Source organism: Clostridium sediminicola, assembly GCF_050402865.1.
Lineage (GTDB): Bacteria > Bacillota > Clostridia > Clostridiales > Clostridiaceae > Clostridium_AF > Clostridium_AF sediminicola.
The window spans coordinates 115,343-230,685 of record NZ_BAABMF010000006.1 but is presented as its reverse complement, the minus strand read 5'-3'; the positions used below and the strand labels follow the sequence as shown (position 1 = coordinate 230,685).

Annotated in this window: 121 protein-coding genes and 2 riboswitches (1 of these 123 cut by a window edge); of the genes, 104 read left to right on the top strand and 17 right to left on the bottom strand. The window is 28.7% G+C overall.

Annotation, left to right across the window (positions count from 1 at the left end; all coding sequences use genetic code 11):
* Positions 1–140, bottom strand: the start of a protein-coding gene (locus tag ACQ3F0_RS12815; protein WP_428865674.1) for a magnesium transporter CorA family protein. 805 nt of this gene lie to the left of the window's left edge; only the first 140 of its 945 coding nucleotides appear in the window; it begins with the start codon at positions 138–140; the stop codon falls past the left edge of the window.
* A 269-nt stretch (positions 141–409) separates the two neighbouring features.
* On the opposite strand from ACQ3F0_RS12815, the gene ACQ3F0_RS12810 reads away from it, so the two are divergent.
* Entirely contained in the window at positions 410–892 is a 483-nt protein-coding gene (locus tag ACQ3F0_RS12810) for a hypothetical protein (protein WP_428865673.1), read from the top strand.
* Between the two features lie 24 nt (positions 893–916).
* Here the strand turns inward: ACQ3F0_RS12810 and ACQ3F0_RS12805 are convergent, their stop codons facing one another.
* Positions 917–2,050: a zinc-binding metallopeptidase family protein gene (locus ACQ3F0_RS12805; RefSeq protein ID WP_428865672.1), complete on the bottom strand. Its 1,134-nt coding sequence runs from the start codon at positions 2,048–2,050 to the stop codon at positions 917–919.
* A 195-nt stretch (positions 2,051–2,245) separates the two neighbouring features.
* Between ACQ3F0_RS12805 and ACQ3F0_RS12800 the strand changes: the two genes are divergently transcribed.
* The 8 genes from ACQ3F0_RS12800 to ACQ3F0_RS12765 all read left to right on the top strand — a co-directional run bounded on the left by ACQ3F0_RS12800 (position 2,246) and on the right by ACQ3F0_RS12765 (position 7,303).
* On the top strand, positions 2,246–2,467 hold the full coding sequence (locus tag ACQ3F0_RS12800; RefSeq protein ID WP_428865670.1) for a sigma factor G inhibitor Gin: 222 nt from the start codon (positions 2,246–2,248) through the stop codon (positions 2,465–2,467).
* Complete coding sequence (locus ACQ3F0_RS12795; protein ID WP_428865668.1) at positions 2,446–3,879, top strand: aminotransferase class I/II-fold pyridoxal phosphate-dependent enzyme; 1,434 nt, start codon at positions 2,446–2,448, stop codon at positions 3,877–3,879. The genes ACQ3F0_RS12800 and ACQ3F0_RS12795 overlap by 22 nt, the downstream gene beginning before the upstream one ends.
* Positions 3,880–3,913: 34 nt before the next feature.
* Positions 3,914–4,594: a dTMP kinase gene (locus ACQ3F0_RS12790; RefSeq protein ID WP_487250441.1), complete on the top strand. Its 681-nt coding sequence runs from the start codon at positions 3,914–3,916 to the stop codon at positions 4,592–4,594.
* Between the two features lie 29 nt (positions 4,595–4,623).
* The gene (locus ACQ3F0_RS12785; protein ID WP_428865665.1) at positions 4,624–4,953 is read left to right on the top strand and encodes a cyclic-di-AMP receptor; all 330 of its coding nucleotides are present in this window, start codon (positions 4,624–4,626) and stop codon (positions 4,951–4,953) included.
* A gap of 19 nt (positions 4,954–4,972) precedes the next feature.
* Positions 4,973–5,917 carry a DNA polymerase III subunit delta' gene (locus tag ACQ3F0_RS12780; protein ID WP_428865664.1) on the top strand — a complete coding sequence of 315 codons (945 nt, stop codon included), beginning with the start codon at positions 4,973–4,975 and terminating at the stop codon, positions 5,915–5,917.
* A gap of 1 nt (position 5,918) precedes the next feature.
* Positions 5,919–6,833, top strand: coding sequence for a PSP1 domain-containing protein (locus ACQ3F0_RS12775; RefSeq protein WP_428865663.1), 915 nt, complete (start codon positions 5,919–5,921; stop codon positions 6,831–6,833).
* A gap of 23 nt (positions 6,834–6,856) precedes the next feature.
* Positions 6,857–7,045 carry a hypothetical protein gene (locus tag ACQ3F0_RS12770; RefSeq protein WP_428865662.1) on the top strand — a complete coding sequence of 63 codons (189 nt, stop codon included), beginning with the start codon at positions 6,857–6,859 and terminating at the stop codon, positions 7,043–7,045.
* 87 nt (positions 7,046–7,132) lie between these two features.
* Entirely contained in the window at positions 7,133–7,303 is a 171-nt protein-coding gene (locus ACQ3F0_RS12765) for a DUF362 domain-containing protein (RefSeq protein WP_428865661.1), read from the top strand.
* A 29-nt stretch (positions 7,304–7,332) separates the two neighbouring features.
* Here ACQ3F0_RS12765 and ACQ3F0_RS12760 read toward each other — a convergent pair whose 3' ends face one another.
* On the bottom strand, positions 7,333–7,581 hold the full coding sequence (locus ACQ3F0_RS12760) for a FeoA family protein (RefSeq protein WP_428865660.1): 249 nt from the start codon (positions 7,579–7,581) through the stop codon (positions 7,333–7,335).
* Between the two features lie 171 nt (positions 7,582–7,752).
* On the opposite strand from ACQ3F0_RS12760, the gene ACQ3F0_RS12755 reads away from it, so the two are divergent.
* On the top strand, positions 7,753–7,941 hold the full coding sequence (locus ACQ3F0_RS12755) for a hypothetical protein (protein ID WP_428865659.1): 189 nt from the start codon (positions 7,753–7,755) through the stop codon (positions 7,939–7,941).
* A 26-nt stretch (positions 7,942–7,967) separates the two neighbouring features.
* Here the strand turns inward: ACQ3F0_RS12755 and ACQ3F0_RS12750 are convergent, their stop codons facing one another.
* Entirely contained in the window at positions 7,968–8,549 is a 582-nt protein-coding gene (locus ACQ3F0_RS12750; RefSeq protein WP_428865658.1) for a hypothetical protein, read from the bottom strand.
* A 240-nt stretch (positions 8,550–8,789) separates the two neighbouring features.
* On the opposite strand from ACQ3F0_RS12750, the gene ACQ3F0_RS12745 reads away from it, so the two are divergent.
* From ACQ3F0_RS12745 to ACQ3F0_RS12735, 3 genes are all read left to right on the top strand, one after another.
* Positions 8,790–9,536, top strand: coding sequence for a tRNA1(Val) (adenine(37)-N6)-methyltransferase (locus ACQ3F0_RS12745; RefSeq protein WP_428865657.1), 747 nt, complete (start codon positions 8,790–8,792; stop codon positions 9,534–9,536).
* A gap of 29 nt (positions 9,537–9,565) precedes the next feature.
* Positions 9,566–10,408, top strand: a complete 843-nt coding sequence (gene rsmI / locus ACQ3F0_RS12740; RefSeq protein WP_428865656.1) for a 16S rRNA (cytidine(1402)-2'-O)-methyltransferase — start codon at positions 9,566–9,568, stop codon at positions 10,406–10,408.
* Between the two features lie 98 nt (positions 10,409–10,506).
* Complete coding sequence (locus ACQ3F0_RS12735) at positions 10,507–11,619, top strand: C40 family peptidase (RefSeq protein WP_428865655.1); 1,113 nt, start codon at positions 10,507–10,509, stop codon at positions 11,617–11,619.
* Positions 11,620–11,854: 235 nt separating this feature from the next.
* On the opposite strand, the gene ACQ3F0_RS12730 is transcribed toward ACQ3F0_RS12735, so the two are convergent.
* Complete coding sequence (locus ACQ3F0_RS12730) at positions 11,855–12,100, bottom strand: AbrB/MazE/SpoVT family DNA-binding domain-containing protein (RefSeq protein WP_428865654.1); 246 nt, start codon at positions 12,098–12,100, stop codon at positions 11,855–11,857.
* A 488-nt stretch (positions 12,101–12,588) separates the two neighbouring features.
* Here ACQ3F0_RS12730 and ACQ3F0_RS12725 point away from each other — a divergent pair, with 488 nt between their 5' ends.
* The 4 genes from ACQ3F0_RS12725 (at position 12,589) to argF (ending at position 17,457) form a co-directional block, all read left to right on the top strand.
* Positions 12,589–13,851 (top strand): tRNA nucleotidyltransferase/poly(A) polymerase-related protein, encoded by a 1,263-nt coding sequence (locus ACQ3F0_RS12725; RefSeq protein ID WP_428865653.1) that lies wholly within the window; start codon positions 12,589–12,591, stop codon positions 13,849–13,851.
* Positions 13,852–14,270: 419 nt separating this feature from the next.
* Positions 14,271–14,888, top strand: coding sequence for a DUF1836 domain-containing protein (locus ACQ3F0_RS12720; RefSeq protein WP_428865652.1), 618 nt, complete (start codon positions 14,271–14,273; stop codon positions 14,886–14,888).
* Between the two features lie 272 nt (positions 14,889–15,160).
* Positions 15,161–16,363, top strand: coding sequence for an arginine deiminase (gene arcA, locus ACQ3F0_RS12715; RefSeq protein ID WP_428865651.1), 1,203 nt, complete (start codon positions 15,161–15,163; stop codon positions 16,361–16,363).
* Between the two features lie 98 nt (positions 16,364–16,461).
* The gene (gene argF, locus ACQ3F0_RS12710; RefSeq protein ID WP_428865650.1) at positions 16,462–17,457 is read left to right on the top strand and encodes an ornithine carbamoyltransferase; all 996 of its coding nucleotides are present in this window, start codon (positions 16,462–16,464) and stop codon (positions 17,455–17,457) included.
* A gap of 78 nt (positions 17,458–17,535) precedes the next feature.
* On the opposite strand, the gene ACQ3F0_RS12705 is transcribed toward argF, so the two are convergent.
* Positions 17,536–18,744 (bottom strand): cation:proton antiporter, encoded by a 1,209-nt coding sequence (locus ACQ3F0_RS12705; protein ID WP_428865649.1) that lies wholly within the window; start codon positions 18,742–18,744, stop codon positions 17,536–17,538.
* Positions 18,745–18,765: 21 nt separating this feature from the next.
* A complete protein-coding gene (locus ACQ3F0_RS12700; RefSeq protein ID WP_428865648.1) occupies positions 18,766–19,104 on the bottom strand; it encodes a hypothetical protein in 339 nt (112 codons plus the stop codon).
* Between the two features lie 857 nt (positions 19,105–19,961).
* Between ACQ3F0_RS12700 and helD the strand changes: the two genes are divergently transcribed.
* The 8 genes from helD (at position 19,962) to lplA (ending at position 31,216) form a co-directional block, all read left to right on the top strand.
* Positions 19,962–22,253 carry an RNA polymerase recycling motor HelD gene (helD, locus tag ACQ3F0_RS12695; RefSeq protein ID WP_428865647.1) on the top strand — a complete coding sequence of 764 codons (2,292 nt, stop codon included), beginning with the start codon at positions 19,962–19,964 and terminating at the stop codon, positions 22,251–22,253.
* Between the two features lie 18 nt (positions 22,254–22,271).
* The gene (locus ACQ3F0_RS12690) at positions 22,272–24,332 is read left to right on the top strand and encodes a sigma-54 interaction domain-containing protein (protein WP_428865646.1); all 2,061 of its coding nucleotides are present in this window, start codon (positions 22,272–22,274) and stop codon (positions 24,330–24,332) included.
* A gap of 210 nt (positions 24,333–24,542) precedes the next feature.
* Positions 24,543–25,457, top strand: a complete 915-nt coding sequence (locus ACQ3F0_RS12685) for a bifunctional enoyl-CoA hydratase/phosphate acetyltransferase (protein WP_428865644.1) — start codon at positions 24,543–24,545, stop codon at positions 25,455–25,457.
* 13 nt (positions 25,458–25,470) lie between these two features.
* Positions 25,471–27,249, top strand: a complete 1,779-nt coding sequence (gene iorA, locus ACQ3F0_RS12680) for an indolepyruvate ferredoxin oxidoreductase subunit alpha (protein ID WP_428865643.1) — start codon at positions 25,471–25,473, stop codon at positions 27,247–27,249.
* Between the two features lies 1 nt (position 27,250).
* Entirely contained in the window at positions 27,251–27,826 is a 576-nt protein-coding gene (locus tag ACQ3F0_RS12675) for an indolepyruvate oxidoreductase subunit beta (RefSeq protein ID WP_428865642.1), read from the top strand.
* Positions 27,827–28,068: 242 nt separating this feature from the next.
* Positions 28,069–28,425 carry a carboxymuconolactone decarboxylase family protein gene (locus ACQ3F0_RS12670; protein ID WP_428865641.1) on the top strand — a complete coding sequence of 119 codons (357 nt, stop codon included), beginning with the start codon at positions 28,069–28,071 and terminating at the stop codon, positions 28,423–28,425.
* An 84-nt stretch (positions 28,426–28,509) separates the two neighbouring features.
* Positions 28,510–30,222, top strand: a complete 1,713-nt coding sequence (gene lpdA, locus ACQ3F0_RS12665) for a dihydrolipoyl dehydrogenase (RefSeq protein WP_428865640.1) — start codon at positions 28,510–28,512, stop codon at positions 30,220–30,222.
* Positions 30,212–31,216 carry a lipoate--protein ligase gene (lplA, locus tag ACQ3F0_RS12660; RefSeq protein WP_428865639.1) on the top strand — a complete coding sequence of 335 codons (1,005 nt, stop codon included), beginning with the start codon at positions 30,212–30,214 and terminating at the stop codon, positions 31,214–31,216. Before lpdA ends, lplA begins: the two co-directional genes overlap by 11 nt.
* Positions 31,217–31,240: 24 nt before the next feature.
* On the opposite strand, the gene ACQ3F0_RS12655 is transcribed toward lplA, so the two are convergent.
* Entirely contained in the window at positions 31,241–32,344 is a 1,104-nt protein-coding gene (locus tag ACQ3F0_RS12655; protein ID WP_428865638.1) for a tRNA-queuosine alpha-mannosyltransferase domain-containing protein, read from the bottom strand.
* A 91-nt stretch (positions 32,345–32,435) separates the two neighbouring features.
* On the opposite strand from ACQ3F0_RS12655, the gene ACQ3F0_RS12650 reads away from it, so the two are divergent.
* The 13 genes from ACQ3F0_RS12650 to mnmA all read left to right on the top strand — a co-directional run bounded on the left by ACQ3F0_RS12650 (position 32,436) and on the right by mnmA (position 42,785).
* Positions 32,436–33,152: a YaaA family protein gene (locus ACQ3F0_RS12650; RefSeq protein ID WP_428865637.1), complete on the top strand. Its 717-nt coding sequence runs from the start codon at positions 32,436–32,438 to the stop codon at positions 33,150–33,152.
* A gap of 147 nt (positions 33,153–33,299) precedes the next feature.
* Positions 33,300–33,869, top strand: a complete 570-nt coding sequence (locus ACQ3F0_RS12645) for an RNA polymerase sigma factor (RefSeq protein WP_428865636.1) — start codon at positions 33,300–33,302, stop codon at positions 33,867–33,869.
* A complete protein-coding gene (locus ACQ3F0_RS12640) occupies positions 33,866–34,666 on the top strand; it encodes a hypothetical protein (protein ID WP_428865635.1) in 801 nt (266 codons plus the stop codon). Before ACQ3F0_RS12645 ends, ACQ3F0_RS12640 begins: the two co-directional genes overlap by 4 nt.
* A gap of 216 nt (positions 34,667–34,882) precedes the next feature.
* Positions 34,883–35,296: an RIO2 family protein gene (locus ACQ3F0_RS12635; protein WP_428865634.1), complete on the top strand. Its 414-nt coding sequence runs from the start codon at positions 34,883–34,885 to the stop codon at positions 35,294–35,296.
* 214 nt (positions 35,297–35,510) lie between these two features.
* Positions 35,511–36,308: a M55 family metallopeptidase gene (locus tag ACQ3F0_RS12630; RefSeq protein ID WP_428865633.1), complete on the top strand. Its 798-nt coding sequence runs from the start codon at positions 35,511–35,513 to the stop codon at positions 36,306–36,308.
* Between the two features lie 265 nt (positions 36,309–36,573).
* Positions 36,574–37,596: a calcium/sodium antiporter gene (locus tag ACQ3F0_RS12625; RefSeq protein WP_428865632.1), complete on the top strand. Its 1,023-nt coding sequence runs from the start codon at positions 36,574–36,576 to the stop codon at positions 37,594–37,596.
* A gap of 96 nt (positions 37,597–37,692) precedes the next feature.
* Positions 37,693–38,040 (top strand): zinc ribbon domain-containing protein, encoded by a 348-nt coding sequence (locus ACQ3F0_RS12620; protein ID WP_428865631.1) that lies wholly within the window; start codon positions 37,693–37,695, stop codon positions 38,038–38,040.
* Positions 38,041–38,097: 57 nt separating this feature from the next.
* Entirely contained in the window at positions 38,098–38,556 is a 459-nt protein-coding gene (locus ACQ3F0_RS12615) for a YbaK/EbsC family protein (RefSeq protein ID WP_428865630.1), read from the top strand.
* A 97-nt stretch (positions 38,557–38,653) separates the two neighbouring features.
* Positions 38,654–39,094: an RrF2 family transcriptional regulator gene (locus tag ACQ3F0_RS12610; protein WP_428865629.1), complete on the top strand. Its 441-nt coding sequence runs from the start codon at positions 38,654–38,656 to the stop codon at positions 39,092–39,094.
* A 60-nt stretch (positions 39,095–39,154) separates the two neighbouring features.
* Entirely contained in the window at positions 39,155–40,084 is a 930-nt protein-coding gene (cysK, locus tag ACQ3F0_RS12605) for a cysteine synthase A (RefSeq protein WP_428865628.1), read from the top strand.
* 103 nt (positions 40,085–40,187) lie between these two features.
* On the top strand, positions 40,188–40,508 hold the full coding sequence (locus ACQ3F0_RS12600; RefSeq protein WP_428865626.1) for a PspC domain-containing protein: 321 nt from the start codon (positions 40,188–40,190) through the stop codon (positions 40,506–40,508).
* Positions 40,509–40,556: 48 nt separating this feature from the next.
* On the top strand, positions 40,557–41,705 hold the full coding sequence (locus ACQ3F0_RS12595) for a cysteine desulfurase family protein (RefSeq protein ID WP_428865625.1): 1,149 nt from the start codon (positions 40,557–40,559) through the stop codon (positions 41,703–41,705).
* A gap of 12 nt (positions 41,706–41,717) precedes the next feature.
* Positions 41,718–42,785, top strand: coding sequence for a tRNA 2-thiouridine(34) synthase MnmA (mnmA, locus tag ACQ3F0_RS12590; protein ID WP_428865624.1), 1,068 nt, complete (start codon positions 41,718–41,720; stop codon positions 42,783–42,785).
* A gap of 88 nt (positions 42,786–42,873) precedes the next feature.
* Here the strand turns inward: mnmA and ACQ3F0_RS12585 are convergent, their stop codons facing one another.
* On the bottom strand, positions 42,874–43,593 hold the full coding sequence (locus tag ACQ3F0_RS12585; RefSeq protein ID WP_428865623.1) for a hypothetical protein: 720 nt from the start codon (positions 43,591–43,593) through the stop codon (positions 42,874–42,876).
* Between the two features lie 268 nt (positions 43,594–43,861).
* On the opposite strand from ACQ3F0_RS12585, the gene ACQ3F0_RS12580 reads away from it, so the two are divergent.
* The 11 genes from ACQ3F0_RS12580 (at position 43,862) to ade (ending at position 59,495) form a co-directional block, all read left to right on the top strand.
* Positions 43,862–44,833 (top strand): phosphoglycerate dehydrogenase, encoded by a 972-nt coding sequence (locus tag ACQ3F0_RS12580; protein WP_428865622.1) that lies wholly within the window; start codon positions 43,862–43,864, stop codon positions 44,831–44,833.
* Between the two features lie 54 nt (positions 44,834–44,887).
* A riboswitch (cobalamin riboswitch) is annotated at positions 44,888–45,071 on the top strand.
* Between the two features lie 405 nt (positions 45,072–45,476).
* Positions 45,477–45,683: a heavy-metal-associated domain-containing protein gene (locus ACQ3F0_RS12575; RefSeq protein ID WP_428865621.1), complete on the top strand. Its 207-nt coding sequence runs from the start codon at positions 45,477–45,479 to the stop codon at positions 45,681–45,683.
* A gap of 319 nt (positions 45,684–46,002) precedes the next feature.
* Positions 46,003–47,400 carry a PTS mannitol transporter subunit IIBC gene (locus tag ACQ3F0_RS12570; RefSeq protein ID WP_428865620.1) on the top strand — a complete coding sequence of 466 codons (1,398 nt, stop codon included), beginning with the start codon at positions 46,003–46,005 and terminating at the stop codon, positions 47,398–47,400.
* Between the two features lie 211 nt (positions 47,401–47,611).
* Positions 47,612–49,750, top strand: coding sequence for a BglG family transcription antiterminator (locus tag ACQ3F0_RS12565; protein ID WP_428865619.1), 2,139 nt, complete (start codon positions 47,612–47,614; stop codon positions 49,748–49,750).
* Between the two features lie 19 nt (positions 49,751–49,769).
* Positions 49,770–51,662 carry a PTS mannitol transporter subunit IICBA gene (locus tag ACQ3F0_RS12560; protein ID WP_428865618.1) on the top strand — a complete coding sequence of 631 codons (1,893 nt, stop codon included), beginning with the start codon at positions 49,770–49,772 and terminating at the stop codon, positions 51,660–51,662.
* A 23-nt stretch (positions 51,663–51,685) separates the two neighbouring features.
* The gene (gene pfkB / locus ACQ3F0_RS12555; protein WP_428865617.1) at positions 51,686–52,615 is read left to right on the top strand and encodes a 1-phosphofructokinase; all 930 of its coding nucleotides are present in this window, start codon (positions 51,686–51,688) and stop codon (positions 52,613–52,615) included.
* Positions 52,616–52,628: 13 nt separating this feature from the next.
* Positions 52,629–53,882 (top strand): zinc-binding dehydrogenase, encoded by a 1,254-nt coding sequence (locus tag ACQ3F0_RS12550; RefSeq protein WP_428865616.1) that lies wholly within the window; start codon positions 52,629–52,631, stop codon positions 53,880–53,882.
* 580 nt (positions 53,883–54,462) lie between these two features.
* Complete coding sequence (locus tag ACQ3F0_RS12545; protein ID WP_428865615.1) at positions 54,463–55,728, top strand: MFS transporter; 1,266 nt, start codon at positions 54,463–54,465, stop codon at positions 55,726–55,728.
* 138 nt (positions 55,729–55,866) lie between these two features.
* Positions 55,867–56,745 (top strand): patatin-like phospholipase family protein, encoded by an 879-nt coding sequence (locus tag ACQ3F0_RS12540; protein ID WP_428865614.1) that lies wholly within the window; start codon positions 55,867–55,869, stop codon positions 56,743–56,745.
* A 247-nt stretch (positions 56,746–56,992) separates the two neighbouring features.
* Positions 56,993–57,499 (top strand): flavin reductase family protein, encoded by a 507-nt coding sequence (locus ACQ3F0_RS12535; RefSeq protein ID WP_428865613.1) that lies wholly within the window; start codon positions 56,993–56,995, stop codon positions 57,497–57,499.
* A gap of 75 nt (positions 57,500–57,574) precedes the next feature.
* Positions 57,575–57,675: riboswitch (purine riboswitch) on the top strand.
* Positions 57,676–57,764: 89 nt separating this feature from the next.
* Positions 57,765–59,495 carry an adenine deaminase gene (gene ade / locus ACQ3F0_RS12530; RefSeq protein ID WP_428865612.1) on the top strand — a complete coding sequence of 577 codons (1,731 nt, stop codon included), beginning with the start codon at positions 57,765–57,767 and terminating at the stop codon, positions 59,493–59,495.
* A 54-nt stretch (positions 59,496–59,549) separates the two neighbouring features.
* On the opposite strand, the gene ACQ3F0_RS12525 is transcribed toward ade, so the two are convergent.
* The 3 genes from ACQ3F0_RS12525 to ACQ3F0_RS12515 are packed head-to-tail and all read right to left on the bottom strand — an operon-like array spanning position 59,550 to position 61,536.
* On the bottom strand, positions 59,550–60,059 hold the full coding sequence (locus ACQ3F0_RS12525; RefSeq protein WP_428865611.1) for a hypothetical protein: 510 nt from the start codon (positions 60,057–60,059) through the stop codon (positions 59,550–59,552).
* A 12-nt stretch (positions 60,060–60,071) separates the two neighbouring features.
* Positions 60,072–60,671, bottom strand: a complete 600-nt coding sequence (locus ACQ3F0_RS12520; RefSeq protein WP_428865610.1) for a J domain-containing protein — start codon at positions 60,669–60,671, stop codon at positions 60,072–60,074.
* Positions 60,655–61,536 carry a DUF5685 family protein gene (locus ACQ3F0_RS12515; RefSeq protein ID WP_428865609.1) on the bottom strand — a complete coding sequence of 294 codons (882 nt, stop codon included), beginning with the start codon at positions 61,534–61,536 and terminating at the stop codon, positions 60,655–60,657. The genes ACQ3F0_RS12520 and ACQ3F0_RS12515 overlap by 17 nt, the downstream gene beginning before the upstream one ends.
* Positions 61,537–61,694: 158 nt before the next feature.
* Here ACQ3F0_RS12515 and ACQ3F0_RS12510 point away from each other — a divergent pair, with 158 nt between their 5' ends.
* The 27 genes from ACQ3F0_RS12510 to ACQ3F0_RS12380 all read left to right on the top strand — a co-directional run bounded on the left by ACQ3F0_RS12510 (position 61,695) and on the right by ACQ3F0_RS12380 (position 85,241).
* Entirely contained in the window at positions 61,695–61,940 is a 246-nt protein-coding gene (locus ACQ3F0_RS12510) for a hypothetical protein (protein WP_428865608.1), read from the top strand.
* A 118-nt stretch (positions 61,941–62,058) separates the two neighbouring features.
* Positions 62,059–63,108, top strand: coding sequence for a DNA polymerase IV (locus tag ACQ3F0_RS12505; protein ID WP_428865607.1), 1,050 nt, complete (start codon positions 62,059–62,061; stop codon positions 63,106–63,108).
* A 93-nt stretch (positions 63,109–63,201) separates the two neighbouring features.
* Positions 63,202–63,546, top strand: coding sequence for a hypothetical protein (locus ACQ3F0_RS12500; protein ID WP_428865606.1), 345 nt, complete (start codon positions 63,202–63,204; stop codon positions 63,544–63,546).
* 175 nt (positions 63,547–63,721) lie between these two features.
* Positions 63,722–65,089 (top strand): oxaloacetate decarboxylase subunit alpha, encoded by a 1,368-nt coding sequence (locus ACQ3F0_RS12495; RefSeq protein ID WP_428865605.1) that lies wholly within the window; start codon positions 63,722–63,724, stop codon positions 65,087–65,089.
* Positions 65,090–65,119: 30 nt separating this feature from the next.
* Complete coding sequence (locus tag ACQ3F0_RS12490; RefSeq protein WP_428865604.1) at positions 65,120–65,410, top strand: OadG family protein; 291 nt, start codon at positions 65,120–65,122, stop codon at positions 65,408–65,410.
* Between the two features lie 63 nt (positions 65,411–65,473).
* Positions 65,474–65,824 (top strand): biotin/lipoyl-containing protein, encoded by a 351-nt coding sequence (locus ACQ3F0_RS12485; RefSeq protein WP_428865603.1) that lies wholly within the window; start codon positions 65,474–65,476, stop codon positions 65,822–65,824.
* A gap of 22 nt (positions 65,825–65,846) precedes the next feature.
* On the top strand, positions 65,847–66,950 hold the full coding sequence (locus ACQ3F0_RS12480) for a sodium ion-translocating decarboxylase subunit beta (protein ID WP_428865602.1): 1,104 nt from the start codon (positions 65,847–65,849) through the stop codon (positions 66,948–66,950).
* Positions 66,951–67,202: 252 nt separating this feature from the next.
* Positions 67,203–68,075: a triphosphoribosyl-dephospho-CoA synthase CitG gene (gene citG, locus ACQ3F0_RS12475; protein WP_428865601.1), complete on the top strand. Its 873-nt coding sequence runs from the start codon at positions 67,203–67,205 to the stop codon at positions 68,073–68,075.
* A gap of 257 nt (positions 68,076–68,332) precedes the next feature.
* A complete protein-coding gene (gene citC, locus ACQ3F0_RS12470; RefSeq protein ID WP_428865600.1) occupies positions 68,333–69,373 on the top strand; it encodes a [citrate (pro-3S)-lyase] ligase in 1,041 nt (346 codons plus the stop codon).
* Positions 69,374–69,386: 13 nt separating this feature from the next.
* Positions 69,387–69,683, top strand: a complete 297-nt coding sequence (citD, locus tag ACQ3F0_RS12465) for a citrate lyase acyl carrier protein (protein ID WP_428865599.1) — start codon at positions 69,387–69,389, stop codon at positions 69,681–69,683.
* A 1-nt stretch (position 69,684) separates the two neighbouring features.
* Positions 69,685–70,560, top strand: coding sequence for a citrate (pro-3S)-lyase subunit beta (citE, locus tag ACQ3F0_RS12460; RefSeq protein ID WP_428865598.1), 876 nt, complete (start codon positions 69,685–69,687; stop codon positions 70,558–70,560).
* A 14-nt stretch (positions 70,561–70,574) separates the two neighbouring features.
* Positions 70,575–72,116: a citrate lyase subunit alpha gene (gene citF / locus ACQ3F0_RS12455; RefSeq protein ID WP_428865597.1), complete on the top strand. Its 1,542-nt coding sequence runs from the start codon at positions 70,575–70,577 to the stop codon at positions 72,114–72,116.
* 6 nt (positions 72,117–72,122) lie between these two features.
* Positions 72,123–72,644, top strand: coding sequence for a citrate lyase holo-[acyl-carrier protein] synthase (gene citX / locus ACQ3F0_RS12450; RefSeq protein WP_428865596.1), 522 nt, complete (start codon positions 72,123–72,125; stop codon positions 72,642–72,644).
* Positions 72,645–72,677: 33 nt separating this feature from the next.
* Positions 72,678–73,721, top strand: coding sequence for a tripartite tricarboxylate transporter substrate binding protein (locus ACQ3F0_RS12445; RefSeq protein ID WP_428865594.1), 1,044 nt, complete (start codon positions 72,678–72,680; stop codon positions 73,719–73,721).
* Between the two features lie 59 nt (positions 73,722–73,780).
* Entirely contained in the window at positions 73,781–74,278 is a 498-nt protein-coding gene (locus ACQ3F0_RS12440) for a tripartite tricarboxylate transporter TctB family protein (protein ID WP_428865593.1), read from the top strand.
* A 13-nt stretch (positions 74,279–74,291) separates the two neighbouring features.
* Positions 74,292–75,800, top strand: a complete 1,509-nt coding sequence (locus tag ACQ3F0_RS12435) for a tripartite tricarboxylate transporter permease (protein ID WP_428865592.1) — start codon at positions 74,292–74,294, stop codon at positions 75,798–75,800.
* Between the two features lie 22 nt (positions 75,801–75,822).
* Positions 75,823–77,190 carry an oxaloacetate decarboxylase subunit alpha gene (locus tag ACQ3F0_RS12430; protein WP_428865591.1) on the top strand — a complete coding sequence of 456 codons (1,368 nt, stop codon included), beginning with the start codon at positions 75,823–75,825 and terminating at the stop codon, positions 77,188–77,190.
* 17 nt (positions 77,191–77,207) lie between these two features.
* Positions 77,208–77,516 (top strand): OadG family protein, encoded by a 309-nt coding sequence (locus tag ACQ3F0_RS12425; protein WP_428865590.1) that lies wholly within the window; start codon positions 77,208–77,210, stop codon positions 77,514–77,516.
* Between the two features lie 32 nt (positions 77,517–77,548).
* Entirely contained in the window at positions 77,549–77,899 is a 351-nt protein-coding gene (locus ACQ3F0_RS12420) for a biotin/lipoyl-containing protein (RefSeq protein ID WP_428865589.1), read from the top strand.
* 22 nt (positions 77,900–77,921) lie between these two features.
* Positions 77,922–79,025 carry a sodium ion-translocating decarboxylase subunit beta gene (locus ACQ3F0_RS12415; protein ID WP_428865588.1) on the top strand — a complete coding sequence of 368 codons (1,104 nt, stop codon included), beginning with the start codon at positions 77,922–77,924 and terminating at the stop codon, positions 79,023–79,025.
* Positions 79,026–79,061: 36 nt separating this feature from the next.
* Positions 79,062–79,562: an AbrB family transcriptional regulator gene (locus tag ACQ3F0_RS12410; protein ID WP_428865587.1), complete on the top strand. Its 501-nt coding sequence runs from the start codon at positions 79,062–79,064 to the stop codon at positions 79,560–79,562.
* A 281-nt stretch (positions 79,563–79,843) separates the two neighbouring features.
* Positions 79,844–82,264, top strand: coding sequence for an ATP-binding protein (locus tag ACQ3F0_RS12405; protein WP_428865586.1), 2,421 nt, complete (start codon positions 79,844–79,846; stop codon positions 82,262–82,264).
* A complete protein-coding gene (locus ACQ3F0_RS12400) occupies positions 82,251–83,024 on the top strand; it encodes a Na-translocating system protein MpsC family protein (RefSeq protein ID WP_428865585.1) in 774 nt (257 codons plus the stop codon). Before ACQ3F0_RS12405 ends, ACQ3F0_RS12400 begins: the two co-directional genes overlap by 14 nt.
* A 126-nt stretch (positions 83,025–83,150) precedes the next feature.
* A complete protein-coding gene (locus ACQ3F0_RS12395) occupies positions 83,151–83,432 on the top strand; it encodes a hypothetical protein (RefSeq protein ID WP_428865584.1) in 282 nt (93 codons plus the stop codon).
* Positions 83,384–83,680 (top strand): hypothetical protein, encoded by a 297-nt coding sequence (locus ACQ3F0_RS12390; RefSeq protein ID WP_428865583.1) that lies wholly within the window; start codon positions 83,384–83,386, stop codon positions 83,678–83,680. The genes ACQ3F0_RS12395 and ACQ3F0_RS12390 overlap by 49 nt, the downstream gene beginning before the upstream one ends.
* Positions 83,681–83,694: 14 nt before the next feature.
* Entirely contained in the window at positions 83,695–84,258 is a 564-nt protein-coding gene (locus ACQ3F0_RS12385) for an FtsX-like permease family protein (protein WP_428865582.1), read from the top strand.
* 161 nt (positions 84,259–84,419) lie between these two features.
* The gene (locus ACQ3F0_RS12380) at positions 84,420–85,241 is read left to right on the top strand and encodes an endo alpha-1,4 polygalactosaminidase (RefSeq protein ID WP_428865581.1); all 822 of its coding nucleotides are present in this window, start codon (positions 84,420–84,422) and stop codon (positions 85,239–85,241) included.
* 62 nt (positions 85,242–85,303) lie between these two features.
* Here ACQ3F0_RS12380 and ACQ3F0_RS12375 read toward each other — a convergent pair whose 3' ends face one another.
* Both ACQ3F0_RS12375 and ACQ3F0_RS12370 read right to left on the bottom strand, forming a co-directional pair.
* Positions 85,304–86,986, bottom strand: a complete 1,683-nt coding sequence (locus tag ACQ3F0_RS12375; RefSeq protein WP_428865580.1) for an ABC transporter permease — start codon at positions 86,984–86,986, stop codon at positions 85,304–85,306.
* Between the two features lie 2 nt (positions 86,987–86,988).
* Complete coding sequence (locus tag ACQ3F0_RS12370) at positions 86,989–87,777, bottom strand: ABC transporter ATP-binding protein (RefSeq protein ID WP_428865579.1); 789 nt, start codon at positions 87,775–87,777, stop codon at positions 86,989–86,991.
* 166 nt (positions 87,778–87,943) lie between these two features.
* On the opposite strand from ACQ3F0_RS12370, the gene ACQ3F0_RS12365 reads away from it, so the two are divergent.
* Positions 87,944–88,765: an endo alpha-1,4 polygalactosaminidase gene (locus ACQ3F0_RS12365; protein ID WP_428865578.1), complete on the top strand. Its 822-nt coding sequence runs from the start codon at positions 87,944–87,946 to the stop codon at positions 88,763–88,765.
* A gap of 75 nt (positions 88,766–88,840) precedes the next feature.
* Here the strand turns inward: ACQ3F0_RS12365 and ACQ3F0_RS12360 are convergent, their stop codons facing one another.
* A complete protein-coding gene (locus ACQ3F0_RS12360) occupies positions 88,841–89,503 on the bottom strand; it encodes an HD domain-containing protein (protein ID WP_428865577.1) in 663 nt (220 codons plus the stop codon).
* 253 nt (positions 89,504–89,756) lie between these two features.
* On the opposite strand from ACQ3F0_RS12360, the gene ACQ3F0_RS12355 reads away from it, so the two are divergent.
* The 11 genes from ACQ3F0_RS12355 to ACQ3F0_RS12305 all read left to right on the top strand — a co-directional run bounded on the left by ACQ3F0_RS12355 (position 89,757) and on the right by ACQ3F0_RS12305 (position 99,135).
* Entirely contained in the window at positions 89,757–90,671 is a 915-nt protein-coding gene (locus ACQ3F0_RS12355) for a GDSL-type esterase/lipase family protein (protein WP_428865576.1), read from the top strand.
* Positions 90,672–90,688: 17 nt separating this feature from the next.
* A complete protein-coding gene (locus tag ACQ3F0_RS12350) occupies positions 90,689–91,153 on the top strand; it encodes a DUF4358 domain-containing protein (protein WP_428865575.1) in 465 nt (154 codons plus the stop codon).
* 28 nt (positions 91,154–91,181) lie between these two features.
* Positions 91,182–92,588, top strand: coding sequence for an MBOAT family O-acyltransferase (locus ACQ3F0_RS12345; RefSeq protein ID WP_428865574.1), 1,407 nt, complete (start codon positions 91,182–91,184; stop codon positions 92,586–92,588).
* Between the two features lie 39 nt (positions 92,589–92,627).
* Entirely contained in the window at positions 92,628–93,767 is a 1,140-nt protein-coding gene (locus ACQ3F0_RS12340) for a DHHW family protein (protein ID WP_428865572.1), read from the top strand.
* Between the two features lie 287 nt (positions 93,768–94,054).
* On the top strand, positions 94,055–94,567 hold the full coding sequence (locus ACQ3F0_RS12335) for a hypothetical protein (protein ID WP_428865571.1): 513 nt from the start codon (positions 94,055–94,057) through the stop codon (positions 94,565–94,567).
* 264 nt (positions 94,568–94,831) lie between these two features.
* Positions 94,832–95,713: a hypothetical protein gene (locus ACQ3F0_RS12330; protein WP_428865570.1), complete on the top strand. Its 882-nt coding sequence runs from the start codon at positions 94,832–94,834 to the stop codon at positions 95,711–95,713.
* 256 nt (positions 95,714–95,969) lie between these two features.
* The gene (locus ACQ3F0_RS12325; protein ID WP_428865569.1) at positions 95,970–96,305 is read left to right on the top strand and encodes a hypothetical protein; all 336 of its coding nucleotides are present in this window, start codon (positions 95,970–95,972) and stop codon (positions 96,303–96,305) included.
* A gap of 248 nt (positions 96,306–96,553) precedes the next feature.
* Positions 96,554–96,859 (top strand): hypothetical protein, encoded by a 306-nt coding sequence (locus ACQ3F0_RS12320; protein ID WP_428865568.1) that lies wholly within the window; start codon positions 96,554–96,556, stop codon positions 96,857–96,859.
* 155 nt (positions 96,860–97,014) lie between these two features.
* Complete coding sequence (locus tag ACQ3F0_RS12315; RefSeq protein ID WP_428865567.1) at positions 97,015–97,527, top strand: sigma-70 family RNA polymerase sigma factor; 513 nt, start codon at positions 97,015–97,017, stop codon at positions 97,525–97,527.
* On the top strand, positions 97,511–98,416 hold the full coding sequence (locus ACQ3F0_RS12310) for a DUF3298 and DUF4163 domain-containing protein (RefSeq protein ID WP_428865566.1): 906 nt from the start codon (positions 97,511–97,513) through the stop codon (positions 98,414–98,416). The genes ACQ3F0_RS12315 and ACQ3F0_RS12310 overlap by 17 nt, the downstream gene beginning before the upstream one ends.
* A gap of 146 nt (positions 98,417–98,562) precedes the next feature.
* Entirely contained in the window at positions 98,563–99,135 is a 573-nt protein-coding gene (locus ACQ3F0_RS12305; RefSeq protein ID WP_428865564.1) for a class I SAM-dependent methyltransferase, read from the top strand.
* A gap of 50 nt (positions 99,136–99,185) precedes the next feature.
* On the opposite strand, the gene ACQ3F0_RS12300 is transcribed toward ACQ3F0_RS12305, so the two are convergent.
* Positions 99,186–99,347: a hypothetical protein gene (locus ACQ3F0_RS12300; protein WP_428865563.1), complete on the bottom strand. Its 162-nt coding sequence runs from the start codon at positions 99,345–99,347 to the stop codon at positions 99,186–99,188.
* Positions 99,348–99,532: 185 nt separating this feature from the next.
* Entirely contained in the window at positions 99,533–100,084 is a 552-nt protein-coding gene (locus ACQ3F0_RS12295; protein ID WP_428865562.1) for a hypothetical protein, read from the bottom strand.
* 162 nt (positions 100,085–100,246) lie between these two features.
* Between ACQ3F0_RS12295 and ACQ3F0_RS12290 the strand changes: the two genes are divergently transcribed.
* The 16 genes from ACQ3F0_RS12290 (at position 100,247) to ACQ3F0_RS12215 (ending at position 115,331) form a co-directional block, all read left to right on the top strand.
* Positions 100,247–102,106 carry a type IA DNA topoisomerase gene (locus ACQ3F0_RS12290; RefSeq protein ID WP_428865561.1) on the top strand — a complete coding sequence of 620 codons (1,860 nt, stop codon included), beginning with the start codon at positions 100,247–100,249 and terminating at the stop codon, positions 102,104–102,106.
* On the top strand, positions 102,099–102,980 hold the full coding sequence (locus ACQ3F0_RS12285; protein ID WP_428865559.1) for a LysR family transcriptional regulator: 882 nt from the start codon (positions 102,099–102,101) through the stop codon (positions 102,978–102,980). The genes ACQ3F0_RS12290 and ACQ3F0_RS12285 overlap by 8 nt, the downstream gene beginning before the upstream one ends.
* Before the next feature lie 163 nt (positions 102,981–103,143).
* Positions 103,144–104,136, top strand: coding sequence for a YeiH family protein (locus ACQ3F0_RS12280; RefSeq protein ID WP_428865558.1), 993 nt, complete (start codon positions 103,144–103,146; stop codon positions 104,134–104,136).
* A 56-nt stretch (positions 104,137–104,192) separates the two neighbouring features.
* Positions 104,193–104,480, top strand: coding sequence for a putative quinol monooxygenase (locus ACQ3F0_RS12275; RefSeq protein ID WP_428865557.1), 288 nt, complete (start codon positions 104,193–104,195; stop codon positions 104,478–104,480).
* Positions 104,481–104,546: 66 nt separating this feature from the next.
* Positions 104,547–105,764 (top strand): MerR family transcriptional regulator, encoded by a 1,218-nt coding sequence (locus tag ACQ3F0_RS12270; protein ID WP_428865556.1) that lies wholly within the window; start codon positions 104,547–104,549, stop codon positions 105,762–105,764.
* 133 nt (positions 105,765–105,897) lie between these two features.
* Positions 105,898–107,199, top strand: a complete 1,302-nt coding sequence (locus tag ACQ3F0_RS12265; RefSeq protein ID WP_428865554.1) for an MFS transporter — start codon at positions 105,898–105,900, stop codon at positions 107,197–107,199.
* Positions 107,200–107,221: 22 nt separating this feature from the next.
* Positions 107,222–107,434 (top strand): winged helix-turn-helix transcriptional regulator, encoded by a 213-nt coding sequence (locus tag ACQ3F0_RS12260; RefSeq protein ID WP_428865677.1) that lies wholly within the window; start codon positions 107,222–107,224, stop codon positions 107,432–107,434.
* Between the two features lie 146 nt (positions 107,435–107,580).
* Entirely contained in the window at positions 107,581–109,782 is a 2,202-nt protein-coding gene (locus ACQ3F0_RS12255; protein ID WP_428865553.1) for a DNA topoisomerase III, read from the top strand.
* 294 nt (positions 109,783–110,076) lie between these two features.
* Complete coding sequence (locus ACQ3F0_RS12250; protein WP_428865552.1) at positions 110,077–110,844, top strand: EFR1 family ferrodoxin; 768 nt, start codon at positions 110,077–110,079, stop codon at positions 110,842–110,844.
* A gap of 116 nt (positions 110,845–110,960) precedes the next feature.
* A complete protein-coding gene (locus ACQ3F0_RS12245) occupies positions 110,961–111,401 on the top strand; it encodes a hypothetical protein (RefSeq protein WP_428865551.1) in 441 nt (146 codons plus the stop codon).
* 193 nt (positions 111,402–111,594) lie between these two features.
* A complete protein-coding gene (locus tag ACQ3F0_RS12240; RefSeq protein ID WP_428865550.1) occupies positions 111,595–112,332 on the top strand; it encodes an AAA family ATPase in 738 nt (245 codons plus the stop codon).
* A 61-nt stretch (positions 112,333–112,393) separates the two neighbouring features.
* Positions 112,394–112,918 (top strand): S66 family peptidase, encoded by a 525-nt coding sequence (locus ACQ3F0_RS12235; protein ID WP_428865548.1) that lies wholly within the window; start codon positions 112,394–112,396, stop codon positions 112,916–112,918.
* 83 nt (positions 112,919–113,001) lie between these two features.
* Entirely contained in the window at positions 113,002–113,385 is a 384-nt protein-coding gene (locus tag ACQ3F0_RS12230) for a S66 peptidase family protein (RefSeq protein ID WP_428865547.1), read from the top strand.
* A gap of 23 nt (positions 113,386–113,408) precedes the next feature.
* A complete protein-coding gene (locus ACQ3F0_RS12225; protein WP_428865545.1) occupies positions 113,409–113,903 on the top strand; it encodes a PDC sensor domain-containing protein in 495 nt (164 codons plus the stop codon).
* 55 nt (positions 113,904–113,958) lie between these two features.
* On the top strand, positions 113,959–114,528 hold the full coding sequence (locus tag ACQ3F0_RS12220) for a hypothetical protein (protein ID WP_428865544.1): 570 nt from the start codon (positions 113,959–113,961) through the stop codon (positions 114,526–114,528).
* A gap of 62 nt (positions 114,529–114,590) precedes the next feature.
* The gene (locus tag ACQ3F0_RS12215; RefSeq protein WP_428865543.1) at positions 114,591–115,331 is read left to right on the top strand and encodes a hypothetical protein; all 741 of its coding nucleotides are present in this window, start codon (positions 114,591–114,593) and stop codon (positions 115,329–115,331) included.
* Positions 115,332–115,343 lie beyond the last annotated feature (12 nt).

The window sequence follows — 115,343 nt, the reverse complement described above, 5'->3', positions numbered from 1 at the left end:
AAGGGTACTCCTGTTTTTTTTGATATTAATAATATTTCTTGTTCAGATGGATCAATCATATTTATCCAGCAACCAGTATCTATAGTATCAAGTTTTTTTAGGATAGTTGATTCTAAAAGTGTTTTATATAAAAAAATCATATATATCACTCCTTTCAACATTAAGAATATACCAAATATGATAATTAGTAAATATTTATTTACTTTCAAAAAGTAAATAAATATTATGATTTTAATTATAATAAGAAAATAAAAGCAAATCAACGAAAAAGTTATATATTATAAAGATAATTAAGTTTAATTAATATATATGGATAAATATAATAGAATTAAGAGAATAATCGATTTGAATACTTCAAAAAAAACAGTATAATCACCTTGTGGGGATAATTGTCCATGGAGGTTTATATATGTATAAAGAAATTGTTATAAGAAGAAAAATTGTTAGTTTAGTAAGTATTATTTTTATAATAACTTTTTCTATAGTTATCTCAGATTTAGTAATAAATATAAAACTTTTTGGATATAGTATTGGTGAATACACAAGTATTTTGATTTTTGTATTCATGATACTAATTATGTTTAAAGAGATAACTAAGTGTATGCTTAAATATAAGTATTCAATTATTGCTGATCAATTTATAGTTTATAAAATGAATGGTGATAAACAAGAGATTAAAGAGAATATTAAAATTAAAGATATTATATCTATAGATAAATTAAATAGTAAAAAATTCAATTTATCAAATTTTATTGGAAGAAAATATACAAGTGTGACGATTACTTCAAAAATTTATTGTTGCACTTATAAAAGTAATTATAAAATTCAAAAATTTTATTTTGAACCAAGTAGTTATTTGGTAACAAGATTAAATACTCTCAAAAATGAGTGAATAAAACAATAGCTAGGGAAAAACCTAGCTATTGTTTTTATTTAACTCAATTTTTGATTCTTGGATGAGTTCTTCTTTCTCAATTAAATCTATAGCAGTATTAACAAGAGCCTTAGAACTTTTCATGATTAATTCTATTATATTTTCAGATATTGTTGTATGCGCAAAAGATTCCGTACCGAATTTAATATTTTCAGAAAGTGAAATGAATGGTCGAATACATGGCACAATATGACTTACATCTCCTAAACTTAGTCCAAAATCATAATTTTTAGTATTATCAAGATGAATAAGACCACTTTCCTTTAGATTATGAGCAACAATTCTATTCAATGTTTTGTTTGGTAATAATGTGTCATAAGGTACGCCATCTAATGAAATCTCATAATTTATACAAAATAATTTTTTAATGAATATACATACTTCTTCTATTTGTTTTTTTATTGAATAAGCTGAATTTAAAGATTCTGCTTTTATGCTTAATTTTAATTCTATAGTATTAGGTCCTACTGATGGATTTAAATCTCCATCAATTTTGAGTTTATCAATGGAGCAATCTTTACAGTAATCATTTAGTAACATATTAATAGAATCTAAGGTAAATATACACACATCTAATGGAGTATATTTAGAAGTAGTAGAAGTTGAAAAAGTGATTTTTATCGGAAGTACAGCAGGAGAGGAACCATTCATAGCAGTATGAGTATGAGGTTGTAGCATCAGCACAGAATCTATATCGTCAAATACACCCATTTTAGACATCATAACTTTGCTTCCTGCCTTTAGTTCTCCAGGACAACCAATAACTATTATAGTTCCTCCTATGCTGTTAATTACATGGGATAAAGCTAATGCAGATGCAATGGAGACACTTGTTAAATAATTAAATCCTAGAATTTGTCCTTTGCTGGGCAAACAATCATATTCACACAACAGACAAATTTTAGGATAGGATGAACCGGTTTGTGCTTTAAAAGAGGTGTTAATATTACAAAAATTTTCTTCTACTTCGAAATCACTATCTTTTAGTATATTTACTAAGTATTTAGATGATTTGTATTCATGATAACTTTCTTCAGGATTATGATATAAGTAATTGTTTAAACTTATTATTTTATCTTTTACAGTAGATAAATAAGTTGCAGCTTTCTGCTTCATTTAATTTACTCCTCTGATATAATTTAATTCTTATAATAACTAGTGTAACCAAAGATAATAAATTTATTTAGAATTATTTTTGTGGACAAAATAAATTTTTTGATTTTTTGAATAAAATATATTATAAGAGGCTAATATTTAAATAATTATCTAATTAAGCTATATCCATTAATTAAATTTTATAAGGAGGAGTCTATGAAAATTTTAAATAAACAGAGTTGTATTATATGCGGAAAGCCTCTAAATGATGGTATAATGATTAATGGAAGAGGAATTTGTAGTAATTGTGAAAGAAGAATTATAAATTCTAAAAGTGGTACAGACTTTTATGATTTTTACAAGAGTTGCATAAGAAAAAGGATTGTACATTATATGATCAAAGGAGAGGGTTTTAAGTGCAAAGATTACCACTGTTAGAAGGCGTATTAGAATACATTAAAGAAGAAAACGTATCCTTCTGCATGCCTGGTCATAAGAATGGATTAGGATTCATAGAAACTGAAGAAGGTAATATATTATATGATAATATTATAAAACTTGATATAACAGAAGTTGAGGGAGTGGATAATTTTCACAAACCTTGTGGTATTATTTATGAAGCACAAAAACTATTAACAGAGTATTATAAAAGCAAAAAATCATATTTTTTAGTTAATGGAAGTACAAGTGGCAATCAAGCAATGATATTTTCTTGCTTTGATGAAGGAGATAAAATTATTGTAGAAAGAAATTGTCATAGATCTATAATGAATGCTATCATTCTTAGGAAGCTAGTACCTGTTTATATTGATAATAAAATAAATAAAAAATACGATGCTCCTCTTTCAATAGATGAGGAGCATTGTAAAAATATCATAAATGACAATATTGATGCAAGAGGTATAATTATTACATACCCTAATTACTATGGTGTTTGTGTAAATTTAGAATTGATAATTAAAGAAGCCCAAAAAAATAAAATGTATGTAATAGTTGATTCTGCTCATGGTGCTCACTTTGGAGTATATAATAAATTACCTGAAAGTGCAGTAGAATTAGGAGCTGATATGGTAGTAACTAGTAGTCACAAAACTCTACCTAGTTTTACTCAAACAGGGTATTTACATATAAATAATATTAATCTTATAGACAAAGTTGATTTTTACGTAAGTGCTTTTTCGTCAACAAGCCCTTCATATATGCTGATGTGTTCAATGGATTATGCTAGGTATTACTTAGAAGCAAGAGGAGAAAAAGATTATAAAAGGTTAGTAGATTTATGTGAAAAATATAGGGATAAAATAAATAAAATTCAAGGAATACACATAATTGAAATGAAAGATTTGAGTGGACAAGCAAAAGCGTTAGATATTACTAGATTTATAATTAATATAAGAAAAGGATACAGTGCAGAATTATTAATGCAGTATCTTAGAAAGAATAGAGTACAAGTGGAGATGTGCGATAATCAAAACCTTATATTGATATTATCTCCGTTTAATAAGGAAAAAGACTTTGAAAAATTATATTATGCTTTAAAAGATTGTGATATAGAAAATTTTAAAAATAACTTTTATGATTTACTTATTAATGAATTACCTAAAATGAAATTATTACCATATGAAGTATTAGGTAGGGATACTGAGATAGTAGATTTAGAAAAATCTGAAAATAAAATATGTGCAGAAGCAGTTGTACCTTATCCGCCAGGAATACCAATAATAATGCCAGGAGAGGTAATAAGCCAACAAATTATTGAAATAGCACGATATTATTTACGAAACAATAGTTCAATGTTGGGAATAATAAATAATAACGCTAATTGGAAAATTAAGATTTTAAAAGAATAAATATATTATTATTCTAAAATTGGGAGGAAGAAATATAATGAAGGGTAAATTAATAATAATAGAAGCAACTGATGGTGCTGGGAAAAAAACGCAATCAGATTTATTGTATAAAAGGTTATTAGATGAAGGAAATAAAATTAAAAAAATAGAATTTCCTAACTATAAAGATTCTTCATCAGCTTTAGTTAAAATGTATTTAAATGGAGAATTTGGTACTAAACCAGGAGATGTAAATGCATATGTAGCATCAACTTTTTATGCAGTAGATAGATTTGCATCATATAAGAGAGAATGGAAGGAATTTTATGAAAATGGAGGGATTATATTAGCTGATAGGTATACAACAGCAAATATGGTACACCAAGCATCTAAAATGGATAATATAAAGGAAAAAGAAGATTTTTTGCAATGGTTATGTGATTTTGAGTTTGGTAAATTTGGATTACCTCAACCTGATTGTGTTGTATTTTTAAATATGCCTCCAGAAAATAGTCAACAGCTTATGAAAAATAGAAAAAATAAAATCAATGGTGAAGAGGAAAAAGATATTCATGAAAAAGATAAAGAATATTTAGTAAAATCTTATGAAACAGCATGCTATGTTGCACAAAAATATAACTGGTTAAAGATTGACTGCGTTGATAATGGCAATATTAAGAGTATTGAAAAAATACATGACCAGATATACAGAGAAATAAAAAATGTGATAAAATAAAGGTAATATATATAAATGGAGGAATGTAAATGAAATTGATTTTTGCAATAGTTCAAGATGATTATTCTTCAGAACTAGTTGAGAGTATAAATGAAAAAGGTTTTAGGGTTACTAAATTAGCTACTACAGGAGGGTTTTTAAAATCAGGGAATACTACTCTAATAATTGGTGTGGAAAAAGAGAAAGTTGATGTAGTTATTGATATCATTAAAAAATTATGTAAGACAAGAAAACAGGTTGTAGCAGCTCCATCTCCAATTACAGAAACAACTGGTATGTTTGTACCGTATCCAGTTGAAGTTGAAGTAGGAGGAGCAACAGTTTTTGTTGTAGATGTAGATCAATTTATAAAAGTATAAAAATAATGGAGGAAGTATCATGGGGTTTGAAACCATAATCGGACATAACTTTATCAAAAATCAAATTCAAAACTCTATTTTAAAAAATACTTTATCTCATGCACATTTAATAGTTGGTGAAAATGGAATTGGAAAAAGTTTAATAGCCTACCAAATGGCAATTCAAATATTAGGTAAGAAAGAAAATAAGTATTATGTTGATATAGTTGAATGGAAAATAAAGAAGAATAAAATGTCTATAGGAGTAAATGACATAAGAAGTTTAATTGTAGAAGTGAATAAAAAGCCTTATGAAGGAAATAAAAAGGTTATAATAATTTATCATGCACATAAAATGACAACTGAAGCTCAAAATGCTATTCTTAAAACAATAGAAGAGCCTCCTAAAGGAGTTACTTTAATTCTTTTAACTGAAAATTTAGAACTTTTATTAGATACAATAAAATCAAGGAGTCAAGTGCATAGATTAAATAGATTAACTAATATTGAAATAAAAACTTATTTAAACCAAAAGTATCCTGATCTAAGTCATGAAGAGATTAATTTATTAATTAATTTTAGTGAAGGGATACCAGGGAGATGTGATTTATATTTAAATGATGAAGCTTTTAAGGAAATTAGAAGTTTTACATTAATATTACTTAAAGATACGAATAATAAAAGTGATAATATAATTCCAAAATATGAAGAGTTATTTAATAGATATAAAACCATGTGGGAAGAAATTTTAAATTCATTGTTAGTTTATATAAGAGATATGTTAATATATAAAGAAACAGGAAATGATAAACTTATTATTAATTTTGATAAATTTGATGATTTGAAAGAGATATCTAATATATATTCATATAAGAACTTAGAAAAGCTCGTTAGTATAATAAATAAATCTAGAGAAAAACTAGAAAATAAAGTAAATTATGAATTAGTTTTTAATGTAATGTTGTTGAAAATGCAGGAGGTTTAATATGATAACAGTAGTTGGAATTAGATTCAAAAAATCTGGGAAAATATATTATTTTTCACCAAATAACTTAAACATTAAAATAAATGATTTCGTTATAGTTGAAACTGTAAGAGGAACAGAATTTGGTCAATGTGTTATTGGACCAAAAGAAGTTTCTAATGATAATATAGTAACACCTTTAAAGAATGTATTAAGGGTCGCAACAAATGAAGATGTTAGTAAAAACAAAGAAAATAAAGAGAAGCAGGAAGAGGCTTTTAATATTTGCATTGAGAAGATAGAAAATCATGATTTACCTATGAAGTTAATTGACGTAGAATATACTTTTGATAATAATAAAATAATATTTTATTTCACAGCAGAAGGTAGAGTTGATTTTAGAGAATTGGTAAAAGATCTTGCATCAGTATTCCGAACTAGAATAGAGCTAAGGCAAATTGGTGTTAGAGATGAAGCTAAGATGATAGGGGGACTAGGTCCTTGTGGACGGCCTATGTGTTGTTCGACATTTCTAGGTGATTTTGCACCTGTGTCTATTAAGATGGCGAAAGAACAAAATTTATCTTTAAATCCATCTAAAATTTCAGGAATATGTGGAAGATTAATGTGTTGTTTAAATTATGAACAAGATACATACGAAACTATTAAGAAAAAATTACCGAAAATAAATTCTTTAGTTTTTACTAATGAAGGAAAAGGAATTGTTGTTAGTAATAATGTTATTAAGGAAATCGTTAATGTAAAATTAAAAAAGAAAGATGGAGAAGAATATATTAAACCTTTCTCAATGTTTGATATAAATCTTATATCAGGAGAATATGAGTACAAAGAATTAGATGATGATTCAGAAGATATAATTACAGTATCAGAGGATGTAAATAAAGAAGAATTAAGTGCAATTCTAAAGAATGATTAACGTATCAGTAAAGGAGGACACTTATGAGAATAGCATTAAATATAGCAAACAATAAAGATTATTCTGTAATCACAGAGAGAATGTCAATTAAAGAAGGTGTAATCGCAACACAAATAAAAAAAGGTAATCTAGAAATGATATTTGATGAAAACATCATCTCAAAAGAGGAAATATTAGATTTTATAGAAGAATTGGGGTTTAGTATTCTATAAAAGACTTCCATTAGTTAATGGAAAGTGTTAAAATAGATATCGGATATTATTCTTTAATATCTTAAATTTGGTGGAGGGGGTGTTTTCATGGCTTATACTATTAATGATTCATGCGTAAGTTGTGGCGCTTGTGTTTCAGAATGTCCTGTAGAATGTATATCTGAGGGAGATGGAATATACGTAATCGATGCTGATTCTTGTATCGATTGTGGAAATTGTGCTAATGTTTGTCCAGTTGCTGCTCCAGTAGCTGAATAAAAAGAAGATCGTCTTTTGACGGTCTTTTTTCATTTATGAAGTGAGGTTACAATTATTTTCTCAGATTCATTTTTATATAGTGCAACAGAATTATTTTCAACAAGGTAAAGCGCTGGTTTTGTTATGCAATTGTTTTTTCTAAGTACATAAACAATAACTCCAGGTAAAAGTCCTTTTTGTACCATTTTTTCTTTTAGAATTTCGTTTGCTTCGATAGAAAGTATTCTAACATAACTCCCAGCGGAGACATTTGAAAGAAGATATTCATGATTTTCCATGGAAACACATCCTTAAGCAGTTCATGATGTAATATATTATATTTTAGTTTATGATAATAAAAATATTTTTGTTCCATTTTAATTACATTATTGCTTAAGTAATAATGCTATGAGAATAATCATATTAATATAATATGGTTTAAATATAATAAAAATAATATGGAGGGTCCTATGTCCTTGTGGAAAAAGCATCAAAAGGCATGTGCTACATGTATATACTGGAGTGGAAAAAGGGAAGTTGATTTTAATAATATTAAGGTTCAATGTGAAGAAGGAAATTGTCATAACCCTAATGGGTTTTATAATATGAAAACAATGCAAGGAGCTACATGCTCAAAATGGACGGGCTTTTCAAAATAAAAAAACTCCAAAGCTTACTTTAGAGTTTAGATAATATATTTTGATGAATTTTCTGTATTCATTGATGAAGGAAGTTGAATGGTTATATTCTTTAATACATTTTTAAACTCAAGCTTGTACGACAGAAGAGCATCTTTTATCTTTTTATATATCAACTCTTGCTGTTCATCTAATAAAATCTTTTTATTTGCAGTTCTGGATAACTCTATTTCAAAAACCTCATGACCTATAGAATTAAATGATTTGGTAATTACTCCATCTGATAAATTAGAGCAAATTTTTGTGATATTTTCATCAAATTTTGATTGTTTAATTGAAATATCAATAGAATGAATATTTTTTTCGATTAAACTTTGGTCATATGAAAAATCATCTAAAAGTTGTTCACTGATTCTTTCAAAAACATTCATTATTAGAATTTGGATATCTATTCGACTAATGACATTATCTTTAAAATCATCTTTGTTATATGCTGAAGTATTATCAACTAAGAACATTGTATATGTATAAGCTTCATTCAAACAATTGCAAAAAAAGTTATCAACTTCTTCATCTATTATTGATATACAAGTATTTTCGTATGAAAATGTCTTATATAATGAAATCAATAGTATGCCCCCCTAAAGTTTGTAATGTATAATTACTTGACAAAGTAATTATACATTAAAAGATATATAAAGTTAAGATGTAATTGAATATTAATAAATAATATTAGTATTTATATGTGGTAAAATAAATAAATAATTACTATGATATTAAATAATGTATTAATTGTTTGCGAAATACTCTATTTAAAAGTATAATATAAAGAATCCATTGTGAAATTTAATTTATAAAGTGGTGATAATTTGGAAAACAATTTAGTTAAAAGAGATGAAACATTAGATGATCTTCAATTGAAAAATTTATATGTCATTCAGAAAGAAGATAAATTTAGATTTGGAATAGATGCAGTTCTACTTGCAAACTTTGCAAAAGTTAAGAATAACTCTGTAGTTATTGATTTGTGTAGTGGTACTGGGATTGTTCCTTTTGTAATTAAAGGTAAGAATAATCCGTCTAAAATAATAGGGATAGAAATACAAGAAGAAATGGTTGAAATGGCTAAGAGATCTGTTAAGTTTAATGAATTAGAGGATACAATTAGTTTTATTCAAGGAGATTTAAAAGATATAAACATGTTAAAGAAGCTTCCGAAGGCAGATGTAGTTACTGTAAATCCACCATACAAACTTAATAATTCAGGTATAATTAACCCTAATGATAAAGTCGCTATTGCTCGACATGAAATCTTATGTACGCTAGAAGATGTTATTATTGCATGTAGAACTTTGTTAAAAGATAATAAAAGAATGTATATGGTACATAGACCTGATAGATTGGTTGATATATTTAGTTTAATGCGAAAAAATAAAATAGAACCTAAAAGAATCAGAATGGTTCATCCAAACACTAGTAAACCTCCTAATATAGTATTAATAGAAGGACAAAGAGATGGTGGTAAATTTTTAAAGTGGGAACCACCATTATATGTTTATGATAGTAATGGAAATTATACAGATGAGATTCAAAACATATATGGACGAGATAAATAGAATCTTAAAAAACTAGAGAGGAGCACATTATGCAAGGGAAATTATATGTAGTGCCAACCCCTATTGGTAATTTGAAAGATATTACATTAAGAGCACTTGAAACACTTAAAAGTGTAGATTTTATTGCTGCTGAGGACACAAGACATTCTATAAAATTATTAAATCATTTTGAAATAAAAAAGCAATTAATAAGTTATCATAAATTCAATGAATATAATAAATTAGAAGAAATAATTACAAAGATCGGTGATGGGAAAAAAATAGCTCTAGTATCTGATGCAGGGACTCCAGGGATATCAGACCCAGGTAGTATACTTATAAGTAGATGTATTGAGGAAGGTATAGAGTTTGAGGTATTGCCAGGAGCTACGGCGATTACAACAGCATTGGTTTCATCAGGTCTAGACACAACAAAGTTTGTTTTTAGAGGATTTCTACCAAGAGATAAAAAAGAAAGGAACAGTTTACTCGAGGAGATAAAAGAATATTCTGAGACTATTATATTTTATGAATCTCCTCATCGAATAATTAAAACTCTAAATATTTTGAAAGAAAAGCTAGGAGATAGAGAATTATCAATATGTAGAGAATTAACAAAATTGCACGAACAGATTATAAGAATGAGGATATCAGATGCAATTGAGTATTATCAAAATATTAGCCCTAGAGGAGAATATGTTCTTGTAGTACGAGGTAAATCAGAAGAAGAATTTTTAGCAGAGAAAAGAAGTAAGTGGGAAAATATTAGTATAGAAGAACACATTATAAAATATATAGAAGAAGGATTTTCTAAGAAAGAAGCAATGAAAAAAACTGCAAAAGATAGAGGCATGTCGAAATCAGAAGTATACAAGTATTCAATAAACATTTAATTCATTCAATGTTAACAATATTGGAAGGAGTATTTACTGATAAATTGGATTTTAAATGGTATAATATACTTGAGTATACTGTGAAGGGGATGTGTAATGTGCATAAAAGACTGACAGCTACTGTACTAACAGTTGCTATTATTACTTCATGCAGCGCTTCTACGGTGGTTTTAGCAGATACATTAGATAACCAGCTAAAACAGCAGAAACAAGAGATGGCTGAGCATAAAAAAGATTATGATGAAGCACAAAAAATCGTAGAAGAATTAAATTCCAAAATTGAATTACTTGATTCCCAAATTGAAGAAACTCTTTATGAAACTGAAGAGTTAAACAAAACTATAGCTGAAATAGAACAAAATGTTGAGACTGCTAATAGAGAGATAGAACAAGCAGAAAAAGATATGGAAGCAGAAAAAGAGTTATATGGTGAAAGAATATCAGCTATGTATATGGGTGGTAGAAGTAACTATGTTGAAGTTTTGTTAGGATCAAAAAATTTGAGTGATTTACTTTCAAGAATTCAAACAATTAAAACAATTACTGAGTTAGATGAAGAAATTATTGCAAATTTAGAAGCAAAACAAGCTAAAATTGAAAAAAGTAAAAAAGAAATGGAAGAGCAAAATGTAAAACTTGCTTCGACAAAATCGATTTATGATGAAAAAATGCTTAAGCTTCAAGAAGATAAAGATGATCAACAATCTTATATTGATAAAGCAAACAAAGAAGCAACAGCATATGCGAATGTGTTAAATAAGGATAAAGCACAGATTGCTAAAACACAAAAATTGATTGATCAGGCTAGAAATAATACTCCTTCCTATGATCCATCAAGGGGATCTGCTAGTATTTCTTCAAGTGCAATTGTAGCGTATGCGTCAAATTATTTAGGTAGACCATATAGATGGGGAGCAACAGGTCCTAATTCTTTTGATTGTTCAGGATTTACTTCATATGTTTTTGCACATTTTGGAGTTAATCTTCCAAGAACATCAAGATCTCAGGGAACTGTTGGTAGTTATGTTTCTAAGTCAAAACTCAAGCCTGGAGATTTAGTTTTCTTTGCTAAACCGGGTAGAGCTATTCATCATGTAGGAATATATGTAGGAAATAACTCATACATACATTCTCCACAAACTGGAGATGTAGTTAAGATATCATCTTTGTCAAGTAGATCTGATTATTACACTGCAAGAAGAGTTTATTAGGTATATACGTCTTCAATATAGAAGACGTTTTTTTTATTGCATAGGAAAGTATAAAATTTATACTTTCCTATGCAATAAAAAATGAAGGGGTGCAGGGGAAGTATTCCCCGCTTCTTTCAGGAGGGTGCTCAGATGCGATAGCATCGTCGAAGGGAACCTAAGGTTCCATAGCGAAGCAGCTCTGCCGCCTTTTTTGTATACAATAAAAAAAACAAAAGGACTAAATCCTTTTGTTTTACTTTTCGTCTTTTAATATAGATAAGCAGTTTTCACAGATATTTTTTCCTCTATAGTTAATAACGTCTCTAGCATTTCCACAGAATATGCAAGCAGGCTCATATTTTTTAAGTATAATTTGTTCACCGTCAACATATATTTCTAAAGCATCTTTTTCAGCAATGTCTAAAGTTCTTCTTAGTTCTATAGGAATAACAATTCTACCTAGCTCGTCCACTCTTCTTACTACACCAGTTGATTTCATTTATACATTTCCCCCTATGCGGTTTATATTTTACATCTTTCGACATGTTATAATTAAATAATAACAAATATTACAAAAGAAGTCAATGAAAAAGTAATTTTTTTTTATTCTTATTACAAAATTCTCAATTAATTCCATGTAAGTATAATATACTACCAATTTATAGAAATGTCAATAGAATTAATATGGAAAAAATAATAGAAAAAATTAGACTTAAAAGGAGTGGTGTCAATAGATGTCAAGGTTTGGATATGTATATCATATGGGAAAAAAGTTAAAAAATACATATGAAAATTTTCAAATAAAATAGTAATATTATGGATAGATATAGTTTGATTGTCGAATAAGTCGTGGGTTCAAAGAGATAAATTCAAGATATATACATTTTGATATAATAAATTTGTAATAAATCTAAAATTTATATAAAATAAAAGATAATAAATGTATTTTAATGGATTCAAAAATTGATTTTAGAAAAGGTGAAAATAATGGAAGAAATTATTAAAGAACTTAAAAGGATAATAGATTTTATTGATGGAAATATATATATTGTAGGAGGATATATTAGAGATTTAATAAAATATGGTAAGAATAATATTAATAGTGATGATATAGATATAATATTTAGTGGAGATATAGATTACTTAATAGAAGCTTTAAAAGATAATAATTATAAAATATTTTCTTTGAAAGCAAGTTTAGGGATATATAGAGCTATAAAAGGAAAGAGTCATATAGATATAGCATTATTAAAAGGTGATAATTTGTATAAAGATTTGAAAAGTAGAGATTTTACTATTAATTCAATTTGTATGAATATAAAGAATGATGAAATTATAGATTATTTTAATGGAGTATCACATATAAAAAATGGAATATTAAAGGAAACTAGTAAAAATAGCATAAATGCTGATCCGGTAAGAATTTTGAGAGGATTGAGATTTGTAATAGAATACGATTTACAAATTGATAAACCTACTTTAAATCATATCATAGAGGAAATAGATAAAATAGAAACATGCCCAAAAGAAAGAATTTTTATAGAGTTTATGAAAATAATAAAGGTGGATTCAGAAGGAATACTAGGAGTACTATTAGAACAAATTAAGCAACATTCAGGGAGGAAAATTCTATATACAGATAATAAAATATTTTGTATGAGAACCTATAATATATACAAGAAATTTATGAAAAATAAATTAAATTTTAATCAGATTGATAATAAAGTATTTAACAGAGAAATTGCAGAATTTGAAATAGAATTATTCCTTGGAGTAGCTACTATTTTAATGGATAATACAAGCGATTCAAATAATATTATTAGATATAGCGAAAAATTAGGAGTACCAAAAACAGGTCAAGAGCTTATTATAAAAATTATAAACGGCACAAAATTTGTTATTGATTATTATAAAAAAGATTTAAAATGTTTTAAATCAGAATTATATGATTTTTTCAAAGGTTACGCAAACTATTTACCGTATATTTTAATTGTATCTTATTGTAAAGACGTATTTGCTTCAAATATGAGATTTGAAGAACTTCTTTTAAAGTTTAATACTGAATATATTAAATTTAACGCTATTAAAGAAAATAAATTATTAAAATCAAAGGATATAATTAAACTAACAGGAGTTAAAGGAAGAATTATTAGTGAAGCAATTGAACTTATTGATAAGGAGGTTTATTTAGGAAATATAAAAACAAAAGAAGATGCAAGTAAGGTTTTGATTCAAAAATATCTATGTTGATAACTAATGTATATTCCACAAATTTTAAACATGTTATCAACAGTTGATTGTGGATAATGTGGATAAATTATATAGATTAAAATAATACCTAAGAAGTATTTTGACGAATCATAGAGAAAATACTGGAATACTTGAAGTTCAGAGTTATCCACATTATTTGTTGATAACTTTATGAAAATTGTGAATAACTTTGAAAAAGTATAAAAAAATTAAATGAAATGTAATATATTTCAAATATATGGTTATTTAAAGTAAAAATACAAATTATAATAACCTCTAAAGAAGTTATAAATTCGTAATATTACTAAATAAAAAAACTTGTAATATAGTTTTAAAAACCTTATAATATAATTGTAATGAGTTAATAATAGTTTTTTGTTAAAATAAATACATGATTAGTATTTTATATCAATCAATGCATGGAGGTTTTAAAAGTGGAAAGAAACTATGATGTTCTCCAAGAGATTAAAGAACTTGCAAAAGGTATATCAAAGAGTAACTTAGTATCGTATAAAGATTTACCTAGATATGATTTGTTTTTATCTCAGGTGATTGATTTTCTTAATGATAAATTTGATGAAGAAAAATACACAAATAATATAGTCCAAAATTATATTAAAAATGAAGTTATCTCTAAACCTGAGGATGGTAGAAAACGCGGGTATACCAAAATACATTTAGCTCAACTAGTACTCCTTAGTTATATGCGCCCTGTACTTACTACTGATGAAATAAAAAAAGTATTTGCACTAGCTTTTAATGAAATTAATGATAGAAGTGATGATATTATTTCTTGGGAAAAAGCTTATGCAATATTTGCAGAAATTCAAACAAAAAGTTTTGATGATTTTTTAGATACGGAATACTTTGATGAAAGTAAACTACAGTGTTTTCTAAAAGAAATGAATCTAAAAGAATCAGAAGAAGAAAGAATACTTGTTTTCTTAGTTGTAATGAGTTTAATAGCTCAAGCAAGTGCTACAAAAAAACTTGCTAAGAAAATTGTTGATGCATATGGAAAAAGTTTAGAAGAATAGATAAATTTTAATTAAGAGAATCTATAAGACAAAGTCTTTATTATTAATAAAGGTTTGTCTTATTTTTTTATAATTAATAAAATAATAAGCTTATTTATCATATATATTTTATTTAAATTTAATGTATAATTGATAAATTCGAAATCATAGTGATTTTCAAAAGTTGACATATTTTGTTATTATCATTAGGATAAAACTAGAGGATTTAATAGATAATATAAATATATTGTTTATAAGTGTTTGGTTACATTAAATATTCTAGGAGTGATAAAATGCATTATTTAGGACTAAACGTATATTCAGAAATAGGAAAGTTGAGAAAAGTGTTACTCCACAGGCCTGGGGAAGAAGTAGAAAACTTGACACCAGAACAACTTAAAATGCTTTTATTTGATGATATACCATATTTAGAAATTGCGAAAAAAGAGCATGATAATTTTGCTAATGTATTTAGGCAAAATTCTGTAGAGGTATTATACTTAGAGGATCTTGCAACAGAGGCTTTAAGAGATAAAAAAGTAAAAGAACTGTTTATTGCAGATGTAATATCGGAAAGTAGGGTTTCTAGTGAAGGAGAAAAAATAATTCTAAAAGAATATTTAAATAATTTAACAACAAATAAAATGGTGTTAAAAGTAATGGGGGGAGTCCGTAGAAGAGAAGTTGGATATAGTGAAAAAGGTGAAGATTATCCTTTTTTAATGGAACCAATGCCTAATTTATATTTTACTAGAGATCCTTTTGCTATTATTGGAAGTGGGATATCAATTAATAGAATGAGGACGGAGACGAGAAAAAGAGAAACAATTTTTGGAAAATATATATTTAAATATCACAAAGATTATCATTCTAGAAGTATAAGCCATTGGTACGATAGGCAAGATATACATTGTATAGAAGGTGGAGACCAACTTGTTTTATCAAAAGATGTTTTAGCTGTAGGACATAGCGCCAGAACAGATAAAAAAGCAATATTAAAGTTAGCTCAAAATATTTTTGATAAAAGGGAATCATTTAAAACTATACTTATTTTTGAAATTCCTAAAACTCGTGCTTTTATGCACTTAGATACTGTTTTTACAATGGTTGATTATGATAAATTTACCGTTCATCCTGGTATTGAAGGAAAGCTAAAGGTGGATGCTATTTCTCTAAATAGTAAAAAAGAATTAGTGATTAATGAAGAAGAGGATTCTTTACGCAAAATATTATCAACTCACTTGAATAAGGATATTAAATTAATTCGGTGTGGTGGAGGAGATAAGATAGCTGCTTCAAGAGAACAGTGGAATGATGGCTCAAATACTTTAGCTATAGCACCTGGTAAGGTTATAACCTATGAAAGAAATTATGTAACTAATGAACTTCTGGATAAAGAAAATGTATCTGTTATTGCAATAGCTTCATCAGAATTATCTAGAGGAAGGGGTGGCCCAAGATGCATGTCTATGCCTTTTTATAGAGACGAGATTTAAAAATATTTTATAAAATTTTGTAACTAATAAAAAAATGTTGTATAATAATAAATATAAATGAATAAATATGCAATTAAATTATATTAAGAGGTGATTTCATGTTCAATCTTAAAAACAAAAGTTTTCTTACATTAATGGATTTTAATCAAAAAGAAATAAAATTTTTCTTAGATTTAGCTACTGAATTAAAGATGGCTAAATATATTGGTAATGAAAAACGAAGATTAGAGGGTAAAAATATTGCATTAATATTTGAAAAATCTTCAACAAGAACAAGGTGTGCTTTTGAAGTTGCAGCTCATGATCAAGGTGCACATGTAACATACTTAGGTCCAACAGGCAGTCAAATAGGAAAAAAAGAGTCTGTAAAAGATACAGCAAGAGTGTTAGGTAGAATGTACGACGGAATAGAGTATAGAGGCTTTGGTCAAGAAAGAGTCGAAATTCTTTCAGAATACTCAGGAGTTCCAGTATGGAATGGATTAACAAATGAAGATCATCCTACTCAAGTTTTGGCAGATTTTCTTACTATTAAAGAAAATTTTGATAAGCCATTGAATAAAATTAAATTTGTATATACAGGAGATGGAAGAAACAATATGGCTAATGCACTTATGATAGGTGCATGTAAAATGGGATTAGATTTTAGAATTGCTGCACCAGAGAGTTTATTTCCAGATGAAGAGTTAGTTAATAGATGTAAAGAGGAAGCATTAAAAAGTGGTGGAAAAATCACTATTACCTCTAATGTAGAGGAAGCTGTTCAAGAAGTTGATGTTATTTACACAGATGTATGGGTATCAATGGGTGAACCTGATGAAGTGTGGAAAGATAGAATTGAACTTTTAATGCCGTATCAGGTGAATATGGAAATGATAAAGAAGACAGGTAATGAATCAGTAAAATTTATGCATTGCTTACCGGCTTTTCATGATTTAGAAACTGTAGTTGGCAAAGATATTTTTAATAAATTTGGAATAGATGCAATGGAAGTAACAGATGAAGTATTTGAAAGTGATTTTTCTATAGTTTTCGATGAAGCGGAGAATAGAATGCATACTATAAAAGCAGTTATGGTTGCTACTTTAGCATAAAATAATTATGTAAATAAATTTATACAAGTCCAAAAATCAAACATAAATGATTTTTGGACTTGTATTAGATTAATATATCTAAATAGTTTTAGCTTTTGCAGGTCTTAAATTACATGCAGTCTTTATTTCACCAGCTCTTTTTAAAGCAGTCTTTGTTAATAGAGGACCTATTAATTCGTAAACAACTGTGGCGGACAATATTATCGTTCTGATTGATGCGCCGTAACTAGGTAATTCTGCTTCTGCTACAAGTGCTAGTCCTATAGCAACACCTGCTTGAGGAACTAAAGTAAAACCTAAATATTTTTGAACACACTGCGGGCAATTTGTTATCCTTGACCCTAGAGCAGCTCCGAAACTTTTACCAATAACTCTAGCTATAATATAAGCTAATCCCCATAAACCAACATGCTTTAACATACCTAAATTGAGTTCTATACCAGCTACAGTGAAAAATGCCATGAATATAGGAGGAGTAAACCTATCAATTACTGAAAAAAGGTTATGACTATTGTGAGCTAAATTTGTAGTAGTTGCACCAATCATCATACAAGTAAGCAATGGTGATAAATTTAAAGTTGTTACTAAACCAATGGAGAGAAAAAGGCTTGCTAATGTTAAACTTAACAATTTATCTTTACCTGATGCATATTTAGAAATTATTATCAATGCTAAACCCATGCCAAAACCAATAATTATTGAAAAAACAATCTCTAAAATTGGTGTTAATATTGATTTAAAAATTGATATTTCGTTAGATGGAATTGATAAGGTTTTAGCAATAGTTAATGAAACGCCAAAAATTATAATACCAACAGCATCATCTAAGGCTACTATAGGTAGTAAAGTATCAACTAAGGGGCCTTTTGCTTTATATTGTTTTATAACCATAAGTGTTGCGGCAGGTGCAGTAGCAGCTGCAATTGAAGAAATAACTATACTAAATTCTAATGGGGCTTTAAAGATAAAAAACATAGTTATGAAAACTAAGATAACAGAACCTAATGCTTCAAATAATGTAATAACTATAATTTTCATACCGACTTTTTTTATTGCTTTTAATTCAAACTCACTGCCTATACTATAGGCTATAAAACCTAAAGCTGCGTCAGCAATAATATTGAAATTACCAGCAATTGAAGTTGGAATGATATTTAAAACTGAGGGACCTATTATAACTCCTGCTAGTAGATATCCAGTAACGCTAGGTAATTTTAGATAAGATACTAGTTTGCCTGCAAGTAAACTGGCAAATAAAATTATACCGAGATAATATAACATGTGCATGAACTCATCTTCTTTCTTTGATTATTCCTTTATACCTTCAACATGGTTTACAGGTACAGTAAAAACGATTCCAACGTTAGGCTTGTTTAAATCGCCAACAACTTTTCTAATACACTTAAGTGCAATATTTATTTTCACATCACTTAATATTGTAAATATTGTTTTATTAAAGGGTCTTTTTTCATTTAATAACATTTTTAAAGATCCGAAAAGAGCAATATCTTTGTGAGTTTCGTATAAAACAGTTGCCATACCATGACTATCTATTACAGTGGCACCGTTAATATTTGATTTGCTGAATTCTAATAGCAAATCATCAATTTTATTAACATCATTAAGAACCATTACTAAGAGTTGCAATAAATCACTTCCTTTTGAAAAAGATATAATTATTATGTAAGGAATTTATAGTTAGAATTGTCTTTTTTTATTTTGAACACTAAAAATAATTATAGAACTATATTTTTGAAAAGTAAAATTCACAAAACTTTAATAAATTACAACATAAAGCCAAAAATCTTTGTTTAAACGTATTCATTATAAGTTATTATAAAAATAAGCTTGTTTACTATGTAAATACATGTTTATAGGCTTATTGAAAAGTAAACAAATGCTTATCCAATAGCAAAAAAAAGAAAATGCAGGTTTGGTAAGTACCTGCATTTACCTCATAGGTTAAAAGAAAACCTAAAATCATTTTAACGCCGACATATATAAATCACTACACACCTAAGTATAATCTCTCGACCATACAAAAGCATTACACAACCCAAATATATCTTTGCTCGACAATAGTAAATCCCTGAGAAACTAAATATAATCTCTCGACTATAATTAACCTCCAACAAGTTCACATAGTTAAAGTGAAGAGCCTACGGAACTCAATACTGTCTTCGCTCAACCACTATACATCATTTGGGACCACATAAATACCTTTCGGCACAGATATAGCCTTTCATAACATATAGCAATCTTCTCGCCAGCACATAAAGAACCTATACAGATCCCTTATATACTTTTGTTCGAATATTAAAGAACTCATTCAAAATCCCGTAATACTCTTTGCTCAACAATTTTAAATCCTCTTTACACATATTATAATAACCAATATCAAAAAAAATATGTAAAACTATTTATGTGGAAAATAAAATCAAATTATGTATAGCGAAAACAAATATGATAAAATTATATGGTTACTAAAAATAAGGAGAAGTAATATGGCTATAAATAGAAAAGAATTTAGTTTTGAAAAAAACAAACTATCTTTAACTAAAACATGGATAAAGAAACAAATAGGGATATTACAAAATGAAGCGGAAAAAATAGATAAGAATTTATCTGAAATTATTAAAAGAACAAATGGATATAGTACCGAATTAGAACTTGTAAAAAAAGTTAAAGAGATAAATACCAAAAATACAAATAGATTTCAAGATGCATCTGATATACCTTATTTTGCAAGAATAGATTTTTGTGAAAAAGGAAGAAGTGAAGAAAATTTTTATATTGGAAAATTTGGACTATTTGATAATGAAAGTATGGAAGAAATAGTTATCGATTGGAGAGCACCTATAGCTGATTTATACTATAGTGGAACAAAAGGTGAAGCAAAATATATTGCTCCTATTGGGACAATTAATGGTGAATTGAAACGAAAAAGGAAATTCCTTATAAAAAATGGAGAATTAAAAGATGCCTTCGATGAGGGAATAAATGAAATTATTTTAAGAAGCGATTTAGATGAATCAGGAAATGAATTAGTAGATGAATTCTTAAAAATAAACCTTGAAGAAGCAGTTAGCAGTAAATTAAAAGAGGTAGTTTCAACGATTCAAAAGGAACAGAATGATATTATTAGAGCAGATTTAAACAAACCTATATTGGTTCAAGGGTCAGCAGGTTCAGGAAAGACAACTATTGCACTTCATAGACTAGCGTATCTTCTATATAGATATAATGATACCATGTCTGGAAAAGATATTTTAGTAATAGCACCAAATAAAATTTTCTTAGACTATATTTCTGAAGTTTTGCCAAACTTGGGAGCAGAACAAGTCAAACAAGTTACTTTTTATGATTTAGCCAGAGAAGTATTAAAAATCAAAAATAAAATAATTTCTAAAGATCAAAAGTTAGCTAATTTGCTAAATGAAACTAGTTCAAAAGAATTAAAGCTAATGTCAGCGGCAAGTAAACTCAAGGGTATGCCGATTATGAAAACTATCTTAGATAGACTTTTAAGATGGGTAGAGATTGAAGATATAAATATTGACCATCTAAAAATAGAGGAATATTTATTATTTTCTAATAAGGATATAATAAGATTATATGCAAGAGATTTAGTGTATCTTCCTATAAATAAAAGAAAAGAAGAAATAAAAAGATATCTCAAAGGGAGAGTAAAAGAAAGGCTACTATTTATCGAAGAGAGAATTGATTTAGATTACAGCGATAAAATAAATTTAATAAAAAATACTATAAATGAACCAAAACTTATGCGAGAAAAAATTATAAACACTTACAATGAGAGAGATGAAAAGAAAAAGAACCTATATAAAAGTGCTATTTCTGAAATTGATTTATTTATAGATAATTGGATTTCAAAGGATATAATAAACATATACCATAAAATGTTTATTGAAAAAGAGACTTTTGATAAAGTCACAGGTGGTAAGTTGCCAGAAGTTCTCTGGAAATATTTAAGCGAAAATCATAACAAATTTATGGAAAATAACTTTATTGAAGATGATGATTTAGCTCCTATAATGTATTTGAAAATTAAAATTGATGGATTAAAAAAGGATTATGAATTTAAGCATATTGTTATAGATGAAGTGCAAGATTATAGTGTTTTTCAGCTATTACTTATAAATGAGATGACAAACACTGATTCTATGACAATAGTTGGTGATCTAGGTCAAGGAATATATGCTTATAAAGGAATTTCAAATTGGAATTCTGTAATAGAAGATGTATTTGAAAATAGAGCAAATTATATAACATTAACTCAAAGTTATAGATCTACAGTTGAAATAATTGAATTTGCTAATAATGTATTAATTAAACAAGATAATAGTTTGATGCCAGCAAAACCTGTTTTGAGGCATGGAAAAGAACCAAAAGTTTTAAAAGTTGAAGATAATAAACAATTTATTGATATGACTAATTCTATCATTAAAGATGTAGAGAGTCTTAGTAAAAATAATGTGGCGATAATATGTAAAAATATAGAAGAATGCCGTAGAGTATATAAAATACTAAATAATAAATCGCGATGTAAATGGCAAATAGTAAAGGGGACAGACAAACAAATAAATTTGGATAAAATTATTATACCCAGTTATATGACAAAGGGGTTAGAATTTGACTGTTCAATAGTTTACGATTGTAGTGAAGATAATTACGGGAATAATGAATTGGATAAAAAGTTATTATATGTAGTGCTGACAAGAGCATTACATTTAGAGTATATTTTATATAGGGGTAAAAAATCTCCATTATTAAGCTGAATGTAAGAGGTGATAATTTTGAATAGAAAGACCTTGACCATAATATCTTATAATCATGAAGAAGCGGAAAATTATTATAATCAATTAAAAAGTTTATTTTTCGAAAATATTATAATAGAAAAAATTATAATGAGTGATAGTATAATACACGATAAAATTGAAACAGATTTAATAATTACGTCATCATATGATATCTATCATTATATAAAAAATAGGTTTAATAATATAGATATCGTGGTAATAAAAAGAACTGTTATGAAAAAAGGTCTTGAAAGAATATTAGCACTACCCCAAGGCAGCGAAGTATATTTGATTGATACTAATATTGAAGGAGCTAAAGAAATTGCAATACTAATGTATCAGTTTGGAATTAGAAATGTAGAACTAATTCCAATTGCTAGCGATGATGATACTGAAAAAAATTTGAAGCAAGCAATTGTTTTAGGAAATAATTTGAAAATTCCAAATAGTGTTGAGAACATAATAAATTTAGGAGCAACGTTTATAGACGTTAGCAGTATAATAGAAATTGCGTCTCTCCTAGAACTGTTATATATATTACAATTTCAAAATATTAATAAAAGTTATGAAGAAATTATAACAATAAATTCTGGGTTAACAGAGATACTTGGAAGAACGAATAGGTTTGCAAGCCAAGTAGAAATCCTTCTTCAGATATTGGATGATGGAATAATAGCTATTAATTCAAAAGGAAATATTTATTCTTATAATATAAATGCAGAGAAAATTTTAGGATATAATAAAAGAGAAGTTATTGGTAAAAATGGAATAAAACTTATGCTTGAAATACCTTTCGAGAGTGCCCTTGAAAAAAGGATTTCAATTAAAGAAAAATTAATAAAAGTAAATGGAGAAGATATAGTAGTATCAGTAGATCCTATAATAAATTCTGATAGAGTTTATGGAGCTGTAGCAATTTTAAAGAGATTTAGCGATACAGAAAGAAAACAACACAAGCTTAGAGCTCAGTTAATAGGAAAAGGACATAAAGCAAAATATTTATTTAGTGATATATTAGGGACTAGTGAAAAGATAAATAAGTGTAAAGAAATAGCAAAAAGAATGTCTAAATCCAGTTCCTCAATATTGATCACTGGAGAAAGTGGTACAGGAAAGGAACTTTTTGCTCAAGCTATCCATAATATATCAAAAAGAAAAAATTATCAATTTGTTGCAGTAAATTGTGGTGCATTTCCTGAAAGTTTGTTAGAAAGTGAACTATTTGGATACGAAGAGGGAGCTTTTACGGGAGCAAGGAAAGGTGGCAAATTGGGATTTTTCGAATTGGCTCATAAGGGAACTCTATTTTTGGATGAAATAGGAGAAATGCCATTTAGTCTTCAAATGAGACTTTTAAGGGTTTTGCAAGAAAGAGAAATTATGAGAATTGGTGGAGATAGAGTCATTGATATTGATGTAAGGATAATTGCAGCATCTAATAGAGATTTAAAACAGATGGTCAAAATGGGAGAATTTAGAGAAGATTTATATTTTCGATTAAATGTATTACCATTAAGAATACCTTCACTTAGAGAAAGAAAAGAAGACATTTTTGAAATAATAAATCATGTTAAAAAAGAATTTAATGGTAAGTTTGATTTTACTGGGGAAGCTATGGATATACTAATAAACTATAATTGGAAAGGAAATGTAAGAGAACTTCGAAACTATATTGAGTACTTTACTAATTTAGGTTTAGAAAAGGTTGATGTGAGGGACTTACCAATTGATATAAATGAGAATATATATGATGTATCATTGTATTATGAAGATAAAAATATAGTAAATAACATTATTAATGATAGAAAAATATATACTGAACGGTATATTTTTATATTAAATCAATTAGAAAATGCTTATATCAAAAAAATTAGACTAGGTAGAAGAAGTCTATATAAAATTGCGAATGAAAAAGGTTTTTTCTTGAGTGAACAAGAAATTAGAACAATATTGATACAATTAGAAAAACATTCTTTAGTTAAAATATTGAAAGGTAGAAGTGGGACAATAATAACTTTAAAAGGAAGAGAAGTATTAAAGAAATTACAAAAGGGTTAAAAGGTGTGAAATTTCATACCTTTTAACCCTTTTTATTATTTTAAGAGTTTATTTATTAGCAAATAACTCTATTTATGGCTTTTGTAACTTTGGCATAAAAATTGCATTTATTATATGTATGTAATAAAAGCATAGCTCATTATACCATATTTATAAAATATGATATAATGAGCTAAAACAGGGAAAAGTTTACAATAGGAGGCTGATCTTATGATTAAAAAACTAGATGGAATATTAGAAAAAGCAAAAAAGCAGATGACTATGAAACTTTCAGTTGCTGCGGCAGAAGATGAAGAGGTTTTAATGGCAGTATTATCTTCAGCTGAGATGGGTATTATAGAGCCAATTTTAGTAGGAAATGAAAAAAAAATTAAAGAGATATGTGAAAGGTTCAAGTTTGAGTTAAAAGATTATAGGATAATAAATGAATGCGATATCAACAAAGTAGGAAGAAAAGCAGTAGAACTTGTTAGTTCTGGAGAAGCCGATTTTGTTATGAAAGGTTTGTTAGACACGTCAATACTATTAAAAGCAGTATTGGATAAAGAAATTGGATTAAGAACGGATAGTCAATTGAGTCATGTAATGGTTTACGAATCACAAAGTTACCATAAATTAATATATTTAACTGATGGGGGGATGAATATGTACCCTGATTTGAATATAAAAACTAAAATAATAAAAAATGCAGTAGATGTTGTGAAATCAATGGGGAATGAAATTGTTAAAGTTGCATGTTTAGCGGCTAAAGAAAAGGTTAATCCTAAAATGCCTGCTACAGTTGACGCTGATAACCTAAAGAAGCTAGGTATCAGTGGAGAGTTTGGAAAAAAAGTTATAGTTGATGGTCCTATGGCACTTGATTTGGCAGTTTCTAAAGAAGCTGCAAAGATAAAAAAATATGAGAGTAAGATTGTAGGAGATGCTGATATTTTTATGGTTCCTAATATTGAAATGGGAAATGGTATTGGCAAATCTCTAACATATTTTGGGGGTGCTAAATCAGCGGGTATCATTATGGGGGCAAAGGCACCTGTAGTACTAGTATCAAGAGCAGATACGTATGAATCTAAATTATATTCTATTGCATTAGGAAGTGTAATAGCTGCAAATAAAAAATCTTAAGGAGAGTGTAAGAATGAAAAAACTACTAACTGGTAATGAAGCTGTTGCTCGTGGTGCATATGAAGCTGGAATAAATTTTGCAGCAGCATACCCGGGGACACCAAGTACTGAAATCCTCGAAAATATTGCTCCTTATAAAGAAGATATCATGGCTGAATGGGCTCCAAATGAGAAGACTGCTTTAGAATCTGTTATTGGAGCTAGTATTGCAGGGGCGAGGTCTCTTTGTGCAATGAAACATGTAGGAGTAAATGTAGCTGCAGATCCACTATTTACTGCTGGATATACTGGAGTAAATGGAGCACTGGTAGTTATTACTGCTGATGAGCCTGGAATGCATTCGTCTCAAAACGAGCAAGATAATAGATATTACGCAAAATTTGCTAAGCTTGCAATGGTTGAACCATCAGATAGCCAAGAATGTAAAGATATGATAAAAGCAGCAGTTGAAATTAGTGAAAAGTTTGATACAACTGTTTTATTTAGAATGACAACAAGAACTTGTCACAGTAAAGGGATAGTTGAAATTGGAGACAGGGAAGAAGTTCCTGTAAAAGAGTATAAAAAAGATACTGCAAAATACCTTGTGGCACCTGCAAATGCTAGAAAATTACATGTAGTGGTTGAAGATAGACTAAAAAAATTAGAAGAATTCTCAAATAGTACAGATTTGAATTTTATAGAGTGGAATGATAAGAAAATCGGAATAGTATCATCAGGAGTAGCTTATCAATATGCAAAAGAAGTATTCGGAGATAAAGTATCATATCTTAAACTTGGATTCACACACCCTTTACCAATGAAAAAGATAAAGAATTTTGCAAAAGAAGTAGATGTATTATATATCATTGAAGAATTAGAACCTTATATTGAGACAGCTGTTAGAGCTGAAGGAATTGAATGTATTGGTAAAGAAAAAATCCCTAATATAGGAGAATTAAATCCTGATATTATATCAAAATCTTTATTAGGAGAAAAACAGACAACGATTGAATATGATGAAAATAAAATTGTTGGAAGGCCACCTACATTATGTGCGGGATGTCCACATAGAGGTTTCTTCTATGAACTGAGCAAAAAGAAAGATGTAATGATAACTGGTGATATTGGGTGTTATACATTAGGATATATATCGCCATTAAATGCTATGGATACGTGCACATGTATGGGCGCGAGTATTACAGTTGGACATGGGGCTCAAAAGGTATTTAATAGATTTGGCATTAATAAAAGAACTGTTGCAGTTATTGGAGACTCAACATTTTTTCACACTGGAATTAATAGCTTACTTGATGTTGCTTATAATAGAAGTAATACTGTTACGGTAATACTTGATAATAGAATTACAGGAATGACAGGACATCAAGAGAATCCTGGTACAGGATATACTCTTCAAGGGATGCCTACTAAGCAAGCAGATATCCCGGCAATAGTAAAAGCAGTTGGAATAGAACATATAAGAATTATTAATCCTTTAAAACTAGATGAAGTTAAATCTGCTTTAGATTGGGCTTTAGCTTTAGATGAACCTTCAGTTATTATTACAAGATGGCCATGTGTATTGAAAAAGCATTCAAAGCAAGATTCTGAAGAGTTTGGCGATTATAAAAGTTTATGTCTAGTTAATGTAGATAAATGTATTGGATGTAAGAAGTGCATGAAAACAGGTTGTCCAGCTATTTCTTTTGATAAAGAAAATAAAAAGGCAGTAATAGACAAAGCTTCTTGTGTTGGATGTGAAGTATGCCTTCAAGTATGTCCTGTAAAAGCTATTGAAAAGGTAGGTGAATAACATGACAGAGACTAAAAATATTCTATTGGCTGGAGTTGGAGGTCAAGGAACAATAACAGCAAGTAAGATTTTATCAACTGGATTAATAGAAGCAGGTTATGACGTGAAAATGGCTGAAATTCATGGAATGTCTCAAAGAGGGGGTAGTGTTACTACTCAAGTAAGATTTGGAGAAAAAGTTTATTCACCTATAATTGGAGAGGCACAGGCTGATATTTTAATATCTTTTGAAGTTATGGAAACATTGAGGTGGCTAAAAAACTTAAAACCTGATGGAGTAGTAGTCTTGAACGATTACAAGATACCATCAGTTCCAATATTGACTGGAGCAGTTGAATATCCGGAAAGGATAATTGAAGAAGTTAAGTCAAAAGCGAAAACAACTGTAATTGATGCAGCAAAAATTGCTGAGGAATTAGGAAATATAAGAACTATGAATGTAGTGCTTCTTGGGGCACTAATAAAAGCTATGAATTTAACAGAGATAGATTGGGAAGGTGTTATAAAGAAAACTGTTAAAGAGAAATTTATTGAATTAAATATAAAAGCATTAAAAAAAGGAATGGATCAAATATAACAGAAGCCACTATATGAATTTATAGTGGCTTTTTTGGGAATAACTATAAATTGTGAAGTAAGCTTACTATTTACAACAATTTACTTGATTTTTCTTTCTATCGTGAAAAAAGATAGTATATTAGAATTATTAATGTTTGATAAAAATTTATCAAAATAGATTGTTTTTGGATTATATATTTGCTATACTAATAATTAGTATAGCAAGTAAAAACAATTCGAAAATGAAGGGAGAAACATATTATGGCTAAAAAAAATCCAAGAGAATTATTGAATGCTTTTACAGGAGGACTTCAAGAGGTAGGAGAAACAAATCCTAATGAAATGAATGCATTTATGAATTTATTAGGAACAAACTATGCTGAAGGTGCTTTAGATGTTAAAACTAAAGAATTGATGAGTGTTGCAATTGCTGTTTATAACAGATGTGAGTATTGTATAGTGTTCCATGCATTTAAAGCTTTAGAAGCGGGTGCTACTAGAGAAGAAATGATGGAAGCTGCAATGGTTTCTGCTGCATTTGGTGGCGGACCAACAATCGCTTATAGCGTTACACTATTAAAAGATTCAATTGATGAATTTGAAGGAGATTTTAAATAAGTATATTCCAAAGGCAGTTTATGCTGCCTTTTTATTAGGTTCTATTTTAAATGGAACCTAATTATTTAAGCGGAGGTGTAGGAAATGATAACTGAAATTAAGAGTGCAAAGGCAGGTAAGATAGGAAAAATTTCAGTAAATGTTGGAGATAATATAAAAAAAGGGAGTAAATTATTAGATATAGAAGCGCATAAAGGTAATGAAGCAATGGTAGCTAAGAATGAAGGTAAAGTAGTGAGCATCCAAGTTGAAGAAGGGGATGTTGCGAAGATTGGAGATATATTATTAACAGTAGAATGTGAAATGGTCAATGCAAAACCAGAAAAAGTTCAAACGAAGACTACCAATAAAGCAACATTTGATTATTTCGGTAGTGTTATGAAACCTCAAAAGATAGAATTAGAAAGCGACATTACTATTATTGGTGGGGGGCCAGGTGGATATGTAGCAGCTATTAAAGCGGCAAAGCTAGGAGCTAAAGTAGTTTTAGTTGAAAAAGAAAACCTAGGTGGGACTTGCTTAAATAGAGGATGTATTCCAACTAAGGCGTTAGTCCGATCTTCAGAGGTATACAGTAATATGCAAAGAGCAGAAGAATTTGGATTATTTGCTAAAAACATATCTGTAGATATGGGAAAAGTAATTGAAAGAAAGAATGGCGTTGTAGACAATCTAGTAGCTGGAATAAAATACTTGATGGATAAAAACAAAGTTACAGTTGTAGAAGGTAGTGCAAAAATGCTATCTAGTGAAAAAGTTTATGTAAAAGGAAATAGAAAAGAAACAACAATAAATTCTAGAAATATAATTATTGCAACGGGGTCTACTAGTTTTAAATTACCTATAGAAGGAATAGAGTCCAAAAATGTGTTAACTAGTACTGAGATACTTGATTTAAAAGAGTTGCCACAAAAAATTGTTATTATTGGTGGCGGTGTTATAGGAATGGAATTTGCTTTTATGTATAATAGCTTTGGAGTAGATGTGTCTGTAGTTGAATATATGGATAATATTTTACCAACATTAGATAGTGATGTATGTGAAGAAATATCTAATATTGCAAAAGCAAAGGGAATAAAATTATATACTGGATCAAAAGTAGATAAGATAATTCATGCAAAAGATGGAGAATGTATTGTATCTTTTGAAAAGGCTAGTAAAATAAATAATTTAGTAGGAAACAAAGTTTTAGTATCAGTGGGTAGAAAGCCATATCATGATAATTTGGGTATTGAAGAGCTAGGAATTCAACTAAACGAAAACAAAAGAGGTATAAAAGTAAATAATAAAATGCAAACCAATATTGAAAATATTTATGCAATAGGTGATGTAACAAATGTATTACAATTAGCACATGTTGCTTCTCATCAAGGAATTATTGCAGTTGAAAATATATTAGGTGAAGATAAAGAAATGGATTATTCTTCAGTTCCAAGTGCAATCTTTACCAATCCTGAAATTGCTACAGTAGGTGTTAGTGAAAGAATGATTAGCGAAAAAGGAATTGAAGCTGAAGTTGGTAAATTCCCTTTCTCTGCTAATGGAAAAGCTCTTACTTTAGGAGAACCAGAAGGCTTTATAAAAATTATAAAAGAAAAAGAAAGTGGAAAAATAATAGGCTCTACAATTATAGGAGCTCATGCTACTGATTTAATTCATGAGTTAACTTTAGCTATTAAGAATGGATTAACTGCAGAACAAATAGCAGAAACGATTCATGCACATCCAACAACAGCGGAAGTTATTCATGAAGCAGCTTTATCCGTAGAAGGAGGAGCACTACATTTTGCTGAATAATAATATAAAACAAAAGATAATTATATCTCAGTCAAAGAATCCATGGGAAAATTTAGCTTTAGAAGAACTTTTATTAGAATCAGTTAAGAAAAATGAAGTTATTATGTACTTATGGCAAAATGATAATACTATTGTTATAGGTAGAAATCAAAATCCATGGAAAGAGTGTAAATGTGATTTATTCAACAGTAATGGCGGTAAAATTGCCAGAAGATTATCTGGTGGAGGCGCTGTTTACCATGATTTGGGTAACATAAACTTTACGTTTTTAATGGACAAGGAACTATATCACTTAGAAAAGCAATTAAATGTAATTTTATCAGCTGTAAAAGCATTGGGTATAAATGCCAAGTTTACAGGTAGAAATGATATAACTGTTGACGATAAGAAATTTTCAGGAAATGCATTTTATTTTACTTCCAATTCAGCATATCATCACGGGACAATTTTAGTGAATTCGGATTTATCTCAACTAGTAAAGTATTTACAAGTATCTAATGAGAAGATAAAATCTAAAGGAATTGACTCAGTTAAATCAAGGGTTACAAACTTAAAAAATATTAATGGGAGTATCACCAATAAGAAAGTAATTGAAGCATTAAAAGAGAGTTTTCAAATTGAATATGGAGAATGTTATGTTGATAATGTGTTTATTCAAAATAATAAAGATGAGATCAAGTCACTATATAACAAGTATTCTTCTTGGGAATGGATTTTTGGAGAAACTCCAAAGTTTGATATAACCTATGATAAAAGATTTGCTTGGGGTGGAATCGAAATAAATCTAAGTTTAAAGAATGGTAAAATAGTTGATAATAAAATATTCTCAGATGCTATGAATAGTGAATTGATCTTAAATATATCAAAAGAATTAGAAGGATTGACTTTTAATATTGAGTTAATAGCAAAAAATATAGTAAACATGGATGTAGAAAATGATGTAGATAAAAATATACTAAAAGATATTCATAGCTGGTTATTGAATCAACAATAAAATAGTCCACTGAAAAACTGTGGACTATTTTATTAATTGGCTAAAAGTTTCATCATATTTTAGAATCATATCTTGCCATTTATACTTTGAAGCAATATTGTTAAGTGATTTTTTTCTAATATGATCTATATTTTCTAAAGACCATTGTATTTTACAAACTAATTCATTAAAGTTATTGTAAAAATTAATGCTATTGTTTTTTGCATCTAGTAGTTCTGGATAAGTAAGTCTATTTGGTAGTAAGGGATAGCAATTACAGTAAACTGCCTCCATTACACTAATTCCGAAGAATTCTTGAATAGAGGTTACAGGCAAGATATCTGCTTTATGTAACCAGCGTGCATATTCACTAAAACTCTCAGCTCTCTCGAAAATTACAATATTTTCTTTTAATTCATTTTTTGCTTTTTCAAATATTTTAGGATTTTTTTTAAAGCTCTCCCCAAGTACAGCTAATTTGAAGGGGATTCCTTTATTCTTTAATATGAATAGAGCATTAAAGAAATCTTCAGGATTTTTATCATATTCCCATCGATGATTCCAGAGAATTAATCCTTCTTTGTATTTTGACGAATTACTGTATTCATCAAACTTATTTAGTTCTAAACCTAAAGGAAGTACGGAGCATTTAGCTCTTATTTTATCCATATTTTCAATGGTTTTATAGTCTGGCATTGAATTTAAAAAAGTTTCTAATGCAGAATAAAATGAATTCATATGATAATTAGAATTAAAAAAAACAGCATCTGCTGTGAGAATTGATGTATAGTTAATAAAACCATAATGTTTATCTCTATTTTCTTTAATATCCTTATCGTTAGGAGACCAAGGATATGATAACTGGTTTTCATGAAAATACATAGCAATTTTTGTGTTTCTCAATTTATTCTTAGCTAAAGAAACAAAGGTACTTAAATCTAACATATCACTTGCGATAATTAAATCAGGAGTAAAATTCATGTTTAAGAACTCTTTTGATAGATATACTGCGCCGCCATGCATTCTCCATTTCCAAAACAAGCCTTTCATACTTAAAATTCTTACTTCATGAGAAGAATATTTTTTTAAATCATTTGCCCAACTTGCGTGTGAACCTGTAAAAAACGGTTCAATTATTAGGATTTTCAATTATAAAAACACCCCGAATCTTTTGTGGTTGAAAGTTTTAATTTGATATAATATGTATTATATCAAATATATTAAAAAAAAGGATGATTCCATGAAAATAATAATTTCTCCAAGTAAAACACAAGATTTTCACAGGAAACTTTTTAATAAAACTGAAACGCCTTTATTTATAAATAATGCAGATAAAATAGTTAAGGAAATTCAAAAATTGTCTAAAAAAGAATTAGCAGCCATGATGAAAATTAAAGGCAAGATATTAGATAAAACTTATTCAGACTACGATAACTATTTTAATAATTGTAGCAATCATGCAATATCAAGTTATAATGGTGCAGTTTTTAAAGAAATAAATATGGAAGTATTAGATAAAAATGATATGGTCTATGCTGAAAAGCATTTAAGAATATTATCAGCTCTATATGGGGTTCTTAAACCTTTAGATGAAATAAGGCCTTATAGATTAGATATGAATATGAAAATAACAAATATGGATTTATATAAGTTTTGGCAGAAAAATATGGATGATTATTTTAGCGGAGAAGATTTAATAATTAATTTAGCATCTAGGGAGTTTTCTAAGCTTATAAATCTACCAATGGTAACTATAGAATTTAAAGAAGAAATAGACGGAAAGTATAAGATTGTTGGAACTTACGCAAAGAAAGCACGTGGGATGATGGTAAATTTTCTTATAAAAAATAAGATTGAGGATTATGAGAAGATAAAAGAATTTACAATGGATAAATATAAATACAATAAGGAATTATCTTTGGATAAAAAAATAGTATTTTCAAGAAAAAGAGTGTAACCTTTTTCTATCTTATATTTCTAGTTATATAAGGAAACAAATAAAATTCTCTATACTAAAAGTTGATTTACAATTTTTTTATTTATTAATACATTAAATAGATGTAAAATGTAGATACAAGCATGAATTAACTAAAGGGGATTTTGTATGGATATATTTAGGAAAAAGCATAAGAAGATAGATAATTTCGAAAAAGAAATTAATAGGGTTTATGAGGGACTATATAGATATATTTATTACATAGCAAAAAATAAAATTTTAGCTGAAGATATATTACAAAATACTTTAATGATAGCTTACGAAAAATATAATACTTTAAAAGACAAAAATAAGTTCAAAAGCTGGATTTATACAATTGCAAAGAGGCAAACAATAAATACTATTGCAAAATATAGGAGAGAGATTTTTTCTGATGATTTAAATATAGATTCTATATATAAAGAAAAAGTTGATTTACCAGAAGATATTATTATCAAGGAAGAATTGAAGGAAGAAACACTTAAAGCTATAAATAGATTGCGACCAGAGTATAGGCAAATAATTATTCTAAGATATTTCTATGATTTACCTTTTAAAGAAATATCTAACATACTAAATGTGAAGAATAATACTATTCGAGTAAGACATTTAAGAGCTAAAGAAGAACTTTACTCATACTTGTCCTTTAATTATTTAAATGATAACATTTTTATTGAAAAAGAGGAGGTAGCTGAATGAAGAAGTATAATGATAAATTTGAAGAATTACTCTATGCTACCTGTAAAGAAAATTTTGATGAAATCCAAGATATAAAAGATATAGATATTCCAAATTTTGATAATCAATTTGACAAATTTAAATCAAAAATAGATAAAGAAAGTGAAAATAAAAAAAACAAATGTATTTATTTAAAAGTGGCTGGATTAGTAGCAGCTATGTTTATATGTATATATGTGATACCAACATTATATCAAGTTCCTTGTGTTAATGCTATTAAGAAGAATTTTGATAATTCAATGGTACGTATTTCAGGAGAAATAAGAAGTATAATTATTGATGATAAAAACAATGAATCGCGCAATACTTTAGATAGTCACAAAAAAGATATTTTTAATGTGGAAAATTCTGAAGAAACTTCTATAACAAATTTATATGAATCAATAGATAGTGCACAGAAAGACATTAATTATAAAATAGTTAAACCGTTTTATATGCTTGAGGGATATATAATAGATAGAGTAGAAGTTATTGATGTTGAAAATATTTCTACAGTTAATCAAGTATATATAAAAGATGGAAAACATAATATTGCAATAAATCAATCTCCGATAGAAGACAATTCTACTACAGTAATTAGTTCTAACCTTGATTCTAAATATGAAGAAACCTATATTAATGATACTAAGGTAATATTTCTGATTGAAGAAGAAAGTAGTTATGCTATTTGGAATAAGGATGGTTTTAGATTTACTATTATTGCTACTAGAGGATTGAGTAAAAAAGAAATAGTAAAAATTATTAATGAACTAAAATAAAAGCCTAATGGGCTTTTATTAGGTTCATTTTATTTTTTATTGAATATACTATAATATATGAAGTAATCTAATACAGAGTAATAAATATGAGGTGATATCATTAACGAATACTTTGGTATTAGTATAAATCAATGTAAATTTTTAGGTAAAGGTTGTGAGGGAAAAGTATATTTAACTCCAAAGGGAAATGCTTTAAAAATATTTAAAGATAAACAGATGGCAGAGCATGAATATGATATTTTAAAAAAAGTAGAAAATAGTTCTTATTTTCCACGTGTTATAAAATTTGAAGAAACATGTATGCTTAGAGAGTATGTAAAGGGAGTACTTTTGAAAAAGTATGTTAAGAAAAATGGAGTTAGTAATATACTTTTAATGAACTTAATTCAGATGATTGAAGAATTTGAGAAACTTGGATTTTGGCGAGTAAACTATAATACAAAGCACATATATGTTCAACCTGATGAAAGTTTACAAGTAATTGATCCACGGAAATGTTATTCGATGAAAGCACCGCAACCAACAAAAATACTTAAACTTATGGATAAACAAAATGCACTCGATAGGTTTATGAAAGTTTTGATAAGTTACAATCCAGAGCTAGCTGTGGAGTGGTTTAAAAATAATTAATAAAATTTTATAAATCTAATGTATAAAACTATTTTTGTAAGGAAAACAACTTCAACTATTAATCTATATATAGAATCCAGTTCAACTATTTATTTATACATGTCCAAAACTAGTTGGTACGTCTAGATTTTGAGACAAGTATAAATAAAGTTTCACAGTGGATTCTCTATAGTATAATGGTAATAGAGTTAAAATAAAGAAGGGGGTTTTCCTAATGAAAATATATATAAGTGCAGATATTGAAGGAGTAACGGGAGTAACTCATTGGAATGAAACAGAAAAACAAAAAGGAGATTATGCTGAATTTGCGGAGCAGATGACTAAAGAGACAAAAGCGGCATGTGAAGGCGCATTAAATGCTGGAGCTAAAGAAATTATTGTTAAAGATGCTCATGATTCTGGAAGAAATATTGATGGAAATCAGCTTCCCACTGAAACAAAGTTAATAAGAGGGTGGAGTGGACATCCATTTTCTATGGTTCAAGGAATAGATTCAACTTTTGATGCAGCTATATTTATTGGATATCATTCATATTCTCATTCTGATAGAAATCCATTATCACATACCATGAATCCTTTTTTAATAAATTCTATTAAAATAAATGGAAAATATGCTAGCGAGTTTTTATTGCATGCTTATGCAGCTGCATCGGTGGGGGTTCCGGTAGTTATGGTTTCAGGAGATAAAGGGTTAGAAGAGGAAATCATAAATATAAATTCAAATATTAGTACAGTTGCGGTAAAAGAGGGCATTGGAGATTCAACAATAAGTATACATCCTCATTTAGCTATAGAAAATATAAGAAAAAGTGTTGGAGAATCATTAAAAAATATTCAACAGTGTAAAATTAATTTACCAGAAAAGTTCAAAGTAGAAATTTCATATGTAAATCATGTAAAAGCTTATAGAGCATCTTTTTATCCTGGAATGAAAAAAATATCTGAAACGGAAGTGATTTTTGAAACAGAGAATTACTTTGATGTTATGACTATGATCCAATTTTTAGTTTAGACTACACAACTATTGATTGTTACCAAAAATTATGCTAATATTTACTTAAAGCTGAAGGGGAGTAGCTGAGAAATTTCTCAAATAGAATCAACATCGTGGCTAATAAAAGCCTGGTTCTATTTACTCTAGCGGTATGTAATGCTATTGGAGCAAGACTTTCAGTTTAATAGAAAATTTTTCTATTAAACTGAAAGTCTTGTTTTTTTATAGCTAAATAAATGGAATATTTTACTAAGATCCATACTGCAAAATAAGGGGGAATTATATGTCAAATTTTGTTGTAGTTTTGTTATTTGTTTTGGGATTCGTATTAATTGTAAAAGGTGGAGACTTATTTGTTGATGCTTCGGTATGGATTGCTGAAATAACTGGTGTTCCTAAAATGTTAATAGGTGCCACTATAGTTAGTTTAGCAACAACTTTACCTGAGTTATTAGTTTCAGTAGTTGCAGCAAGTAAAGGTGTACCTGATATGGCTATTGGAAATGCAATTGGATCTACAATATGTAATATCGGATTAATTTTAGGTATCTGTTGTATTTTTATGCCCGGTAAAACGGAAAAAGCATTTAAACCAAAAGGATTATTGATGTTAGGCGCTACTTTATCATTAATGATTTTTTCATTAGACAGAAATGTGGATAAAATAGAAGGAATCATGTTACTACTTATGCTTGTTTTCTATGTCTATATAAATTTAAAAGCAGTTAAAGCTGCTAGAAAAGCTACATTGGAAAGTGCAGTGGAAGTAGAAGATTTAAATCCTAGTGATGTCGCTAATGGTAATACAATATTTATTCATATTTTAAAGTTTTTGTTAGGAGCAATTGGAATAGTATTAGGAGCTCGTTTATTAGTAGATAATGGTGTCATTATAGCTCATATCCTAAGAATACCTCAGCAAATTATAAGTTTGACATTGATTGCTATTGGAACTTCATTACCTGAATTAACTACAGCAATTACTTCAATAAGGAAAGGTGAACAAAGTATTTCTATAGGAAATATTTTAGGTGCTAATATTTTGAACGTAACAATGATTTTAGGTACATCTTCTCTTATAACAAAGAATGGTTTGATCATTAGTTCTCGTAATATAAATCTATTTGGAAAAGTTTTCAAAAGTGTACCACAAACTCTTTATATTGATGTACCTGTTTCAATTATATTAATGTTAGTTGTAATTGTACCAGGAATTGTTTCCAATAAACTGAGAAAAAGGCACGGAATTATTATGATTTCAATATATTCAATTTATTTAATATTTCTAGCTGTAAGTATTATGTAAAATTCTATTTAACTGTAATATTTTATGTTATAATATAGGGTAAAATAGAGTAATAGTTCAAGTAGTTTATTAATAAAGTATATAGGAGAGATGCTTATGTCAGTAATTTCGATATTTTTTCTTTTACCAATAATTATTCAAATTATATTAGGAGTATTCATTTATAAAGATGCAAATTCAAATGGAATGAATGGTGTTTTATGGGCATTAGTTGTATTCTTGGTACCATGGTTTATTGGATTAATTGTATATCTAGTTGTTAGAAGTTCTTATAGTACAACAAATACCAATAATAAATATTTTAAAACAGAAGGAAATGTTAATAATATGCAAAATGAATCTTGTAAATATTGTGGGAAATCCGTTAATAAAGGATGGAATGTTTGTCCTTATTGTTCAAATCCAATAGATAAAGGCATTGAAACTTTGTATAAAGAAGTATAGTAGTTGAATTTAATTTATTATTTAAAGAAAATATTTGAAATTAAATGGGGGACAAAAATGAGTTTAGAAAGCGTAAAAGAACAATTTAAAAATAAAAACTTAGGATTGGAGATCATTGAGTTTGAGCAGAGTACTGCTACTGTAAATCTTGCTGCTGAAGCTTTAGGGGTAGAGCCTGATAGAATAGCAAAAACTATGGCATTTAAACTGAAAGAATCTAATATTTTAGTAGTTTCAAAAGGCGGTGCAAGAGTAGATAATAGAAAATTTAAAGACACATTTAGAACAAAGGCTAAAATGATGAGTCACGATGAAGTAGTTGATTTAACAGGTCACCCAGTGGGTGGAGTATGTCCTTTTGGACTTGAAAAGACTTTAGAAGTATACCTTGATGAAACACTAAAAGAATTTGATTATGTGTATCCAGCGGCAGGGTCACCAAATTCTGCTGTGAAAGTAACAATAGATGAATTAGAAAAAGTTACTGATGGAAAATGGGTTAATGTTTGCAAATAATTTTTAAAAAATAATCAACTAAAAATTGACTTAAAACATAATATAGAGTATAATCATACTAAACATATAGAAATACTGGGAGTTGAAGGGTGATAAAATGAAAATTTCTACAAAAGGAAGATATGGACTTAAAGCTATGGTAGATTTAGCTTATAACAACTCAAATGGTAAAAATGTTACTCTAAAAAGTATATGTGAAAGACAAAATATATCAGAAAGATATTTGGAGCAGATAATAGCTACATTACGTAAAGCAAACGTAGTAAAAAGCATCAAAGGAGCACAAGGTGGATATTTTTTAGCAGATTCAGCTAATCAAATAACCATTGGTAGAATATTAAGAGCAGTTGAAGGAAATCTTCATGTAACATCAGATAACGATGATAATCCAAAAGATAAGGTAGATGAGTGTATTCAAAGCAAAGTATGGGATGTATTAAACCAAACTATAGACAATGTAGTAGACTCTATTACTTTAGAAGACTTAGTATTTGAATATAGTAGAACATTAAATGATGGATTTATGCTATATATTTAATTTTTTTATAGAAATACCTATTTATCCGATAGGATAAATCAATATGAGAGGGGTAATAATATGACAATTGCAAAAAATTTAACTGAACTAATCGGAAATACACCAATATTGGAGCTTAATAATTTTAAAAACAATAATCAGTTATCAGGAAATGTATTCGCAAAATTAGAGTATTTTAACCCAGGTGGAAGTGTTAAAGATAGAATCGGTTTTGCAATGATTGAAGAGGCAGAAAAAGCTGGTATCATAAATAAAGATACTGTAATTATTGAACCAACTTCAGGAAACACAGGGGTAGGACTTGCATTAACTGCAGCTGCAAAAGGATATAAAATAATGATTACTATGCCTGAATCTATGAGTATTGAAAGAAGGAAGTTATTAAAAGCTTATGGTGCTGAACTAGTGTTAACACCAGCATCAAAAGGAATGAAGGGTGCTATAGAAAAAGCAGAAGAAATATCCAAAGAAATTCCTAATTCATATATTCCACAACAGTTTAATAATAAAGCAAATCCTGAGGCTCATAGGAGAACTACAGCACTAGAAATTATTAATGATTTAGGGGATAAAGTTGATATTTTTATAGCTGGAGTTGGAACAGGAGGCACTTTAACAGGAATTGCAGAAGTACTTAAAGAGAAGAATCCTAATGTGAAAATAATAGCAGTAGAACCTATACATTCACCAGTTTTATCTGGGGGGAATCCTGGACCGCACAAAATACAAGGTATAGGAGCTGGTTTTATACCAGGAGCTTTAAAAGTAGATGTAATAGACGAAGTGTTTAAAGTTGATGGTCAAGATGCATTTAAAACATCAAGGGAGCTTGCAACAACAGAAGGGCTTTTAGTTGGAATATCTTCAGGAGCAGCAGCATATGCGGCAAAAGAGATTGCTAAAAAAGAAGAAAATAAAGGAAAAAATATCGTTGTAATTCTACCTGATGGAGGAGAAAGGTATTTATCAACTGAGTTATTTCAAGATTAAAATAAATAAGGAAGATTGAGCCTCTATAAATAGTTGAATAACTAATGAATTTATTATAAACTTAAAATATAAATAATATTATATTTACTAGGAGGCAAAGGAAATGAATAATTCTAGATTATATAAATCAACAACGGATAAAAAGATTTCTGGTGTTTGTGGAGGATTAGCTGAAGCTTTAGGACTTGACCCTTCAATTGTAAGAATAGTTTGGGCACTAGTATCTTTGTTTTATGGCTTTGGTATCATTCTTTATATCATTGCTGCATTAGTTTTACCAGAAGGAAAACCTCAAGAGAATATAAGAAGAAATCAACAATCAAATTCCAATGGTTTTTCAAAAAGAAAGGAAGAATCATCAGAAACGGAAGCTTATGATGTTAACTATAAAGAAGTAAAAAGTTTTGATGATGTAGAACAATAAAAATTTCTATAAAGGGGTGACAGAGGCTGCGTTTGCAGCCTTTTACTTATGAAAGAATTATATTTTGATTTTGCTGCAACTACAAAAGTGAAGAAAAAAGTTTTAGAAGAAATGCTCCCATATTTTATGGAGTATTATGGGAATCCATCATCTATTTATTCATTATCAAGAAAAGTAAAAAGTGCAATAGATAGCAGTAAAAAAAATATTGCAAAATTGATTAATTCCAATAGAACTGAAATATATTTTACATCTGGAGGTACAGAGGCTGACAATTGGGCCGTAAAAGGAATAGCTCTTGCAAATAGAGAAAAGGGTAAGCATATAATAACCACAGAGATTGAGCATGCAGCGATACTTAACTCATGTAAATATCTGCAATCCTTAGGGTTTAGAGTGACATATTTACCAGTTGATAAAAATGGCTTCATAAATTTAGATCAACTGAGAAAGAATATAGATAAGGAAACTATTTTAGTATCAATTATGTGGGGAAATAATGAAATTGGGACTGTTCAAAATATAAAAGATATAGGAGAAATTTGTAAACAAAGTAACGTATATTTTCATACTGATGCAGTTCAGGCATTAGGTCAAATTCCGATAGATGTTAAAGAAATGAATATTGATTTATTATCAATGTCAGCTCATAAAATATATGGACCAAAGGGAATAGGAGCACTTTATATTAAAAAAGGTGTTAAAATACATAATCTTATTCATGGTGGAGAACAGGAAAGAGGAAGAAGATCTGGAACTGAAAATGTACCTGGTATAGTTGGTTTCGGAAAAGCGGCTGAATTGACTTATGAAAATTCAAAGGATGAAAAGAATAAGCTTATATGCTTTAGAGATAAAATTATAAAAGAACTATTAAAGATTGATAAAACTAAAATAAATGGTGCTACTGGAGAAGATAGATTACCTAATAATATCAATGTTTGTTTTGAAGGGGTAGAATCAGAAGAATTACTTATAGTTTTAGATACCGTGGGTATTTTTGCGTCAGCTGGAAGTGCTTGTTCGGCAGGGGCTATAGAAGAATCACATGTCTTAAAAGCTATTGGATTATCAGTTGATGAAGCAAAAAATTCTATAAGATTTACAATAGGGTATACTATAAATAATGATATAATAGAAGAGTTCATAGGTAAAATAAAAATGGCTGTAAATAACATAAGACAAGTTGATTTATAGGATGGTGTAGAGATGAAAAAGAAAGTTGTTATTGGAATGAGCGGAGGAGTTGATAGCTCAGTTGCTGCATATCTTTTGAAACAGCAAGGATATGAAGTAATAGGTGTTACAATGCAAATTTGGCAAGAAGACGATGAGCATGCTGAAAGAGAAGGTGGTTGCTGTTCTTTAAGTGCTGTAGATGATGCAAGAAGAGTAGCTGATAAATTAGATATACCTTTTTATGTAATGAATTTTAGAAAAGAATTCCAAAACAAGGTGATTGATTATTTTGTTGATGAATATTTAATTGGTAGAACTCCAAATCCCTGTATTGCTTGTAATAGGTATATAAAATTTGATTCTTTTTTGAAAAAAGCAAAAGCAATTGGCGCTGATTATGTTGCAACAGGACATTATGCAAAGATTACTAAAGAGGGCGATAGATATCTTTTAAAAAGTGCTATAGACGATAAAAAAGATCAAACATATGCATTATACAATTTGGATCAATCAATGCTTGAGCATACACTTATGCCTTGTGGAGAGTTTACGAAACCTAAAATAAGAGAAATTGCAAAAGAAATAGGCCTGGATGTTCATAATAAGAGAGACAGCCAGGAAATATGTTTTGTATATGACAATAATCATGGTAAATTTATAGAAACACAAGTACCAGGAAAAGTTAAGACTGGGAATTTTGTTGATGAAGAAGGCAACGTATTAGGGAAACATAAAGGGATTGTACATTACACAATTGGTCAAAGAAAAGGGCTTGGTTTAGCTCTAGGAAAACCTGTGTATGTTGTAGATATTAATGAAAAAACAAATGAAGTTGTAATTGGTAGTGAGGAAGGTATCTTTAGAAATAAACTAATAGCATCAGATTTGAACTTTATTCCTTTTGAGAAACTAGAAGAGCCAATGGAAATACAAGCAAAGATAAGATATAGTGCACCAAAGGCAAATGCAACTATAATTCCACTTGGAGAAGATAGAGTTAAGGTTGTTTTTGAAGATAAACAAAGAGCTATTACCAAAGGGCAAGCGGTTGTATTTTATCAAGATGACTTAGTTGTTGGTGGTGGAACTATAGAATAAAGATAAAGCCTTGACAAATTGCAAGGCTTTATCTTTATCAATATTTCCTTTAAAAGATATTTACTAAAAAATTAATTACATAGCTTTCTTATCTAAATATTGTTTCAGCTAAATTTGGACAATGTGAGGTTTCTTCCTTGAGTTGTTTTCCATTCAAAGTAAATCTAACGCCATCAATCCAATACCCTTTATATTGTTTTTGAAGTATATTTTCTATAAGGGTATATTCAGTGATTTGTCCTCCCACTGAACCTTGCATTTTTTGATACCAGTAGCTTTTATCTCCTCCTAGATTGATAACAGCTATCTTTTTATTATTTACTGTTTCTATAGTTTTTAACTCCAACGATTTTCCATCAAAATACTTAGTTGATATAGTGCTAAGTATCTTTCTTATATTATCAGCAACCCCTAAACCAACTGTTTTAATCTCTCCTCCACTTATAACTTTATAATCAATATTTTTAGTTGTTATCTTAAATATTCTCACAGTTTTATCTGGTTCAGCAGTATTACTATCGGTTTTATTTTCCGATTTTGATTTATCGGTAGGTGCTGATTCTGAGTTTGATTTTTCCTCAGAATCTGGTTTATCAATATTACTATCTGCTTTATTTTCTGATTCTACTTTACCTGTAGGTGTTGCTTCTAAATCTGATTTATCCGCATAATCACTCTTGTCTTCAGATACATTAATATCATTAGTAGTTTGATTTTGTTCTGTTATATTGTTATTTTTATCTCCTGTACATCCAACAAAAGATATAGTAATAATTATAGTTAATGCAGTTAAAAAAATTCTCTTCATATTCTTCTCCTTATTATTAAATTTTTACTATTTTCCATAATAAGTATATTATACACATATATTGAAATCATATCCATATGTCTCCTTGTTATATGAGTAAAGTTTACATTTTATTAATGACCTTAATAATTTTATACTCTAGATATTGTTCTAGAAGATTTATTGTGTTTATGAGATATATGGTATTATTGATGTATAAATCTATTATTGAGCTGAGATATCTGTATAATTAATAGTGGTTTAACTTAAAAAAAAAGGGGGATTATCTATGATAAAAGCACTATTCACATATGATTACGGCACTGAAAAAATGAAAAAGATTGAAGAATTAGGATATGAAATAGTAATGGGTAAAGAAAATAATCACGCTTTTAATAATTCTAAAGATTATGTTACTTATAATGATGAATTAAAAGATGTAGAGATGTTAAGCTGTTATAATCCATTTACTACATTAGATATTGGAAAAATGACAAAACTAAAATGGATACAATTATCCAGTATAGGAGTAGATCAAGTTCCAAAAGATATTGTAAATAGGAATAATATTATAGTTACTAATAATAGAGGTGGTTATAGTATACCTATAGCTGAATGGATAGTTATGAGCATACTTCAAATGATGAAGAATACCAATAAGTTCTATAAAAAACAACAAAATAAGATATGGAAAATGGATGGTTCTGTACTTGAACTATATGGGAAAACAGTAGGTTTTGTGGGGACAGGGACTATTGCAATAGAAGCAGCTAAAAGACTTTCAAGTTTTGGTGTTAAAATTTTAGGAGTTAATACAAAGGGAAGAGATATACAATATTTTGATAAGTGTTATTCTAGAGCACAAACTGATGATATGTTATCTCGATGTGATGTTGTAGTAGGCATGGTTCCAGGTACAAAAGCTACATATCATTTATTTAATGAAGATAGATTTAAGGCCATGAAAGATGGAGTATTGTTTGTAAATTCTGCTAGAGGAAGTATTGTTGATGAAAATGAGTTAATAAAGAATTTAAAAAATGGTAAAGTAAGGGCAGCAGCTCTTGATGTATTTGAACAGGAACCACTTTCTTTAGATAATCCATTATGGGAAATGGAAAATGTTATAGTAAGTCCTCATAATTCTTGGATTTCTGAAATGAGAAATGAAAGAAGATTTAATTTAATATATAATAATATGAGAAGTTATATTAGAGGCGAAGAACTTAGTAATATAGTGAATCTAGGAAAAGGATATTAAATATAAAAAACATTTGACAATGTGGATCTAATAATATATACTGAGATAGTAAAATTAAATAGTTAATTTTTGGGTGCTTCAATTTTTTTGAAGATAATAGGGAAAAAGGTTAAAATCCTTTACAGCCCCCGCTACTGTAAGTAGGTATGAAATCTTATAAGACACTGATATAAATCGGGAAGTCAGGAGAGTAAGTTGATCTACAAGTCAGGAGACCTGCCTAAAAAATTTGGCAACTGCTTCGGTGGGAAGTATGAGGTTATATTTGTGCATTTTGGTCAGCTTTTAGATTTTATACTAATATGATGACATTGTATATAATATAAAATGATTACTAAACCTACACAGTTGTTGTAGGTTTTTTATTATGCTAAATATTATATTAAGTTAATGTTTGTAATATTTTTATAGGTTTATTTTAAAATTACAAAAAAAATGCAAAAAATCAAAAAACATAGTAAGAAAATATAAATATATTTAGTTATAATTAAAATATAAAAAATTGTTTCAATTAAATTAATTTCGCAAGACATTTCTTCCAAATAAATAATACCAAAAAATATAGGCCCTAAAAATTTTAGGGGCTATATTTTTTTTGTTTTTTTCCAATAATAAAAATATATATTAATATAAGGAGGTAAACATGGAAAAAATTCATTATGAAGTATCAGGATTGATTAATGCAGATAGAAAGACGAAAGTAAAAAAAACATTAGATAATGTAAAGGGAGTTAAAGAAGTTGAAGTTAATCTTGCCAAGGGAACTGTAGATGTTAGTTTCAATTCACCAGCAACTGAAGAGAAGATTGAGCAAAGTATAGAGAAGCAAGGATGCGTAATTATAAATTGAGAAGAAATCTTTTAACTTCATGAAAGATAAAAGGTAAATAAAAAATTTTACATTGAAAAGGAAGCTTTTTAGAAATGATAAGAGCTTCCTTTTAAATTTTTTGCAAGACAAAGTTTATGTAATCGCTTTAATTCCAATACACTTTAGTTTTGTCACTATTTTATACTGACAATTAGAGCCTTTCTTTTCCTTGTATAGCTAGATTTAACGGAATATAATCAAATTGTAATCAGCTGATACATTTAAAAGAAAATTCTGAAAAATGAAATTATACTAAAATATTATTCATAAAAATCAGGAATTTATAGGGGGAGATTGTATGGCTAACACAGCTACAAATTTGCAAACAAGAACAACACGAGATAATGTACAAGTATTTGGTCGTTTTTTAAGTGGCATGGTGATGCCTAATATTGGGGCATTTATCGCATGGGGATTAATTACAGCTTTATTTATTCCAACAGGTTGGTTACCTAATGAAAGTTTGAGTAGTTTAGTAGGGCCAATGATTAATTACTTATTACCATTACTAATAGGTTATACAGGCGGTAAAATGGTTGGTGGAACTAGAGGTGGTGTTGTTGGGTCAGTTGCAACTATGGGAGTAGTTGTTGGAGTAGACATACCAATGTTTATTGGTGCGATGATAATGGGTCCACTAGGTGGATATGCAATAAAGAAATTTGATGATGTAGTAGAAGGAAAAATACCAACAGGTTTTGAAATGTTAGTTAATAACTTTTCCTCAGGAATTATATCTATGTTATTAGCAATGTTAGCTTTCTTAGGAATTGGACCTATAGTATTAAATCTTACTATAGCTTTAGGCAATGCAGTAGAAGCAATGGTAACTGCAAATTTATTACCAATAGCTTCAGTATTTATAGAACCAGCAAAAATATTATTCTTAAATAATGCGATTAATCATGGTGTTTTATCACCACTTGGAATAGCGCAAGCACAAGAATTAGGTAAATCAGTATTTTTCTTATTAGAAGCAAATCCAGGACCTGGGCTAGGTATTTTATGTGCATATTATGTATTTGGAAAAGGAATGGCTAAGAATTCTGCACCAGGAGCGATTATAATTCATTTTTTAGGAGGAATACACGAAATTTACTTTCCATATGTACTTATGAATCCAATATTAATATTAGCTGTTATAGCAGGGGGAGCAAGTGGAGTGCTAACATTTACAATACTTGGAGCAGGATTAGTAGCAGCTGCATCACCAGGAAGTATATTTGCAGTAATGGCGATGACACCAAAAGGTGGATTATTACCAGTATTAGCAGGTGTAGTAGTAGCAGCAGTTGTATCATTTTTAGTAGCAGGATTTTTTATTAAAAGAGCTAAATCAAATGATGAAGAATTAGAAGATGCAAAATCAAAAATGGTTGATTTAAAAGGAAAAAAATCTTCAGTTGTTAAAGTTGGAAGTAAAGTAAAATTAATTGTTGTAGCTTGTGATGCGGGAATGGGATCAAGTGCAATGGGAGCTTCAACTCTTAGAAAAAAAGTTCAGAAGTCTGGTCTTGATATTAAAGTAATCAATACATCTATAGATCAAATTCCACAAGAGGCTGATATTGTAATTACTCAACAAAGTTTGTCTTCAAGGGCTAAAAATGCAGCTCCTTTAGCTCAGCATATATCAATAGATAATTTTATGGGAACACCAGTTTATGATGAAGTTATTAAAAACTTAAGCAAATAAAAGTGTTAATAAGAGTGTGAATATATACAAAAGAGGGTAGCGCATAACATTCGTTACTCTTTTTTATTCAATAAGTATATTGAATTATGTCACTATTTATTCGTGACAAATAGCATTATCTTTGAGTTGTTTTAAAGGTTTTAGGGAACTATAATTAAAGTGAAAAGAGAAGTATTTTAAATATGTCACCAATACCTGCAGGAGGTGAAATATGACAAATATAAAGATTAGCTCAAGAGTAAAAAGAATTATTGAGATTTTATGTGATACTGATGGACCTATAACAGTAAAAGAAATAAGTAATAAATTATCAGTAAGTTCAAGAACTATTTTAAGAGAAATGTCAGAAGTAGAAAAATGGATTATTTCAAAAGGACTCATGTTAGATAAGAAACCAAGAGTTGGAGTAATTTTGAAAGGAACTATTGATGAAAAAGTTGAATTAAAAGCAAAATTAAATAATGAAGATATTGACAAGCTGTTTTCACCAAAAGAAAGACAATCTTTGATATTAAGTGAATTGTTGCAAAGCAATGAACCTATCAAGTTGTATTATTTCACAACAATATTCAAAGTCTCAGAAGGAACTGTAAGTCATGATTTAGACAAGGTAGAGAAGAAGTTAAAAGCTTATAATTTAAGATTGATAAGAAAGCCTGGTCTAGGAATTTATATAAATGGTAGTGAAAGTGAATTTAGAAAAGCAATGATAAACCTCTTATATGAATACTTAGATAAAAAACAAATACTTAAAATAATGAATCAAAGCTTGTCATTAAAAAATTCTAAAGAAAACAACAGTGTCTATAATCAAACTAGAAATAGATTATTGAATTTAATTGATAGAGAAACTATTTTGAAATTAGAAGATATTGTAGCCCAAGCAGAAAATGATATTGAGTATAAGTTTGCAGATAGCTCATATGTTGGACTACTTGTACATCTAGCTTTAGCAATAAAAAGAATAAAAAATAATGAAAATATAACAATGCAAAAAGAAGTGTTGTATGATCTTAAACTGAGTGAAGAGTTTGAAATAGCAGCAAAAATTGTTGAGAAAATTTCAAATGAATTTGGAATAAATATTCCTGAAGAAGAGATAGGATATGTAACAATGCATTTGAAGGGATCAAAAATAAGAAATGTTGCCCAAAGAAAAGATGATTTCACAATAGGTAATTTTGAATTGATAAAGATTGCGAACAAGATTATTAAGATAGCGGAAAAAGAATCTGGTTATTCTATAAAAAACGATAAAAATTTGTTGGTGGGTTTGGTATCACACCTACAACCAGCTATAACTAGATTAAATATGAATATGGATATTAGGAATCCTTTATTGGATAATATCAAAAATAAATATTTGGAATATTTTGAAATCAGTAAAAAAAGTGTTGCTTTTTTAGAAGATAAGTTTAATAAAAAAATTCCTGAATCTGAAATTGGTTTTATAACAATGCATTTAGGTGCAGCTATTGAAAAATCAAAAAATATAAACGAAAGAATATATAGAGTAATTGTTACTTGTACTAGTGGTATAGGGTCATCTAAAATGTTAGCAACTAGATTAGAAAAAGAGTACAAGAATTTAAAAATTGTAGATGTTATTTCTACAATAGAAATTGATGAACATTGGATAGAAGAAAATGGAATAGATTTTATTATTTCTACAGTAGAGATACAAGAGAGATTTATTCCTGTAATAACAGTTACACCATTATTAATAGATTCAGATATAGAGAAGATAAATACCTTTATTTCTCAGATAGATAAAATAAATTACAGAAATTTAGATGAAGAGAATAAGGTGAAGAATAACAAAAATGAAAGTGGTGTTGATAGAATAAACTTAAGAGAAAAAGCAATTTCTTTGATGGAGTATAGCAAAGCTATTGTAGATTTGATAGATAGTTATTTCTTCAAGGAATACGACAAAGTAGAGGATATCGAATCTTTAATTGAGAGAATTTGCTTATTTATTTCAGTAAATGAGAAAAGACGAATTATTATAAAAAAAGATCTTTTGAAAAGAGAAAAATCAGGCAGTACTGTGGTTAAAGGAAAAGGAATAATATTGATTCATGCTAGAACATTAGGTGTTGAGACATTGAAATTGGGAGTAGTAAGGTTGTCAAATCCAATAAATAAATTAAATGAAGATATTTATTTAGGTTTAATAATGTTAGCTCCAAAGGATGCAAATAAAAAAGAACTAGAAGTAATAAGTGAGATAAGTAAAAGCCTTGTAACCGTAGAAAGTTTCTCGCATGTTTTATTGAAAGAAAAAGAAAAAGAAATTTTAAATCAGATAGAAATTATACTTAGTAAGTTATTGAAGGGTAGAACTTAGACAAACAGGAGGAGTATTTATGGGTGAAGCTGTTGCAAAGAAAAGTAATAGAGAAAGAGTGCAGGTATTTGGTCGTTTTTTAAGTGGTATGGTAATGCCAAACATAGGAGCATTTATTGCATGGGGGTTAATAACAGCATTATTTATTCCAACAGGTTGGTTACCTAATGAAAGCTTAAGTAGTTTAGTAAGTCCAATGATTCTTTATTTATTACCATTACTTATAGGTTATACAGGTGGTAAAATTCTTGGAGGAACTAGAGGTGGAGTTGTTGGATCAGTTGCAACAATGGGAGTAGTTGTTGGAGTAGACATACCAATGTTTATTGGTGCAATGATTATGGGACCTTTAGGAGGTTATGTAATAAAGAAATTTGATGCTGGAGTAGAAGGAAAAATCCCAACAGGCTTTGAAATGTTAGTAAATAATTTCTCATCAGGAATAATAGGTATGGGACTTGCATTATTAGCATTCAAAGGAATAGGTCCAGTAGTATTGAGTCTTACAAATGGTTTAGGAAATGCAGTAGAAGCAATGGTAACTGCCAATTTACTACCATTAGCATCAATATTTATAGAACCAGCAAAAATATTATTTTTAAATAATGCAATAAATCATGGTGTTTTATCACCACTTGGAATAGCACAAGCACAAGAAGTAGGTAAATCAGTATTTTTCTTATTAGAAGCAAATCCAGGACCAGGGCTAGGTATTTTATGTGCATACTATGTATTTGGAAAAGGAATGGCTAAGAACTCTGCACCAGGAGCAATCATAATTCATTTCTTAGGTGGGATACATGAAATTTACTTCCCATACGTACTTATGAATCCAATATTAATACTAGCTGTTATAGCAGGGGGAGCAAGTGGAGTACTAACATTCACAATACTTGGAGCAGGATTAGTAGCAGCTGCATCACCAGGAAGTATATTTGCAGTAATGGCAATGACACCAAAAGGTGGGTTATTACCGGTATTAGCAGGTGTAGTAGTAGCAGCAGTTGTATCATTTTTAGTAGCAGGATTCTTCATTAAGAGAGCTAAATCAAACGATGAAGAATTAGAAGATGCAAAATCTAAAATGGTTGATTTAAAAGGAAAAGAATCATCTGTAATAAAAGTATCTAAAAATATAAATAAAGTAGTATTCGCATGTGATGCAGGTATGGGATCAAGTGCAATGGGGGCTTCAAAACTTAGAAGTAAGTTCAAAAAAGCTGGAATAGATGTAACTGTTATAAATAGTGCTATAAATGAGATTCCGGATGATGCTGATTTAGTTATTAGCCATGAAAAATTAACATCTAGAGCAAGAACAAATGCACCTGCGGCTGAACACGTATCAATTAAAGATTTTTTAAATACACCTGCTTATGATGAAATAGTAAGAAATTTTAAAGGTTCAAAAGCAGATAGTAGTCCTAATGAGAATATAGAAATACAAGAGAATATAGACAATACAAAAATAGTAGAAACTGAACAAACAATTTTAAGAAAAGAGAACATTAAATTAAATATGGATACTGTTGATAAAACTGAAGCAATTAAAATGGCTGGAAGATTATTAGTCAATGGTGGATATGTAGAAGAAGATTATATAGAAGCAATGATTCAAAGAGAAGAAGTAGTTACAACTTATATTGGCAATAATTTAGCGATTCCGCATGGAATAGGAGAAGCAAAAAAGCACATTAAAAAATCAGGTATAGTTGTTCTTCAATATCCTAAAGGAGTTTCTTTTGGAAATGGGAATATTGCAAACTTAGTTATAGGAATAGCGGGAAAAGGTGATGAACACTTAATGATACTATCTAATATTGCATCTGCTTTAGAAAATGAAGAAGATGTACAAAAATTAATTGAAACTGAAGATGTGAATTTAATTTATAAAACATTTGTTGAAATGTAAAAAAATTTTCCGGGGGGCTTAGTATGATAGTTACAGTAACTTTAAATCCAGCGTTAGATAAGACTATGGAAATTGATGACTTTAGTGTAGAGAGAGTAAATAGAGAAAAGAAATCTAGAGTAGATGCAGGTGGTAAGGGAATAAATGTTTCAAAAGTTATTAAGGAATTAGGAGGAGCAAGCATAGCTACAGGATTTTTGGCTGGAAATTCTGGTAATTTTATAAAAGAACAGTTAGATCAATTCGGAATACAGAATGATTTTGTTTTTACAAATGGAGAAACAAGAACTAATTTAAAAGTTGTAGATTTAAAGAATAAGACATATACGGATATAAATGAAAATGGACCAATAATTTCTGAAGAAGATTTGAAAAATGTAGAAAATAAAATGAATAAATATTTAGTAGATGGTTCAGTATTAGTGCTTTCTGGAAGTATTCCTAAGAATCTGAATAAAGACCTTTACTGCAAAATGATAATTTCAGCTAAAGAAATAGGCGCAAAAGTAATTTTAGACGCAGATGGAGAGTTGTTAAAAGAAGGTTTACAGGCTGGTCCTTATTTAGTAAAGCCTAATATAGATGAGTTAGAAAGGTTATATGGAGTAAAGTTAAAAACTAATGAAGAAATCATAGAATGTGCAAAAAAGTTATTTAATTATGGTATTGAAGTTGTTGTAGTTTCATTAGGTGGAGAGGGATCAATATTTATTACTGAAGATAATACAGCAATGGTAGAACCCATAAAAGTTGATGTGAAAAGCACAGTAGGTGCTGGAGACTCTATGGTGGCAGCTTTAGCACTATCTATAGATGAAAATTATCTTTTTGATAAAGTGATTAGACTTGCTGTTGCATCGGGTACTGGAGCCGTAACGATGGAAGGAACTCAAGCACCAAGTATTGATAAAGTTCTTAAAATATATGATGAAGTAAAATATGCATTAATTTGAGAGGATGATAAATATGAAAGCTAAAGCGGCATTATTATACGGGAAATCTGATATAAGAGTTGAGGAGTTTGAATTACCAGAAATAAAAGATGACGAGATATTAACTAAAGTAATATCAAATAGTATCTGTATGTCAACTTATAAAGCAGCAAAACTTGGTACTGACCATAAAAGAGTACCAGAAGATATTGATATAAATCCAGTTATTACGGGTCATGAGTTTGCTGGCGAAATTGTTAAAGTAGGAGCAAAGTGGCAAGAACAATTTAAAACAGGAGATAAGTTTGCTGTACAACCTGCTTTGAATTATAAAGGAAGTCCATATTCACCAGGGTACTCATATAAGTATTTTGGTGGAAATGCAACTTATACAATATTACCTCATGAATGTATGGAATTAGGATGTTTATTAAAATATGAAGGAGAATCTTTTTCTGATGCTTCTTTGGCAGAACCAATGTCTTGTATTATTGGTGCATACCACGCAAACTATCATACTAAGAATTTTATATATGAACACTTCATGGGAATAAAAGAAGGTGGAAAGCTTGCGCTTTTAGCATCAGCAGGTCCAATGGGAATGGGAGCTATAGACTATATAATTCATTGTGATAGAAAGCCAAGCCTTTTAATTGTAACGGATATAGATACTGAAAGGTTAGAACGAGCACAGAGGATTTTAACTATTGAAGAAGCGAAGAAAAATGGAGTTGAGCTTCATTATGTAAATACAAATGAAGTAGAAAACGGCGAAGAATATTTAATGGAATTAACAAATGGAGAAGGATATGATGATGTATTTGTATATGCTCCAGTAAGAACGGTAGTAGAAATGGGTGGAAATATTTTGGGGAAAGATGGTTGTTTGAATTTCTTTGCAGGACCTACAGATAATAAATTTTCTGCCGAATTTAATTTCTACAATGTACACTATGCTTCAACTCATATAGCAGGTACAAGCGGTGGTAGCACTGGAGACATGATTGAATCATTAGAAATGACTGCAAAAGGATTAATAAATCCAGCTGTAATGGTAACGCATATTGGTGGTTTAAAAGCTGTACCAGAAACAATACTAAATTTACCTAACATTCCTGGTGGTAAGAAACTTATCTACCCTCATATAGATATGGAAATAACAGCTATTGATGATTTTGAGGAAAAAGGTAAGCAAGATGAAAGATTCAAAACTTTAAGCGAAATTGTAAAAGATAACAATGGATTATGGTGCTTAGAAGCAGAAAGATATGTTTTAGCAAACTTTTAATGAAACATAAAACAAAATAGTATATTTTATTTGAGTTAGAAATAGGTGAATTAATATATTTTAAAATTTACTATAGATATAATTGTAAAATTTACTATAGATGGTTGACAAAGTCTAGATTATAAGCTAAAATTGCATAGTATTATAAATTTTGTAAAGGAGGTCGTTTAAATGAAAAAGCTAATTAAATCATTAAATGTAAGAAAATCAGATGCAAGAATAAAAGAAAAATTATATGTAGACGACCTGTATGGAAAAATTTAATTCTAATAATAGAGTAAAATTTTAATTTGTATAATATATGCCACAGGTTGTTACCTGTGGCTTTTTATTTTCTATACTATTATTTAAAATTGATAGAAAAATAAACGAATTATTTAAAAAGTCACTATGTCTTTAGACAGAGTGACTTTATTTTTTGCTCTATGAATTAATTTATAGATAAACTACTTCAATTATTAATTTATTCAAGTCTATAATTCGCAAAATTTTGATATTTTGTAAATGAATAAATTAAGTTTTCGTATGGTTTATCTTTATATGCAGGTTTTGAAAGTCGGAAATGAAAGAAGGTAAAGAAATGAAGAAGTATTCTAAAAAGATTAAAAATGTTATGACGCCTTATGAAGGGCTTCCAAAAGAAATATATATTTTGTTTATTGCTCATGTAGTAAATGCAGTTGGTGCTTTTGTATATCCTTTGTTAACATTGATTTTAACAAAGAAACTAGGATTTACTAAAGAAGAGACAGGACTTTGGGTTTTGGTAGCTGGAATAGCAATGGGGGTTGCAGGATTAATAGGTGGAAAGTTAATTGATACTTTTGGCAGAAAAAGAGTATTAGTTATATTTAATTTCTTATCTATAAGTTGTTATATATTATGTGCAATTTTTGTGAATCATACAGAAATAATATACTTATTAATTTTGTCAGGATTCTTTGCAGGGGTGTGTGAACCATGTTATGGAACTATTATTGCAGATTTAACTACTCCTGAAAATAGAGATGCATCGTATTCATTATCTTATATGGGATTTAACCTAGGTTTTGCGGTGGGTCCACTAATTGGAGGTATGCTATTTGAAAATCATTTAAGGTGGTTGTTCATAGGAGATGCAGTGACAGCTTTTATTGCATTGTCTTTAATTGCTATATTTATAAAAGAAACTATTCATAAAACAGAGGAAAAACTTGATAATGATCGAGAGTTGGAAAAAAGAGAAGATGGCTCTATACTTGGAGTTTTACTAGATAGGCCAATTTTAGTATTCTTTGCTTTAGCAGCTTTAGGATACTATTTTGTTTATGCACAATGGGGATTCCTTATGCCTCTTCATGTAGAACATAATTTTATCAATGAAGGAGCAAAGATTTATGGAAAAATGGGAAGTTTTAATGGATTGATAGTTATAGCATTTACTCCTATCCTTACAACTTTATTAATGAAAATAAAAAATATAAGAAGGATTGTAGTAGGAGGAATATTATATGCTGTAGGTTTTGGAATGCTTGGTTTCATAAGTACTAAAGGTGCATTTTTTACATCTGTATTAATATTTACTATAGGTGAAATTATAATTACTATTAGTTTAATGCCATTTTTAGCAAATCATACGCCAGCGTCGCATAGAGGAAGAATGAATGCAGTGTTACCTTTAATTATGGGAGCTGGTCATACTGTTAGCCCTTTTGTAATAGGGTATGTGCTAAAATATTCATCCATGGAAATGGCTTGGAGATATATAGGAATTGTGATGATAATCTCTACAATAGCTATGGCATTTATTGATAAGAAAGAAACTTTAGAAGCTCAAGATACTCAAGAATTATGTAAAGAAATATAAAATAAACTCCTATTCATGTGAATGGGAGTTTTTGTTAATAAACTATTAATTTTCATTTGTTTTAATGTGAATAAAATTTAGATGTGATATAAATAATATAAAATGCCAAGAAATATTGAAAATGAAAAGAGGGATTTAATGAACAATAAGATAGCATTGGTTCTTGAAGGTGGAGGTATGAGAGGAGTATATACATCTGGAGTTTTAGATTATTTTATGGATAATAATATACAGTTTCCATATGTTATAGGTGTTTCAGCAGGTGCTTGTAATGCTTGTTCTTTCATATCAAATCAAAGGGGTAGAAATAAAATAGTAAATATAGAATATGTAAATGATGATAGATATTTAAGTTATAAAGGACTTATCAGGAATAAGAGTATTTTTGGAATGGATTTTATTTTTAATGAAATCCCTAATAACTTAACTCCGTTTGATTTTGAGACATTTTTAAATTCAGATACTACTTTTAAAGTAGTGACCACAGATTGTGAAACGGGTAAAGCTTTTTATTTTGATAAAAGTAATTATGAAAGAGATTTCTTTGATATTGTAAGAGCCTCTATTAGTTTGCCTTTTGTTGCGCCAATAGCTAATGTAAACAATAAGAATCTCTTAGATGGAGGTATTGCAGATTCTATACCAATTAAAAAAGCATTTGAGGATGGGTATGATAAAGCAGTAATAGTACTTACTAGAAATAAGGGGTATAGAAAACAGCCATTTAAACATAGAAAAATTGCAAGCATATTTTATCAAAAATATCCTAACTTAGTAGATGCACTAATGAATAGGTATAAAGTTTATAATGAAACTTTGGATTACATAGAAAAACTAGAGAAAATAGGGAAAGTTATAGTTATAACGCCATCTCATCCCGTAAATGTAAGTAGAATTGAGAAAAATAAGGATAAATTAAATGCTTTGTATGATATGGGATATGATGATACTGAAACAATTAGTGATGTACTAAATGAATTTATTTTTGATGATGAAAGAATACTGATAGATGCTTAAGGAGTGAAACAACAAAGCCAACCTACTATAGGCTGGCTTTAAAACAAATATAGGGGGATAGATATCATTTTATTTATTTCTATATATACATAATAATACTTTTTTATGTCAATCATGTGTCACTTTTGTTAATTATTAGCTTATATATTGATTTTTATATATTGCTCAATTGAATATAATAGAATATGGTATAATATTGGTAATGAATTCACTTTTCATTAACAAAAAATAAAAAGGGGAGATTATAATGAAAGAAATGAAATATAACGAATATAGTACTGAACTAATGGAACAATTACCAAAAGGTGCATTTTTAACAGTAAAAAATGGGGAAGAAATTAATACTATGACTATTGGATGGGGAAGTCTTGGGGTTATTTGGATGAAACCTATTTTTACTGTTCTAGTTAGGTTTTCTAGATACACATATGAATTAATGGAGAATGCTAATGAATTTACAGTAAGTGTTCCTTTAAAAAATAATTTATCTAAAGCTCTTGCCTTTTGTGGAACAAAATCTGGTAGAGAGTTTGATAAGTTTAAAGAGTGTGGATTAACATTAAGACCCGGTAAAAAAGTAGATACGCCTGTTATTGAAGATTGTGAGCTTCATTATGAGTGTAAAGTTGTATATAAGCAAGTAATGGAACCTGCAACACTTGATAAAGATATTAAAAAGGCTAAGTATAGTGATAATGATTTTCATGTAATGTTTTATGGAGAAGTAGTTTCTTCATACTTGATAGAAGAATAGTATTTAATTGACATTGGCAGATGAGCTGATATAATAAATTCATAGTTAATTAATTAAAAAAGGAATATGATAAAATTTAATTGAATATAATATCTTCGTATAATCCCAATGATATGGTTTGGGAGTGTCTACCAGGAACCTTATAATTCCTGCTTACGAAGAAGATACGCTATGTGTATTTTCTTCGTAAGCAGGAATTTTTGATTTATAAGTTCTTTTGATAGATAAGGTCATTTCAATAAAATTAATGAAGGAGGAAGAGTTAATGAAAAAAAATATCAAAAATATGATTGACTTAGCAGCTGGAAGAAAAAAAATAGAATTAGTACTGAAGAATTGTAAGGTTGTAAATGTATTCTCCAATGAAGTTATTGAAGGAGATATAGCAATAGATAAAGGAGTAATTATTGGAGTAGGAAGATATACAGGTGAAACTGAAATTGATATTGAAGGTCAATATATTTCACCCGGGTTGGTTGATGGACATGTTCATATTGAATCGACAATGGTAACACCAAATCAATTTGCTAGAGCAGTTGTTCCAAGAGGTACAACAACCATAATAACCGATCCTCATGAAATAGCTAATGTATGTGGTGTTAAAGGAATTGAATTCATGATAAATAATAGTAAAGAACTTCCTTTGGATGTTTTCTTTATGCTTCCATCATGTGTGCCTGCAACGCCTTTTGAAAATTCAGGAGCAGTACTGGAAGCAGATGATTATAAGGAACTTATAACAAACAATAGAGTGTTAGGTCTAGGAGAACTTATGAATTACCCTGGTGTTATTGAAGGTAATATCAAAATTATTGATAAATTATTATTAGCTCAAAGACATGGGAAAATAGTTGATGGACATGGGCCTGAAATTTCAGATAAAGATTTAAATGCTTATGTTATTGCAGGGGTAAAAACTGATCATGAATGCTCTTCAATAGAAGAGATGCTAGATAGGTTAAGAAGAGGAATGTATGTTTTAATAAGGGAAGGTACAGCTGCTAGAAATTTAGAGGTATTAATTAAAGCAGTAACTCCTCAAAATGAAAGAAGATGTATGTTTTGTACAGATGATAAACATCCAGAAGGGATACTAAAAGATGGACATATAGACAACAATGTTCGTCTAGCTATAAAAAATGGAATAGATCCTATTGCTGCAATAAGAATGGGATCATTAAATGCATGTGAGTGTTATGGATTAAAGAACAGGGGTGCTATTGCTCCTGGCTATATTGCAGATTTAATAGTTATTGATAATCTTAAAGCTTTCAATATATTAAAAGTTTTTAAAAAGGGAAAGGTTGTTGCAGAAAATAGTAAACCATTATTTGATATAGAAACCAAACTAAGTTCTGAAGTGGTCGGCACCGTTAATGCAAAAGAAGTAACAATTAATGATTTGAAAATAAAACTAAATTCTGATACTGCAAATGTGATGAAATTAATACCTCATAGTATATTAACTAAAAAGGTAGTTCGTAAAGTTAATATCGATGATGGGGGAATATTTACAGTTAATAAAGATCAGGATATCTTAAAAATCCTTGTGGTGGAAAGGCATAAAGCAACAGGAAATATAGGATTTGGATTAGTTGAAAATTTTAAACTTAAAGGGGGAGCGATAGCATCCACGGTAGCTAATGATTCTCACAATATAGTTATAATAGGTGATAATGATAAAGACATCTATACTGCGATTAATGAAGTTATCCGAATTGGGGGAGGAATAACTATAGTATCTAATGGTGAAGTTTTACAAACCTTGGAATTACCTATTGCTGGACTTATTTCAGACAAATCAATGGAAGAGGTAAGAGATAAATTAGGTAAAATGTTAGAAATAGCTTATGTAAAATTAGGTGTTAATAAAGAATTAGATCCATTTATGACACTTGCATTTTTAGCCTTACCGGTCATTCCTGAAATTAAAGTTACAGATAAAGGTTTATTTGATGTAACTGAATTTAAATTTATTGATATTGGTATTATTTAACCTGTAAGTTATGGAGCGTAGGTCTTAGGACATCCGCTCCTGTTGATAAAATTATCAATTTTTGATTTTTAATTTCAAATAGTATTGTATCAAGAGAGTTACTAAATAATCATAGGCAATAAAAGCTACTTCAAATATTAATATTGTTGGAACTAAGGCATTTCTAAAGCGCTCAAAATCTATCATTTCAGCAAAAAGTTGAGTGTATAAAAAAGCACTAATAGCTACTATAGTATTAAAGAATAAGAGTTTTATGAGTATCTCTAATGGAGCTTTTCTTATTTTTTCAGTATATAGTTTTACAAATCCGTATAATCCGAAAAATAATATATAAGATAAAGCTATACCTTTTGAAGGAATTAAGAAAAAACCTAAAATACTAACAGCTAAATATTCTACAAATGCCATTTTTATACCTATAGCCAAAATAGATATTGGGATAACAAATGATGCTGCAGCTAGTAATGCAATTTTATTTGTTGGTATTATTGAACTAAGATATATAAATATAATGCTAAGTCCAGTAAATAAACCACCTTTTGCAATATTTGAAGATTTACTCATATTTTCACTCCTTTAACAACATCCTATTAAATCTCCTCCAAAACATTCACAGATTGAATCAAGGCACCATAAATTTAAACAAACATTACAAAAATCTACATCTCCACCTCTTTGGCCATAATACTGCTGTCTATAATTTGTATTCCTTTTATTTATAAAGTTAAGTGTATCTCTATATTCTTGGTTACTTGGAGCCATTCTAGCAGCAGTAGATACATATTTAAATCCTGCATCTTGCCATCCTTTTTGAATATATATTAAACCCATTAAGTAGTTCCATTCTGCATCATGAATTTTAATATTATTCAAAGTTGCCTCTGCACCTGCAAGATTTCCTGATCTTATGTCCATTCTAATTCTATTATAGTCATAGCCTGATTGAGAGTTATTATTTGAACTATAATTATTAGAAGAACCTTTAGAAGCTTGATTTTTCATTAAATAGTCGTATGCTTCATTTAATTCTTTCATTTTATCCTCTGCAAGATTTTTTAGTGGATTGTCTCCGTATTGGTCAGGATGATATTTTCTTGCTTGTTGTCTATATGCTTTCTTTATTTCGTCAATTGTAGCGTTTTCTTTTACTCCAATTACTTCATATGGATTTATCATTTGAATCTACTCTCCTTTTAAATACTATATCCATTTTCTCTGGTAATCCAAAAAGAAGGATATTTTCTAGTAATAATTTATTTTTTTCTATTTGTAATTTATTCAAATTTTCATAACAGTTTCTAGCACAATCACAAAGAAGTAAATCAATTCTATTTTCTATATTATCTTTAAACTGTTCAAAAGGCAACTTAGAATGGTTCATAGAGGCCTCTATAGCATTAAATTTTCCTTCTTTCATATCTTCTTCTAAATCATCAAAGGCATCAATAATATATATCCATTTTCCAAGATTATATCCAAGCCAATAAAGATCAAATTTAAGTTCGATATCTTCTATATAATTGGAAATAATATAAGCAGTTAAATCAGCAAAAGGATGAGATAATTCATCTAAGAGTTTACTAGCACTTTTTTTTTCTAAGCTGTCTAATTCCTTTAATCTTTTTTCTATAAAGGCTAGTTGTTCACTTCTACTGCAATTTAAATTTTTCAAATACTTATATAAAAAGCTTGATTTCATTTTTGCTTTTAAGGATTTATCATCATTGAAGTCGTCTAGAAGTTTATAATAAAACAAAGCAACATTACAGAATGCTGCATAGTCAATTGCAGTGGAATCAATAACTTTCACTCTTTGTTTTACAGGATGAGCGATACATCTATTTTTTATATATTTATTTTTTTCATTTGATAATGAATCTAAAAGAATTGCCAAAAAAGTCATATCGTAATTTAAAGCAAGTCTAGGAATCTCACCAAACTGATTTTTTATTGAAATACATAATCCACAATAATAAGCTTTGAATTTTTCGTAGTCCTTTATCTTTAGCTCCATTTTACATGGAGTTACGTATCCAAACAATAGTTTTCACCTCTGTATTATAATGTTAACATTCAAAACTAAATTTATCCTTAAGCAACCCTATAGTTGATTATAGCATAATTGGTTAAAAGTTTAAGTGTTAAGATAAAAATGTTATAATAATTTCATAAAAATATAAGGTTTTGGAGGAATTATATATGGAAGACGTTTTATGGATACTATTTTTTAGTGCTTTTATTATTTTTATAATTTATTTTTTGATGAAATATGCTGCAAAAAATGCAATAAAAGAATTTTACAATGAAACAATAAAGAAAGACTTTATTAATAAAAAAGCTTTTTTAGAATCAGATATAGACTTAGATGATGAAACATTATTATTGATGAAGAATCATAAGTTAATCACTGAAGAGGAATACAAATTAAAAAAGAAAAATATTTAAAGGTAATACTTAAATTTAAGTATTACCTTATTTTTTTGTGTATTTGTGATAAAATACAATTAAGATGCGAATGTACATTCGTATAAAAAGGTAGAAATTTAGTTATAAGGGGTATATGATGAATAGTTCAATAATTCATGTAGATATGGATGCATTCTTTGCAGCTGTTGAGCAGAATGATAATCCACAATTAAAAGGTAAACCTGTAATAGTAGGTGGTGGTAGTGAAAGAGGGGTTGTGACTACTTGTTCATACGAAGCTAGAAAGTATGGAGTACATTCTGCTATGCCTGGTTATATTGCAAAACAGAAATGTCCTTTTGGAATATTTTTACCTGTTAGATTTGAAAGGTATAAAGAGGTTTCTTCACAGATTTTTAAAATACTATATAGTATAACAGATTTGGTAGAACCATTATCAATTGATGAAGCATATCTTGATATTTCTAATATCGAAGATGAACCTATAAATGTAGCTAATTTAATAAAAAGAAAAGTTAAAAAGGAAACTGGACTTACAATATCAGTAGGGATATCATACAATAAATTTCTTGCAAAATTAGCATCTGACTGGAATAAACCTGATGGTATAAAAGTAATTAATAAAGAAGATATACCAAATATATTACTACCATTGCCTATAAAAAAAATTTATGGGATAGGTAAAAAATCTACACAAAAGTTAAATGGAATAGGAATATATACTGTAAATGATTTGATGAAATTACCAGAGGAATTGTTCCAAAAATATTTTGGTAAATATGGATTTGAAATTTACAATAGGATTAGAGGCATAGATAATAGAAGTGTAAAAGTGCATAGGGAAATTAAATCAATTGGAAGAGAGACAACGCTAAAAAGGGACACGAGGAGCAAAGAAGAAATTATAAAATATATTGAAAGATTTGCTGAAAACATCGCATTTTCTTTAGAGAAAAGAAATTTATCTGCAAAAACATTAACTATAAAGACTAAAACTTTTGACTTTGAAATTCATACAAAAAGTAAGACTTTAGGGGAATATTTTTATAAAAAAGAAGATATTATTATAATAGGGGGACAAGTACTAAAAGAGATAGACTTGGACTCTGATATTCGACTTATAGGAGTCAGTGTATCGAATTTAAAGGAGAGGGTTTTGAAGCAATTAAGTATATTTGATTATTGATATTTTGATACAAATTATTAATAATTTTTTTGAAACTTTTTTGTATTAAAAACTGTCTATATTAGTGAAAGGTATTTTGAGGGGGATGATGTTATGTTTGAAATTTTAGCAATTGCTGCTTTGGGGGTTATTTTACTAATAAAGTATAGTGAAGAATATCGTGAATGGTTGATAAAATCTAATTATGAAGAAAAAACAAATGAAGTTGTATATTTATTTTTTAAATTTAGAAGTAAAGATAGATTTATAAAGTTTAGTTATATTGTGTATATATTGTTGTTTATTACTCTTGTTATTATCTCGTTTATCTCACGATTAAATCAAATGCCTGTGCAAGTTTATATAGCTATATTAATGATGTTTTTTATTGCAGATTTTATTGCGTACAATATAATAAATAAAAAGGTTAAAGTCAATGATAGTAACTTAAAAATTTAATTATGATAATAGTACTAAAAAAATGGGGAATTTGTTAATTTCCCATTTTTTTTACTGTATCAACTACAACATTCGCAATTATCTGAAAATAGAGTGAAATAGTTGCACCTACTATGTTATAATGAGGGTGAAAATTTCAAAAATGTGTTTATCCTTAATTTGTGAGGTGAAGAATATGAGTAAATTAAAGATAACTGAAACTGTATTAAGAGATGGAAATCAATCTCAAATAGCCACAAGACTTAAGTTAAATGAAATTCTTCCTATAGTTGAGACCATGGATAAAGTAGGATATCATGCTATGGAAGTATGGGGTGGTGCAACTTTCGATGTATGTTTAAGATATCTTAATGAAAACCCGTGGGAAAGACTAAGAAAGATTAGAGAAAAATCAAAGAACACCAAGTTACAAATATTATTAAGGGGACAAAATATTTTAGGATATAAGCATTATCCTAATGATATAGTAGAAAAATTTATTCAGAAGGCCATTTATAATGGTATTGATATAATAAGAATTTTTGATGCATTGAATGATGTAAGAAACTTGAGAAAATCTATTGAAGTTACGAAGAGAGAAGGGGCTCATTGTCAAAGTGCTATAGCATACACAACTAGCAAAGTTCATAATGTGGACTACTTTGTAAAGCTAGCAAAGACAATGGAAAATATGGGTTCTGATTCTATTTGTATAAAAGATATGGCAGGTATTCTAACACCACAAAATGCATTTATTTTAGTTAACGAACTAAAAAGTGAGTTGAATATACCAATAGAATTACATGGACATTGTACAAGTGGAATTAATGAAATGACTTATATGAAAGCTATAGAAGCTGGAGTTGATATTATAGATACAGCAATTTCTCCATTTGCAGGTGGAACTTCTCAGCCTAGTACGGAAGCTTTTAATCAGGTATATAAAAATAGTGCTAGAGATCCACAATTAGATGAAGATAATTTAGGTAAGGTGGCTAAGCATTTCTCTAAAATAAAAGAAAAATACATTGAGGATGGAACTTTTAATCCCAGAGTAATGAAAGTAGAACCTAAAATTTTAAAATACCAAGTACCAGGAGGGATGTTATCAAACCTATTATCTCAGCTAAAAGCTCAAAATGCTGAGAGCAGGTATGAGGAAGTATTGAATGAAATTCCTAAGGTTAGAGAAGACATGGGATTTCCCCCACTTGTTACTCCTTTAAGCCAAATGGTTGGAACTCAATCTGTATTTAATGTATTAACAGGTGAAAGGTATAAAGTAATACCTAATGAAATAAAAGATTATATTAAAGGATTTTATGGTAAATCCCCAGCACCAATAAAAGAAAGTATAGTAAAAATGATTATTGGCAATGAAAAAAGAATAGATTATTGTCCTGCAGATAAGATGGAACCGATGTTTAATAAGATTAAAGAAGAGGTTGATAATTTAACAAATGAAGATGAGATGATTTTAGCTTATGCCTTGTTCCCTCAAATAACAAAAAAGTATTTGGAATTACAAAAGGATGATGAGTATTTTATTGAAATAGTTTTCTAATGTAAATTACATTTGAAAGGGTGAGTTTCTATGAGTGGCCAAGTGTCTTTAGTACAAGGATTACAAATAACGGTTATTTGCATGGTAGTAGTATTTATAACATTGTATATAATTTCATTAATTATAGAATTGTTTAAGTTTATTTTTACTCCTAAAAAACAAATTAGTGAGGATAATTTAGAAGTTAATGATGAAATTAAGGAAATAAAAACATTAATGAATGACGAAGAATTGGTAGTTGCCATGACAGCGGCGATTAATATGAGCAATAACAAGAAAAATTCTAAATTTCGGATTATATCTATTAAACAAATAGGATGATACTTACATATAAATTTTTGATAGACAATCGTAATAATTTAGATATAGAAGGGGAGAATTAGAATGAAAAAATATAAAATAAAACTCAATGGTAAATTATATGAAGTAGAGGTTGAAGAAATATTTGAATCAGAAGATTCAAATGATAAACCTATTGAAACCCAGAAACACAGAGAATTATCTGTGGCAAGTGATGTCAAAAGTGAAGATATATTAGCACCTCTTTCAGGAAACATATTAGGAATAGAGGTTAAAAATGGACAACATGTTAGAGCTGGAGAGGTTTTATTAATATTAGAAGCTATGAAATTAGAAAATGAGGTAGTTGCGCCGAAAGATGGGATAATAGAAAATATAATAATTCAAAAAGGAACTTCAGTTAATGTTGGAGATAGGTTGATAGTAATGAAATAACTAAGGAGAGGAAGAAAAATTTATGCTACTTGACTTTTTCAATAGTGTTGGTTTTATAGAACTTGGATGGCAGCAATTATTAATGATAGGAATAGCATGTTTTTTCTTATATTTAGCTATAAAAAAGCAGTATGAACCTTATCTACTCTTACCTATAGCTTTTGGAATGTTAATAGTTAATCTGCCTATGACAGGATTAATGGCTGACGATGGATTGTTTCATTATCTTTATATGGGAACAAAGCTTGGAATATATCCTCCTATAATATTTTTATGTGTAGGAGCGTGTACTGATTTTGGACCTTTAATAGCTAATCCTAAAAGTATATTGCTTGGTGCAGCTGCCCAATTTGGAATATTTGTTGCATTTATTGGAGCAATACTACTAGGATTTCCAGGTGCTGCAGCTGCAGCGATAGGAATAATTGGGGGAGCGGATGGGCCAACAGCAATTTATTTGACGTCCAAACTTGCCCCAGATTTACTTGGACCCATTGCTTTGGCGGCTTATTCGTATATGGCATTAGTTCCAGTAATACAACCGCCAATTATTAGACTACTTACAACTAAAGAAGAAAGACAAATTAAAATGGAACAGTTAAGAACTGTATCAAAAACAGAAAAAGTTATTTTCCCTGTGATTGTTGCAATATTAGTGATTCTATTATTACCTTCATCTGCGCCATTGATAAGTATGTTGATGTTCGGAAATTTAATTAAAGAATCGCAAGTAGTTCCAAAGTTGGTTGAAACTGCTCAAAATTCACTAATGTATATAGTTACAATATTTTTAGGATTAACTGTTGGAGCTAAAGCTGATGCAGATACATTTTTAAATCCTATAACTATTAAAATTACTATTCTTGGGTTATTTGCTTTTGCAGTAGGAACAGCTTCTGGAGTATTATTTGGTAAAATAATGTGCAAATTATCAAAAGGTAAGATAAATCCAATGATAGGTGCTGCAGGAGTTTCTGCTGTACCAATGGCAGCAAGGGTTGTTCAAAAAGTTGGCCAAGAAGAAAACCCATCAAACTTTTTATTGATGCATGCAATGGGACCTAATGTAGCTGGAGTTATAGGCTCTGCTGTTGCAGCGGGAGTGTTACTCAGTATATTTAGATAAGTTAATATTTTATTGACATTGTACCTTGTACATTATATTATTAAAGTAGAAAGCTTAAAGAAAAGTTATAGGCTGGTTCTTTGAGTTATAAAAATAACAGTTGAATATTAGTTAGCAAATTTTGAAGATAACGTTAGTTAGACTTTATTAGGCTAGCACAGAGAGGATTCTCTTTGTGTTGGCCTTTTTTATTTTTTACAAATAATTGTTAGGCATTAATTAAAGTTATTATAGAAAAATAGGGGGTATTCAATGGAGTTATATGATAATATAAGCGAATATATTAGTTTTTTGGCTCAAAAGGCTGTTTTATATGAAGTGAGTGCTAGTCCTAAACCAGGATTGGTGGATAGATATAATAGTGGTGCTCACAATGATATGGATTATTTCACTTTTTTAAGAAGTAGTTCAGCGATTATAAGTGAATTTAAATCTATGGCAGCTGTAGGAACGTTAATAGAAGATAAGCAATTAAAAGATGTTTTGGAAATGATAAGACCTATAGGAATAAAAGCAGAGAAAAAAATGTTTCAGGCTACTTCTGGAGTAAATACTCATAAGGGGATTATTTTTTCTATAGGTGTAATTTGTGTTGCAGCAGGATTTGCAATGAAAAAAACGGGAGATCATATCATAAAAGCAGAGGTTATTTGTGATATTGTTAAAAGAATTACTAGTGGTATATGTGAAAGAGAATTAACCAATATAGAAGATAAAGTACAATTATCAAATGGAGAAAAGTTATACAAGAAGTATGAATTAAAAGGTATAAGAGGAGAAGTAGAGTCAGGGTTTGAGACAGTGATGACAAAAGGTTTGCCTATATTAAGAAAAGATATTGAAAAGGGAAATTTAAATGATATTTTAGTACAGGCTTTATTAAACATTATGACTGTTTCGGAAGATACTAATATTGTATGGAGACATGATAAATATACATTGAATTATGTAAAAGAGTATTCCAAAATAGTATTAGAAAATGGGGGTATGTTTTCCGATAAAGGTAAAAGAAATGTTATAGATATGGATAAAGCATTTATAGAGAAAAATATAAGTCCAGGAGGGTCAGCAGATTTACTTGCTGTTACAATAATGTTAGCTTTGCTTGAAGGAATGAACTTATAAGAACTAATTAAATACAAATTTTGAAAAAAATGTTGACTTAAAAAGGTTTACATGTTAATATTAGAATATAAATTAGCTTGGAGAAAGTACAAATGTGTAAGTTCTCTAAGAATTATGCATTGTTTAGTCGAAAACTAAATATTTGCTGGAACTTGTTAAAGATGATTATTAATTAGACTTTAATAGACCAGCACAAAGATTAATTTCTTTGTGCTGGTCTTTTTTGTTTCCCAAATTTGGGTGGGGGTGAAATGACTATGGACAATATACAAATAAAAAGTATTTCACTAAAGATTAGAAGTGATAAAGAAAAGCTAGAAGAGTTATTAAAAAAGCAGGGATTACACTTTGATAAATTTATTGAGAAGATTATTGGAATTTTTGATAGAGAAGAGTTAGTAGCTACAGGGTCTATAAGTGCAAATACATTAAGATGTTTAGCTGTTGATGATAAATACAAAGGTACAAATATTATAAATAAGTTAATAACTGAACTTATAAATCTGCAGTACCAAAGAGGACAAACGCACTTGTTTATCTACACAAAATATGATTCATACAAGTCTTTTGAATATATGGGTTTTAGAAAAATAATTGATGTAGATAAGAAAGTTGTCTTAATGGAAAACAAAGTAGATGGGATTGAAGAGTATCTAAAAGAAATAACAAGGTATAAGAAAGAGGGTAAAGTAATTTCTTCAATAGTTATGAATTGCAATCCATTCACACTGGGACATCAATACTTGATAGAGAAAGCTTCAGAAGAAAGTGATTATGTACACGTATTTGTAGTTTGGGAGGATAAATCTACTTTTCCGTCAGAAGTTAGATATAGATTGATAAAGGAAGGAATTAAACATTTAAAAAATGTGATTATACACAGAGGAGAAAATTACATAATATCAAGTGCAACATTTCCAACTTATTTTATAAAAGATAATAAAGAAGCTATGTACATGCATGCGAAACTTGATATAGAAATTTTCGGTCAGTTCATTGTTCCGACTTTAGGAATTACTAAAAGATATGTTGGAGAAGAAAATTATTGTGAGGTTACAAGAAAATACAATGAGGTAATGAAGGAATTGTTACCAAAGCGGGGCATCGAGGTAATTCTAATGAAGAGAAGAAAAGAGGATGGGGACATTATAAGTGCATCAAAAGTAAGAAAATATTTGGAAGAAGAAGAGTGGGAAAAGATAAAAAAAATCGTACCTAAGTCAACTTATAATTATTTAAGATCAAAAGAGGCACAGCCTATAATAAATAAAATTAAAAAAAATGATTCAAGACATTAAAAGGAGTGTTTTTATGGAAATAATTCAAAATGGAATGTCAGGGACAATGGAATCTAGTGATATTAACATTTTAATTCAACCCAATCTACAAAAAGGAATAATAATTAATTTAAAAAGTGCAGTAGAAAAGCAGTTTGGGAACAAAATAAGGGAAGTAATAAGAGAAACTTTGAAAAAATTAGAAATTAGTGATGCTATAGTTACTGCCAATGATAAAGGTGCATTAGACTATGCAATAATTGCAAGAGTTGAATGCGCGGCTTGTAGAGCCGCAGGCAAAGAAAAAAACCTTAAGTGGGAGGGACTATAGAATGACAAAACTCAGAAGAACCATGTTATATGTACCAGGAAATAATCCTGGTATGTTAAGAGATGCAAGTATTTATGGAGCAGACTCATTGATGTTTGATTTAGAAGATTCCGTTTCTGTAAATGAAAAGGATTCTGCAAGATTTATGGTTTTCAATGCAATAAAAAATATAGACTATGGAAATACAGAGATAGTTGTAAGAATAAACTCTTTAGATTCAGGATTAGGACAAGAGGATATTAAAGCAATGGTGAAATCAGGTGTAGATGTAATCAGACTTCCAAAGACTGAAACAGCTGAAGATATTATAGCTGTTGAGAAATTAATAGAGGAAGCAGAATTATTATTTGGAATAAAAGTAGGAACTACTAAAATGATGGCTGCTATTGAAAGTCCACTTGGGGTTATGAATGCTTATCCAATAGCGTTAGCTAGTAAAAGATTAATAGGAATTGCAATAGGAGCAGAAGATTTTGTGACAAATATGAAGACAAATAGGAGCGCTGATGGATCAGAACTTATGGTTGCTAGGAGTCAGATCCTTTTAGCTGCAAGGGCGGCTGATATATACGCATTAGATACTGTCTATTCAGATGTAAATAATGAAGAGGGTTTTAGAAAAGAGGTTGAGCTAATAAAACAATTAGGCTTTGATGGAAAATCAATAATCAATCCAAGACAAATAGGACCAGTTCATGAAGTATTTACTCCAACACAGAAAGAAGTTGAAAAAGCAATTCGAATAAAAGAAGCAATAACAGAAGCACAGAAAAAAGGTTCAGGAGTTATTGCACTTGATGGAAAGATGATAGACAAGCCAATAGTTGATAGGGCAGAAAGAGTATTAACATTAGCTAAAGCAGCAGGTGTTTGTTAGAAAGGGGAAGGAAAATGATTAATTCAATTGAAAGAGAAATCCCAGATAGTATACTTGAGGATTTGGGAAAAAAAGTATATGAAAAACCTTTTAGTATATTACAAGAAATAAGAATGCGTGGTAGAAAAGTTGTAAGCGTGGGTCCACAAGATAATAAACTATTAAGTTCTATAGATGAGGCAATTGAACGAACAGGATTAAAAGATGGAATGACAATTTCATTTCACCACCACTTTAGATCTGGTGACTATGTTCTGAATATGGTTATGGAGAGAATAGCAGCAAAAGGAATAAAAAATTTAAAACTTGCAAGTAGTTCATTATCGAATATACATGCTCCTTTAATTGAACACATAAAGAATGGTGTAGTGACAAGTATAACTACAAGTGGAATTAGAGGTGAACTTGCAGAAAAAATATCAAGAGGATTAATGGACAACCCAGTTATTATAAGGAGCCACGGGGGAAGAGCAAGAGCTATAGAAGCTGGGGAAATAGAGATAGATGTAGCATTTTTAGGAGTTCCGTCTTCAGATGAATATGGAAATGCATCTGGAGAAAGAGGAAAAGCAATATGTGGGTCATTAGGGTATGCAAGAGTTGACTCTAGATATGCAGATAGAGTTGTTTTAATAACAGATTGCATAATGGAGTTCCCAAACTTACCAGGAAGTATAAAGCAAGTGGATGTTGACTTTGTAGTTGAAGTAGATTCAATAGGAGATCCAAATGGAATAGCATCAGGAGCTACAAGATTTACTAAGAATCCTAAGGAATTACTTATAGCTGAAAAAGCTAGTGAAGTTATAGTGAATTCAGGATATTTCAAAGATAAATTTTCGTTTCAAACGGGTTCAGGTGGGTCATCATTGGCAGTAACAAGATTTCTTAGAAAAGAAATGCTAAAAAGAGATATAAAAGCTCGTTTTGCGTTAGGCGGAATTACAAAGCCAATGGTTGAACTTCATGAGGATGGTTTGATTGAACATCTATATGATGTACAAAGCTTTGATTTAGTAGCGGCAAATTCGTACAAGAAAAATCGTAAACATCATGAAATAGAAGCTTCTTACTATGCAAATCTTCATACAAAAGGATGTATTGCAAATAAATTAGATATTGTAATATTAAGTGCTTTAGAAATTGATAAAGACTTTAATGTAAATGTAATTACAGGATCAAATGGGGCTATAAGAGGAGCTTCAGGAGGACATTCAGATACTGCTGCATCAGCTAAGTTAACAGTAATAGTAGCTCCACTTATGAGAGGAAGAATCCCAACAGTAGTAAATAGAGTACAAAATGTAATAACGCCTGGAGAAACCGTAGATGTTCTAGTTACTGATAGAGGTATTGCAGTAAATCCAGGAAGAAAAGATATTATTGAAAAATTGGAAAAAGCAAATATAAAAACAACAACAATAGAAGAGTTAATTACAACAGTAAACGATATGTTAGGAGTACCTGAAACTATAGAGTATTTGGATAAAGTAGTAGGAGTAATAGAGTATAGAGACGGTTCAGTAATAGATGTAATCAGACAAATAAAGGAGTAGAAAGGGATGAATAAAGAGAAAATGATGCTTTATAAGATTCTGCAGTCCCGAGAGCTTAGATGGAAAAATCAAAAAGATTTTATAAAAAAGTTCAATTGTAGCTTGGTATCATTTACTCTAAATATTCCTGGAGACCAGAAGGATAGTCCACTATACAAACAAGCTCATAAAGAAGGATTAAAAATATTGACTGATTCAATCCATGAGAAAAATTTAGAAATTTTAAATAAGAAAGTAGAGTACAAAGATACAGGTGCAGAAGCATATATTTCCGTTCAGTCAGATGCCTACAAGTTAAAAGCTCTCACAGTAAATATTGAAGAATCAACCCCTTTAGGAAGACTTTATGATTTTGATGTCATTGATAAGAACCTTAATATTCTTAGTAGAAAAGAACTGGGTTTTAGAGAAAGAAGATGCTTTATTTGTAAGTGTGCTGCAAATGTATGCAGAAGAAAAAGAACTCATTCAATAGAAGAACTTACTAATTATATTGATAAGTTAGTAAACGATTATTTTAGTTATTAAATTATATAATATAAAATTTTAGGAGGAATAATTATGAGAACAAAAAAGGTTTTAGCTGCAGTACTTGCAGGAGTAATGTCAATGGTTTTATTAGCAGGTTGTGGAGAAAAAACAAAAAACACTGCATCAAATGCTAATAATGGTGGAGCAGAGGCATCAAAGACAGAAGAATATCCAAAAGGTAACCTGGATTTTGTTGCACCAGGCGGAGCTGGTGGTGGTTGGGATATGACAATTAGAACAACTGCTAAAGTATTAAAAGATACAGGATTAGTAAGTGCATCAATGCCTGTAACAAATTCACCAGGTGGTGGTGGAGCTGTATTTTTATCTGAATTACAAACTAAATCAGGAGAAGATGATACTGTTGTTGTTTATTCTTCACCATTACTATTAGTAAACTTAAATGGTTCAAGTGAGTATAGCTATCAAGATACTACACCACTTGCAAGACTTATAACTGATTATGGTGCATTTGTTGTTGCAAAGGATTCAAAATACACTTCTATAAAAGAAGTAATGGATGCATTAAAAGAAGATCCAAAGAGCGTAAAAATTGGTGGAGCTTCATCTGTTGGAAGTATGGATCATATTCAATTTTTGTTAATGGCAAAAGCTGCTGGTGTTAAAGACATTAAAGATATTGACTATGTAAGTTTCCAAGATGGAACTGCAAATGCTCAAGTCTTAGGTGGACATGTAGACCTATTAACTACTGGTTTAGGTGATGTATCAGCATTACTTGAAAGTGGAAACTTAAAATGTTTAGCAACTACTGCTTCAGAAAGAGTTGGAGAAGGAGTTTTAGCTGAGATACCAACTTGTAAAGAAGAAGGAATAGATGCAACATTTGAAAACTGGAGAGGTTTATTTGGACCAAAAGATATGCCTGAATATGCTGTTAAGTACTGGGAAGAAACTTTAGGAAAAATGGTTAAAACTGATGAGTGGTTAAAAGCAAGTGCTCAAAATGGTTGGTCTCAATGTTATTTAAATTCTGCGGATTTTACTAAATTCTTAGAAGAAACAAATGAAAGTTATAAATCTGTTCTTGAAGAAATAGGAATGTTCAAATAAAAATATAAATAAAGTGCAGAGTTTACACTCTGCACTTACCTTGAAAAGGAGGATTAATTTTGAAAGAAAATAAGAAGAATGCAAATGTTAATGATTCTTTAATGGGTTTAGTAATTGCAGTATTAGGGATTATTTATTTGTTATTGACTCTAAATTTACCAGCAGCTGCAATGGGTGGTGCCAATGCGCCAAAAATGTTCCCTCTTATGATTGCAATTATTTTAACTATTTTAGGAATTACTTTTCTATTCAAAAGTGGTTTATCAAACTTAAAAGTTGCAGTAGATAATTTTGTAAAGAGCTTTGCTAAAGATAAAGAAACAAATATTACAATTATGATAACTTGCTTTGGAAGTATTGCATATGCTTTATTATTTAAAAGATTAGGGTATGTTATATCAACATTCTTATTCTTAGAATTATTACTTTATTTGACTAGAAAAGAAAAATGGATATCAAATACAATAATTGCATTGGTGTTTAGTGTTGGAGTATACGTTGTGTTTTCTAAAATGCTAGGAGTTACACTTCCAACAATGATATTTTTAGATATATAGAGGAGGGCACAAAATGGGTGATGTTTTAGTTAACTTATTACACGGATTTACAGTAGCATTTACACCGTACCATTTATTGTTAATAACCTTTGGAGGTATTCTTGGAACAATCGTTGGTATGTTGCCGGGTTTAGGACCTGCTACAGGAGTTGCTGTATTATTACCAATAACTTTTTCAATGGGGCCTACAGCTGCTTTAATCACTATGTGTGGTGTATACTATGGAGCTATGTTTGGTGGATCTAGAAGTTCTATTCTTATCAATACACCAGGAGATGGTGCAGCCCTTGCGGCAACATTTGATGGTTATCCAATGGCTATGAAGGGGAAAGCAGAATCCGCCTTGGCTATGTCAGCTATAGCTTCATTTATTGGTGGTATTATATCAGTTATATTTATGGTTTTAGTTGCAACACCAGTTGCTAATTTTGCATTAAAATTTGGACCATCAGAGTATTTCTTATTAATGGTAACAGCATTAGTAATGACTTCATCTATGTCAAAAGGAAATATGCTAAAAGGTTTTGTATCTACAGCTATTGGTCTTATGATTGCAACTGTAGGAATAGATGCACAATCAGGTGTTAGAAGATTTACTTTTGGTGTATTAGAATTACAAACGGGAATAGATTTCCTTGTTGTTATTATAGCAATATATGCATTAGGAGAAGTATTTAAGAGCTTTAAATCTCTTAAAGAAGGAAATAAAAAAGCTCAAACAAAATTCAAGAAAATATGGGTTACTAAAGAAGAATGGCAAAGAAGTAAATGGCCTATTTTGAGAAGTGCTCCATTAGGATTTATAATTGGTGCATTACCAGGTGCTGGTGGAACAATGGCATCATTAATGTCTTACAATAACGAGAAACAAATGTCTAAGCATCCAGAAGAGTTTGGTAAAGGTGCTATAGAAGGATTAGCGGCTCCGGAATCTGCAAATAATGCTGCTTCTGTTGGTGCATTAATTCCAATGTTAACTTTAGGTATTCCGGGCTCAGGAACTACAGCGGTTATGATGGGTGCGTTATTAATGCTTGGTATTCAGCCAGGACCATTGCTATTTACGCAACATCCTGATATTGCTTGGGGATTAATTGCAAGTATGTTTATTGGTAATGTTATATTAGCAATTATAAATATTCCTATGGCAGGATTATTAGTTAGAGTATTAGCAATACCTCCAAAAATATTGTATCCAATTGTATTAGCTCTTGCTTTTGTTGGAACATTTGCTATAGGTAATAGTGTAGTAGATTTTTATTTGCTAGTTATCTTTGGTATTGCAGGATACTTAATGTCAAAAGTTAAACTCCCAACGGCTCCATTAATATTAGCTGTTATAGTTGGTAATACTATGGAACAATCTTTTAGACAAGCACTTAGAATTTCAGATGGAAGTTATACAGCTTTCTTTGATTCAGGTTTAAACTTAACATTAATTGCTATAACGGTATTATCAATCGTATGGCCATTGGTTAAAGGAAAGATGGAGTCAAAGAAATCAAAAAAGGTAGCACTTTAAAAAATTTTTATGAGGTGGATTAATGAGTAAATTAAAAATAACTGAAACAGTGCTAAGGGACGGGCATCAAAGCCAAATTGCAACCAGACTAAAATTAGAAGAAATACTTCCTATACTAGAAGATATGGATAAAGTAGGATATTATGCTATGGAAGTATGGGGTGGAGCAACATTTGATGTTTGTTTAAGATACTTAAATGAAAATCCCTGGGAAAGGCTTAGATTAATAAGAGAGAAAGTAAAAAACACTAAACTTCAAATGCTATTAAGAGGACAAAATCTTTTGGGATATAAGCATTATCCGAATGATATTGTTGGAAGATTTATCCAAAAATCTATTTATAACGGGATAGATATTATTAGAGTTTTTGATGCACTAAATGATGTTAGAAATTTAAATAAATCTATAGAAGTAATCAAAAAAGAGGGAGCTCACTGTCAATGTGCTATTTCATATACAACAAGTAAGGTGCACACTGTTGATTACTATACAAAACTAGCTAAAACTATGGAAAACATGGGGGCCGATTCAATTTGTATAAAAGATATGGCAGGAATATTAACACCTGATGATGCTTTTAAATTAGTTAGTGGATTAAAGAGCAATATAAAAGTACCAATTGAACTTCATGGACATTGCACAAGTGGAATTATTGAAATGACTTATATGAAAGCTATTGAAGCTGGAGTAGATATAGTAGATACAGCTATATCAGCATTTTCAAGTGGTACAGCTCAACCATGCACTGAATCTCTTAATGGAATTTTTAACAATAGTAAGGGAGCGCCAAAACTCAATGAAGATAGGTTGAAAAAAGTAGCAACTCATTTTTCTGGAGTAAAAGAAAAGTATATAGAAGATGGAACTTTTAATCCAAGAGTAATGAAGATAGAGCCACAGATACTTAAATATCAAGTTCCTGGAGGAATGCTTTCTAATTTGTTATCGCAATTAAAAGCACAGAATGCGGAGGGACGATATGATGAAGTACTTAATGAGATACCAAAAGTTAGAGCAGACTTAGGTTTTCCACCTCTTGTTACTCCATTAAGTCAAATGGTAGGTACTCAGTCAGTATTTAATGTACTGGTAGGAGAGAGATATAAGGTTGTACCAAAAGAAATAAAAGATTACGTTAAAGGATTTTATGGGTTAGCTCCAGTTCCGGTAAAAGAAGAAATAAAGAAAAGAATTATTGGGGATGAAGAAGTAATAGATTATTGCCCTGCAGATAAGATGAAACCTATGTTCAATAAAGTTAAGGAAGAGATTAAGGATCTTACTGATGAGGAAGAAATGATTCTTGCATATGCTTTATTTCCAGACATAACAAGAAAATATTTAGAAGACCAGAAGGATGACTTTTATTATATAGATATTGTTATGTAGTTTAGAGAAGGAGAGGAATGAGATATATGGGTGGTAATATAAGTATAGTTGAAGCTTTACAAATTACGGCTATTTGTATGGGGATAGTGTTTACGACTTTGTATGTAATCTCTTTGATAATAGAATTGTTTAAAATTATATTTAAAGAAAAGAAACAAAAGGATAAACCAAAAGCAAATACCATAAGTAAAAGAAGTAGCGAAAAAATCATTAATAGTATTACTACAGATGAAGAAATAGTAGTAGCTATGGCTGCTGCGATAAATATGAGCAATGAAAAGAGAAATTCTAAACTTCGAATTGTATCCTATAAACAAATTGGGTAGTTATAAATTTTAAAACTAAGGGGAGAGTTAGAATGAAAAAATATAAAATCAATTTAAATGATAAAATCTATGAGGTTGAAGTTGAAGAAATGGATGCATCATCAGTTTCTAAAAGTGAAGCAGTAGCAACAAAAGAAGAACCAAAACAAGTTCAGCCGAGCTCATCAGAAGCTGAAGAAGTTTTAGCACCACTTCCGGGAAATGTATTAGATATAAAAGTAAGTCAAGGTAAAAGTGTAAAAGCTGGAGATGTCCTATTGATATTAGAAGCAATGAAACTTGAAAATGAAGTTGTTGCTCACAAAAATGGAATTATAGAAAGTATACTTGCTACAAAGGGTGCGGCAGTAGTTACAGGAGATTGCTTGGTTACAATTAAATAACTAGAGAAAGGAAGAAAAATAGATGCTACTAGATTTTTTAAATAGTGTTGGCTTTACAGCCCTTGGATGGCAACAAGTATTGATGATAGGTATAGCATGTTTTTTCCTATATCTAGCAATTAAAAAACAATATGAACCATATCTTTTGCTCCCAATAGCATTTGGAATGTTAATAGTTAATCTTCCTATGACAGGATTAATGGCGGAAGATGGATTATTTCATTATCTTTATATGGGAACAAAGCTCGGAATATATCCTCCAATAATATTCTTATGTGTAGGAGCGTGTACGGATTTTGGACCATTAATTGCAAATCCTAAAAGCATATTACTTGGTGCGGCAGCACAGTTCGGGATATTTTTTGCATTCATTGGAGCTATATTATTAGGTTTTGATGGTGCGGCGGCTGCAGCTATAGGAATAATAGGTGGGGCAGATGGACCAACAGCAATTTACTTAACATCAAAATTGGCTCCAGATTTACTTGGACCAATTGCACTAGCTGCATATTCATATATGGCGTTGGTACCAATTATCCAACCACCGATAATAAGAGCATTGACTACAAAAGAAGAAAGAGTAATAAAGATGGAGCAATTAAGAACTGTTACTAAAACAGAAAAAGTTATTTTCCCTGTTATTGTTGCAATATTTGTAATATTATTATTACCATCTTCAGCACCATTAATAAGTATGTTGATGTTTGGTAACTTGATAAAAGAATCAGGTGTAGTTCCAAAGTTAGTGGAAACAGCACAGAATTCACTTATGTATATAGTAACAATATTCTTAGGAATAACTGTAGGAGCGAAGGCTAATGCTACTACATTCCTAAACCCTACAACTTTAAAAATTATAGCTCTTGGGTTATTCGCTTTTTCAATTGGTACAGTATCAGGAGTGTTGTTTGGAAAACTAATGTGCAAATTGACAAAAGGAAGAATAAACCCAATGATTGGTGCAGCAGGTGTTTCAGCAGTGCCAATGGCTGCGAGAGTTGTACAAAAAGTTGGACAAGAAGAAAATCCTTCAAATTTCTTATTAATGCATGCTATGGGACCTAATGTAGCAGGGGTAATTGGATCAGCTGTTGCTGCAGGAGTTTTATTAAGTATATTTGGTTAGAGATAAAAGATATTTTGAAAGTAAGGGGATTAGTCAATGGTGAATATAGCAATTACATTACTAGTAGGAGGTATAGGTGGATTTTTGGGGATTAAATTAAAAATTCCAGCAGGAGCTTTGATTGGTTCAATGCTATTAGTAGCTATATATAACATTTATTCCGGAGAAGGAACTATCCCCAAAAATTTTAAACTTGTTGCTCAAATTGTAGTTGGGGCAATGATTGGCTTGAATTTTACTATCGATTCATTTAGAGAATTTAAAAATATTATTATACCTACTATGATTTTGGTAGTATGCTTAATGATATTTTGCGTTGTTTTAGGTTTTTTTATTTCAAAATTTACAGGGTTAGATTTAATAACATCTTTATTTAGTTGTTCACCAGGAGGGTTAACTGATATGACTTTAATTTCAGAAGCTTATGGTGCAGATACTTCAAAAGTAGTAGCTATGCACTCAGCTCGTTTAATTACTGTTATAGCTGTTCTTCCTATTATTATAAAAATTATTACTGGATATATAAACGGCAAATAAGGCTATCTTAATGTAATAGTATTTTTAAATGTGATAGAATGGTTGTATAGTAATAAATTTCAGTTAAAAATAAGTTCACCTAATTAATATATTTAATTTTAAATTTGGTTTATAAAGTTATTCCAGTTGAACTATTTATTTATGTCCATAACTCGTTGGTACATCCAGATTTTATGTATATATAAATAAAGTTTAACTGTTGATTTTCTTTAAGTTAGCAGTTTATCTGCTAACTAAACCTGTTTTTTGAAAAAGAAGAATAACTCTATAGGGGTGTTATATTGAAAAAATATATTATAAAATATAAGAAATTATATGTAACAACATTTATTTCAATTATGGTGTCAGTATTTATGATTCTTATGATTTTTAAAAACTATTCAGATTTCAGTGATACCTTAATTTCAAATGAGCAAAATAGGCTATTGGCAATAGCGAATACAATTTCAAGATCTATTGAGGATTATGTAAGAGGGGAAAAAAGAGCTTTGGGAATTGTAGCTAAAGACTATAGTTTTGAAAAAGATTTTAAATCCTTATTATTGGGAGAAGAAAATCAAATAAATAAGTCATTAGAGATTTATCATAAAATGGAAGGTGAAAGAGTAGACATTATTCAAATTTTAGATAACAATGGAAAATTACTATTAGAATATCCGAAATCAACATCAAGAGTTGACGGGATTAATTTAAAAAATCTTAAAGATGTAAATGATATCATTAATTCTGAAAAAGTAATAATAAGCGATGTTTATTTTGAGGAGAACCAAGCTCCTTATATATTCATCTTACAGCCAATTAGAGTGAATGGAGAATTTAGTGGTATTTTGAGAAGTAGAATAAATGTTGAATATATCTATAAAAACATTGTAGAACCTGTAAAAACGGGAACTACTGGTTATGCTTCTGTTAAGACAAATAATGCAATATTACTAATGCATCCAAATAAAAAAGATATAGGAAAAGAATTGATATCTGCAAGAAAAGCTAAGTATCGAGAATATGATTGGAGCGAACTTTCAAATGTTGTGGAGGAACAAAAAAAAGGGGGGAATGGTGTTAGCATTTATCATTCTGTTTGGGCAAATGATGAAAAAGGAATCAGGGTGAAAAAATTTAGTGCATATTCATCAGCTTATATAGGTGATTATTTTTGGATAGTAACAATTTCATCTAGCTATGACGAAGTAGTTAGTGTTATCAAAAAAAATTACTATTATACTATAACAATTGCTGGTTTTATATTCTTAAGTTTAATAATTGCAGCATCATATATTTATATATTTAAAGAAAATAAGAAAAAGCTACAGGTAAAATCAGAATATCTAAGAAAAGTTAAAAAGTTAAACAAGGAACTAGAAGAAGATATTGAACAACGTAAAGTGTTAGAGAAGGAACTCATTAAAAGTAAAGAAAAATATGAGGTAATGTTTAATAGTGGAAATGACTGTGTTTTTGTTTTGGATTTTAAAGATAATGCATTAGGTGAAATCCTAGAAGTCAATCAAAAAGTTCCTATGAAATTAAAATACTCAAGAAAAGAATTAATATTCATGAATTATACAGATTTAGATAATGAAATAAATAAGAAAAAATCAAAAGAAATAATAGGAAAAATATTAAAAGGAAAATTAGCTTTATATGAGACAAATCTAAAAACAAAGGATAATAAAACTATTCCTGTAGAAATTAATGCGACGTTATTTAAACTTGAAAATCAGAAAAAAGTAATTTTAATTTCTAGAGATATTACTAGTAGGAAATTAGAAGAGGAAGCTGTAAAAAGAAGTGAACAAAGATTTGTAAGTATAGTAAATCAAGTGGCAGTTGGAATAAAGAATAAAAATAATAATATTAGTGAAATAAAATTGGATAGTAATATAAATTCAAATAATAAAATAGCTAATAAATTAGAAAAAATTAATCTTCAGTTAGAAAAGATGTTTAAAAAAGAGATGGATGAAAATAAAAAGAAAGAAGCATTGATGTTACATCAATCAAGGTATGTTGCTATGGGTGAAATGATTGGGAATATTGCTCATCAATGGAGACAACCATTAAATGCTCTTTCGCTAATTATTTCAAATATTGAGGACTCATTTAGTTACGATGATATTGATAAAGAGTATTTAAATAGACTATTTTCAAAAGCAAGAAATATGATTAGTAGAATGTCAGAAACTATTGATGATTTTAGATACTTTTTTAAACCAAGACATAAAAAAGATTTTTTTAATATTTATAAAAGTATTACCAATACTACAGCTTTATGTGAGGAAAGAATAAATATAAATACAATAAAGTTAAATATTAATGGTGATGAAAATGTACAGGTTTATGGATATTCAAATCAATTATCGCAAGTAATATTAAATATAGTTAATAATTCAGTGGATGCACTTTCTGAAATAAGTAGGGATAATAGATGGATAAACATAATTATTAGTAGTGAAGCTGATAATTGTATTTTAAAAATATGTGATAATGCAGGAGGAATTACACAAGAAATTATAGATAAAATTTTTGATCCTTATTTTACTACAAAAGATGAAAAGAATGGAACTGGTTTAGGGTTATATATGTCAAAAATGATTATTGAAAAGAATTTCAGGGGTAAAGTTGAGGTTGTTAACGAAAAAGAAGGGGCTTGTTTTATATTTACTATTCCTAAAGATGGAGGAGAAAACAATGTCAGAGAATAATCTGTTGTTAAATTTGAAAGTTCTTTATGTTGAAGATGATGAGACCACAAGAGAGCAAATGCAATATTTTTTGAAAAGAAGAGTTGGAAAGCTTTTCATTGCAAAAAATGGTGAAGAAGGTTTAAAGAAATATAGAGAAAATAAGCCGGATATTATTGTAACTGATCTTAGGATGCCAATAATTGATGGAATTGAAATGAGTAAGTTAATAAGGGAGAAAGATAAAAAATGTTCAATAATTATAACGACTGCTTTTTCGGATGTTGAAACTGTATTACTAGCGGTAGATATTGGAGTAGATAAATACGTATTAAAGCCAACCAATACTAAAGAATTATTAGAAGCCTTGGAAGAGAGCGCTGTAAAAGTTTTTGAGAGTAAAAATAATGATTTACTTGTAGGTAAAAAAGTTTTAGTAGATATTAATGAGAAAAAGGATTTAGAAAATAAACTTCAAAATAAGATTGCACTTTTTATTAAAAGTAAAACTGGAAAAGGTCCAAAATATGTTAAAGCTTTTATTAAAGGAAGTTTAATTGAAGTAGAAGCATTTGATGCATTAACTCAATATGAAAAAACTTTATTAGAAAATAGCAAGAACAATCATTTGGTGAATTTTTCAAGGGAAGCCTTTTATTTAGATAGAGATAAAGAAATTGAAAAAATTATTGGAGAAGTGGTTAAAACTGAGTGTTTCTTAGAAAACGTTTTTATTGATTTGGGTAAGCTTAAAGATAAAATAATAATTTCAATGAAATAAAATAGAAGTAGAAGTGATAAAGAAGCTTTTCCTAGTGGAGAGCTTCTTTATTTGACTTTAAAACAAAAAAAAGTAAAATATGAAAAACTAATGAAAATTTTTCCTAAGAAGTTTTGGAGAGAAATAATGGCAGCATTTTTAGATGATGATGAAACTTCTATGGAATTGAGAATAAGAGGAATAAAAGATATGAAGTTTATAGAAGAGATAAAAAAGGTTCTCAGACATTCTAAATCTACAAATAAACTTCCTAATGATTTTGATGAAGAAATAGCATCAGATATTATTTATTCAATGTTGATGAAAGAGATTATGATGTTTTTATATGACGATAATGTTGAGATGGATGATGTAATTATATGTTTAATTCATTTCAGACAGAGAAAATATCTAATGGCGACGTTATAAATCTATCTCAGTTTTCTATGGCTAATAATGAAGATAAGAATTTTATTATTTATGGAGTAGGTGATGATACAGAATTTATAAATCTTAAAGATAGAGGGGGTAAGCCTTTAACTTTTAATAAAACTATTATTACTAAATCCTTAGCAGAAAAACTAAAAATTGAAAAAGGAAGCAAAATAGAAGTTAAGAATAACCTTAATCTTGTGGAATTCGAAGTAGAATCGATGATATTGCAGATGTGTATATAGGTGATTTTATTTATATGCCAATTGAAAAGTTTAATAAAGAGAATGGTTATCCAAAGGGAAGTTATTTGGAAATATTATCTAATAAAAAGATGAATATTGAAGATGATAAATTACTTACTACCAATAGCAAAGATGATATAATCAGTGGATATGCATCTTTGATAAAACCCTTACAATATATGCTAATTATGATTTCTGTATTCTCTTTTGTAATAGCTTTAATCATAATTTATATTGTTACATCATTGCTTATTGAAGAAAACAAAAATACTATTTCTATGTTAAAAGTCTTTGGGTATAGAAAAAGAGAAATACACAATTTGATTTTGAAAAGTAATACTATATTAGTTGTTGTGGGATATTTAATTTCAATACCGATTCTTTTGTATAGTATGGAGGGATTTTTCAAAGAAATTACTAAAGAAATGAATATTACAATTCCATCAAAATTAAACAATATAAATATTCTTATCGGTTTTATAATAATATTCTTTGCATATAATGTGGCGAAATTCTTTAACAAGAGAAAAATTGAACAAATTTCTCTTACGGATACATTGAAGTTAAAAGCCGAATAAGAAATTGATAAAAGTCCAGTGATTTTATAATTGCTGGACTTTTTTACGCAAAATTTAGATATATTTAATTATAAATTAATTACAATTAAAATAAATATTAAAAAAGTGTAGAAATATTGGTGGAAAATTGATATAATATATGCAAAGAGGAGGTTATAGATATGAAAAAAGTATTTGTTATGTTTTTAGCTACTGTTATCACATTTTTCAGTTTTTCTCAATATGTAATTTCTTATGATATGCATAGCTATGGAATATCTATGAGCTCATCTCCAGAGGACATTCCTCAGTTAAAAGTGTATAAAGAATTAATTATCGATGCTACAGATTTTACTAAGAGTGATATTGAATATCTACATAATAATGGAGTGGACAAGATATATAGTTATTTAAATGTAGGATCTATTGAATCTTTTAGAAATTATTATAATGAATTTGAACAGTATACGCTAGGTGAATATACTAACTGGGAAGATGAAAGATGGATAGATGTATCTAATGAAAAGTGGCAAAATTACGTTGTGGATACACTTGCAAAAGAATTAAATGATAAAAATATAGATGGATTTTTTATAGATAATGTTGACGTATATACATTATTTAAAAGTGAAGCTACTTATGAAGGAATACTAAGTATTTTATCTTCATTAAAAAATAAGTATGGTAAAGAAATAATAATAAATAACGGATATGATTTTATTAATAATACAATAGAAAAAGGTACTAGTATAAGTAGCATAATTGATGGAGTAAATCAAGAAGAAGTAATGACTGTAATCAAGGATTACGATAAAAATAAATTTAGAAGGCAAAAAAATTCAGAAGTAAAATTTACAACTAATTATTTAAATAATTTGAAGTCTCAAGGGTTAAAAATTTATGTCATCGAGTATACAAAAAATACTAACTTGAAGAACAAAATAATCAGTAATTATGAAAAACTTGGATATAATGTTTTTATATCTAGAAAAGTAAATCTATAAAAGCCTTTAATATACTTTAGTATGTTATATATACATCAAATCCCACAAAAATCCCACAACTTTTAAAAAGATGTGGGATTTTTTATTGTAGTACCAAATTTCCTTTTCCAATAGAAAACTAACATTAGTAATGATAATGCAAAAGCAATAATAAACCCATAAGGAATTAATGTAGATCCAAAATGTATTCCCCAAAGTATTAGTGTTAGACCAGAACTTGCAAACATCATGGCCAATGAATTGCTTTGATTAGACTTCATACCACCTACATCTTGGGAAAAAGGCAATTCTTTATTTGAAGTTTGGTAAATAACCATTGAAACGATTAGTGTATTTATCAAAATCAATAAAATATTAGATAAAGTTTTTAAACCACCAAAAATTAAAAATATTAAAATTGTTATTACGAATGTAGGAACTATTATAATTAACACAAAGGATTTGTACGCTCCTTTGTGGATAGATTTATAATCTTTTATAGGAAGAACTTTATAAATCCAAGCGCCCTTAAATTTTTCACTATAAGAAATTGAATATATTACTGAACTAATCATTAGAGTGTAAAAATAAAGGTTTAGAAAATGATTGCCTTGTGATACTTTAGATAAATTTTGGGACAAGGATAGCTCATGATCTAAAGATGTAAATAACATTAAGTAAGGAAAAACAATTGCCATTGTGATATTAGGATATATATGAAGTTTTAGCTGTCTATCCTTTGAGAACATGGAAAAAGCAAATTTATAAAAACTAGCTTCAATATTATCAGAGCATATAAAATTAGCAATATTTCTTTGAAACTTACTTTTTAGAAAATACAATTTGCTTGCTTTATCAGTATTATTGTTTAGTTTAATTAGGTTTTGTTCAAAATCTTTCCCTAAGAAGGAATTATATATTATTAAAAATCCTAAAGGAACAATAAAAGCAAGCGCTCCGAGAATTATAAATTCTAATCTACTATTTTGTTCTAGAATTATGCCAAAGGGCGTCGCAAACCAACTAGAGGGTAACAAATATGTATACCATTTTATTTTGAAGCTATCAGTTATTTCTGTAAAGTCAAAAACTCTTATTGCTAATTGATATCCAACAATCATAAATATACTTAATAATATTTGAAAATTATTTATTATATCCTTTAATTTTTCTCCATCGAAAAAATGAAGAATAAGATAGTATAAAATTGCTGTTAAGAAAACTGTGAATATAGATATAAATAGCAATTCTATTAACATTACAAAAAGAAAGATAACACCGTGGTTTATGAAACCAAATACAAGAATAAAAGCAGACATTGGTATTATTATACAAATCAAATATATTATAATATGAGTTGTTCTAGCTGCACTTATTACTTTTTTATCAATTGGTCTTGGATATAAGATATTTAAATCTCTTATATCTAACAATACGTAAGAAAAGTCTGATATCATTGTTAAAGTAATCATAAAAATTAAAACACCCAAAACTAAATTCATTTTAGGAATTATTTCTATAGGTAAAAATATTGGAAGTCCTATAAATAAACCTAAAAAAGCATAATAAAAATATTGGGAAGAATTAGATTTTTTATTTTTGTCACCTGATTTATTATTCTGAACAGATAGTATTGCAGGAACTCTTCTACTATCTACCGTAAGTTTTAATTTAAGGATTTTACGCATTAGTTCATAATCTATTCCCAATTTTGTATATAGAAACCTAAACTTATCTAGTACTTTTAAAGATTTAAAATCTTTCATTTTTATACTCCTTTTATTGTAGTTAAGAATTCAGAGGCAATACTACTATGATTATCAAAATGTGTTAATTGATTAAAAATTTCTTCAAGACTTGTATCTGCTGATTTTGCTTTTAACTCATCAAAGCTTCCATCGGCCAAAACTACTCCATTATTAAGAAGTACTATTCTATTGCTTATTTTCTCTACAACGTCCATTATATGAGAAGAATAAAAAATAGTTTTTCCTTCTAAGGCCATTTGAGACAAAAGTTCTTTAAAAACCATAACACTGTTTGCATCAAGGCCTGTTAAGGGTTCGTCTAAAAATAATATATCAGGATTATGAAAAATGCTAGCAACTATCATCAACTTTTGTTTCATACCTTTAGAATAAGATGATATTCTAGAATTATAGCTACTATCAATTTTAAATAAAGACATCAATTTTTTTGCTTTTATATCTGCTGTTTCATATTCCATACCATAAACTTCCCCTAAAAATGTTAAGTATTCTCTAGCGGTTAAATTATCATATAAGTCTGCAATCTCAGGTATATAGCCTATTCTTTTTTTGTATTCAATATCTCCATCTGAAATATCTCTACCAAATATTTTAACGCTTCCAGTATAACCAGTTACCATACCTAAAAGTATTTTTACAGTGGTACTTTTACCAGCACCATTAGTTCCAATGTAGCCAATTATTTGACCTTTTTTTATTTCTAAATTTATTCCTTTTAAAACCTTATTAGTTCCATAACTCATTTCTAGATTTTCAATAGATATTATACTTTCGTTCAATGCATCCATTAAGGTTTTCCTCCTTTGAAATATAAATAAAGTGGATATGTTAAATTAAGTTGTTAATGCTATCCATAATATATTATACCAATTTTTGGGTTATAAAAATAACAAATAAGTTACAAAGTTCACTTCTTTTGTTATTATATAAATATAGATATATGAGGAGGAAGAAATGTTAAAGAAAATATTAATAGGAATAGTTATAATAGTTGCTGCAATTGTAATTATTGGAGCAATAATTTTAAATAATGATAAATATAATTATGGAGTATTCATAGGTGCAGATCCTTCTGAGGCAGAAAAGCTAGGAAAATATAAAGAGGTAATAATCGATGCAACATATTTTACAGAGGAAGATATAGATATTATTCATAAAAAGGGTACTAAAGTCTATAGCTATATAAATGTAGGTTCTATAGAAGAGTTTAGAAATCATTATAAAGATTTTGTCCATTTGGCAATATGTGATTATGAAAACTGGGAAAATGAAAAGTGGATAGATGTATCTAATGAACAATGGCAAACATATTTTGTCCATACTATAGCAAAAGATTTATTGGACAAAGGTATAGATGGATTATTTATTGATAATGTTGATGTTTATAGTCTTAGTCATGATGAGAATATATATAATGGACTGATGAATATTTTAAAAGATATATCAAATAAATATGATAAGCCTGTAATTATTAATGGTGGATATGATTTTATAGAAAAAGCTATTTCTCAGGGGGAGGATATTCAGAGCATAGTTGCAGGAATAAATTTAGAAGAGGTTTCAACTATAATTGAAGATTATGATAACAATATTTTTAAGAAACAGAGTGAAGAAGATAAAAATTATGTAATAGAATATCTAGAGAAAATTAGAGATAGAGGAATGGATGTTTATATTATTGAATACTCCAAGAATAAATTGTTTGATATACGATTAAAGAGTGAATATAATTCTTTGAAGTTTAAACTTTTTATATCTGAGAAAGTGAATTTATAGAATTTTTTTTAATAAGACTATAGGGTTATGAATTTTAATAACCCTATAGTCTTATTAGTTAGTGTTCAATCAGCTCTATATCAATATTTCACAATTCCATTCAGAATAAAATTGTTCTAAATAATTTTCCATGAAATCATGTCTTTGTTTAGCTAATTGCTTTCCTGTATCTGTATTCATCAAATCTTTTAGTTTTAGAAGTTTCTCATAGAAATGATTAACTGTAGTGTTTTTGTCGTCCTTTTTATATTCATTAAAATCTTTAAATGTTTTTGGATCTATATTGGGATTATATATTTCTCTATTTTTATTTCCGCCGTATGCAAATGCTCTAGCGATTCCTATGGCGCCAATGGCATCTAGTCTATCAGCATCTTGAACAACTTTACCTTCAATAGTGTGTTGAGTTGAATCAACTGTACCTCCTTTAAAAGATAGAGTTTTTATAATATTGCATACTTTTTCTATTATGATTGGATCTACTTCAAATTTACTTAACCATTTTTGGGATACTTCTGCTCCTATATAACTGTTACCATCATGAAATTTCCAATCTGCAATATCATGAAGAAGAGCAGCGAGTTCAACTACAAACATATCTGCTTTTTCTTTTTTTCCTATAAAACAAGCTGTTTTGTAAACTCTTTCTATATGCCACCAATCGTGTCCAGTACCTTCCCCTTCAAGTTTTTCTCTTACGAATTTTTTTGTTTCTTCAATTATAAGTTTTTTATTCATAGGATCTCCTTTAGGTTAATTATTATATTTAAGATATACATGTTCTATATAAATAAAATAAAAATTTTTATAATACTATCAACTTTTTGTTGAGAAACTGCGTCTAAATAATGTTAGTTGATTCATATAATATCTTTGAATATGATATAAAAGATTTATACAAATTGTAACTATTTCTTTACTATTCCAATGTTTAATTATTATATCATAATAATGGATTGAATTTAATAATATGTTTCAGTGGGGGCTCGATTTGAGAAAGAGGAAAAGACTTAATAGACATAACTTGCAAAAAGAGATAAGAAAGAGGCGAAAAAGAAGAAAAAGAAGGAGGATTATTTTTTCTCTTATAATACTGATGGTATTTGTGCTAGCTATGAAATTAATGGTAAATAAAATTAGTAATAGTCTTGTTAAATCTCATGAAGATATGGTAATTAATACAGAGGTAGTTAATGAGAAAAAAAATACTGATATTAATTTAGATACAAATGTTAGTGAGAATGAAAAAACTGATTTCTTAAATAGTAAACCAGAAACTAGTAATATAGATGAGAATAAAGTTACAAATAATATGAGTAGTAACCTTGAGAAACAATCTGATATTGTAGAAGAATCATCACCAAAGGATTTTAAGGAAATATATAAGAGAGATATGTTTTTTGGTGATTCAATTACAGAAGGAATTACTTTTTTTGAATTTTTAGATGATAATCAGGTAATAGGAATTCCAGGTATTAATATATGGAATGCAGATGATCAGATTAGTAAAGCTATAAAATCACAGCCTGAAAATTTTTATATGCTTTTCGGTTTAAATGATATTGATAATGTGCTCACAAGTGAAAAGTTTGCAAAGTTATATGGAGATTTAATAAATAAGATTAAACTGGAAATGCCAGACACACAAATTTATATTCAGTCTATTTTACCTGTTTTACCTAAAGCGGCGAAAAAAAAAGCTAGTTTAACTAATGAAAATATTGATGAATTTAATAATGCATTGCAAGATTTAGCTAAAAAAGAAGGAGTTCAGTATTTGAATATATCTGATGTATTAAAAGAGCAGGATAATACTATCTATGAATCAGACGGAATTCACTTTAAGGAAAAATTTTATCCTATGTGGCTAAATTATATTATGGAGAATACTAAATCTATTGATTAATGAAAGGATGAAAAATAATGATGAAAAAAAGTATTAATTTTTTGATATTAGCAGTAATAGTATTGACCTTATTCGTGGGGTGTTCTTCAGAAGGCAAATCACCTTCTATAGAAGAAATCAATGACAATATAGTACAAGCAACAGATATATCTGAAATGAGAGTAGGAGATGCTAAGAAACTTGAAAAACTATATGGTATAGATGCTGAAAAATTAGAGAGTTTCTTTCTTTACACACCACCATCAAATATAAAAGCTGATGAGATTGCTATTTTGAAGGTTAAGGATTCTAATGATATAGATTCAATTAAAGAAAAAATATCAAAAAGGATTAATGATAAAGAAGTTAGTTTTAAGGATTATCTTCCTGATGAATATTATTTAGTAGAAAAACATGTTTTAAAAAACAAAGATAGCTATATTCTTTTTACTACACATAATGATTACAAAATAATTGAAGAAACATTTGATAATTGCTTTTAAGTGTAAGGCATACTAGGAGGAACATTACGTGGTATTTAGTAGTTTAATATTTATATTTGTGTTTTTGCCGTTTACATTATTAATATATTATATTTCTCCGAAATTTTTGAAGAATTTCATTTTACTTATTGCTAGTCTGATTTTTTATGCATGGGGAGAACCAGTATATGTAATTTTAATGATATCTACAATTACTATTATGTATTTTTGCACCATGCTAATAGATAAATACAGAGAGAGGGTTTTAGTCAAAAATATTTTTTTGATTATTACCCTTGTTATCAGCTTGGGCATTTTGATATTTTTCAAATATTATGGATTTATAATAGAAAATTTAAATTTTATTTTTCATTTACAAATAAGAATAAAGCAGCTCCCACTTCCAGTTGGAATTTCTTTTTATACCTTTCAAACTCTATCATATGTCATTGACGTTTACTCTGAAAAGGTAGCGGTACAAAGAAATTTTATAACCTTTGCTATGTATGTAACAATGTTTCCACAATTGGTAGCCGGGCCTATAGTAAGATATATTGATGTAGTTAAAGAAATTGATAATAGAAATGAAAATACGTACTTATTTGGACAAGGAGTAGAAATATTTATAATTGGATTATCAAAAAAAGTACTTCTTGCAAATAATATAGGGCTTTTATGGAATGAGATAAAAAGTATACCAATAGAAGAACTTTCTATTCTTGGAGCTTGGATTGGTATAATAGCTTTTACTTTTCAAATTTATTTTGATTTTAGTGGTTATTCAGATATGGCAATAGGATTAGGAAAAATGTTCGGATTCAATTTTATGAAAAATTTCAACTATCCATATATATCTAGAAGTATTACGGAATTTTGGCGTAGATGGCATATTTCTTTAGGAATATGGTTTAGAGAATATGTATATATCCCACTTGGTGGGAATAGGGATGGAGTTATTAGACAATGTAGGAATTTAATAATTGTATGGATGCTTACAGGTATATGGCATGGAGCTAATTGGAATTTTGTTATATGGGGATTATATTTTGGAATATTTATTATAATTGAAAAAATATTTCTTTTGAAAAAATTAGAAAAGTTACCTAGTGTTATAGGGCATTTATATACTATGTTAGTTGTAGTGATAGGTTGGGTATTTTTTTCAATTGAAAGCTTAACAAATGCAATAAAATTCCTCGGAACTATGTTTGGATTAGGTAACCATTCTATAATAGATGATAATATAATATATCTGATATATACTAATATATTACTTTTTATTGTCTTATGCTTTGCATCTACACCTATTGTGAGAAAAGTCATTACAAATATTAAGGAAAAAACAATAATAAAAGGTGATATATTCTTACTACTCGTGTTTATGATGGCGATTTTTTTAAGCACTGCTTGTTTGGTTAATGAAAGTTTTAATCCTTTTTTATACTTTAAATTTTGAGAATTTAAATCATAATAAAGGTATAAAAGGAGAGATAGTTTGAATAAGAAAAACTCAATTTATTATAAAAGTATGACAATTTTATTTATTTTATTTTTATTAATTATGGTATTACTAAATGGTGTAAGATCTGAAAAACTATTTTCAGAAACCGAGAACAGAAGATTAGAACAACGACCTGATTTTTCAATTAAAGCATTAATGAATGGAAAGTTTACTTCAGATTTTGAAAAGTATATTTCAGACCAATTTGTATTTAGAGATTTTTGGATTGAAATTAACTCTAAAATAATACTGTATTCTGGTAAAAATCAAAATAATGATGTATTTTTAGGCAAAACAGGTTATTTGATTCAGAAATTCAATACACCTGATAAGGGTGAATTTACTGAAAGATTAGAAGCAATTAATGCTTTTGCAGATAAAATACCAGAAGTAAATAAATATTTTATGGTAGTACCAAATTCAGTTAAAGTGTTGCAAGAAAAACTCCCATATTTAGCTCCAGGTGATGATGAACTTTATTATATAGATGAAGTGAAAAAAAAGATAGATAGTGATATCAATTTTATTGATGTCTATGAAAAGCTATCTTCTAAGAAAAATGAATATATTTATTATAAAACAGACCATCATTGGACAACAAAAGGAGCTTATTATGCTTATCAAAAATTGATGGAATCCGTGGGAACAACCTATCATGATAACAACTACTTTGATATAAAAAATGTAACAGATAGTTTTTATGGATCACTATACTCAAAAAGTGGTTTTAGAAATATAAAACCTGATAGTATTGAACTATATATTCCGAAAGTAGATGAAGGTATAAAGGTAGATTATTTGGATAACGAAAAAAGTGAAAAATCTTTGTACACTATGGATAATTTAAATAAGAAAGATAAATATACTGTGTTCCTTAATGGTAACCACCCTTTGATAAAAATTAGCACTAACAATAAAAATGGGAAAAAATTATTATTAATAAAAGATTCATATGCAAATAGTTTTGTACCTTTTTTAACGGGGCATTATAGTGAAATTTATTTGGTAGATTTAAGATATTATAATGATGATATTACAAAAATTATTAAATCAAATGATATTGATGATATATTATTCCTATATAACGCAATAACTTTTTTTGAAGATTTATCTATTAAAAATCTAATACAGTAAAAAAATGAACTGGTGTCGTAAATGCGACTTCAGTTTTTTTGATTGCCATTATTTAATTAGGAATAGACCTTTTAGAGGCTTTTTTGGGAAGCTGCATTATGGTGTTATTTTCCTTTGATATGCTCTAATCATTTCTTTATACTTTAATTAGGTTTAATTGTGAATGGATTTTACTTTATGATATTGGAATTGAAATATTAGTTTTTGGAGTGTTAAGGATACCTGAAGTTGTGAGACACGACGGTAGATGTTTTGGACAAGTTTATAAAAATTATAGAAGGTGGCAAATGAATATGAAGAAAAAAAGCAAATCAATTATTTGTACTTTATGTATTATTTATTCTTTTATTGAGTTTATTTATATGTTTGCATCTATGGGTAAGGGATCTGGGCCAAATCCTATATTACATTCAATTGCAATGGGTTGTTTAGCTTTTGTGGTTATAAAATGTTTTTTGCCTGCAATAGTTCCTTCTTATAAACCTAAATATGTAAAATATGACATTGGTGAAATAGATGATACATATGACCCAATAAATTGTTTTGGTCAAATTGCAGGGATGAGTAGGTTGCAACCATTATTAGTAACATTTTATACTAATGGGATTGTTATAAACCAAATGTTTTTAGAACCAATTAAGTTAAAATATATTGGTATGTATTATATAAAGATTGAAAAAAATCCTTATGGTGAAAGAATTGAAATTCATCATAATTTATCTCATGTTTCCTCACCTATTTTTATTAATGAAACTAAAAATAGTTTGATTTATAAAATTTTAGTTGAAAGGTGTCCATAATATAGATAAACTACTGCGTAGATTTATCTATCAGTTGACAGTTCACAGTTATGAAAGAAAATTCCGAAATTATTTTATAGGATTAAACGTATAAAATAATAGCTAGGAGGAGTTTTTTGGGGAAATCGGAACTTAGATATTTTTTTGAAAAAGAAAAAAAGTGGCTTTCTAAATTAATGAAGATGAATTTTGGAGGTAAAGAAATTATTATTGATGAAAGACTTAAAATGTAGTTGATATTGACAAACAAAGGAGTTGAATGTATTGTACGCATTCCAAGCAATAGCTTTTATTTTAGAATTAGTATTTTTTCTAGGGGGAGCAATATCATTGATATTTATTAGCGATAACTTTCTTGTAAAATATTTAAAAAAGAAATATAGATACCGAAGAAAAAGTATTGATAAATATATTCTTGATGATAGTGGATTAAATAACAAAATAATTAAGAGCAAAATATTCAAGATATTTTTAAACTGTTTTGCAGTAGTGTGTATATACTTAGCAATACCATATGTAAGAGATATTCCACAGTTAGTTACAGGAAATCTAGAGTATATTAATGGCCGGATACATTCAATAGAAAATAGGGAAAAAGACTCCTATGATCGAATTACTGTCGGAGGGGAGAAGATAAAATTTTTCCTTAAAGGCAATGTACAGATCGGTAAAAATTATAAAATAGGATATTTATCTAATACAAAGAGAGGGATTTCTTTGGAGGAATTAGAAGAAGACTTCAAAACTTCAGTAGAAAAAATAGGTTTTCCCTATAGGGCTATTTTGTTTAATATATCTATGATAACTTCTTTCATAGTGATAATTCTTTTATTATATTATTGTGCCAATACTTTTGGATACAAAAGTTTATATATGGTAAACTTTTTATTTTATCCAATAAGTATCACTTCTTTGATTTTTAATGGTGTGAAAACGGGGATATGGATTTCAGTACGTAATTTAGGCTTCCTAGCTTTAGCTTTTGGAGTAGGGAGTTTAGTTTTACTCTTTCTACTTAAAATAATATATAGAGGATCTAAAGAAGATAGGTTTACACCATTATTTTACGCTACAATTGTTACTGCTTGTGAGATAGGTTTTATAGTTGTAATTATATATAATTTTTATGAATTGTTGATCAAATAAAGCTTTAATGAGTAAGAATAGACAAGCTATGTAAAATGATGTAAAGTACTTAATTGTTTAATTGCTATATTGGGGCTATCACAGCCACATAATTTACGGGTTATAGTTATGATTATATATAATTTATACAAATTAATAATGGGATAACTTGATTAAAAAAATATATTTATGCAATATTGAAGAGCAGAAGGTGAATATGGGATGATTGTAATTAAGATTCAAATATCAATTTCATAATGAGATGGAGTGATAGAATATGATTAAGAAAATATTTGGAATATTAGCATCAATAGTGTTTCTATTTTTGCTTATTTATATAGTGTGGAAGATATATACTACAAGAATTAAAAATCATAAGAAAAGAATTGAACAAGAAGTTAGAAGAAGAGGTGGGAAGATCATTCATATTAAGAACTGTACTGGGCTTTTATATGAAACGCCATTCCCTTTTATTAGTAACAGACAGTTTGTTTATAAATTTGAGTATGATTCATTTGGAGAGAAAAGAGTTGGATGGGTAAGAATTGGCGGTATGGTAGGAATAGAATGGCGATGGAACTATAAGAAAGGTAAAGTAAATAGCATATATTAGAGTATATTATAATGGGATATTTCTAAATAATAGGAGTTAATAATATCTTTAATAATCTTGGAATTTACAAAATTTTAGGCAAAATCAGAGTGTATTAGAAATAAAAAAATCGTATCAGGGCTTAGGTTAATGCCAGTATCATTAATAAGTCTTTCTGTATATATCACTTCAATAGCCAATTATATATATACACAAAGAGGGAGAATAAAGAAAAATAATAGTCATTTTTAATGATTAAGGAGGAACATATGGACAAAATAGTTATTAAAAAGATAAGGTTTGGATCATTTATGAAGTTATCTTTAATTATTTCATTATCAATTGGTATTGTACTTGGTTTAATATTTTTTATTATTGGAGTGTTAGGTGGAGATGTATCAACAAATTTAGGTACGACGGTATTGACTGGGATTCCAGCAGGAATTGCATCTATATTTATATCACCTATAGTATTTTTAGTACTTGGGGTAATTAATGGAGTGGTTACATTTTTACCTTTTAAGTTATTTCTTAAAATTTTCAAAGGTATAGGTATCAATGGAGAATTTGAATAGATAGCAACTTTGAACATTACATAATTTTAGCCCAGTAGAATTTCTATTGGGTTTTCTTATAAATAAGATAAAAAAATATTTTAGAAAAAAATAAAAAATATCAACTTTTTGAAGTCCTCATGCGTCTAAAGAATGTAAGGAGGTTTACAAAACATATGTCGACATACAATAAAAAAAATTATATTAAATTAGTAGATTATATAAAAACGAATCAGGATGATTTTTATAGATTAGCTTTTAGTTATGTAAAAAACAAAGAGGCGGCTCTTGATATTGTTCAAGAATCACTTTATAAGGCATTAACATCTGTTGAAACATTAAAAAACAGTGCATACATGAAAACATGGTTATATAGAATTATCGTCAATACAAGTTTAAGTTATATAAGGAAGAATCAAAAAATTATATTAATGGATGAGATCCGTGAAGTCATTGAACCTGAAAAATCTGAAGTGGCAGACAGAATGGATTTATATAGCGCCATAGATAAGTTAGATGATAAATATAGAACTGTAATTATACTTAGATATTTAGAGGATATAAAAATTGGAGAAATTGCTAAGATAACAGATAGTAATATTAATACTGTAAAATCTAGGATCAAATCTGCTATTCAAAAACTTAGAACGATACTTGAAGGGGAGGGTTATAGTGGATCAAAAATTTAATGAAATTAGAAAAGAATATAAATCAATAGAAATACCAAAGGAGTTGGATGATATAGTGAATAAGACAATAGAAAAAGCGGATAATGAAAGAAAAAATAATAAAGGTAATAATAAAAACATTAAAAAAGCAGTTGTGGCAGCAGGTTTAGCTTTTAGTATATTTTTAGTTGGGGTAAATACAAGTGAAGCTTTTGCAGAATCTATGTCAAAAATTCCTGTGTTGGGAAGTATAGCTAAAGTATTTACTTTTGTAGAGAAAGAAGCTAAAAACGATACTTTAGAGGAAAACATAAAAGCACCTGCAATTAAAGGGCTTTCTGATGAGGAACTTCAAACTAGAATAAATGATGAAATTAATAAAAAAGTTCAAGAAGGATTAAAAGCTGCTGAAGAAAGAGCAGCAGAGTATAAAACTGCTTTCTTAGAAACAGGTGGTAAAGAAGAAGATTATAATCCTATTGAAATAAATGTTGACTATGAAATAAAATCATCTAATGATAAAATTTTATCTTTTACTGTTTTTCAAAATGAAACATTAGCAGCTGCTTATGCAGAAACACACTATTATAATATTGATTTAGTAAATAATAAAGAGCTAGAATTAAAAGACTTATTGGGTGATTCATATAAAGAAAAAATTAACGAAAGTGTTGCTAAACAAGTAGAAGAACTAAAGAAGAATTCTGATAATAGTTTTTGGGATGAGGAAATGGATTTTGGAGAAATATTTGAAAATCAGAATTACTTTGTTAATGATGATGGAAAAACTGAAGCTTTGTCAGATAGTAAGAATTTCTATATCAATGAAGAAGGTAAAGCTGTAGTTATATTCAAAAAGTATGAAATTGCTCCGGGATATATGGGTCCATTAGAATTTGTAATTGAGTAAATGATATATTAAATTTTTGTGTATATCAAATAATATCATATATATGTGTTAAACTAAGTATAGTGGAATAATTCTACTATACTTTTTTTATAATTTATATGCAAAAGAAGAGCAATAATTATGAAAATCGCGGAGGGGGTATCACTATGAGTAAATTCAAAGCGAAAAATATGAGTAAGTTAGATAGTCCAGAAAGAAGAAAAATGCTTCCTACAGATAAAGCATTAAAGTTAATTGGTATTCAGCAAGGGATGAAAGTTGCTGATGTTGGATGTGGTACAGGATATTTTTCATTGCCTATGGCAGAAATAGTAGGTGAAGAGGGAAAAATTTTTGCAATAGATATAAGTACACAAATGCTACAAGAAACAAAAAGAAGAGTGGAAGAAGCGGGACATAGTAATGTAGAAATAGTAAGTTCAGGAGAAAATAATTTTAAGATAAAAGACAAATCAGCTGATATGGTGTTTACTTCAACTGTTTTTCATGAAGTGTCTCATCCAGAAGATTTTCTTACCGAATGTAAAAGGATAATGAAGGATGAAGGAAGTATAATAATTCTAGATTGGAATAAAATTGAAAGTGAGGTAGGCCCTCCAGTACATATAAGAATTAGCGTAGAAACTTTAGAGACATATGGTAAAAAAGTTGGATTAAAAACTCAAAGTGTTGCTTATTTTGGAAGGAATTTTTATATTGTTAAAATGATATTGAATTAATAATAGTATATTAAGGACCTACCGTTGAACATAACGGTAGGTCTTATTGATTAGTCAATTAAGTTTTTTTTCTTAGTAAGCAAACTACTTCCACATATTATTGAAACTATTCCTAAAGTAACACCTACTATTATTGATATTGTACCTACAGCGATATTAGCAGCACCAGCAACCTTTACAGCTTTATATGTTTTTTCATCATACTTAATCATGGCTCTCCTCCAATGTAATTTATGTTTTTATAAATAAATTATATCTGTGATATGATATTATAGCTTACAATAATATTATATCAAATTTTAGGTAATTCTAAACATTTTAGAGAATTCACTGTATACTGTATAGATAAGCAATTGGACTGAAATCTCTATTGTGACTCATTTAATTATTAAATAGATTAAATTCTGCAAAGTTGAGTTGCAGAAAAATTATGTGGATCATATTCAGATAATTTCCCTTCATAAACTAAAACAGTATTGTCTATATTAGTAAAATCATTAGGCTTGACCAATGAAAAATCTTTCTTAAAATCAACAATTTTACTACTATATAAGACTCTGGCAACAAATTGAGAACAAAAATAATGGTTTTTTCTTTGTAGAGGAATACCAAACATAAGTGCAATAAGACCCAATAAATTATATTTGTATTTATCTTTTCGCCTATTAAATAAATCTATTTTTCGCTTTAATCTAATATATTCACTATCGCTTATTTCCATTTTGTATATTCTACAAGTAGTTTCCTTAAAAATTTTGTAAACACCATCATTAATATCTTCTTCTACAAAACCAGCAAATAAGGGGTTACGAGGATTTTTTCTACCGAAACTGTAGATCTTATCTAAATTTTTATCAAACCCAATAGAAACATGGTTATAGGGTTCTTTTGTATATAGTTTTATTGTTCTAGAAAGTAATGAACCAGTCTGAGTCATTACCATGTACAATTCGTAGATAAATATCACCTCAAATATTACGTTTATATATTGTTGTAGTATAATCTTTATTTTATCATAAATCTTTTATTTAGTAACTTAATTTTTACTATGTTAATGAATATGTTAAAATGTTATGAGTAACACTAAAATAAATTTTGTGATGGTGAGTAAATGAGTAAATTAATATTAGCAGAAAAACCTTCTGTGGCAAGAAACCTGGCAGAAGCATTAGGTTGTAAAACAAGGAAAAACGGATATCTAGAAGGAAATGATTATATTATAACATGGGCTTTTGGACACTTGTTAACCTTATGCGATTGCAAAGATTATGACCCTAAGTTAGCTTTATGGGCTTTCGAAAACTTTCCATATATTCCACAAAAATTTAAATACAAAATAAAAAATGATGGAAACAATAGAAATGCTATTGATGTGGGAGCAAAAAAGCAACTTGAAGTAATACAAGGACTTATAGAAAGAGAAGATGTTACAGAAATTATATCAGCAACGGATTTTGATAGAGAAGGGGAACTAATAGCACTTCTTATTTTTCACTACTTAAAAGTTAATAAGCCTATCTATAGAATACTAATAAATGAATGGACACCTGCTGAAATTAAAAAAGGACTTCAAAATCTCAAAACTAATGCAGAAATGAAAATGCTTCAGGATGCAGGGGTAAGCCGTCAGCTTGCGGATTGGGTAATAGGTATAAATTTCACTTCTGTTGCAACAATGAAATATACAAGAGGAAAAGGGAATCTTTTAAATATTGGTAGAGTTTTGATGCCTACTTTGAAAATGATTTATGATAAAGAAATGGAAATCAAAAATTTTAAAGTAGAAGAATTTTACCAATTAAATGCTACTTTTGAAAATGAGAAGGGTAAATATAAGGGTAAGTTTTTTCATGGGAAAAAAGAGAAATTTACTAATAAAGAAAGTGTAAAAAGATTAAGGGATGAAATAAAGGGTAAGGATGGAAAGATAATTGAAAAGGAAGTAGAAATTCAAAAAATAAATCCACCTAGTTTATTTAACCTGAGCAATCTGCAAGGATATATAACTAGTAAGGAAAAGGGATGGACTTCTAATAAGGTATTAAAAGTAGCACAAAGTTTATATGAAAAAAAGTATATAACTTATCCTAGAACAGAAAGTACAGCTTTAGAGGAAAGTTTAAAGGATAAGGCAAAAAAAGTGTTGGAAATACTAAAAAATGATCTGCCATTCAAAGATGAAGTGAAATTTTCAGAATCTAAAAAGGTTTTTAATAATAAAAAGGTTGAAGGACATAGTGCCATTATGCCAACTTATATGAGACCAAAAGGATTAACAAAGGATGAAATAACAGTTTATGATGCCATTAAGAATAGATTTATTTCTCAATTTATGCCTTCAGCTGAATTTGAAAATACAAAAATAGTAACTTCTGTTAAGGGAGATAATTATGAAAGACTATTTTCTACTAAAGGTAAAATACAAAAAGTAAAAGGGTGGCAAAAACTATATAAAGCTGATAAAAAAGACGAATTACTCCCACCTGTAGAAAAAGATGATGAAGTAAAAATGATAGAAATAAAAATGGCTACTAAAAAGACAAAACCGCCAGCACATCATACTGAAAAATCATTACTAAAAGCTATGGAAACCTGTGGTAGGGGTAAAAGTAATGATGAAGAGGAAGATGACTCTCAAATACTTTATGGATATTCAATAGGAACAGCGGCAACAAGAGCAGAAACTATTAATAAAATAAAATATGCTGGATATATAACTACAAAAGGAAAATCATTATTAATAACTGATAAAGGAATAAAGCTTATAGAAACTTTTCCAATAAAGGAACTAATGGATACAGATTATACTGGAAGACTGGAGAAGAAACTATTTGATATAGAAAAAGGTGATTTTAAGAAGATAGACTTCTTAAAAGAAATATTTAATTTTACTAGAAATGGTGTAAATAGAATAAAGAGAACGAGAGCAGAGATTATATGTGATACCAGAGAGGTAAAAAGCAATGATTGATATAAAGTTATTAACTTTTATAACAGTTGCAAAAACTAATAATTTTACAAGAGCTGCAAATATTTTAAATATAACGCAACCAGCTGTGTCGCAACATATTAAAGCTTTGGAAGAGTATTATAATGTAAAACTATTTTATAAAAAAGGCAATGGAAGGCAGCTAACAGATGAAGGAAAAATATTATTCAAATATGCTGTAGAGCTTAATAGATTAAGTAAAGTAGTAGAATCAGAATTGAAAAATAGAACTTCAGTGATTAGTCGATACTACGTAGGGGCAACGCTTACTGTAGGTGGTTATGTAATACCCAATATAATAGGAAAATATAGAAGTATGCACGAAAGTATTGATATTATTCTTTATGTAGAAAACACTGAATCTATAATGAAAAGACTTTTTAATGGAGACATTAGTTTAGGAATAGTTGAAGGTCCTTTTAATAAAACTAGAGTAAACTACACAAAATTTAAAGAGGATGAATTAGTTTTAGCTGTTTCTCCAAATCATCCACTTGCAAGGAAATGTAGTGTGACTCTAGATGAACTTCTTAGAGAAAAACTTATATTAAGAGAAAAAGGATCAGGTACTAGGAAAGTTTTTGAGGAGAAGTTATTAGAGGTAGGGTATAGTTTAGAGGATATTGATGTTTATATGGAAATAGGAAATATTACAGCATTAATATCTCTAGTGGAATCTAATTTAGGATGTACAATAATTTCTAAAGAAGCAATAAAGCAATCATTGAAAGAAAATACATTAAAAATAATTCCAATAGATAATTTTAGAATTTTAAGAGAGTTTAATTTTGTATATTTGAATGATACTGAACTGGATTTTGTAGATGAATTTATAAGATTTTGTATAAAAAGTTAGGCACGTGTCTCAATCTTTTACAAAAACTTTAAGGGTAACTAGATAAAATGAGTGATTGTTGATAAGTTATGCTTATATAAATATAAAATATTATAATTTTTAATTATGATTATCGGGTGATATAATTGTTCTTGTAAGACTTAAGAGGGAAGGATGATTATAAGTGAAAATTATAAAAAAATATTTTCCGGGCATTATTTTTGTATTAATTATTTCAGGTTTATCCATTTTCTTAAATAATATTATAGCTGAGTCTTTTAATATAAATTTAGAGGCTTTAACTATAGCTATTATTATAGGAATTATCTACAATAATACCATTGGAACAAGTGATGTTTTAAAGGATGGAGTAAAGTTTTCTTTGAAAAGACTCCTAAAGATTGGAATAGTTTTATTAGGGTTTAAGCTAAATATTTATTCTGTAATGAAACTTGGTCCCAAAATATTAGTTATGGTGATAATATATGTATCCCTTGCATTAGCACTGGCTATTTTATTAAGAAAAGTTTTTGGTGTTAATAAAAAATTAGCTACATTATTAGGTGTGGGGTCATGCATATGTGGGGCATCAGCTGTTGTTGCAATGGCACCTTGTATAAATGCTGACGATGATGATTCGGTAATAGCAGTTTCTATTGTGAGTTTTTTAGGTGCAATTGGAGTATTGGTTTATTCAGCAGTAGCTGCAAGTGGGCTAAGTATTACTGATGTGCAATATGGAGTATGGTCTGGTATTTCCCTGCATGGTGTTGCACACGCCATTGCTGCAGCATTCGCTCGAGGTGAGGTATCTGGAGAAATAGGAACTTTTGTTAAGATGACAAGAGTATTGATGCTTGTACCTGTTTCTATTATATTGGGATATATGTTCAATAGTGATAATGAGACAACATCTAAAAAAGCAAAATTTCCAATGTATGTTTTGTACTTTATTATAGCAGGGGTGATAAATTCTTTAGGAATAATACCAGTAGAAATAACTAAAATATTGACTAAAACAAGTTCAATATTTATACTAATGGCAATGACAGCTATGGGACTATCAGTTCATTTTAAAAGTTTAATAAATAAAGGAATGAAAGCATTTTTGTTAGGTACATTACTTTTTGTTACATTGTCTAGCTTAAGTTTATTGGTGATTTTCAACTTTATTTAGTCAGCAACTTTTTTGAAATAAAACAGAAACAAAAGAAATATAAGGGGGAGATTAAGATGGTAAAAGTAGTAGCAAAAAACTATGCAAAAAAAGATAAGGTAAAAGAAGTTATTGAATTATGCAGAGAATTAGTAAATGAGACAAGGAAAGAAGAAGGTTGTATAAAATATGAATTTTTCCAAGATGTAAATGAGCCAAGTATTTTAACGTTCATTGAAGAGTGGATTAGTGTAGAGGCATTAAAGAAACATATGAAATCAGAACATTTCACTAGAATAATACCTGAATTCGGAAAACTTATGGAAAAAGATGGAGATATAAACGTATATAAAAAAGTAATTTAGTTTTAAAGAGACGGTTCTTAAATTTTATTTAAATTTGAGAACCGTTCCCAAATTTGAGGTGATTATATGAGAATAGGTCAATTTGCACAAAAGAATAAAATAAGCATAGACACTGTTAGGCATTATATGGATTTAGGTTTAATAATAGCAGAAAAACAGGGGGGGCAATATTTTTTTGATACAAGATGTGAACAAGACTTAGAAGATATTTTTACTTTAAAGGGCATGGGGTTTACTTTACATGAAATCAAAAATATTTTTATTTATAGAAGACTTAGCAAGTCAACACCATACCAGAAAAACGAATACTATAAATCTTTTTTTACTGAAAAGTATCTTAAAATTGAAGAAGAGATTAATGAATTAAAAAACATTAAAGAACGATTGAAAAATAAAATTCAAGAACTATCTCTTAATGAAAATGAGAAAAATACAAAGTTGGGAGTAGATCTAAGTGCTTTAAATATTCTTAAATGTTTAAAGTGTGGTGAAAAGCTAACTCTTTCAGAAGGACAAATATTAGATAATTCAATTATTGATGGAAAGTTAAAATGTGATTGTGGTGAAGAATATAGTATTGAAGCAGGAATTCTAATAGTTAATAATACTCATAAACAATCACATTTTAAAATGGGGTTTGATTATATCAATGAGTATATCTCTGAAACTGATGTAGATTATTTGGATAATATTTACAAAAGTATAGAATGGATGAGTAAAAGAATAAGTGGTGAGTTTTATAAAAATAAAATTTTATTGGAATTAGGGTCAGGAAGTGGATTTAATTTAAGAAATCTTTATGATGAATTACCGCAAGAGTGTTTATATATAGCTGTAGATCATGATATAGGAAGACATAAATTTTTAAAAGCAATGCTTGAGAGTACTGGGCGTAAAAGTAATATATTATTTATATGTGCTGATTTTTTAGAAATACCTATAAATGATAAAAGCATAGATGTATTAATGGATTATTGGGGGACAAGTAATTACAGTTTTGATAATGAGGAATTTTTGTTGAATAAGATAGAACACTATTGTAAAGATAACTGTTCTTTACTAGCATCTTATGCTATATTCAAAAACTTTAGTGCTAACAGTATATTAGAAAATAAATATCGAAAAAATTATTCGTTACAGAATATTAAAAAAAATATAGAAAATCTTAAATTCAAAAAGATTGATGACAAAGCTTTGGATTATTTGGAACGTGGAGGAAAATACGAAAATTTCTTTGTGGAAGGGGAAAAAGTATATTCTTATATGTATTATGGTAAAAGGTAGGGTTAACCCTATCTTTTTTTTATTGAGTAGAAATAAAATATTAATATAACGGTTGCTATGGCCTAAGGACAATAACATAAAATGAAATTATGAATACTAATTAAACCCAATAATTAAAGGAGGAATTAATTTTATGGATAAGCTTAGAATAGGTCAATATAGTATAGAATATAAGAAAAATTTTAATAGAAGAGAAATTTCAAATTTTATATTAGCTATGTTAGGTGCTTTAGTATCATTATTTGGAACGTATATATATACCTTTGCAATTAGTTTATATGTTTTAAAAATTACAGGATCTGGCCTTAGCTTTGCTACCAATTTGGTGCTAGGAATAATACCTTTAATAATATTTAGTCCTATTGCAGGGGTTATGGCTGATAGATTTAGTAAAAAAGTTTTGGTAGTTCTAATGGATTTAATGAATGGTATATTGTTGATTGGACTCTTTTGCATTAGTTCAATTTATGGACTTAATTTAACTATGATTTATGTGACTACCTTTATAATGACTGTTTTTTCTACTATATTTAATATTAGCTTTGATGCAGCGATACCAAATTTGGTATCAGAAAAAAATCTTATGAAAATGAATTCAGCTAATAAAATTGTGGGTTCTGCAGCATCCATTTTAGGGCCAATGATTGGTGGTTTAGTTTATGGTTTTATTGATATTAGAGTATTCATAATAATTAATGGAATTTCCTTTGTTTTTTCTGGTATTTCAGAGTTGTTTATAGACTTTAAACTAAATTATATTAATGATAGAGAAAGAGAATCAAAAAAAGAGATTAGTTTTATAAAAGACATCAAAGAAGGATTTGGGTATATTAAAACTAAAAAAAATATTATTGGCTTTATAAATATTTTTATAGCACTTAATTTTTTCATAGCATATTCAATCTCAGTACCATTACCGTTTATAATAAATAATATATTAATGTTGGAAGCTGGGGATTACGGCATAATCCAAGGGGCTGTTTCTATTGGAATGATACTGGGTGCTTTAGTAATAAAAAGAGTAAGTGAAAAAGTGGAGCTTAATAATTTATTAGTATTGATGAGCATAGTGATAGCTTTATGTTTGATTCTAATTGGTATTCCAGTTATGCTCCTTCATAAAATAGTAGTTTATAATATAATATATGTGGTTTATTACTTTAGTATAATGTTGATTATAGGTGTTACTATTTCATTTGTTGATATTCCGATTTTTTATACACTGCAAAAAGAAATATCTGATGAATATAGAGGACGGGTTTTGAGTATTGGCTTAAGTTTTGCAAAAATCAGTCAACCGATAGGATTTATTATTTCTGGGTTTTTAATAAATAGAACTCCAGCTTATCTTTTACCCATGACAGGTGGAATTTTGTTGCTAGGCTTTAATGTAATGATTTTGAAGAGGTCGGTTCTCAAATTTATACAAAAATAATGAAATTGAGTAAAAAGAAACTATTAGAGATGATGAGCTCAAAAGAGCTATTCCTAATATAAGTCATAAAGTTTTGGCAAGTGAGCTACGAAACTTGGAAGAGGATGGTCTAATAATTAGAGAAGCTTACCCTACTATTCCACCAAAAGTAGAATATTCAACAAGCGGATTAGGTGAATCTTTAAGACCTATACTACAGCAAATGTGTGACTGGAGCAAAAAATATATGAAATAGGTAATGACTACAAAAATTTCAGAACCGTCCCCAATTATAATTCCCTGTGGTACAATAGTATATATAAAGATAAACTACTTTGTAAGTTTATCTTTATTAATTTTTAGTTGAAAGTTATAAGTAATGATTTTGAAAGGATTGTTTAGATGAGTAAAATATTAGTGCTAGCTGAGAAGCCTTCTGTTGGAAGAGAATTAGCTAGAGTTTTAAATTGTAATAAAAAAGGAAATGGTTATTTAGAGGGTTCAAAATATATAGTTACATGGGCACTAGGGCATTTAGTTACCTTAGCTGATCCTCAAGCTTATGATAAAAAATATGAAGCTTGGAAACTAGAAGATTTACCAATGCTTCCAAAGCATTTAAAGCTTGTTGTAATAAAACAAACTGGAAAGCAATTTACTAATGTAAAGAATCAAATGACTAGGAAAGATGTTAGTGAAATTGTTATTGCTACAGATGCTGGTAGAGAGGGAGAGCTTGTTGCAAGATGGATTATAGAAAAGGTTCATGTAAATAAGCCGATAAAACGTCTTTGGATATCTTCAGTTACAGATAAAGCAATAAAAGAAGGTTTTAATAAATTAAGAGATGGTAAACAATATGAGAACTTGTATGCTTCAGCAGTTGCAAGGGCAGAAGTTGATTGGGTTGTGGGTATAAATGCAACTCGTGCTCTAACTTGCAAATATAATTCTCAATTATCTTGTGGAAGAGTTCAAACACCAACCCTTGCAATGATTGCTAAAAGAGAAGAAGAAATTCAAAGGTTTAAACCTAAAAATTTCTATGGGCTCAATGCAGTTGCAAAAGGATTAAAGCTTACTTGGCAGGATAAAAATAGTAATGATATAAGAAGTTTTAATAAGAACAAAATAGATGATATTTATAAAAAATTGCAAAATAAAAATGCAGAAATAGTTGAAGTGTCAAAAAACTATAAGAAAAAATACTCTCCTCAGCTATATGATTTGACAGAGCTTCAAAGGGATGCAAATAAAATATTTGGGTTTTCTGCAAAAGAAACACTTTCTACAATGCAGAAATTATATGAGAGTCATAAAGTTTTAACTTACCCAAGAACAGATTCAAGATATATTACAGATGATATAGTGGATACATTGAAAGATAGAGTAATAGCAAGTAGATTTGGTAATTATTCCTCAATAGCATCAGAAATAATGAGAAGTCCAATAAAAGCTAATAAAGCATTTGTTGATAATAAGAAAGTCTCTGATCACCATGCTATTATTCCAACTGAACAGAATGTTAATTTTAGCGCATTTAATGATAAAGAAAGAAAAATATATGATTTAGTAGTAAAACGATTCTTTGCAGTACTATTGCCACCCTTTGAATATGAACAAACTACAATTAAAGCTAAAATTGATGATGAAACTTTCATTGCAAAAGGTAAAATTGTAAAAAAAGAAGGTTGGAAAAAAGTTCATAAAAACACTTCTAATGAGGATGAAACAAGTGATGATGTTAAGGATCAAACATTGCCCGATATCAATAAAGGTGACAAGTTAAATATATTAAATATTGTTAAAACTGAAGGAAAGACAAAACCACCAGCACAATTCAATGAAGCGACGCTATTATCAGCTATGGAGAATCCGGTAAAATATATGGCTGAAGAAAGTAAAGATTTGAAAAAAATTATTGGAGAAACAGGTGGTCTTGGAACAGTAGCTACAAGAGCCGATATAATCGAAAAGCTTTTAAATACTTTTTTAATAGAGAAAAAAGGCAAAGATTTATTTATTACATCAAAAGGAAAACAACTTTTAGAGCTTGTACCAGAAGAATTAAAATCTCCAGCTTTAACAGCAGAGTGGGAAAAGAAACTAGATTTAATTTCCAAAGGTAAAATAAATAAAAATGCTTTTATAAGCCAGATGAAAGGCTATTCAAAAACAGTAGTGCAAGAAATTAAAAATAGTGACAAAACATTCAGACATGATAATCTAACTAGAAATAAATGCCCAGAGTGTGGTAAATACATGTTAGAGGTTAATGGTAAACGTGGAAAAATGTTAATTTGCCAGGATAGAGAATGTGGTTATAGAAAAGGAGTTTCTAAAATTACTAATGCTAGATGTCCAAATTGTCATAAAAAGCTAGAACTTCGTGGTGAAGGAGAAGGTCAAATTTTTGCATGTAAGTGTGGATATAGAGAAAAGCTCTCAGCCTTTGAACAAAGAAAGAAAAAAGATAAGAATAAAGCATCAAAGAGAGATGTGGCAAATTATCTAAAGAATCAAAATAAAAAGAAGAAGGATGAGGAACCATTTAATAATCCTTTTGCTGAGGCATTGGCTAAGCTTAAGTTTGATGATAAATAGAGAGAATAACAATTAACAGTTAACAATTATGAATTATGGATAGTTTTGTTGTTGTAAAAGCTTAAATTGAAATAAAAGATTTTATAGTCACCTGCATGAAGATAAACTAATTTTTCGTAATGTTTATCTTTAATTGTGGGTGTTTTTTTATTGATATTAATTGGAAAGTTTATAAATGGTCTATATACTAACGATGTTATAATATAAATATATTAGAATATTTTGGTTGTACTATTAGTGAGCCGTCAATGAAGTATAAAGAGAGTTATTTGTATTAGATTAGGGGTAAATATATTGAAAACTGGAATTTGTTATTTTAGTGCTACAGGAAATAGCTTTGATTTAGCAAATAAATTAAAAGGATATATAAACAATTCAGGGTTATTCTATATACCAAATTTAGACATAGATGTACTTGAAAAATTTGAAAGAATAATTTTAGTTTCTCCTATTTATCTTTTTGGTACGCCTATTCCAGTAAAAGAATTTATAAAAAAATTATCGATATTTAAAGATAAGGATTACTATGCAGTATTAAACTATGGTGGATTTTCTGGTAATGCAATTGGATACTTCGGGGCAGAGTTTGAAAAGAATTCCTTGAATTTAAAAGATGCATTTAAGGTTAAAATGCCTGAAAATTTTACTATAATTAACTTGACACCAACGGTTCCTAGTCGTTATATTCAGCGCACTTTGAAAGCTGCTGACAAAAAAATAGAGAACATTGCAGAAAAAATCAATGCAAATTCTCAAAGAAAAATTCAATCAAATATATTTAGCTTTTGTAATAATATTCACGAAAAAGGAGAAGCAAAATGGAATAGTATGTCAAGAGATTTCACTATATCCAAAAGCTGTAATCAATGTGGATTATGTATGGAAATATGTCCTGAAAAAAACATAAAAATTGAGAATTCTAAAATTGTTTTCCTAGATAGGTGTGTTTCATGTTTAGCTTGTTACCATCGTTGTCCCCAAAATGCAATTAATTACAAAAACAAAACCATTGGAAAAAAACGTTATCAAAATCCAAATGTTAATTTTAAAAATATGCGATGATTTAGATAGATAAGTATAAATTTTGTTACAGAGCCAACACACATTTAAAAAGGTAGCACATTCATGCGCAGATTCTGAAAGTAATTATTTTGAAGTAACTAAAGGAGACTTTTAAAATGAGTAAGATAGAAAAAGCACAACTTTCATTAAAAGAAAATAATTTCAAAAGATTAGGGAAGTTGTCCTGTATTATTGCTTCTGTATTAACGATAGTTATAGGCATTTCTCACTTTTTTGTTCCCTTTATTTTTCCTTGGGAATCTTTTATTAAAGAATTATATCCACCGATAAAATGGGCACTATTTGCAATGAATTATTTTTTTAGTCTGTTACTTCTTTTGGGGGGTATCTTAACGCTTGTTGCTGAATTTAAATGGGGAATGGTAAAAGGAATAAGAAAGTGTATTTTAGGTGGTATGGGATTATTTTGGTTAGCAGGTAGTATTTATGAGGTTATTTATCCATTTCCTATAATGGAGGCTAGATGGGTTTTACCAGGAGTCGCATTGGTTATTTTTTCCCTATATGGCATAAGTCTAATAAGTATAAAGAAATAATATTATTTATATAAAGTAAGGGGTCAATTATTTTAATCACCTGCACAATAGTGGGTGATTTTTATTTACTAATTATCAGATACTTATATAGCTTAGAAATTACTGGTGTGATAATATGAATATATTAGTATATTTTGGATAGTGATAAATATTAGGGTTAATAAAATAATTTAGCAAATAGGTGGGAGTTTTTATGATAGAACAAACATTTGATCAATATATTAGAGAAGTTGAGGTATTAAAATCTATAATGCCGTCATTTAAAGGATATCCTTTTAATTTACTTTCGGTAGAGAAATTATCAAAATTAAAATTACATCCCAATGTAACATTTCTTGTCGGTGAGAATGGTAGTGGTAAATCCACATTACTAGAAGCAATATCAATTGCATATGGTTTTAATCCTGAAGGAGGGTCTAAAAACTTTAATTTTGGCACTAAGGAAACACATTCTAGTTTATATGAGTATTTAAGGATTATAAAAGGTGTTAAAAAACCTCGGGATGGATTTTTCTTAAGAGCGGAAAGCTTTTATAATGTTGCAACAAATATTGATGGACTAGGACCAGAGCTTTTGGATTCATATGGTGGAAAGTCTTTGCACGATCAATCCCATGGAGAATCATTTATGTCTTTAGTTTTAAATAGATTTAGAGGAAGAGGCTTATATATTTTAGATGAACCTGAAGCAGCATTATCTCCAACGAGGCAATTAGCACTTATTTCAAGAATACATCAATTAGTTCAAGATGATTCTCAATTAATTATTGCCACACATTCACCAATAATTTTGGCATATCCCAATGCTGTAATTTATGATGTGGATAATGGATATAAAGAAACCAAATATACGGAAACAGATCACTATAGAATTAGCAAAGAGTTTTTAAATAATACGTCTAAAATTTTAGATATATTGCTAAAAGAGTAGAAGTGAGATTAAATTTAGTTGAAATTGATTTTTTAGACGACCCTTAAATGGAGGAATAAAAATGAAAAAATTAGAAATCGGAGATTGTATTGGAATATTTTCACCATCTTCGCCTATAACATACACGATGCCAAAAAGGTTTGAGAGGGCAAAGACTTTTTTAGAAGCTAAAGGTTTTAAGATAATTGAAGGATCATTGACTGGAAAGTGTGATTATTATAGGTCAGGGACTATAAAAAAAAGAGTTGAAGAACTAAATGATTTAATTAGAAACCCTGAAGTAAAATGTATTATGTCTACAATTGGAGGAACGAATTCTAATTCCATTCTTCCATACATAGATTACGAGGCATTTAGGAAAAATCCTAAAATAATTATTGGCTATTCAGATATTACTGCGATTCTACTTGCAATATACGCAAAAACAGGTATATCTACTTTTTATGGACCAGCATTAGTTGCTTCTTTTGGTGAATTTCCTTCATTTGTAGATTATACATATGATTATTTTAAAGATATAGTAATTGAGGATACTCCTATACCCTATGAAATTCCAATGCCCGATTTTGGACAGATGAATATATAAACTGGGCAGAGCAGGATAGAGAAAAAGAGAGGAATAAAAATCAATGGATTACTGTTTATGAAGGAACAGTAAGTGGAAGATTAATGGGAGGAAATCTAAATACTATGCAGGGGATATGGGGAAGCGAATATATGCCTGAAATAAAGAAAGGCGATATACTCTTTATTGAAGATTCTTTAAAGGATGCTGCAACAATTGAAAAAAGCTTTTCTCTACTTAAATTGAATGGTGTTTTTGACAAAGTTTCAGGTATTATTCTCGGAAAACACGAACTTTTTAATGACATGAAAACAGGCAGAAAACCTTATGAAATTTTGTTGGAAGTTTTGGGAGAAAGAAAAATTCCATTTGTAGCAGATTTTGATTGCTGTCATACACATCCAATGTTGACATTGCCAATAGGTGCTGAGGTTGAGCTGGATGCTACTAATAGAAAAATAAGTATGATTTCAGAATTTTTTAGGTAATATCAATATTTAAGGGGGATATTATGATAACAAGGTGTAGACTAATAATTTTAGTTCTATTAATAGCATTATCATTAAGTGGTTGTAATGTATCATTTCGAGTAGGGGTTATAAAACGTGAGAGTGAAGATGTAAATGAAAAACTACATACTGTACAAACATCAGGAATTGAAGAAGAGTTAGATTTACTTATAGAAGATTTTAAGAAGTTAAAAGAGGTATCAGAAGTACAAAAGTTAATAGATGATTATATAGATAAAAGTAAACTAGATATTATTTCTATTTATTATGGGGATAACAATGGAAAATTTTACATTAGCCCTAATGTAGAGTTATCAAGTGATTATAATTTTACTGAACGTCCACCATATAGAGATGCTGTTGAGGAAGGAAAATATATGCCAGATTCATATATGGATTTCACTACAAATAAGTATATTCAAACTATAACAAAACCAGTTATAGTTGAAGGTAATATTATTGGAGTTGCGGGGATAGATGTATATACTGAAGAATGATTTAGTATAAATCAGTAAACTGAGGTAGATTATGTAGAGGTGGAGGAAATAAATAATGAATACTGTAGAAAAAAAAAAGGTTGATACTTTCGTTAAAAATTATTTTAAGAGTCTACGCATTAAACAATTTTTGATTTTGGGATTTATTTGGATTATTATGACATACTTAACAAGAGGAAAAGAAGCAGTTGTAGTGAGTATATTAATTGTAATAATAGTAAGCATTTTTGCTTTTTTTATATTTCCAGATTATCTTCAAAAGGAAACAGAGAGAGCAATTGAAAAATATTATAATAATACTTCAAAATACGATGATAAGTTAGTAGTGATTTGTAATTTGAAAAAGTTTGGTGGACCTACATTTGGTACTTTACATATTGATGAAAAAACAATAGAGTTTAATCCTTTTAAGGAGAATCTTCAAAATGAGAGATTTTTAGTTCAAGAAGCAGCGGTGAAGAATATTCAGATATCACTTTTGGATATTAAAAGGTCTGTATTTAATAGAATATTTTTTAAGGAACTACATAAAGGAATAAGTATTTCTTGTGATGAGGTAAATGTATTGTTGCAAACACCACAACCAGAAAAAACTATTGAGAAGATTAAAAAAAGGGGCTACTAATGAATTATCTTTTAGGAGATTTTTATAAAAACTACTTAGATGGTGTAATAATGTGAGGTTAGATGAAAGGAGAAACATTTACGTTGGAACCTATTATAATATCTTTTGCAATAGTATTAGCTACTCCAATAGGATTAGCTATCCTATCAAAAAAGAAGAAATTACAAAAGGGTATGATACATAACATTGAAATAATAGGTATATATATACCGACAAGTTTTATTGTTATTTATTATTCATATATAGCTACAGATATTTTAAAAGATAGTGTTATAGTAGTTAGTCTTATTATTTTTGGATTAGTTATAATATTTATTGAGAATAAATATGCAAAAACATATAAATACAATTGGTTAATTTCACCCTGTTCTATTATTTTAATTTTCTTAGTGTATGTAAAATTGAACAGTTATACACTTAATGAATACAATACTGTACTAATTAGTAGTGTTATAGGGTCAATGACTAGTGTTAATTTAAAAATAAAATTGAATCGTAAGAAATTAAGAGTGAGTACAATAGTAACAACCATTTTAGTATTAATTCTTTCATCAAGTTATGATGAAGAAATTAAAAGAGAAAGTAAACCAATAAGGTACGCAATTGAGTATGCACTGGATAAAGGATACGAAATAAATAGTGATGACATTATACACGTATCAAGTAGAGTAAACTCAAGATTAAAACCAATAGAAATATATATTATTAGCACAAATAAAAATACAGACAAACTTATAATACTTGAGATGAAGTATTATAAAGGGGAAATAGGTGAGTTTCAAGTTAAAGGAGGGAAGATTTAGGAATGTTAAAGT

Excerpts from the sequence above, each read along its gene's own strand:
- ACQ3F0_RS12810 (WP_428865673.1), top strand. The coding sequence starts at position 410 with ATGTATAAAGAAATTGTTATAAGAAGAAAAATTGTTAGTTTAGTAAGT.
- ACQ3F0_RS12805 (WP_428865672.1), bottom strand. The coding sequence starts at position 2,050 with ATGAAGCAGAAAGCTGCAACTTATTTATCTACTGTAAAAGATAAAATA.
- ACQ3F0_RS12800 (WP_428865670.1), top strand. The coding sequence starts at position 2,246 with ATGAAAATTTTAAATAAACAGAGTTGTATTATATGCGGAAAGCCTCTA.
- ACQ3F0_RS12785 (WP_428865665.1), top strand. The coding sequence starts at position 4,624 with ATGAAATTGATTTTTGCAATAGTTCAAGATGATTATTCTTCAGAACTA.
- ACQ3F0_RS12780 (WP_428865664.1), top strand. The coding sequence starts at position 4,973 with ATGGGGTTTGAAACCATAATCGGACATAACTTTATCAAAAATCAAATT.
- ACQ3F0_RS12775 (WP_428865663.1), top strand. The coding sequence starts at position 5,919 with ATGATAACAGTAGTTGGAATTAGATTCAAAAAATCTGGGAAAATATAT.
- ACQ3F0_RS12770 (WP_428865662.1), top strand. The coding sequence starts at position 6,857 with ATGAGAATAGCATTAAATATAGCAAACAATAAAGATTATTCTGTAATC.
- ACQ3F0_RS12765 (WP_428865661.1), top strand. The coding sequence starts at position 7,133 with ATGGCTTATACTATTAATGATTCATGCGTAAGTTGTGGCGCTTGTGTT.
- ACQ3F0_RS12760 (WP_428865660.1), bottom strand. The coding sequence starts at position 7,581 with ATGGAAAATCATGAATATCTTCTTTCAAATGTCTCCGCTGGGAGTTAT.
- ACQ3F0_RS12755 (WP_428865659.1), top strand. The coding sequence starts at position 7,753 with ATGTCCTTGTGGAAAAAGCATCAAAAGGCATGTGCTACATGTATATAC.
- rsmI (WP_428865656.1), top strand. The coding sequence starts at position 9,566 with ATGCAAGGGAAATTATATGTAGTGCCAACCCCTATTGGTAATTTGAAA.
- ACQ3F0_RS12730 (WP_428865654.1), bottom strand. The coding sequence starts at position 12,100 with ATGAAATCAACTGGTGTAGTAAGAAGAGTGGACGAGCTAGGTAGAATT.
- ACQ3F0_RS12725 (WP_428865653.1), top strand. The coding sequence starts at position 12,589 with ATGGAAGAAATTATTAAAGAACTTAAAAGGATAATAGATTTTATTGAT.
- ACQ3F0_RS12720 (WP_428865652.1), top strand. The coding sequence starts at position 14,271 with ATGGAGGTTTTAAAAGTGGAAAGAAACTATGATGTTCTCCAAGAGATT.
- arcA (WP_428865651.1), top strand. The coding sequence starts at position 15,161 with ATGCATTATTTAGGACTAAACGTATATTCAGAAATAGGAAAGTTGAGA.
- argF (WP_428865650.1), top strand. The coding sequence starts at position 16,462 with ATGTTCAATCTTAAAAACAAAAGTTTTCTTACATTAATGGATTTTAAT.
- ACQ3F0_RS12705 (WP_428865649.1), bottom strand. The coding sequence starts at position 18,744 with ATGCACATGTTATATTATCTCGGTATAATTTTATTTGCCAGTTTACTT.
- helD (WP_428865647.1), top strand. The coding sequence starts at position 19,962 with ATGGCTATAAATAGAAAAGAATTTAGTTTTGAAAAAAACAAACTATCT.
- ACQ3F0_RS12685 (WP_428865644.1), top strand. The coding sequence starts at position 24,543 with ATGATTAAAAAACTAGATGGAATATTAGAAAAAGCAAAAAAGCAGATG.
- iorA (WP_428865643.1), top strand. The coding sequence starts at position 25,471 with ATGAAAAAACTACTAACTGGTAATGAAGCTGTTGCTCGTGGTGCATAT.
- ACQ3F0_RS12675 (WP_428865642.1), top strand. The coding sequence starts at position 27,251 with ATGACAGAGACTAAAAATATTCTATTGGCTGGAGTTGGAGGTCAAGGA.
- ACQ3F0_RS12670 (WP_428865641.1), top strand. The coding sequence starts at position 28,069 with ATGGCTAAAAAAAATCCAAGAGAATTATTGAATGCTTTTACAGGAGGA.
- lpdA (WP_428865640.1), top strand. The coding sequence starts at position 28,510 with ATGATAACTGAAATTAAGAGTGCAAAGGCAGGTAAGATAGGAAAAATT.
- ACQ3F0_RS12650 (WP_428865637.1), top strand. The coding sequence starts at position 32,436 with ATGAAAATAATAATTTCTCCAAGTAAAACACAAGATTTTCACAGGAAA.
- ACQ3F0_RS12645 (WP_428865636.1), top strand. The coding sequence starts at position 33,300 with ATGGATATATTTAGGAAAAAGCATAAGAAGATAGATAATTTCGAAAAA.
- ACQ3F0_RS12640 (WP_428865635.1), top strand. The coding sequence starts at position 33,866 with ATGAAGAAGTATAATGATAAATTTGAAGAATTACTCTATGCTACCTGT.
- ACQ3F0_RS12635 (WP_428865634.1), top strand. The coding sequence starts at position 34,883 with ATGGCAGAGCATGAATATGATATTTTAAAAAAAGTAGAAAATAGTTCT.
- ACQ3F0_RS12630 (WP_428865633.1), top strand. The coding sequence starts at position 35,511 with ATGAAAATATATATAAGTGCAGATATTGAAGGAGTAACGGGAGTAACT.
- ACQ3F0_RS12625 (WP_428865632.1), top strand. The coding sequence starts at position 36,574 with ATGTCAAATTTTGTTGTAGTTTTGTTATTTGTTTTGGGATTCGTATTA.
- ACQ3F0_RS12620 (WP_428865631.1), top strand. The coding sequence starts at position 37,693 with ATGTCAGTAATTTCGATATTTTTTCTTTTACCAATAATTATTCAAATT.
- ACQ3F0_RS12615 (WP_428865630.1), top strand. The coding sequence starts at position 38,098 with ATGAGTTTAGAAAGCGTAAAAGAACAATTTAAAAATAAAAACTTAGGA.
- ACQ3F0_RS12610 (WP_428865629.1), top strand. The coding sequence starts at position 38,654 with ATGAAAATTTCTACAAAAGGAAGATATGGACTTAAAGCTATGGTAGAT.
- cysK (WP_428865628.1), top strand. The coding sequence starts at position 39,155 with ATGACAATTGCAAAAAATTTAACTGAACTAATCGGAAATACACCAATA.
- ACQ3F0_RS12600 (WP_428865626.1), top strand. The coding sequence starts at position 40,188 with ATGAATAATTCTAGATTATATAAATCAACAACGGATAAAAAGATTTCT.
- ACQ3F0_RS12595 (WP_428865625.1), top strand. The coding sequence starts at position 40,557 with ATGAAAGAATTATATTTTGATTTTGCTGCAACTACAAAAGTGAAGAAA.
- mnmA (WP_428865624.1), top strand. The coding sequence starts at position 41,718 with ATGAAAAAGAAAGTTGTTATTGGAATGAGCGGAGGAGTTGATAGCTCA.
- ACQ3F0_RS12585 (WP_428865623.1), bottom strand. The coding sequence starts at position 43,593 with ATGAAGAGAATTTTTTTAACTGCATTAACTATAATTATTACTATATCT.
- ACQ3F0_RS12580 (WP_428865622.1), top strand. The coding sequence starts at position 43,862 with ATGATAAAAGCACTATTCACATATGATTACGGCACTGAAAAAATGAAA.
- ACQ3F0_RS12575 (WP_428865621.1), top strand. The coding sequence starts at position 45,477 with ATGGAAAAAATTCATTATGAAGTATCAGGATTGATTAATGCAGATAGA.
- ACQ3F0_RS12570 (WP_428865620.1), top strand. The coding sequence starts at position 46,003 with ATGGCTAACACAGCTACAAATTTGCAAACAAGAACAACACGAGATAAT.
- ACQ3F0_RS12565 (WP_428865619.1), top strand. The coding sequence starts at position 47,612 with ATGACAAATATAAAGATTAGCTCAAGAGTAAAAAGAATTATTGAGATT.
- ACQ3F0_RS12560 (WP_428865618.1), top strand. The coding sequence starts at position 49,770 with ATGGGTGAAGCTGTTGCAAAGAAAAGTAATAGAGAAAGAGTGCAGGTA.
- pfkB (WP_428865617.1), top strand. The coding sequence starts at position 51,686 with ATGATAGTTACAGTAACTTTAAATCCAGCGTTAGATAAGACTATGGAA.
- ACQ3F0_RS12550 (WP_428865616.1), top strand. The coding sequence starts at position 52,629 with ATGAAAGCTAAAGCGGCATTATTATACGGGAAATCTGATATAAGAGTT.
- ACQ3F0_RS12545 (WP_428865615.1), top strand. The coding sequence starts at position 54,463 with ATGAAGAAGTATTCTAAAAAGATTAAAAATGTTATGACGCCTTATGAA.
- ACQ3F0_RS12540 (WP_428865614.1), top strand. The coding sequence starts at position 55,867 with ATGAACAATAAGATAGCATTGGTTCTTGAAGGTGGAGGTATGAGAGGA.
- ACQ3F0_RS12535 (WP_428865613.1), top strand. The coding sequence starts at position 56,993 with ATGAAAGAAATGAAATATAACGAATATAGTACTGAACTAATGGAACAA.
- ade (WP_428865612.1), top strand. The coding sequence starts at position 57,765 with ATGAAAAAAAATATCAAAAATATGATTGACTTAGCAGCTGGAAGAAAA.
- ACQ3F0_RS12525 (WP_428865611.1), bottom strand. The coding sequence starts at position 60,059 with ATGAGTAAATCTTCAAATATTGCAAAAGGTGGTTTATTTACTGGACTT.
- ACQ3F0_RS12520 (WP_428865610.1), bottom strand. The coding sequence starts at position 60,671 with ATGATAAATCCATATGAAGTAATTGGAGTAAAAGAAAACGCTACAATT.
- ACQ3F0_RS12510 (WP_428865608.1), top strand. The coding sequence starts at position 61,695 with ATGGAAGACGTTTTATGGATACTATTTTTTAGTGCTTTTATTATTTTT.
- ACQ3F0_RS12505 (WP_428865607.1), top strand. The coding sequence starts at position 62,059 with ATGAATAGTTCAATAATTCATGTAGATATGGATGCATTCTTTGCAGCT.
- ACQ3F0_RS12500 (WP_428865606.1), top strand. The coding sequence starts at position 63,202 with ATGTTTGAAATTTTAGCAATTGCTGCTTTGGGGGTTATTTTACTAATA.
- ACQ3F0_RS12495 (WP_428865605.1), top strand. The coding sequence starts at position 63,722 with ATGAGTAAATTAAAGATAACTGAAACTGTATTAAGAGATGGAAATCAA.
- ACQ3F0_RS12490 (WP_428865604.1), top strand. The coding sequence starts at position 65,120 with ATGAGTGGCCAAGTGTCTTTAGTACAAGGATTACAAATAACGGTTATT.
- ACQ3F0_RS12485 (WP_428865603.1), top strand. The coding sequence starts at position 65,474 with ATGAAAAAATATAAAATAAAACTCAATGGTAAATTATATGAAGTAGAG.
- ACQ3F0_RS12480 (WP_428865602.1), top strand. The coding sequence starts at position 65,847 with ATGCTACTTGACTTTTTCAATAGTGTTGGTTTTATAGAACTTGGATGG.
- citG (WP_428865601.1), top strand. The coding sequence starts at position 67,203 with ATGGAGTTATATGATAATATAAGCGAATATATTAGTTTTTTGGCTCAA.
- citC (WP_428865600.1), top strand. The coding sequence starts at position 68,333 with ATGGACAATATACAAATAAAAAGTATTTCACTAAAGATTAGAAGTGAT.
- citD (WP_428865599.1), top strand. The coding sequence starts at position 69,387 with ATGGAAATAATTCAAAATGGAATGTCAGGGACAATGGAATCTAGTGAT.
- citE (WP_428865598.1), top strand. The coding sequence starts at position 69,685 with ATGACAAAACTCAGAAGAACCATGTTATATGTACCAGGAAATAATCCT.
- citF (WP_428865597.1), top strand. The coding sequence starts at position 70,575 with ATGATTAATTCAATTGAAAGAGAAATCCCAGATAGTATACTTGAGGAT.
- citX (WP_428865596.1), top strand. The coding sequence starts at position 72,123 with ATGAATAAAGAGAAAATGATGCTTTATAAGATTCTGCAGTCCCGAGAG.
- ACQ3F0_RS12445 (WP_428865594.1), top strand. The coding sequence starts at position 72,678 with ATGAGAACAAAAAAGGTTTTAGCTGCAGTACTTGCAGGAGTAATGTCA.
- ACQ3F0_RS12435 (WP_428865592.1), top strand. The coding sequence starts at position 74,292 with ATGGGTGATGTTTTAGTTAACTTATTACACGGATTTACAGTAGCATTT.
- ACQ3F0_RS12430 (WP_428865591.1), top strand. The coding sequence starts at position 75,823 with ATGAGTAAATTAAAAATAACTGAAACAGTGCTAAGGGACGGGCATCAA.
- ACQ3F0_RS12425 (WP_428865590.1), top strand. The coding sequence starts at position 77,208 with ATGAGATATATGGGTGGTAATATAAGTATAGTTGAAGCTTTACAAATT.
- ACQ3F0_RS12420 (WP_428865589.1), top strand. The coding sequence starts at position 77,549 with ATGAAAAAATATAAAATCAATTTAAATGATAAAATCTATGAGGTTGAA.
- ACQ3F0_RS12415 (WP_428865588.1), top strand. The coding sequence starts at position 77,922 with ATGCTACTAGATTTTTTAAATAGTGTTGGCTTTACAGCCCTTGGATGG.
- ACQ3F0_RS12410 (WP_428865587.1), top strand. The coding sequence starts at position 79,062 with ATGGTGAATATAGCAATTACATTACTAGTAGGAGGTATAGGTGGATTT.
- ACQ3F0_RS12400 (WP_428865585.1), top strand. The coding sequence starts at position 82,251 with ATGTCAGAGAATAATCTGTTGTTAAATTTGAAAGTTCTTTATGTTGAA.
- ACQ3F0_RS12395 (WP_428865584.1), top strand. The coding sequence starts at position 83,151 with ATGGCAGCATTTTTAGATGATGATGAAACTTCTATGGAATTGAGAATA.
- ACQ3F0_RS12390 (WP_428865583.1), top strand. The coding sequence starts at position 83,384 with ATGTTTAATTCATTTCAGACAGAGAAAATATCTAATGGCGACGTTATA.
- ACQ3F0_RS12385 (WP_428865582.1), top strand. The coding sequence starts at position 83,695 with ATGCCAATTGAAAAGTTTAATAAAGAGAATGGTTATCCAAAGGGAAGT.
- ACQ3F0_RS12380 (WP_428865581.1), top strand. The coding sequence starts at position 84,420 with ATGAAAAAAGTATTTGTTATGTTTTTAGCTACTGTTATCACATTTTTC.
- ACQ3F0_RS12375 (WP_428865580.1), bottom strand. The coding sequence starts at position 86,986 with ATGAAAGATTTTAAATCTTTAAAAGTACTAGATAAGTTTAGGTTTCTA.
- ACQ3F0_RS12370 (WP_428865579.1), bottom strand. The coding sequence starts at position 87,777 with ATGGATGCATTGAACGAAAGTATAATATCTATTGAAAATCTAGAAATG.
- ACQ3F0_RS12365 (WP_428865578.1), top strand. The coding sequence starts at position 87,944 with ATGTTAAAGAAAATATTAATAGGAATAGTTATAATAGTTGCTGCAATT.
- ACQ3F0_RS12360 (WP_428865577.1), bottom strand. The coding sequence starts at position 89,503 with ATGAATAAAAAACTTATAATTGAAGAAACAAAAAAATTCGTAAGAGAA.
- ACQ3F0_RS12350 (WP_428865575.1), top strand. The coding sequence starts at position 90,689 with ATGATGAAAAAAAGTATTAATTTTTTGATATTAGCAGTAATAGTATTG.
- ACQ3F0_RS12335 (WP_428865571.1), top strand. The coding sequence starts at position 94,055 with ATGAATATGAAGAAAAAAAGCAAATCAATTATTTGTACTTTATGTATT.
- ACQ3F0_RS12325 (WP_428865569.1), top strand. The coding sequence starts at position 95,970 with ATGATTAAGAAAATATTTGGAATATTAGCATCAATAGTGTTTCTATTT.
- ACQ3F0_RS12320 (WP_428865568.1), top strand. The coding sequence starts at position 96,554 with ATGGACAAAATAGTTATTAAAAAGATAAGGTTTGGATCATTTATGAAG.
- ACQ3F0_RS12315 (WP_428865567.1), top strand. The coding sequence starts at position 97,015 with ATGTCGACATACAATAAAAAAAATTATATTAAATTAGTAGATTATATA.
- ACQ3F0_RS12305 (WP_428865564.1), top strand. The coding sequence starts at position 98,563 with ATGAGTAAATTCAAAGCGAAAAATATGAGTAAGTTAGATAGTCCAGAA.
- ACQ3F0_RS12300 (WP_428865563.1), bottom strand. The coding sequence starts at position 99,347 with ATGATTAAGTATGATGAAAAAACATATAAAGCTGTAAAGGTTGCTGGT.
- ACQ3F0_RS12290 (WP_428865561.1), top strand. The coding sequence starts at position 100,247 with ATGAGTAAATTAATATTAGCAGAAAAACCTTCTGTGGCAAGAAACCTG.
- ACQ3F0_RS12285 (WP_428865559.1), top strand. The coding sequence starts at position 102,099 with ATGATTGATATAAAGTTATTAACTTTTATAACAGTTGCAAAAACTAAT.
- ACQ3F0_RS12275 (WP_428865557.1), top strand. The coding sequence starts at position 104,193 with ATGGTAAAAGTAGTAGCAAAAAACTATGCAAAAAAAGATAAGGTAAAA.
- ACQ3F0_RS12270 (WP_428865556.1), top strand. The coding sequence starts at position 104,547 with ATGAGAATAGGTCAATTTGCACAAAAGAATAAAATAAGCATAGACACT.
- ACQ3F0_RS12265 (WP_428865554.1), top strand. The coding sequence starts at position 105,898 with ATGGATAAGCTTAGAATAGGTCAATATAGTATAGAATATAAGAAAAAT.
- ACQ3F0_RS12255 (WP_428865553.1), top strand. The coding sequence starts at position 107,581 with ATGAGTAAAATATTAGTGCTAGCTGAGAAGCCTTCTGTTGGAAGAGAA.
- ACQ3F0_RS12245 (WP_428865551.1), top strand. The coding sequence starts at position 110,961 with ATGAGTAAGATAGAAAAAGCACAACTTTCATTAAAAGAAAATAATTTC.
- ACQ3F0_RS12240 (WP_428865550.1), top strand. The coding sequence starts at position 111,595 with ATGATAGAACAAACATTTGATCAATATATTAGAGAAGTTGAGGTATTA.
- ACQ3F0_RS12235 (WP_428865548.1), top strand. The coding sequence starts at position 112,394 with ATGAAAAAATTAGAAATCGGAGATTGTATTGGAATATTTTCACCATCT.
- ACQ3F0_RS12230 (WP_428865547.1), top strand. The coding sequence starts at position 113,002 with ATGGGAGGAAATCTAAATACTATGCAGGGGATATGGGGAAGCGAATAT.
- ACQ3F0_RS12225 (WP_428865545.1), top strand. The coding sequence starts at position 113,409 with ATGATAACAAGGTGTAGACTAATAATTTTAGTTCTATTAATAGCATTA.
- ACQ3F0_RS12220 (WP_428865544.1), top strand. The coding sequence starts at position 113,959 with ATGAATACTGTAGAAAAAAAAAAGGTTGATACTTTCGTTAAAAATTAT.
- ACQ3F0_RS12215 (WP_428865543.1), top strand. The coding sequence starts at position 114,591 with ATGAAAGGAGAAACATTTACGTTGGAACCTATTATAATATCTTTTGCA.